Origin of the sequence: Achromobacter sp. RW408 (assembly GCF_003184165.1) — a bacterium.
In the GTDB taxonomy this organism is placed as follows: Bacteria; Pseudomonadota; Gammaproteobacteria; order Burkholderiales; family Burkholderiaceae_B; genus Achromobacter; species Achromobacter xylosoxidans.
Window position 1 is genome coordinate 493120 of the sequence record NZ_QHHO01000049.1, and the last position, 90033, is coordinate 583152.

At 67.8% G+C, this 90033-nt stretch carries 82 protein-coding genes, 1 tRNA gene and 1 pseudogene; 41 read left to right on the forward strand and 43 right to left on the reverse strand.

Annotated features, from left to right (window positions below):
- The 4 genes from DK459_RS21760 to DK459_RS21775 all read right to left on the reverse strand — a co-directional run.
- On the reverse strand, positions 1–633 hold a 633-nt coding region (locus tag DK459_RS21760; protein ID WP_146221924.1), incomplete at its 3' end, for a filamentous hemagglutinin N-terminal domain-containing protein.
- A gap of 125 nt (positions 634–758) precedes the next feature.
- Positions 759–1754: a FecR domain-containing protein gene (locus DK459_RS21765; protein ID WP_024069665.1), complete on the reverse strand. Its 996-nt coding sequence runs from the start codon at positions 1752–1754 to the stop codon at positions 759–761.
- Positions 1751–2299, reverse strand: coding sequence for an RNA polymerase sigma factor (locus DK459_RS21770; RefSeq protein WP_110135253.1), 549 nt, complete (start codon positions 2297–2299; stop codon positions 1751–1753). The genes DK459_RS21765 and DK459_RS21770 overlap by 4 nt, the downstream gene beginning before the upstream one ends.
- A complete protein-coding gene (locus DK459_RS21775; protein ID WP_230848831.1) occupies positions 2289–2972 on the reverse strand; it encodes an STN domain-containing protein in 684 nt (227 codons plus the stop codon). Before DK459_RS21775 ends, DK459_RS21770 begins: the two co-directional genes overlap by 11 nt.
- 227 nt (positions 2973–3199) lie before the next feature.
- Here DK459_RS21775 and DK459_RS21780 point away from each other — a divergent pair, with 227 nt between their 5' ends.
- Positions 3200–3580, forward strand: a complete 381-nt coding sequence (locus DK459_RS21780; protein WP_104413157.1) for a hypothetical protein — start codon at positions 3200–3202, stop codon at positions 3578–3580.
- A gap of 21 nt (positions 3581–3601) precedes the next feature.
- Here DK459_RS21780 and DK459_RS21785 read toward each other — a convergent pair whose 3' ends face one another.
- The 6 genes from DK459_RS21785 to DK459_RS21810 form a co-directional block, all read right to left on the reverse strand.
- A complete protein-coding gene (locus DK459_RS21785; RefSeq protein WP_006384946.1) occupies positions 3602–3967 on the reverse strand; it encodes a cupin domain-containing protein in 366 nt (121 codons plus the stop codon).
- A gap of 17 nt (positions 3968–3984) precedes the next feature.
- Positions 3985–4539 (reverse strand): helix-turn-helix domain-containing protein, encoded by a 555-nt coding sequence (locus tag DK459_RS21790; protein WP_020928619.1) that lies wholly within the window; start codon positions 4537–4539, stop codon positions 3985–3987.
- 118 nt (positions 4540–4657) lie between these two features.
- Positions 4658–5443 carry an aldolase gene (locus DK459_RS21795; RefSeq protein ID WP_049054287.1) on the reverse strand — a complete coding sequence of 262 codons (786 nt, stop codon included), beginning with the start codon at positions 5441–5443 and terminating at the stop codon, positions 4658–4660.
- Between the two features lie 13 nt (positions 5444–5456).
- The gene (locus DK459_RS21800) at positions 5457–6092 is read right to left on the reverse strand and encodes a glutathione S-transferase family protein (protein ID WP_049054286.1); all 636 of its coding nucleotides are present in this window, start codon (positions 6090–6092) and stop codon (positions 5457–5459) included.
- A gap of 2 nt (positions 6093–6094) precedes the next feature.
- The gene (locus DK459_RS21805; protein WP_024069670.1) at positions 6095–7057 is read right to left on the reverse strand and encodes a tripartite tricarboxylate transporter substrate binding protein; all 963 of its coding nucleotides are present in this window, start codon (positions 7055–7057) and stop codon (positions 6095–6097) included.
- A 775-nt stretch (positions 7058–7832) separates the two neighbouring features.
- Positions 7833–8708: an alpha/beta fold hydrolase gene (locus DK459_RS21810; RefSeq protein WP_223821449.1), complete on the reverse strand. Its 876-nt coding sequence runs from the start codon at positions 8706–8708 to the stop codon at positions 7833–7835.
- Positions 8709–8830: 122 nt separating this feature from the next.
- Here DK459_RS21810 and DK459_RS21815 point away from each other — a divergent pair, with 122 nt between their 5' ends.
- The gene (locus DK459_RS21815; protein ID WP_110135057.1) at positions 8831–9715 is read left to right on the forward strand and encodes a LysR family transcriptional regulator; all 885 of its coding nucleotides are present in this window, start codon (positions 8831–8833) and stop codon (positions 9713–9715) included.
- A 6-nt stretch (positions 9716–9721) separates the two neighbouring features.
- Here DK459_RS21815 and DK459_RS21820 read toward each other — a convergent pair whose 3' ends face one another.
- From DK459_RS21820 to DK459_RS21835, 4 genes are all read right to left on the reverse strand, one after another.
- Positions 9722–11122: an MmgE/PrpD family protein gene (locus DK459_RS21820; RefSeq protein ID WP_110135058.1), complete on the reverse strand. Its 1401-nt coding sequence runs from the start codon at positions 11120–11122 to the stop codon at positions 9722–9724.
- Positions 11123–11134: 12 nt separating this feature from the next.
- Positions 11135–12142: a tripartite tricarboxylate transporter substrate binding protein gene (locus DK459_RS21825; protein WP_053074739.1), complete on the reverse strand. Its 1008-nt coding sequence runs from the start codon at positions 12140–12142 to the stop codon at positions 11135–11137.
- A gap of 170 nt (positions 12143–12312) precedes the next feature.
- On the reverse strand, positions 12313–13647 hold the full coding sequence (locus DK459_RS21830; protein ID WP_110135059.1) for an MmgE/PrpD family protein: 1335 nt from the start codon (positions 13645–13647) through the stop codon (positions 12313–12315).
- Positions 13648–13803: 156 nt separating this feature from the next.
- Positions 13804–14682, reverse strand: coding sequence for a LysR substrate-binding domain-containing protein (locus DK459_RS21835; protein WP_110135060.1), 879 nt, complete (start codon positions 14680–14682; stop codon positions 13804–13806).
- A gap of 154 nt (positions 14683–14836) precedes the next feature.
- On the opposite strand from DK459_RS21835, the gene DK459_RS21840 reads away from it, so the two are divergent.
- From DK459_RS21840 to DK459_RS21870, 7 genes are read left to right on the forward strand one after another with little or no spacing between them, the layout of a single operon-like run.
- Positions 14837–15808: a tripartite tricarboxylate transporter substrate binding protein gene (locus tag DK459_RS21840; RefSeq protein ID WP_026382807.1), complete on the forward strand. Its 972-nt coding sequence runs from the start codon at positions 14837–14839 to the stop codon at positions 15806–15808.
- A 13-nt stretch (positions 15809–15821) separates the two neighbouring features.
- Positions 15822–16391 (forward strand): carboxymuconolactone decarboxylase family protein, encoded by a 570-nt coding sequence (locus DK459_RS21845; RefSeq protein WP_110135061.1) that lies wholly within the window; start codon positions 15822–15824, stop codon positions 16389–16391.
- A 34-nt stretch (positions 16392–16425) separates the two neighbouring features.
- A complete protein-coding gene (locus DK459_RS21850; RefSeq protein ID WP_026382809.1) occupies positions 16426–17226 on the forward strand; it encodes an SDR family NAD(P)-dependent oxidoreductase in 801 nt (266 codons plus the stop codon).
- A gap of 51 nt (positions 17227–17277) precedes the next feature.
- Positions 17278–18282, forward strand: coding sequence for a tripartite tricarboxylate transporter substrate binding protein (locus DK459_RS21855; RefSeq protein ID WP_110135062.1), 1005 nt, complete (start codon positions 17278–17280; stop codon positions 18280–18282).
- Between the two features lie 13 nt (positions 18283–18295).
- Entirely contained in the window at positions 18296–19105 is an 810-nt protein-coding gene (locus tag DK459_RS21860) for an amidohydrolase (protein ID WP_110135063.1), read from the forward strand.
- Between the two features lie 29 nt (positions 19106–19134).
- On the forward strand, positions 19135–20073 hold the full coding sequence (locus DK459_RS21865; RefSeq protein ID WP_026382812.1) for an SMP-30/gluconolactonase/LRE family protein: 939 nt from the start codon (positions 19135–19137) through the stop codon (positions 20071–20073).
- Between the two features lie 28 nt (positions 20074–20101).
- Entirely contained in the window at positions 20102–21070 is a 969-nt protein-coding gene (locus DK459_RS21870; RefSeq protein WP_020928634.1) for a tripartite tricarboxylate transporter substrate binding protein, read from the forward strand.
- 71 nt (positions 21071–21141) lie between these two features.
- Here the strand turns inward: DK459_RS21870 and DK459_RS21875 are convergent, their stop codons facing one another.
- From DK459_RS21875 to DK459_RS21885, 3 genes are all read right to left on the reverse strand, one after another.
- Positions 21142–22134, reverse strand: a complete 993-nt coding sequence (locus DK459_RS21875; RefSeq protein WP_020928635.1) for a tripartite tricarboxylate transporter substrate binding protein — start codon at positions 22132–22134, stop codon at positions 21142–21144.
- 103 nt (positions 22135–22237) lie between these two features.
- Positions 22238–24343: an acetate--CoA ligase family protein gene (locus DK459_RS21880; RefSeq protein ID WP_026382813.1), complete on the reverse strand. Its 2106-nt coding sequence runs from the start codon at positions 24341–24343 to the stop codon at positions 22238–22240.
- Positions 24340–25146, reverse strand: a complete 807-nt coding sequence (locus DK459_RS21885) for an enoyl-CoA hydratase/isomerase family protein (RefSeq protein WP_020928637.1) — start codon at positions 25144–25146, stop codon at positions 24340–24342. Before DK459_RS21885 ends, DK459_RS21880 begins: the two co-directional genes overlap by 4 nt.
- Before the next feature lie 126 nt (positions 25147–25272).
- Here DK459_RS21885 and DK459_RS21890 point away from each other — a divergent pair, with 126 nt between their 5' ends.
- From DK459_RS21890 to DK459_RS21905, 4 genes and pseudogenes are all read left to right on the forward strand, one after another.
- Positions 25273–26097 carry an IclR family transcriptional regulator gene (locus tag DK459_RS21890; RefSeq protein WP_058664870.1) on the forward strand — a complete coding sequence of 275 codons (825 nt, stop codon included), beginning with the start codon at positions 25273–25275 and terminating at the stop codon, positions 26095–26097.
- A 551-nt stretch (positions 26098–26648) separates the two neighbouring features.
- Positions 26649–27011, forward strand: coding sequence for a hypothetical protein (locus DK459_RS21895; protein ID WP_006384941.1), 363 nt, complete (start codon positions 26649–26651; stop codon positions 27009–27011).
- Complete coding sequence (locus DK459_RS21900; protein ID WP_058664871.1) at positions 27011–27643, forward strand: AAA family ATPase; 633 nt, start codon at positions 27011–27013, stop codon at positions 27641–27643. Before DK459_RS21895 ends, DK459_RS21900 begins: the two co-directional genes overlap by 1 nt.
- Before the next feature lie 52 nt (positions 27644–27695).
- Positions 27696–28025: pseudogene (locus DK459_RS21905) on the forward strand (molybdopterin dinucleotide binding domain-containing protein); the annotation flags it as partial.
- Positions 28026–28066: 41 nt separating this feature from the next.
- Here DK459_RS21905 and DK459_RS21910 read toward each other — a convergent pair.
- Positions 28067–28648 (reverse strand): SMI1/KNR4 family protein, encoded by a 582-nt coding sequence (locus DK459_RS21910; protein ID WP_233256845.1) that lies wholly within the window; start codon positions 28646–28648, stop codon positions 28067–28069.
- Between the two features lie 639 nt (positions 28649–29287).
- On the opposite strand from DK459_RS21910, the gene DK459_RS21915 reads away from it, so the two are divergent.
- Positions 29288–30244: a DUF2332 domain-containing protein gene (locus DK459_RS21915; RefSeq protein WP_110135065.1), complete on the forward strand. Its 957-nt coding sequence runs from the start codon at positions 29288–29290 to the stop codon at positions 30242–30244.
- A gap of 207 nt (positions 30245–30451) precedes the next feature.
- On the opposite strand, the gene DK459_RS21920 is transcribed toward DK459_RS21915, so the two are convergent.
- The 5 genes from DK459_RS21920 to DK459_RS21940 all read right to left on the reverse strand — a co-directional run bounded on the left by DK459_RS21920 (position 30452) and on the right by DK459_RS21940 (position 35551).
- Positions 30452–31690, reverse strand: a complete 1239-nt coding sequence (locus tag DK459_RS21920; protein ID WP_070541393.1) for an MFS transporter — start codon at positions 31688–31690, stop codon at positions 30452–30454.
- Between the two features lie 9 nt (positions 31691–31699).
- The gene (locus tag DK459_RS21925) at positions 31700–32047 is read right to left on the reverse strand and encodes a DMT family protein (RefSeq protein WP_026382819.1); all 348 of its coding nucleotides are present in this window, start codon (positions 32045–32047) and stop codon (positions 31700–31702) included.
- 69 nt (positions 32048–32116) lie between these two features.
- Positions 32117–32773 carry a hypothetical protein gene (locus DK459_RS21930; protein WP_070541395.1) on the reverse strand — a complete coding sequence of 219 codons (657 nt, stop codon included), beginning with the start codon at positions 32771–32773 and terminating at the stop codon, positions 32117–32119.
- A gap of 151 nt (positions 32774–32924) precedes the next feature.
- Positions 32925–34256, reverse strand: coding sequence for a sigma-54 dependent transcriptional regulator (locus DK459_RS21935; RefSeq protein WP_110135066.1), 1332 nt, complete (start codon positions 34254–34256; stop codon positions 32925–32927).
- Positions 34241–35551: a PAS domain-containing sensor histidine kinase gene (locus tag DK459_RS21940; protein ID WP_233256846.1), complete on the reverse strand. Its 1311-nt coding sequence runs from the start codon at positions 35549–35551 to the stop codon at positions 34241–34243. Before DK459_RS21940 ends, DK459_RS21935 begins: the two co-directional genes overlap by 16 nt.
- A gap of 216 nt (positions 35552–35767) precedes the next feature.
- On the opposite strand from DK459_RS21940, the gene DK459_RS21945 reads away from it, so the two are divergent.
- On the forward strand, positions 35768–36136 hold the full coding sequence (locus DK459_RS21945; protein ID WP_020928659.1) for a VOC family protein: 369 nt from the start codon (positions 35768–35770) through the stop codon (positions 36134–36136).
- Between the two features lie 54 nt (positions 36137–36190).
- On the opposite strand, the gene DK459_RS21950 is transcribed toward DK459_RS21945, so the two are convergent.
- Entirely contained in the window at positions 36191–36520 is a 330-nt protein-coding gene (locus DK459_RS21950) for a four-helix bundle copper-binding protein (RefSeq protein ID WP_070541407.1), read from the reverse strand.
- Between the two features lie 93 nt (positions 36521–36613).
- Positions 36614–37522, reverse strand: a complete 909-nt coding sequence (locus DK459_RS21955; RefSeq protein ID WP_024069678.1) for a LysR substrate-binding domain-containing protein — start codon at positions 37520–37522, stop codon at positions 36614–36616.
- Positions 37523–37619: 97 nt separating this feature from the next.
- On the opposite strand from DK459_RS21955, the gene DK459_RS21960 reads away from it, so the two are divergent.
- The 8 genes from DK459_RS21960 (at position 37620) to DK459_RS21995 (ending at position 47826) form a co-directional block, all read left to right on the forward strand.
- Entirely contained in the window at positions 37620–38345 is a 726-nt protein-coding gene (locus tag DK459_RS21960) for a glutathione S-transferase family protein (protein ID WP_045953625.1), read from the forward strand.
- A gap of 162 nt (positions 38346–38507) precedes the next feature.
- On the forward strand, positions 38508–39782 hold the full coding sequence (locus DK459_RS21965; RefSeq protein ID WP_233256847.1) for a diguanylate cyclase: 1275 nt from the start codon (positions 38508–38510) through the stop codon (positions 39780–39782).
- A 73-nt stretch (positions 39783–39855) separates the two neighbouring features.
- Positions 39856–42561 (forward strand): autotransporter outer membrane beta-barrel domain-containing protein, encoded by a 2706-nt coding sequence (locus DK459_RS21970; RefSeq protein WP_110135068.1) that lies wholly within the window; start codon positions 39856–39858, stop codon positions 42559–42561.
- Positions 42562–42642: 81 nt separating this feature from the next.
- Complete coding sequence (locus DK459_RS21975) at positions 42643–43032, forward strand: BlaI/MecI/CopY family transcriptional regulator (RefSeq protein WP_020928665.1); 390 nt, start codon at positions 42643–42645, stop codon at positions 43030–43032.
- Positions 43029–44732, forward strand: coding sequence for a M56 family metallopeptidase (locus tag DK459_RS21980; RefSeq protein ID WP_110135069.1), 1704 nt, complete (start codon positions 43029–43031; stop codon positions 44730–44732). Before DK459_RS21975 ends, DK459_RS21980 begins: the two co-directional genes overlap by 4 nt.
- 38 nt (positions 44733–44770) lie before the next feature.
- Positions 44771–45598 carry a class D beta-lactamase OXA-114i gene (locus DK459_RS21985; RefSeq protein ID WP_026382828.1) on the forward strand — a complete coding sequence of 276 codons (828 nt, stop codon included), beginning with the start codon at positions 44771–44773 and terminating at the stop codon, positions 45596–45598.
- Between the two features lie 17 nt (positions 45599–45615).
- Positions 45616–46725 (forward strand): acyltransferase, encoded by a 1110-nt coding sequence (locus DK459_RS21990; protein WP_070543110.1) that lies wholly within the window; start codon positions 45616–45618, stop codon positions 46723–46725.
- A 216-nt stretch (positions 46726–46941) separates the two neighbouring features.
- A complete protein-coding gene (locus tag DK459_RS21995; protein ID WP_006384208.1) occupies positions 46942–47826 on the forward strand; it encodes an alpha/beta hydrolase in 885 nt (294 codons plus the stop codon).
- 45 nt (positions 47827–47871) lie between these two features.
- Here the strand turns inward: DK459_RS21995 and DK459_RS22000 are convergent, their stop codons facing one another.
- On the reverse strand, positions 47872–48999 hold the full coding sequence (locus DK459_RS22000; protein ID WP_110135070.1) for a helix-turn-helix transcriptional regulator: 1128 nt from the start codon (positions 48997–48999) through the stop codon (positions 47872–47874).
- A 248-nt stretch (positions 49000–49247) separates the two neighbouring features.
- Between DK459_RS22000 and DK459_RS22005 the strand changes: the two genes are divergently transcribed.
- From DK459_RS22005 to DK459_RS22015, 3 genes are all read left to right on the forward strand, one after another.
- Positions 49248–50240 (forward strand): hypothetical protein, encoded by a 993-nt coding sequence (locus DK459_RS22005; RefSeq protein ID WP_026382831.1) that lies wholly within the window; start codon positions 49248–49250, stop codon positions 50238–50240.
- Positions 50241–50310: 70 nt separating this feature from the next.
- Entirely contained in the window at positions 50311–51468 is a 1158-nt protein-coding gene (locus DK459_RS22010) for an NAD(P)/FAD-dependent oxidoreductase (protein WP_082387859.1), read from the forward strand.
- Between the two features lie 83 nt (positions 51469–51551).
- Complete coding sequence (locus DK459_RS22015; protein ID WP_020928673.1) at positions 51552–52475, forward strand: transporter; 924 nt, start codon at positions 51552–51554, stop codon at positions 52473–52475.
- Positions 52476–52515: 40 nt separating this feature from the next.
- Here DK459_RS22015 and DK459_RS22020 read toward each other — a convergent pair whose 3' ends face one another.
- The gene (locus DK459_RS22020) at positions 52516–54900 is read right to left on the reverse strand and encodes a catalase (RefSeq protein ID WP_110135071.1); all 2385 of its coding nucleotides are present in this window, start codon (positions 54898–54900) and stop codon (positions 52516–52518) included.
- Between the two features lie 247 nt (positions 54901–55147).
- Here DK459_RS22020 and DK459_RS22025 point away from each other — a divergent pair, with 247 nt between their 5' ends.
- Genes DK459_RS22025 through DK459_RS22035 form a run of 3 tightly spaced genes read left to right on the forward strand, consistent with a single transcriptional unit; the run spans position 55148 to position 61076 of the window.
- Complete coding sequence (locus tag DK459_RS22025) at positions 55148–56389, forward strand: efflux RND transporter periplasmic adaptor subunit (protein ID WP_053500352.1); 1242 nt, start codon at positions 55148–55150, stop codon at positions 56387–56389.
- Complete coding sequence (locus DK459_RS22030; protein ID WP_054448430.1) at positions 56386–59562, forward strand: efflux RND transporter permease subunit; 3177 nt, start codon at positions 56386–56388, stop codon at positions 59560–59562. Before DK459_RS22025 ends, DK459_RS22030 begins: the two co-directional genes overlap by 4 nt.
- A 20-nt stretch (positions 59563–59582) precedes the next feature.
- A complete protein-coding gene (locus DK459_RS22035; RefSeq protein WP_070543099.1) occupies positions 59583–61076 on the forward strand; it encodes an efflux transporter outer membrane subunit in 1494 nt (497 codons plus the stop codon).
- Positions 61077–61130: 54 nt separating this feature from the next.
- On the opposite strand, the gene DK459_RS22040 is transcribed toward DK459_RS22035, so the two are convergent.
- Positions 61131–61634 (reverse strand): ClbS/DfsB family four-helix bundle protein, encoded by a 504-nt coding sequence (locus DK459_RS22040; RefSeq protein ID WP_053530720.1) that lies wholly within the window; start codon positions 61632–61634, stop codon positions 61131–61133.
- Positions 61635–61839: 205 nt separating this feature from the next.
- Here DK459_RS22040 and DK459_RS22045 point away from each other — a divergent pair, with 205 nt between their 5' ends.
- Positions 61840–62958, forward strand: coding sequence for an FUSC family protein (locus DK459_RS22045; RefSeq protein WP_070543107.1), 1119 nt, complete (start codon positions 61840–61842; stop codon positions 62956–62958).
- On the opposite strand, the gene DK459_RS22050 is transcribed toward DK459_RS22045, so the two are convergent.
- From DK459_RS22050 to DK459_RS22070, 6 genes are all read right to left on the reverse strand, one after another.
- Positions 62935–64971: a TRAP transporter large permease subunit gene (locus DK459_RS22050; RefSeq protein ID WP_082405931.1), complete on the reverse strand. Its 2037-nt coding sequence runs from the start codon at positions 64969–64971 to the stop codon at positions 62935–62937. The two genes, DK459_RS22045 and DK459_RS22050, sit on opposite strands and share 24 nt — an antisense overlap.
- A complete protein-coding gene (locus DK459_RS22055; protein ID WP_006384200.1) occupies positions 64968–65591 on the reverse strand; it encodes a TRAP transporter small permease subunit in 624 nt (207 codons plus the stop codon). The genes DK459_RS22050 and DK459_RS22055 overlap by 4 nt, the downstream gene beginning before the upstream one ends.
- A 149-nt stretch (positions 65592–65740) precedes the next feature.
- A complete protein-coding gene (locus DK459_RS22060; protein WP_020928681.1) occupies positions 65741–66865 on the reverse strand; it encodes a TRAP transporter substrate-binding protein in 1125 nt (374 codons plus the stop codon).
- A gap of 198 nt (positions 66866–67063) precedes the next feature.
- Positions 67064–67696, reverse strand: a complete 633-nt coding sequence (locus tag DK459_RS22065) for a UdgX family uracil-DNA binding protein (RefSeq protein ID WP_054498646.1) — start codon at positions 67694–67696, stop codon at positions 67064–67066.
- Positions 67697–67751: 55 nt separating this feature from the next.
- Entirely contained in the window at positions 67752–67961 is a 210-nt protein-coding gene (locus tag DK459_RS30510) for a hypothetical protein (protein WP_131727663.1), read from the reverse strand.
- Positions 67962–68043: 82 nt separating this feature from the next.
- A complete protein-coding gene (locus DK459_RS22070; RefSeq protein WP_054498645.1) occupies positions 68044–69105 on the reverse strand; it encodes a LacI family DNA-binding transcriptional regulator in 1062 nt (353 codons plus the stop codon).
- 111 nt (positions 69106–69216) lie between these two features.
- Between DK459_RS22070 and DK459_RS22075 the strand changes: the two genes are divergently transcribed.
- From DK459_RS22075 to DK459_RS22095, 5 genes are read left to right on the forward strand one after another with little or no spacing between them, the layout of a single operon-like run.
- Positions 69217–70239 (forward strand): TRAP transporter substrate-binding protein, encoded by a 1023-nt coding sequence (locus DK459_RS22075; RefSeq protein WP_054498644.1) that lies wholly within the window; start codon positions 69217–69219, stop codon positions 70237–70239.
- Positions 70240–70249: 10 nt separating this feature from the next.
- Positions 70250–72142 (forward strand): TRAP transporter large permease subunit, encoded by a 1893-nt coding sequence (locus DK459_RS22080; protein WP_024069694.1) that lies wholly within the window; start codon positions 70250–70252, stop codon positions 72140–72142.
- A gap of 59 nt (positions 72143–72201) precedes the next feature.
- Positions 72202–72741: a VOC family protein gene (locus DK459_RS22085; RefSeq protein ID WP_006384193.1), complete on the forward strand. Its 540-nt coding sequence runs from the start codon at positions 72202–72204 to the stop codon at positions 72739–72741.
- A 19-nt stretch (positions 72742–72760) separates the two neighbouring features.
- A complete protein-coding gene (locus DK459_RS22090) occupies positions 72761–74038 on the forward strand; it encodes a ribulose-bisphosphate carboxylase large subunit family protein (protein WP_024069695.1) in 1278 nt (425 codons plus the stop codon).
- Positions 74035–75378: a four-carbon acid sugar kinase family protein gene (locus tag DK459_RS22095; protein ID WP_024069696.1), complete on the forward strand. Its 1344-nt coding sequence runs from the start codon at positions 74035–74037 to the stop codon at positions 75376–75378. Before DK459_RS22090 ends, DK459_RS22095 begins: the two co-directional genes overlap by 4 nt.
- A 44-nt stretch (positions 75379–75422) precedes the next feature.
- Here the strand turns inward: DK459_RS22095 and DK459_RS22100 are convergent, their stop codons facing one another.
- From DK459_RS22100 to DK459_RS22115, 4 genes are all read right to left on the reverse strand, one after another.
- Positions 75423–75659: a hypothetical protein gene (locus DK459_RS22100; protein ID WP_024069697.1), complete on the reverse strand. Its 237-nt coding sequence runs from the start codon at positions 75657–75659 to the stop codon at positions 75423–75425.
- The gene (locus DK459_RS22105) at positions 75638–76357 is read right to left on the reverse strand and encodes a glutamine amidotransferase (RefSeq protein ID WP_054498643.1); all 720 of its coding nucleotides are present in this window, start codon (positions 76355–76357) and stop codon (positions 75638–75640) included. Before DK459_RS22105 ends, DK459_RS22100 begins: the two co-directional genes overlap by 22 nt.
- Before the next feature lie 188 nt (positions 76358–76545).
- Positions 76546–77841: a transcriptional regulator PtsJ gene (ptsJ, locus tag DK459_RS22110; protein WP_047991338.1), complete on the reverse strand. Its 1296-nt coding sequence runs from the start codon at positions 77839–77841 to the stop codon at positions 76546–76548.
- 110 nt (positions 77842–77951) lie between these two features.
- Positions 77952–80216, reverse strand: a complete 2265-nt coding sequence (locus tag DK459_RS22115; protein ID WP_024069700.1) for an Orn/Lys/Arg decarboxylase N-terminal domain-containing protein — start codon at positions 80214–80216, stop codon at positions 77952–77954.
- 167 nt (positions 80217–80383) lie between these two features.
- On the opposite strand from DK459_RS22115, the gene DK459_RS22120 reads away from it, so the two are divergent.
- Positions 80384–80457, forward strand: a tRNA-Cys gene (locus DK459_RS22120).
- A 36-nt stretch (positions 80458–80493) separates the two neighbouring features.
- Here the strand turns inward: DK459_RS22120 and DK459_RS22125 are convergent.
- From DK459_RS22125 to DK459_RS22140, 4 genes are read right to left on the reverse strand one after another with little or no spacing between them, the layout of a single operon-like run.
- Positions 80494–81507: an XdhC family protein gene (locus DK459_RS22125; RefSeq protein ID WP_024069702.1), complete on the reverse strand. Its 1014-nt coding sequence runs from the start codon at positions 81505–81507 to the stop codon at positions 80494–80496.
- Positions 81508–82080: an NTP transferase domain-containing protein gene (locus DK459_RS22130; RefSeq protein ID WP_197602764.1), complete on the reverse strand. Its 573-nt coding sequence runs from the start codon at positions 82078–82080 to the stop codon at positions 81508–81510.
- 52 nt (positions 82081–82132) lie between these two features.
- The gene (locus DK459_RS22135) at positions 82133–84421 is read right to left on the reverse strand and encodes a xanthine dehydrogenase family protein molybdopterin-binding subunit (protein ID WP_110135072.1); all 2289 of its coding nucleotides are present in this window, start codon (positions 84419–84421) and stop codon (positions 82133–82135) included.
- Entirely contained in the window at positions 84421–84891 is a 471-nt protein-coding gene (locus DK459_RS22140) for a (2Fe-2S)-binding protein (RefSeq protein WP_006385128.1), read from the reverse strand. Before DK459_RS22140 ends, DK459_RS22135 begins: the two co-directional genes overlap by 1 nt.
- Positions 84892–85094: 203 nt before the next feature.
- On the opposite strand from DK459_RS22140, the gene DK459_RS22145 reads away from it, so the two are divergent.
- Positions 85095–86063: an AraC family transcriptional regulator gene (locus tag DK459_RS22145; RefSeq protein ID WP_070540803.1), complete on the forward strand. Its 969-nt coding sequence runs from the start codon at positions 85095–85097 to the stop codon at positions 86061–86063.
- Positions 86064–86105: 42 nt separating this feature from the next.
- Here DK459_RS22145 and DK459_RS22150 read toward each other — a convergent pair whose 3' ends face one another.
- Positions 86106–87452, reverse strand: coding sequence for a PLP-dependent aminotransferase family protein (locus tag DK459_RS22150; protein ID WP_110135073.1), 1347 nt, complete (start codon positions 87450–87452; stop codon positions 86106–86108).
- 133 nt (positions 87453–87585) lie between these two features.
- On the opposite strand from DK459_RS22150, the gene DK459_RS22155 reads away from it, so the two are divergent.
- The 4 genes from DK459_RS22155 (at position 87586) to DK459_RS22170 (ending at position 89909) form a co-directional block, all read left to right on the forward strand.
- A complete protein-coding gene (locus tag DK459_RS22155; RefSeq protein WP_020928694.1) occupies positions 87586–87990 on the forward strand; it encodes a VOC family protein in 405 nt (134 codons plus the stop codon).
- A gap of 36 nt (positions 87991–88026) precedes the next feature.
- The gene (locus DK459_RS22160) at positions 88027–88656 is read left to right on the forward strand and encodes a LysE family translocator (protein ID WP_024069708.1); all 630 of its coding nucleotides are present in this window, start codon (positions 88027–88029) and stop codon (positions 88654–88656) included.
- A gap of 74 nt (positions 88657–88730) precedes the next feature.
- Positions 88731–89573: a PhzF family phenazine biosynthesis protein gene (locus tag DK459_RS22165; RefSeq protein WP_054443961.1), complete on the forward strand. Its 843-nt coding sequence runs from the start codon at positions 88731–88733 to the stop codon at positions 89571–89573.
- Between the two features lie 69 nt (positions 89574–89642).
- Entirely contained in the window at positions 89643–89909 is a 267-nt protein-coding gene (locus DK459_RS22170; protein ID WP_006384599.1) for a hypothetical protein, read from the forward strand.
- Positions 89910–90033: the final 124 nt, after the last annotated feature.

Consider the following 90033-nt stretch of genomic DNA (forward strand, 5'->3'; position numbering starts at 1 on the left):
GGCCGACGCGCCCACCACCCGGTTCAGCACCGCGTCGTCGGCCTTCTGCTGGAACCGCAGCGTGGTGTTGCGGCCCACGTTGAACGTGTCCCAGTTCAGAATCGCCCGCGACTGCGTTTGCTCGATGGTCACCAGTTGGCGCCCGCCCTCGGTGCCGGTGCGCGGCTTGTTGGCGCCTTCCCATTTGGCCTGCGCGCCCTCGGCGATCCACAGCCCGCCCTGCGTCAGTCCGTCCGGCACGGCGGCGCCGTTGGCCGCCGCGGCCGCGCGCGCCGCCGCCTGCGCCGCCTGCTGCGCGGCCACCGCCGCGGCGGTGCGATTCAGGTTGTCCAGCGAGCGCTGCAACTGCTGGCGCGACTGCGCCTGCTGGCGGGCGCTGTTGCCGATGCCGGCCAGGCTGCCGTCGGGCATGCGGCCGGTGCGCTGCGCGGTCGACTGCACCGCGCCCTTGTCCGCGAACCAGGCCGGGCTGAAGGCGCGCGCCTGCGCCTGCGCCGCGCCGCTCCAGCCGCCCGCCACCAGCAGCACCGCCAACGCCTGCGACACCTGTGTCGGACGCCAGCGCGGACGCCCGCGCCCCGCCTTACGCGCCCTCAATGCCCTACCGCCGCGTTGCGCCAACCGTGTCTGCATGATCGTCCTTCCTCATTCCTATCGGGGTGTCGCCACCTGGAACAAGACAGACGGATGGAAAAATGCCGACCGGAACCCTGTCATAAATAATTCATGCAGCTTCCCGGCCCGACATTGGTGGCAGCTCAGGACAGCAACACCACGCCTCCGGGCAATCGAGTCACCTCGGCGCCGTAGGCGTCACGAATCAACTGCTCGGCGTCCGCCACCTGCGCCAGCGCGAAGCGCGCCTGCACCCGGCGCCGGCCCAGCCGGCTGTTGAGCAGCACCAGGCGGCCGCGACGATAGCGGTTCAGTTCCTCCACCACGTCCGCCAGCGGCACCCGATCGAACACCAGCCAGCCGCGGCGCCAGGCCGTTACGGCCTCGGTATCCGCCGCCACCGGCGGCATCACCCGCTGGCCGTCGTAGCGCAGCTCCTGCCCGGCGGCCACGTCATACGCCCCCCGCGCGTGCGCCAGCCGCAAACTGCCGGACAGGCAGCACAAGCTGGCTTCGCCGTCGAGATAGCGCAGGTTGAACCGCGCCTCGCGCGCGGTGATGCGGCCGGCGCCGGCCACCACCTGTGTCGCCGGCGCCGCCGCTTCGCCACGCGCATTCAGCGGCCGGCCAACGCGGACTTCGGCCTCGCCCGCCTCCAGTTCGATCACCGCGCCGGCGTCGGGCGCCGAGCGCACGTTGATGCGCGTCTGAGTATTGAGCTCCAGTTCCAGCGCCTCGCCCAGCGCCACCCGCCGCTGCTCGCCGGTGGCGGTGCGGTAATCGGCGCCGAATTCTCCCAGGCCGGGCCACAGTCCCAGCGGAGGACGCCAGGCCAGATACGCGACCGACGCCGCCACCGCGCCCCCCAGGAAGGCGCGCCGGCCCGACGGCGACGGACGACGCGGCGCGGCCCATGCCTTCGCCTCTTCGCGCACCGCCGGTCCCAGCGCCTGCCACAGGCGCTTCTGTTCGGCGAACGCGGCCTCGTGGCGCGCGTCCTGGCGCAGCCAGGCGCGGAATGCCTGCGCATCGGCCTCGGTTGCGGCGCCCGAAGTCAGCATCAACAACCATTCGCGCGCATCGCGGTCATGCGCCGACGCCTCGCCCCTGCGCCTTCCTGGCAGCCCCGTCAGCGTCATGTTTCGCCTTCCTCGCCGGCGCGTCGCGCTGGCTCCTCCTGCGCTTGCAGCACCTTGCCGCAATGGACCAATGCGCGCTTGAGCTCCTTGGACACGATGCGTTCCGACACGCCATAGCGCCTGGCGATCTCCGCATGCGGCACGTCGTGCACCCGGGCAGCCAACAGCATCTGCTGGGTGCGCTCGGGCAACTGGCGCAAGGCGCGACGGAACGCGTCGATCTGGCTGCGGCCTTGCGCGATGCGTGCCGGATCGGCGGCTTCGTCCGTGCCGCCGATCAGCTCGCTGATCTCCACCCCCGTCAATAGACGTGAATCACGGCGGCGCTGGTCCTCGGCGATGTTCAGCGCCACCCGGAACAGATAGGCCGCCGGCTGCTGGATCGACGAACTCGCCGGCAGGTCGTTCACTTTCAGGAAGGCTTCCTGCATCGCGTCATGGGCCAGGTCATCGGACCCCAGTCGGCGCCTGAGCTGGCTGCGGAAATCGTTGTAGCGCTCCAGGAACAGCGCGCGCAGCGAGCCCGGCGACCTGTCATCCCGCATGGCCCGCCCCTCGCGGCGCGGCGCAGTCGTCAGCGCCACCGGCCCGCAGCAATATCGTCACCGGCTGCCGCATGCCGGCGGGCAATGGCCCGGCCGTCACCCCGCGCAGCGCGGTCTCCAGCCGGCGATTCAATGGCGCCGATCCCGTGTCCGATACCCAATCCACCCTGTCAACGCGCCAGGCCTTGTCGAACCAGAGCTTGACGAGGGCGCGATAGCGGCCCGGCTCGGCCCCCGAGCCCCTGCACAGCGCCTGTTTGAGCGCGCCTTGCAGCGCAGCCGCGTAGGGCGTGTCTCGCAACCGCGCCGCGCTGGCCGCGCGCACCGCCGGCGCCGTGTGCGGCGCGGCCACCAGCGTGAACGAATGCGTGCTGGCATAGCGGATCGCCAACGGCGCCCCCGCCAGCAGCCTGCGCAGGGCATCCCCGGGGGTATAGGTGCCTATCACCGCGGGCGCGTGTCGGCCGGCGGTCAAGGCGGTGTCGACCAGCACCGTGCGGCCGCTGGCCAGGCTGTACTCCGCCAGCGCCTGGTCCAGCGGCTGCGCGGCAATGGCGAATGCCATCTCGCGCGGCGGCGCCCCGGCGCTGCCCGCGCCGGCCAGCGCCCACATCCCCAACGCCAGGCAGGCGCGTCCCATCCAGCCCCCGCCCGGCGGACAGGCAAAGGTCATGGACGCCAACATGGAGGAAAAATGCCAGGCATTGCCGTTGTCGCGAGTGCCGGCGCACCCGCCTCGAAGGAAAGGCGCCATGCTAGGACGCGTGAATGACGCAATCGTGACACGCCACATGCACGCGGCGCCGGCCCGCCACGCAATCGTCACCTGCGCGCGATCATCTGTCCCTATACTGATGGCACGGTGGCCACTGGCCGCCGGGCCTTTTCCAAGGAGCCCGCATGCGCATCCCTTGCCCCTTTCCGCACCGCGCCGGTCTGCTGTTGCTGGCCGCGCAGGCGCTCGCGCCCCTGACGGCGGGCGCCCAGACCGCGCCCGCCGCGCAGGCCACGCCGGTGCCGCCGCCCGCGTCGACGGCCGGGCCCGCGCCCGGCGGCGCCTGCATCGAAACCGAGGTCAACGGCTACCGCGCCCTGTCGTATGGTTGCCTGAACCAGAAGATGGCGCCCGACGCGGCGCCCAGGCCGCCGCCCGCGCTGGGCTCCGAAGCCATCACGCAACGGCCGCCCAACCAGATGGGCCTTCCCACGCCCGCCACCATCGGCAACCGCATGGGCAACACCTTCGGCACCTCGGCCTATCCGCAGCGGCCAACGCCGTAGGGCGTCTTCAGCGCCGCGCGTTCAGGCCGTGCGGCTGATGAAATAGATCTTCTTGACGAAGGTATCGACTTCCCAGCGGCCGGTATAGCCCTCCGGCATCACGAAGGCCTCGCCCACGGTCAGTTCGTGCACGGTGCCATCCGGGTCGACCAGGCGCGCCGCGCCTTCGACGATGTAGCCGAATTCGATGTAGCCGGTGGTATTGGACTGGAAACTGCCGGCCGTGCTCTCCCACACGCCGGCCTCGGCGCGGCCGCCGTTGCCTTCGAACGCGGTCACGGTGCGGAACGCCGCGTCGCCCGAAAGGGGACGCTTGGGCTTGCCGGGCACCGGATTCTTCATGGGGCCGGCGTCGATGCGGACCAGCCGCGATTGATCATGCTTCACTGCGCTTTCCTTGGGGTTCAATGCGCCGCCACCACCAGCACCTCGGCCGCGCCGCGGCTGACCGTGCGCATGCGATGCGGCAGTTCGGAATCGAAATAGAGCGAATCGCCGGCATCCAGCCGGAACTCGCGTTCGCCGACCTGGACCTCGATGGCGCCCTTGAGCACCAGCAGGAATTCCTCGCCGGGGTGCGGAAACACCGCGGCCGCGTCGGGAAACTCGCGCGGCGGGTGCACGATGAAGGGTTCCATGGCCTTGACCTTACGGCGCCCGGCCAGCGATTCGTAATGGTATTCAGTGCCCAGGTCGCGCCGCTGCAGCGCTTCGCGATCGGCCACCCGCACCAGGCTGACGACCTCGTCCTGCGCCGCGCCATCGCCGCCCACCAATTGCGACACGCCCACGCCATAGGCTTCGGCCAGCCGCAGCACGGTGGAGATCGAAGGCTCGCTCAGGCCCCGCTCCAGCTTGGACAGATAGCTCTTGGTCAGGCCCGTGCGCTCGCCCAGCTGTTCCAGGGACAGGGATTGCTGGCGGCGCAGCGCGCGCAGGCGGTGAGGCAGGTCGATCATGGGCGGGAAAATGGCGGAGACGACCGGTAAGCATGCCCGAAACCCGTCCGGCCGTCGAGTCGGCCTCCCCTGCCCATCCGGGGCGCCATGACCGGCCCGCGCCCCGGGGCGGATCGCGCTACGCGCCCAGCACGTCCGGGTGCTGACGCAACGCCCGCCGCGCGTAGTACGAAAAACCCACCTGCGAGCGCTTGGGCGTCAGGATCCAGTCGTGCGCCTCGCGCCCCAGCGCCGGCGGAATCGGCTGGATCTTGCCGGCCGCCATCGCCAGCAACTGCATGCGCGCGGCGCGCTCGAACTGCAGCGCCAGCACGCAGGCCTCTTCCACCGTGCCCGCGGCCACCAGCATGCCGTGGTGCGACAGCAGGATGGCGCGCTTGTCGCCCAGCGCCGCCGAGATGATCTCGCCTTCCTCGTTGCCCACCGGCACGCCCGGCCAGTCCTTCAGGAACGCCACGTCGCCATACAGCGGGCAGTTGTCCATGTGCGAGACCTCCAGCGGCACCTCCAGCATCGACAGCGAGGCCGCGTGCAGCGGGTGCGTGTGGATGATGCAGTTGACGTCCGGCCGCGCCCGGTAGATCCAGGAATGGAAACGGTTGGCCGGGTTGGGCATGCCGCCGCCTTCCTGCACCCGCAGGTCCTCGTCCACCAGCAGCAGGTTGCCGGCCGTGATCTCGTCGAAGCCCAGGCCCAGCCGCTGGGTGTAGTAGCGGTTCGGTTCCGGCGCGCGCGCCGTGATCTGGCCGGCCAGGCCCGAATCGTGCCCGCCGTCGAACAGGATGCGGCAGGTCAGCGCCAGACGCTCGCGCAGCGTCCAGTCGGGCGTGTCGAACTGGCGCTGCATCTCGGCCTTGGCCCGCGCGATCAGTTCATCCTTGCCCAAATGCATCGTATCGGCCATCTTTGACTCCTTGCTATGCCGTTTCCAACAACGGCGTAAAACCCGGCAGCGCGCGCATGCGCGCCAGCCAGGCGTTGATGTGGGTAAAGGCGGACAGGTCGTAGCCGCCCTGCTCCGCCATGCTGGTGTAGGGATAGAGCGCGATGTCGGCAATGGTCGGCGCCTCGCCCACCAGGAAGTCGCGCCCGGCAAGATGCGCCTCCATCCAGGCCGCCGCGCGCATGCCGGCGCGGCGCCACTCCACCATCGCCGGGTCATCCACCCGCGCCGTGCCGCGCAGGTGGATCAACAGCCGCGGTTGCGCGAAGGCGTGCATGTGCTGGGTCTGCTCGAAACTCAGCCAGCTGGCCACCTGCGCCTGCGCCAGCCGCCCCTCGGGCAGCCACGGCGTGCCCCGGCCCAGATACCACAGGATCGCCTGCGACTCCGCCAGCCACACGCCTTCGGGCGTGCGCAGCGCGGGCACCTGGCGCCACGGATTGATGCGGCCGAAGGCCTCGGTCTCCAGGTCGCCCTGCACGATGTCGAACGTGCGGCGCGTCAGCGCCAGCCCCATGTAACCGCAGGCCAGCCGGATCTTCCAGGCATTGCCCGAACGCAGCGTATCGGCCAGTTCCAGCGGCTGTCCCGCCAAGGGATGCGTGGTCATCGTCAATCCATCCTGATATCGGCGCGCTTGACGATCTCGGCCCATTTCTTCTTTTCGGCCGCGATGAAACGCTGGTATTCGTCCGGCGCGCCGGTGTACAGCTGCGTGCCCTGCGCCGCCAGCCGCGTCTTCAATTCAGGCGAGGCCAGCGTCTGGCGCAGCGCCGCGTTGAGTTTCTCCAGCACCGCCGGCGGCGTGCCGGCCGGCGCGAAGAACGCATTCCACGAGCTGATCTGCAGCCCCGCGTCGCCAGCCTCGCCCGCGGCCGGCACCTGCGGCGCCGACGGCAGGCGCTGGTCCGCCGCCACCGCCAGCGCGCGCAGCTTGCCCGACGCCACGTGCGGCATGATCACCGGACTGGCATCCATCACCACGTCCACCTGCCCGCCGATGGCCGCGTTGACCGCTTCGCTGCCGCTCTTGAACGGCACGTGCACGATATCCACGCCCGCCGTCAGCTTCAGCAGTTCCAGCCCCAGGTGCGGCGAACTGGCCGTGCCCGCCGAACCGAAATTCAGCTTGGCCGGGTGCGCCTTGGCGTACGTCACGAAGTCGGCGAAGTTCGCCGCCGGCAGGTCGCCGCGCACCGCCAGCAGATAGGGCGAGCCGGACACCAGTCCGACCGGCGCGAACTTGTCGGCGTCGTAGCTGAGCTTGGCGTAGATCAGCGGATTCACCACCTGCGTGCCCACCGTGCCCATGAAGATCGTATACCCGTCGGCCGGCGCCGTCGCCGCCACCTGCGCCGCGATCACGCCGCCCGCGCCGGGCCGGTTCTCCACCACCACGCTCTGGCCGAGCGCATCGCCCATGCCCTTGCCCACCTGGCGCGCCACGATATCGGTGATGCCGCCGGCGCCGAACGGCACCACCAGCCGGATCGGATGATCCGGAAACGCGGCCTGCGCGCCGCTACCCGCCCCTGCGGCCACCGCCAGCGCGGCGGCCATGATCATGCGCTTCATAGGATTCCCCTTGTGTCCGCCGCTGGATCGCGGCTATGACACAAAGTGTCCTATAGAGCATTGATTTTCCGCAAGGGAAATGTGATTGGGGGAATCCCTGAGCGGCAGGAATAAAGTTCGCCTTTTTTGTTGAAGTTCGCCGCCTTGATGCAGGTGTCCGTGAATTCGAAGGACAACAATCCAGACGGCGAAAGGCGGCTAGCCTCCGCCCCATCAGCGCCAAGAAAGCGAAAAAATCGCCCTACCGCCGGCGATCTGTTGAGCAATGCCATTCGCCTTGGAAAGGGTTATATGGATCGCAAGACTAGGCCATGCTTAGCTGGCCCGGGACGCTCGGCCGAGAATGACTGTCATTCAACTGCTCGTGCCACCATACGCTCACGATGACCCTCGAATTGCGTGCCGAGCTAAACGTGTCCGCGTAGCTGTTGGCACGCGCGACCAGGCGAAAGACGATCCCCATGTCCTCGGCAATGCCCTCATCCAGGGCCCACAGGTTGTTGGATCGAACCCTCCACACTCCCCTCATCCCACCAGGAAGTCGGCAACGCGCCGGCTCTGGCCGCTGTCGCGCTGAACGTGCCCCATTGAGCGTTCAAGCGCGGCGCGATGAGCTGACTGGAGATACTCGCAATAGCTCGGTCGTGCACCGGAGAATATCAGCCGCCGGCTGCATGAAGGCGACCTTCTTCCGGTCGCTGCTCGACGTGCGATTCGGCCTCGTCAACTCGCACCTATGCAGTCGGTCCATACGTGTTGGCTCCGCTCCAGCATGTTAACGCGAGCGATGTTTGCTAAGGTAGTCCAATACGACAGCAACCACTGCCTCTGGTTGCTCTGGCAGCAACGCATGCGCGGCATTGGGAATCGTGACGTTGGTCACCCGATCGCCCAGACGATCGCTCAATACCCGCGCGAAGCGTTGCGGCGCGATCACGTCGTATTGCGCCTGCAAGTTCAGGATGGGTGCGACCCCGCCCGAAAAGAAATCGTCCACGGGCGTACGCTTTTGCGCGAGCGTCTGCATGGTCAATAGCCGCGTGTTCCATCCTGTCAGCCATACACTGGCGTCATTGCCCGGCGCAAAAAATACTTCTTGCAGGCTCCTGAGACGCACGTCCGTGGGAAGCGACGTGTCTCCACAACGTTCAATAACCGCCCGTGTTTCATGGCTGATCGGTAGTCCCTCAAAGCCCTCGGGCACCTTTCCAGCGGAACCTGCCAGCAGCAACAGCGCGCGCACCAAGTCCGGGCGGTCAGACGCCAGCGTTCTTGCAATCCAATTCCCATGCGCATGGCCCAGGATGAATGCTGGACCGGCGTTCTGGCTTTCCACGACCGCGGCGATATCCTCCGCCCAATCGTGCAAGGTTTTGTCTTCCAGCGGGCCCACACTGCGTCCATTTCCGCGCGGCTCCGGCCGCAGCACCCGGTATCCCGCGGCGGCCAAAGGCGTTGAAATCTCTTCCATATCCACCGCGCCTCGACCGAGCGAGGGCAGCATGACAAGCAAATCCCCCTGCCCTTGCGCATACACCTCGATACGAACGCCATTCCCACGTTCGACAAAGAATGCGCTTGTTGCGCAAACATCAGATTTATCTGCTTCGGCTTCTCGTTCCATGCGAGACTGTTGGACAACCGATTCCATTCGCGCTCCTGATTGCATTTAAGATTTTCACTTCTGAAAAGAACCCGCGCTTAGCACTCTAGGCGCTCGCCAAGCATCCATCCAATATTGAATTCAGCTAACAGTTATCGGAACTCTGACTAATGGACATTCGCCAGCTTCGTTACTTCGTTACCGTCGCGGAAGAACTGAATTTCAGCCGCGCGGCGACGAAGCTGCACATGTCGCAGCCGCCACTTTCCCAGCAGATCAAGGCGCTAGAAGAAGAGATGGGTGTAGTACTCTTCCTGCGCACGCGGCGCGAAGTGAAATTGACGGATGCAGGGAAGGTGTTCCTACGCGAAAGCCGATCGGTGCTTGCGCATCTGCAAGCTGCGGTCGACACCACGCTCAAAACGGCAAAAGGCGACATCGGGGAATTGCGGCTGGGTATGGCGACGTCGGCCGTGTTTCACGTGATGCCAAAGATACTGGGGCGGCTACAGGCCCGGTTTCCAAAAGTGAATGTGGCCGTCACCGATATGGGGTCCCGAGACCAGATTCGGGCGGTGCTTCAGGACAAGATCGATATCGGCATCATTCACGAACAGCCCCACATTGAAGAGCTGGCTGCGCTACCGATATTTACCGAGCCTTTCAGCTTGGCCATTCCTTCCGGCCACGCCTTCGCCGCACGCACGGACATACCGTTGGGCGAAATGCGCGATCAGGCATTCGTGGCGTTCTCGCGCGAGTATGCACCCGCGCTCTTCGACAGCTTCATCGCCGCTTGCGCCGAGGCGGGCTTCAGCCCCACGATCGCGCATACGGCGCGGCACGCGCTGACGATTTTCCAAATGGTCAGCCTGGGGCTGGGCATCGCGTTTGTGCCCAGTTCATTCGCGCAGAGCGCCGTACCTGGCGTGGTCTACCGCAAGCTTGACCAGGTGCAGCAACGCGTCCGCATCTGCGCCATCTGGAACCCCAAGAACCCCTCGGACGTTGTCGCCAACGTGGTCCGCGGCATTCTTGAGCCCCCTATTTCCTGAGCGTCCCTAGGCACAGTGGCGAGCGGGCGGCGCCGGCTCGGCCATGTCGTGAACGGTTGTGTTGGCCAACAGTTCACGGATTGGCGTTTCGGCCAGCGTCTTGAACGATTCACGCAATCTCGCCGCACCGTTCGAGCCCAACAGCGGTGTCAAAAGGGTAGCGGCCTTGGCCTCTATCGCCTCGCCACGCGAGGCGTTGGCCGCTGACCCCGACGGGTTCAACACCGTGTACCGCTTCCACTCGCCATCCAGACACTGCACTTCGACCCAACCGCAAAAATTGCGCGGGTAAAGCGCGTCCAGGTCTTTGTCGTGGATCAGCTCCAGCTGCCCAGCGAGCCTGATGACATCCTCCGACTGCATCCTGTCCGCCTCGAATTGCTCGGGCAGCGCCGCGCCGTCCAGCAGCGCCACCGCCACACTGTATCGGCCGCTCATCTGTGCATTCAGCGCACTGCCGGGCAAATAGTCGTAACCGCACTGCACCCGAACCACCTCGGGCATGCCCACGCGCACGCGGCCGCCCGGCGCCCAGTGGGGCCGAAGCGCGATCGCGGCGTCCACATGCGCATGCACGCTGCCGCAGCACGCATAAGGCTTGAAATTTGTCTCTGGAGCGTGCCAATGCGTGCCAAGGCGATCAGTCAGCGCGGATTCGTCCGGATCTTCCGAGAATGCGCGCAGCCATCCTCCGTCTTCCGCCTCGAACAGCTGGGTAGGACCGGTCAAGCCCAGGCTCGCCAGTTCCGCCGCCATCACGCCGGCATGCGCAGCGCGCCCCGGGTGAAAGCGTTTTGAAGACGCTCCGTCTGCCGTAAACGCAAACAGTCCGCCCGACTGCGTTCCCGCCAGCCCCAAGGCCCAGCTGGTACGCTCGGCATCCAGCCCCAGCATTACAGAAGCCGCCGCCGCAGCGCCCAACGGACCGCACACGGCGGTCAAGTGCCAACCGTGCAGCCGCGCCAGCGCGGGCTTAAGCGCCAGGGAACTTCGGATGATGATCTCGTAGCCCGCGGCCAGTGCGGTCTCGACACGTTCGGGCGTGGCGTCGTGGCTTTCAGCCAGTGCAAACACCGTTGGCACAACCACTGCACCCAGATGTACCTTGGCGTTGTGGAAGTCATCCAACTCAAAGGCATGGGCGGCCGCGCCGTTCACCATGGCGGCGTCGGCCGCTCGCAGTCGTCCTGTGGACTCTCCCCAAATCCGCGCCCCCCCCTGCAAGCCGGAACCCGGCGCCAGCGCCCAAGACCGGATGGCCTGGGTCCACGGCTGCGCGCCTCCTACCATTGCGCACGCGAACGTATCCATGGCCAGCAGACGCAAGGCGCGCCGCACGCCCTCTGGCACGTCATCGCGCCGCAGACCTGAAATCCATTGCGCAAGCGCCTTCGTGGTGGTCGTCATCACTGCTTCTCCTTAAAACGCCACGCGAATGTTCGCATCCGAGACAATGCCTTTCACCTTCTCGATATCTTTGCGAATCACCTCTGCGAAGGCCGCCGGCGTCGACGGGACGGTGACAAACGACAGTTCCCGGAATCTGGCTTGCAAGGCGGTATTGGTTTTCACCGTCTCGACTTCCTGCGCCAAGCGCTGCACGACCGGCTCGGGCATCCCTGCCGGCCCCCACACGCCGTACCACGACAGCAGTTCGAAACCCGGCAGACCGCTCTCTGCGACGGTGGGTACATCTGGCATTTGCGGCAGACGCTCAGCGCTGGTTACCGCCAGCGGCCGCAACTTGCCGGATTTGACGTGGGGATAGACGCCGGGCATGGGCGACACGGCGGCGGACACGTGGCCGCCCATCACATCCGTGAGCTGCGGCGCCGCGCCTTTGTAGGAGATGATGTCCATGTCCAGCTTCAGTCCATGCTTGATGAGTTCTTCAGCCAGATGGCCCGACGTGCCATAGCCGGACGTCGCCCAGGTGTATTTGTTCTTCCCGCCTTTGACCAGCGACGTGAATTCACGCAAGTCCTTGGCGGGTATGCCGGGATGCGTCACCACCAGCAAGGGCACGTATCCGACCTGCGCGATGGCGGTGAAGTCCTTCTCTGCGTCATAGGTGGCGCGTCCCATCACCAAGGGCATTTCCACCTGGCTCGACGCGTTGAACAGCAAGGTGTAGCCATCGGGTGCAGCGCGCGCAACGTATTCAGCGCCGATCAATCCCGAAGCGCCAGCGCGGTTCTCGACGATGATGCTCTGGCCCAGCCTGGCCTGCAATTGTTCGGCCGTCAGACGCGCCATCGTATCGATGGATCCGCCTGGGGTATACGGCACCACCAGGGTGATCGCCTTCTGTTTCGGGTACGTCGTATCGGCCCATGCGGTGGCGGGGAGGGCTGCCGCGCCAGAGGCGATCAGTGCCGCCAAGGGCAGGCTTGCGCGCAGCAGCGCGCGACGTTGATTGGACTTCATGTTGTCTCCAGCCAGGGATGTAGAGTTCATCCGCAGCGCACACCGCGCTCTCACGGTTGCGGGTGCCGACTGCGAATGGCGCGGACGGTCTGTCGCGTCCTTGCAAGCACTCTATCTTTGCGGCTTCAACACAGTCCAATATCGATTTCGACCAACAGTTATATGTCTGACTACGCCATGTTGTGCAGGTCAGCGCGCTGATCGATGCGCCAAAGATCCGCCAGCTTTTCCTTGGCCGCAGCGGCGCCCAGGCATGGGGTCGCGAGCTCGATGAACTTTGACTCAAGCTCGGCGTCGCTGAGCGGATCCTCCGGGTCGCCCTTTCGATTCGCCTGGACGTGAGTCCGCCGCTCCCCGGACATGAATTCAATCTCGATCCGAGCGGAACGATTCGCCGGGAACGCGGCGTCGATATCGGGATCCGCATGCACGTCGATACGGTCGATCAGCGCGCCGAGCACAGGGTCGTGGACACGTTCATCGTCATAGGCGTTCAAGCGGACGCTGCCGTGAAGCAAGGCGTGCGCCACGACGTAGCGCAGGCTGAAGCGTGCCTCGTTGGAGCTCGCGGGCTTGCCATGGCAAGCGATGTCCAACGCGGGACGATAGGTGTGGACATGGATTCGGCTGGCGTCCCGGATGTTGAAATCCTCGCCCGCGCGCAGTGCGAGCGCGGCATCGATGGCCGCGAATGTATGGCCGCAACCCACATGATTCTTGAACGTCAGCCGAGTAATGTGAAAGTCCTTGCCCAAGGTGTCACCCACGCAATCCCAGGAGGGGCCATCGCTCATGGCTTGGCCCAGCCCCCCTTTTCCGTCCAGCATGTCCCAAGCCCCCGTCAGCCCCCGCCATGCGGCCTTCGAGGCGAGCACGCCGGCTTCTGCCGCCCGCGCAGCATGCAGGGGTTTTGACATGGAGTCGGTGCGAAAGGCTTGCTGCAAACCCGCCGAAAAGGTGGCGGCGGTGCCAAGGGCATGGGCAAACTGCGCTTGGGTCAGACCGTACGCGGAACCGGCCGCAGCGGCCGCGCCGAACGCGCCCACTGTCCCGGTGCTATGCCAGTACTGATAATGCGCGCGGCCCAGCACCACGCCGATACGGGTGGACACTTCATAACCTGTCACGATGGCCTTCAAAAGCCGCTCCCCGCTCAGACCCTGTTCCTGGCAGGCCGCGAGCGCCGCAGCGATGGTTGCGGCCCCGGGGTGATACATCGCGTCCCGATAGCTGTCGTCCAGTTCCGCGGCATGCGCGGCCGCCCCATTGACGAGGGCCGCCGAGCGCGCCGTCGCCTGCCCCCCCGCCACCAAATCGGCCACGTCGCAGGCGGGTTCGTCTAGCAGCAACGAACGCAATATTCCCACGGCAGGATCAGACGCACCGGGGTAGGCTGCGGCATACCAATCGATCAGGGCGCGCTTGGCGTGCCGGCTGACCTCTGTGGGCAGAGGCTCCTGTTGAATCTTGTCGGCAAATGCGCTCAGAACTTCTATGGCATGCATGCGGCAGCTTCCACGTGACATTCGATTTTCTCAAAGGTGTCTGGCCATCTGGCCAGCCCTGCCGAGTCTAGGGCCGCCAGCGAGGCCGCCGCAACGAGGAAATTCCATCTAATGAAATTAGGTACCAGACGATGCGAAAGGCGCGGGAGACAGGCGCTAGCGCTTGCCGCCCAACAGACTCAAAACGTGGGGCAGGAGCGGCAAGGTATTGGCCGGATTCCATACCGCCGAGTATTCCGCTTCGACCACGAGGCCATCGATGTCCTTGAACACCACGCCCGGGACGCCTGCGCGGGCGAATGACCGTGGCACAAGCGACACGCCTCGCCCCATCGCCACCAGGCTCACCACGGACACGAGGTGCTTGGCGTAATGCATGATCCTGGGGCTGAACCCAGCCTCCATGCAAGCGGCGATTGTCAGGTCATGAAAGCTTGGCCCGCTGTGCCGGGGAATGGCGACGAAGGCATCTTCGGCCAACTCTTGCAGCTTGACGCGCCTGCGTCGCGCCAACCGGTGCCCTTCGTCAAGCGCGATCACCAGCCCGACGCGTCCCACGGGTATCGACCTCATGTCGCCCACGCCCTGAGAAACCTGGGCAAAACCGATGTCGATGCGGTCCTGCTCCAGCGCCTGAAGCTGCTCCCACGACCCCATTTCTTCCCACACGCTTTCCAGACCCGGAAGATCGAGTTCCAAACCCAGCACCACTTCCCTGATGTCCATGAACAAGACCGCCGCCACAAAGCCAATGCGCAGGCGCCCGGCATCGCCACGTTCGGCACGCTGCACCGTGCGGATGGAAAGCTCGGTCTGCGCCAACAATCTGCGGGCTTCCTGGACCAGCGCCGTGCCGGCCACCGTCAGCTTGACGCTGCGTTTGTTGCGGTCAAAAAGCGTGACGCCCAGCCGCTCTTCCAACTGCTGGATCGCCTTGGTCAACGGCGGCTGGGAAATGAACAGGCGCGCGGCGGCGCGCCCGTAGTGGAGCTCTTCAGCAAGCGCAAGAAACATGCGCATCGACTTCACATCCATAGCGCGCGGCGTCAGAAATAGAAAAGTTTGGAGGAGACCGCCAAATTCAGTAATTCCGAAGAAGAATTACTGACATCCGAAAAACATATTGGACGGCTATTACACAGAATAAGCAGAATCGCCCACTAGAACAAGATTCATATCGGAGACTTTCATGCGCAGCCCCTATTCTCGATGGTTTGCAGCAATTGGCACTTGCGTGCTGGCCGCGGTTAGCGGGGGGGCGAAAGCCGACTATCCCGAACGCCCCATCCGCCTGATCGTGACGTTCGTCCCCGGCGGTGGCGCCGACCTGTTGGCGCGATACCTGGGCCAGGCCTTGACGACCGATCTGAAGCAGACGGTGGTAGTAGAGAATCGGCCTGGCGCCGGTGGCATGATCGGCGTGGAGACGGGCCGCAACGCGCCCGCGGACGGCTACACACTGACCCTGATTTCCTCGAGCTACACGGTAAACCCCAGCCTGTACCGGATGACGTTCGACCCGGTCGCGGACATTACGCCCATCGTGCAGGTATCGCGCGGCCCCTTGCTGGTAGTAGCCAGCCCCGGCTTCGCCCCCAATACCGTGCCCGAACTGATCGACTACGCCAAGAAGCATCCAGGCGCCATCAACTATGCGTCTTCGGGCCAAGGCAGCGTCATCCATCTGGCCAATGAAATGTTCAACCGCAAGGCGGGTGTCGAGATGACGCACATCCCTTACAAGGGCGGCGGCAACGCACAGAATGATCTGATGGCCGGCCAGGTGCAACTCTATTTCGCGGCTACCGCCAGCGCGCTGCCACATGTTGCCTCCGGCAAGATGAAGGCGCTGGCCGTCACCACCGCAACCCGCATCGCCGCATTACCCAATGTGCCGACAATCGCCGAATCCGGTCTGCCTGGCTACGACGCCACGCTCTGGTACGGCTTGATCGGCCCCAAGGACCTGCCCGCCGCCATCGTTGAGAAGCTCAACGCCGCCGTCAATCGCGCATTGCTGGCCCCGGAAGCCCGCGAGAAATTGTTGGCCGATGGCGCCGAACCGGCAGGCGGCACGCCCGCCGAATTCACCGCCACGATCCGCAACGAGATTTCCCAATGGGGCAAGGTGGTTCAGGACCTGGGCATCAAGCCCGAATAATTCAGGAGTAAGCATGGCACGCGTCAGCCCGCCGCAGGTTCGGGACATGTCCCCCGAACAGAAGCGTATTTACGACCTCATCGCCTCCGGCCCGCGCGGCCGCGTGCGCGGCCCGCTGGCGGTATGGCTGCACCGGCCATCCATGGCAGAACCCGCGCAGGCGCTGGGCCAGTTCTGCCGCTACGACAGCTCCCTCTCTCCCCGATTGTCCGAACTCGGAATTCTCGTGCTCGCACGCTGGTGGGGCTCGGAATTCGAATGGTGGGCGCATAAGGCAATCGCGCTGAAGGCGGGCGTGTCAGAGGCGGTGATCGACGCGTTGCGTGATGGCAAGCCCATCCCGTTTGCAGAAGCCGATGAAGCTTTGATCCACGAGTTCCTGACGCAGCTGTACGAGAAACGCCGCGTGTCTGACGACGTCTACGCACGCGCCGAAGCCATGTTTGGCCAGCACGGCGTCATCGACCTGGTGGCGCTGGCCGGTTACTACACCCTGATTTCGATGACGCTGAACGTTTTTCAGATAGACCCGCCCGAGGGCGAGCCACACGAGCTGAAAGCCGCAGACAGCGTCACTCCTTAAACACGGCATGTCATCAACAGATAGAGCGAGGACCATGAGCAAGAGGCTGGAAGGAAAAGTTGCGATCGTCACCGGCGCGGGCTGCGTCGGCCCCGGTTGGGGAAATGGACGCGCCGTGGCGGTGCGCTTCGCGCAGGAAGGCGCCAAGGTTTTCGCGGTGGACAAAAGCGCGGACGCCATGGCGGAAACGCTGCTGCGAGCCAAGGATGCGGGCGGAGACATCACCGCCTGGACGGGTGACGCGACGGTCAGCGCCGACGTCCACGCCATGGTGCAGGCTTGCGTCGAACGCTATGGGCGCGTCGACATCCTGGTCAACAACGTCGGCGGGTCGCGCCGCGGCGGGCCGGTGGACTTGTCCGAAGCCGACTGGGATGCGCAGATGGACTTCAATCTGAAGAGCGTATTCCTGGCCTGCAAACACGTTATCCCCATCATGCAAGGCCAAGGCGGCGGGGCCATCGTGAACACCGCGTCCACATCCGGCATCCGCTGGACCGGAGCGGCGCAGGTTGGTTACGCATCAGCCAAAGCCGGCATCATCCAGCTGTCTCGCGTCGTCGCCGTGGAATACGCCAAGCACAATATCCGCGTGAATACGGTGGTTCCGGGACAGATGCACACCCCCATGGTCGAAGCGCGGCTGGCCGGACAGCGCGCAGGCGGCAACGTGGATGCCCTGCTGGCTGAGCGCCAGGCCCGCATTCCCCTGGGCTTCATGGGAGATGGCACAGACACCGCAAATGCGGCGCTGTTCCTTGCCTCCGACGAAGCCCGGTTCGTTACCGGAACCGAGATCATCGTCGACGGCGGCATGAGCGTGCGCTGCGACTGACATCGCCCATTGAATAGAGAGAGGCGCACCAAGCGCCTCCCAGGAGACATCATGCATGATTCGACGCAGTTCTTCTCGTTCCAGCGCAGGCGCATCTTGCACACTCTAGCAGGTGCGGCGCTGTTGGCATGTGGCGGCGCACCCGCGCTGGCTGGCGCCTATCCCGAAAAGCCGATCCGGCTGATCGTCGCGTTCTCGCCGGGTGGGCCGACGGACGTGCTGGCGCGGCTGGTCGCCAAGCGCCTGGGCGATGGCCTGGGCCAGCAGGTCGTGGTAGAAAACAAGCCCGGCGCGGGCGGCAACATCGCCGCCGAAATGGTCGCGAACGCGCCCGCCGATGGCTACATGTTGCTCTACAACAGTTCGTCCATTGCGATATCGCCGGCATTGTTCGCCAACGACAAGCTCGACCCGGGGAAGATCTTCACCCCCGTCGCCTCGGTAGCGAACGTACCCTTGGTGTTGATCGTCAACCCCGAAGTCTCCGCCAATACGGCTGTGGAATTCGTCAAGCTACTCAAGGAAAAGCCTGGCAAGCTGAACATGGGTTCCTCCGGCAACGGCACCATCGATCATTTGACCAGCATTCTTTTCGCCCGCCAGACCGCAACCGACTTCGCGCATGTGCCCTACAAGGGCAATGCCGCGGCGCTTCCTGACCTGCTTTCCGGCCGCATTGAATTCATGATGTCCGGCAGCCTGAACGCGTTCCTGCCCTACGTGAAGGAAGGCAAGTTGAAGGCGCTGGCCGTCACGACGGCAAAACGCGTGTCGGCACTGCCGGAGGTTCCCACCCTGGCCGAGACTGTCGCCCCCGGCTTCGATTCCGGCACCTGGCAAGGCATTGTTGGTCCAGCCGGCATGCCCGCCGATGCGACTGCGCGCCTGAACCAGGCTGTCAACGATGCCGTCAACGACCCCTCGCTCAAGGCCAGCCTGGACGCGCAGGGCGCCGAAGCCACGCCCGGCACGCCCGCGCGGTATGGCGACTTGATCACGTCTGAATACCGGCGCTGGAGCGCCATCATCAAAGAAACCGGCGCCACCTCAAACTGAATCGAGCCCACCCATGCCCCTGGCCCGCGAACCCTTGGATTGCCATACACACATCTTTGGCCCCTGGAACGAATACCCGCTTGCCGAGCGCCCCACCTATGTGCCCGACGAAGCCCCGTTCCATGCTCTACAAGCCTTGCATGCCGAATCCGGCATCACTCGCGGTGTCATCGTCCAGGCCACGCCTTATGGCGATGACCACTGCGCGTTGCTGGCAGCACTGTCCGCCAGCCACGGCGCGTATCGCGGCATTGCCGTCATCACGGAAAACACGTCCGAGGAAAACCTCGCCCACATGCACCAGCACGGCGTGCGCGGCATACGCCTGGGGATGATGAAACATCTGGCCGGCAAGCCGGATGTCTCGCGTATGGGCGAGCTGCTGGCGCGCATCAAGCCCTATGGCTGGCACGCGCTGGTGCATGCAGAGATGGCCGATGTGCTTGCCACCGTGCCCGCCCTGCTTCGGTATGACGTACCGCTCATCATCGACCACATGGCCCGCGCGCCCGTCGCACGCCCGCAGGAATGGCAGCCGCTGCTGGCACTGCTGCATCACCCCAACCTCTGGATCAAGGTCTCGGGGGCTGACCGCGTGACGGATGGCGCGAACGGTTTCCAGGCCGCGCTGCCGCTGATGTCGGCGCTGATCCAGGGCGCTCCCACCCGCGCCATCTGGGGCAGTGATTGGCCGCACGTCAATATCCGCTACCCCCAGCCGCGCTTGCCCGACCTGCTTGCCCTGCTGCGGCGCGCCTGCGGCGAAGACCCTGCCGTGCTGGATGCCGTGCTGCACGGCAACCCCCGCCGGCTCTACGGCTAAGTTCATCCATCCCTTCTTGTGGAGGCCCTATGTGGGAACCCTCTCAGCGCTACCCCGACCCCGCCATTCGAACGCTGGCGCCCCAATTTGAGAAGTACCACCTGCTGTCCGCCGCCGTGGAACGCTTGGCAACGGGCTGCCGCTGGGCCGAAGGCCCCGTATGGTCTGGAGATGGCCGCTATCTGCTGTGGAGCGATGTGCCCAACGACCGCATCCTGCGCTGGGATGAGATCAGCAATTCGGTCCACGTCTACCGCACGCCATCCAACCACGCCAACGGCAACACGCGCGACCGCCAAGGCCGGCTGATCACCTGCGAACACCGCAGCCGCCGCGTGACCCGCACCGAGCACGATGGACGCATCACCGTGCTGGCAGACAGTCACGCGGGCCGGCCGCTCAATTCACCGAACGATGTCGTGGTCAAGTCGGATGGCTCCATCTGGTTCACCGACCCGCCCTTCGGCATCGTCGGTCACTATCAAGGCGAACCTGCCCGCCAGGAACTGCCCGCAAACATCTACCGGATCGACGGTGTATCGGGAGAACTCACCGTTGCTGCCGAAGGCGTGAATGGTCCCAATGGGCTGGCGTTCTCGCCCGATGAAAAGCTGCTGTACGTCATCGAATCGCGCGCACGCCCGCGCAACATCCTGGTGTTTCAGGTTCAGGACGACGGCGTCACGCTGTCGCGGCCGGATGTGCTGTTGAACGCCGGTTCCGGAACGCCCGACGGCTTTCGCGTCGATGTCGACGGCAACCTCTGGTGCGGTTGGGGAATGGGCACCGAAGAACTCGACGGCGTGCGCATCTTCTCGCCCGACGGCGAAGCCATCGGACATATCGCCCTTCCCGAACGCTGTGCAAACCTGTGTTTCGGCGGCACGCACCGCAATCGCCTGTTCATGGCGTCATGCACATCCATTTACTCCTTATACGTCAACACCCAAGGAGCGCCCGGCGGTTGAATTGCCGGCTTCCAGGAGTCCCCACACCATGAAAAATAGAATCCTCAGCACCATTCTGGGCGGCGCCTTGGCGACCGCATTCACGTTTGCCAGCGTCAGCATCGCCGCGCAGCCTACGCGTCTGGTCGTCGCTTTTCCCCCGGGCGGTCCCGCCGATTCCTTGGCGCGCATTCTGGCCAAGGAGCTTGAAACCGAGCTCAACACGACCGTCATCGTTGAAAACAAGCCGGGCGCCAACGGCGCCATCGCCGCAAACTATGTGATGCGCAGCCCCGCAGACGGCAGCGTGCTGTTCCTGAGTTCGGCGGGCGCCATCGCGATCAACCCGTCTCTGTATACCAGCCTGTCTTACAAGCCGACCGCAGACCTCACGCCGATTGCGCTAGTGGTGCACACGCCCGAAGTGCTGGTGGTCTCTCCCAAGAATCCGATCAAGACCGCCTCGGACTATGTCTCCGCCGCGGCCAAACGCAGTGAACCCGCTACTCTTGCCTCGTCGGGCGTAGGCAGCATGCCTCACATGACCATTGAGCTATTCAAGAACCAGACGAAGGTCGACTTCCTGCATGTGGCCTACAAGGGCGCCGCGCCGGCGATCGCCGACACCATCGGCGGTCACGTAGAGGCATTTTTTGGCGATGTCTCGGGCTTGATGCCGTTCATCAATGACGGACAGCTTGTAGCGCTGGGCGTCGCGGCGCCCGCACGCTTGAAGTCCTTGCCCAACGTGCCCACGCTGGCGGAGCAGGGCATTCCGAACGTAGAGGCGAGCAACTGGTATGGCGTGTTCGCACCGAAGGGCGCGTCGCCGGAGGTCGTGGCCAAACTGAACGAAGCCGTACGCAACAGCCTGAAGGCCAACGCACTGATCGCCAATCTGGCCAGCCTGGGTGTGGAACCCAGCCCCTCGTCGCCCGAAGCATTCCGCGATCTGGTGCAAAAAGACACCGCAAAATGGGCGGCGGTCATCAAGGCGGGCAACGTCAAAGCCGAATAGGGCGATCCCAAAGCCCACATGCGGCGCGCCCCACTCGGGGCGTGCTTTGCATTCCTGTTATCCGCCGGCGTTCAAGGGTTGTCAGTGATTCCAGCATCCTTGATGATCTTGGTCCAGCGGCTCTCTTCCTGCTTCACGTATTCACCGAGCCCTGCGGGCGTTCCCACAGCGGCGACTAGGCCTTCCAGTTCCAATGCCTTTTGGAAGTCAGGCTCGTTCGACGCCTTCTTGATTGCCTTGTTTAACTGGTCGATAACCTCCTTGGGGGTGCCTTCCGGCACGAACACACCGTACCAGCTATCGACGAAATACCCCGGCTCGCCAGATTCAGCCACCGTGGGAACGCCCGGATAGGCCGGCGAGCGCTCCTTGGTCGTCACCGCCAATGCCCGCAATTGCCCACTCTTTACGTGGCCGCTGACGCTGGCCGACGTAGAGAAAATCATGTCGATCTGCCCGCCCATGAGGTCATTGATCCCGGGCCCCGCGCCCTTGTAGGGTACGTGCAGGATGTCGATCTTTCCCAGACTCTTGAACAGCTCCCCCGCCAAATGCGCAGACGTGCCGTTGCCGTACGAGCCGAACGTCAACTTGCCCGGATTGGCCCGTGCATACGTGAGAATATCCTGCACACTCTTGAACCGGGACTTGGGTGACACCACCAGCACATTGGGAGACTTTCCAATCATCGCCACTGGTGCAAACGCCTTATCCGTGTCATAGGGCAGCTTCTTGTGTATGGCAGGGTTGACCGCGTGCGCAAAGGTCGACATCAACAGGGTGTAACCGTCCGCCGGACTCTTTGCGACGTTCTCGGTGCCGATGATCGTGCTGCCACCCGGACGATTCTCAACCACCACTGACTGACCCAATTCATCAGTCAACCCTTTGGCCAACTGACGAGCAACAATATCGGTACCACCGCCAGGCGTAAACGGCACTACGATCCGCAATGGCCGATCCGGAAAGGCAGCCCATGCCTGCGGCGCCGACAACATGCCCGTCGCCAACAAAATGGCGCCGAACGCCTTGATACGTCGCGTCGCGACCCGGCTAGATTTCATGATTTGTCTCCTGATATTTCCTGCGCCTGTCTGAGTGCAGCGCATGAGAAAAGTGTAGAAGTGGCAAACTTGTTTGCCACCTCACGAATTCCACCTGTTGGAACTAGGCAGACGTATCCCGCAAGACGGCGATGCCGTCGGCCGCGCACACACCCAGCCCCAAAGGCCGGACAAACAGCGGATTGATCTCGGCTTCCAGTAATTGATCCTGCAAAGCCTCGGCCATACGCGAGAACGCCAGCACCGCCTCGACAAGCGCCGGGACGTCTGCAGGCTCCCGTCCGCGATATCCATCCAGCAAAGGCCACGTCTTCAGGCGCCGCAGGGCCGCTTCGACCTGATCCGCTCTCAACGCCGAGCCATCCGCCGGCAGCAGCAGCAAAGTCGTGTCGCGGACCAGTTCGGCAACCACGCCGCCCATGCCCAGCAAAATGGCGGTGCCCAACGGGTCCTTGTGCAACCCCACGATCACCTCCGCCGCGCCGGACACCATTTCCTGGACCAGATACGCCTTGGGCTCCCTACCCGTATGCCGCTGCACATCGGCCGCCATCTGCCGCATCCGTTGGCCGATGTCTTGCGGGGAAACATTGACGGCAACGCCGCCGACATCGCTTTTGTGCGTGATTTCGCCGGACAAGAGCTTCAGTACCACGCGCGGTCCCAGCTTCCGGGCGGCGTCAACGGCCTGCGCTTCGGTGCTCACCACGAACTCCCTGACGCCTTGAACACCAAAGCGGGCGAACAACGCCTTGGCCTGGGCTTCATCGAGCGAACCGTGCTCTTCGCAAGTAACTGGCTCCTGCGCTGCGGTTCGCGTATGGTCCGACTCCGAGTGCACCGCGCGCGCCTGCACTTGCCACATCGCCGACAAGGCCGCGCTGACGCTCTCCGGCGCGTGGAACGCGGGAATACCGTAGCGACTGAGCATCTCCGCCGCGTCTGGGGCATGCGGGCTGATATAGGCCAGCAGTGGCTTGACGCTAAGCGCGAGCGAGTCCCTGAGCGCATCCGCCATCAGTTCCGGCTGCGCCACCGCGGACGAGCCCACGATCACGACGAGTGCATCGTAATCATCGCTTTCGAGCACGATGCGGATTGCGCTGCGCAGCAGGTCCGGCTGCAAGCCCGCCAGCGTGACGTCGATCGGGTTCCGGTCCAAGGCCGCGTGGTCCCCCTTTTGCAGCGCTCGCAGCGCCTCGCCGGTGCGCGCATCCGGGGCCGGCAGCGCGAAGCCCGCGACGCCCAGGCAGTCCGCGACTAGCGTGCCCGCCCCGCCTGTCGACGTCAGGATCGCCACCCGGCGGCCGCCGAGCTTGCGTTCGTTAGCCAAGGCCGCCGGAATATCCAGCAGATCCGAAAAGGTTTGCGCGCGAATGATGCCGACCTCTTCGAACAACGCGTCATACATGCCGTCTGCGCCCGCCAACGCACCCGTGTGCGACGCTGCGGCTTGCGCCCCGGACTCCGACCGCCCGATCTTGAAGGCCACGATGGGCTTGCCAACGAGTGCGGCCTTACGCGCGGCCGCGCGGAATGTCCTGGGGTTGCGAATGGTCTCCACGTACAGCGCGATCACACGGGTCGCCGGATCGTCGGCCAGCGCGTCTACAAAGTCGGCCAGGTCCAAATCGACTTCGTTGCTCGTGGAGATCAGCTTGGAGAAGCCGATGCCCCGGGCCGCGGCGCGCGACAGCAACGCGCCCAGGATGCCGCCACTTTGCGACACCAGGCCAATTGCGCCGCTGTGGAGCTGGTCCATCGCCAGCGCCCCGCTAGCGGACAAAGTGATACGATCAGTCAGATTGACCAGCCCGATCGTGTTCGGCCCCAGGATCCGCATACTGCCTGCCGCTTCACGTAATTCGCGCTGACGGCGAGCGCCCTCCTCGCCCGTCTCGGAATAGCCGCTGGCAAGCACGATTGCCGCGCCCGTACCAATAGCAGCCAGATCGCGGATGGCCTGTTGCGTACGCTCGGCTCCGAGCAGCACGATCGCCACGTCGGGCGCCTCCGGCAAGGAATGCACGTCGGGATAGCAACGCAGGCCATCTATTTCGGAAGCCTTGGGATTCACAGGGTAGATCCGTCCCGGAAATCCATGCTTGCGCAAGTAACCCACCGGCCGGCCCGATGTCTTGATCGGATCGGCAGATGCCCCGACGACGGCCACGCTTTGGGGTTGTAGCAACTTCTCAAGGCCGCTCACTTTGCGTCTCCCTTGGCCTGGGCCATCTTGGCCAGAAACGCGGTCACGGAATCGCGATGCTCAGTGCTCGTGTAGCAAATTCCCTGAGCCTGACTGCCCATCGCGAACACCTGATCCGCCGTCAGTTCGGAGCTCTGATCCAGAATCGACTTGCTCAGGGCCAGCGCAGTAGCGGATCCTTGCGACAATTCCGCCGCCCACGCCTGCGCTGTCCTCAGTTCATCGCCGGCAGGGGCCAGGCGGTCGGCAATGCCCAGCGTGAGCGCTTCATCAGCCGCGACCTTGCGGCCGGAATAGATCAAGTCCTTGGCGCGCGCAAGACCCACCCGGCGAGGCAGGAAGTACATGCCGCCCCCGTCCGGAATCAGCCCCCGGGCGATGTAGCTCCAGGTAAAAGTCGCGTTTTCGGACGCAACAATGAAATCGCAGCTCAATGCGGTATCCGCACCCAGGCCGGCGGCCGCGCCATTCACCGCCGCAATCGTCGGCTTGGGCATGCGGAACAGCAGACTGACCGCATGGTGCACCCGCTGCTGGCGGGACCAACCATTGAAAGCCACCTCGCCCGCGGGCGCATCCATGCGGCGCTGCATGCCCGAGATATCCCCGCCTGCGCAGAACCCCTTCCCCGCGCCAGTCAACACCAGCGCTTTGATGGCGCGATCCTGGGAAACGGATTCCAGTGCATGGATCAGCTCAGCACGCATCGGGTCACTGATCGCGTTGCGCTTCTCCGGCCGGTTCAACGTCAGTGTTGCCACGCCCTGATCCGTTTGAAGTTTGATGAATTCGTAGTCCGCCATCTCTAAGCTCCGTGATATCGAAACGCCAGCGGTTCCCGTTGCGGAATTTTTCCTGGCTAGCTCTGATGACACAGTAAGCGGTACAGTTGCTGAAAACACTTCCTTATTTCCACAGGATGGAATTGCATGGCTGCGTCTGCTAAGCCCGAGCCCTCTACTCGAACTCGTGATCGTTTCGATGGCATCAGCCAGAATCGATCCCTCGAACGCGGCTTGGAAATACTGCGCGCGTTTCGACCTGGCACCGATTTATTGGGCAATGGCGAACTGGCGGAACGCACCGGACTGTCGGCGGCGACGGTCAGCCGACTGACGCAAACCCTGGTGACGAGCGGCTTTCTGGAACACGACCGGGCAGCACGCGCCTACCGGCTTGCCGTGCCAGTGCTGAGCCTGGGGCACGCCATGCGCGCCGCCTCGCCCGCTCTGAAGGCGGCCACCCCGCTGATGCAGGAGCTCTCCAACAAGCTCAAGGTCAATGTCGGCCTGGCCGCGCCGGATCGCGCCGAGATGATTTACCTGGAATCCATCAGGTACAACCGCAAACCGGCCCTACGCACGATCGTGGCAGGCCAGCGAGTGCCTATTGAACTGACATCGCTGGGACGCGCCTATCTGGCCACACTGGACGCCGCCGCTCGCGATGCGCTGATACGCGGCATCAAGCGGAGCTACCGCAGCACAACTTGGAAGCCGGTCGGCGCCGAAATCGACGCCGCGATCGCCCAAGTTCACGCCGATGGCTACTGCGTCGCGTCCTGGCAGCCTGGCGTAGTTGCGATGTCGACGCCTCTGAGACTGTCGAGCGGTCGGACGATGGCGCTGAATCTAAGTCTGACGACTGACGAACCATGCGCGCCGGTGGCGCGACGATATGTGGGAGAGCTGTTGGCGCTGAAGGATCGTATTGCTCATGGGCTGGCGCTTTCTGAACCCGATACTTTCCCTTAGCGTGTCCACATGGAAGCGTCTGAAGGATCTCGCGCGAGACAGACTGCAGCCGCGCGTTTCCTCCCAATATGCGTTCGAGCATCAAGCGCTTTGTCTCCTCCTTCATCGAATCATTTTGCTCACGCTTGAACGCGATCAAGCGGGTAACGCCCGCGTTCTCGATCAGCACATCCCCTAGAGGTGGGTCCATGGGGGATTGCTGCAGCAGATTTACGCACATGGGGCGCATCTCTCCGCCGGTCTGTTGCCCAACGATCAAGCCCAAACTCTAAAGAAAGTTTCCTATGACAATATTTTCGTACGGGTCCATAGAGTCTGCACATCCGTGGCGGTCTGATTGGAACAAACGACGGCACAACAGATTAACGGCAGCACTTTTGACAGACTCGCCGCACCACCTGTATGTCGGCGGGAGGCGGGCTCCCAAGAAATTACGGTGTCTCCCCTGCCAGCCTCCCCGTGCAGTTCCATAAGGCCAATTAAGGGAAAAAAGGGTAAAATGGGCAAAAAGCCTATTAAGGCTCAACCAACCCGCTGTAGGGAGAACGATCATGGCTGCTTCCGCATTGCTCGCTGAACCTATCACCCGCCTGCCGGCGAAGCCCGCCTCGGCAGTCAAGAAGGACGGCTGGCGGGGTGTCGTGCGCAGTCTTGCCGCCGCCGAAGGAAGGCTCGTCGTCACGAACCACGATGAGCCGGAGGCCGTGATCATGACGGTGGCCGAGTACACACGGATCATGGACGCGCTGAGCGCTGCTCAGGCCGCCGTGCCGGACCCGGTCGAAGACCTGCGCCGCAGCTTTGATCAACGACTTGCCGCGCTGTCCGCCCCCGACGCGGCCGAGCGCCTGCGAAGCGTTATGCGCAACCCCGGGCCGTTGGCTGGCCGGGTTAAGGCCGGATCCACATTTTGATGGAACGCCCGATTCTGTACGTGCTGGCGGGAGTGAATGGCGCCGGCAAAAGCTCAGTGGGCGGCCATATCCTGACTCAGGCCGGCATGGCCTGGTTCAACCCCGACACTTTCGCTCGTGAGCTTGTACAGCGCTTGGGCCGGTCTCAGGACCAGGCCAATGCCGAGGCCTGGGCGGAAGGGGTGCGGCGGCTGGACGCGGCAGTGGCGGCGGGCGGGTCGTTCGCCTTCGAAACCACCCTGGGCGGCCAGACCATCGTGGAAAAGCTCATCGCCGCGGCGTCGACACACGATGTGCTGGTCTGGTACTGCGGCCTGCGCGACGCCGAGCACCATATCGCGCGAGTGCGGGCCCGGGTGGCGCGCGGCGGCCACGACATCCCCGAAGAACGCATCCGCGAACGCTGCAAGACGTCCTGCCGCAATCTGCTGAAATTGATGCCGCACCTGGTCAGCTTGCGGGTCTACGACAACAGCGTGGACGTAGAGCCTGGCGAGGCCGTGCCTGAGCCGGCTCTGGTCCTCTACGTGGACGAGGGCCAGGTGCACTATCCCACTTCGCTTGCGCAGATGCGGGACACGCCTGATTGGGCGAAGCCGCTCGTTGAGGCCTCGTTGTCGGCCAGCGAGTAGTGCAGCCTGCGCTCGGTATAAAAGAGGCTGCGCCGGCGCGGCTCCTCGGAGCACGCTGCATCCCGGCGACGCGGCGGCCCGCGGCATCGGCGAAGGCGACATCGTGCGGCTGTTCAACGATCGCGGCGCCTGCCTGGCCAGCGCCACGCTCAGCGACCGCATCATGCCAGGCGTGGCGCAACTGCCCACCGGCGCCTGGTACGACCCGGTGCGGGACGCGCAGGGCGAAGTGACGATGTGCGGCCACGGCAATCCCAACATCCTGACACGTGACGTCGGCACCTCGTCGCTGGCGCAGGGTTGCAGCGGCCAGTTGACGGCGGTGCAGGTTGAGCGCCATGACGGACCATTGCCGCCGGTCCGGGCCTTCGATCCGCCCTAAACGGCAGCGTCCGCGCGCTGACCCCGCGCTCCGCTGCCCCGCTATCCCGGCAGCTTGCCGTGCTTGTGCTTGGCGCGTTCGGCCAGTCGCAGCGCCATGTCCTGCTGGCGCTGCATCAGGTCGGCGATCTGCTCGGCATAAAGATCGATGAGATCGCCGCCCACCGGCTCCGGATCAGCCCCGTCGTCGATCGCCACGACGGCCCCCGCCTGGTCCACGCCCCAGATCCGGCTGCCGTCGCCCACGATCTTCAGCACCGGCAGGATGCCGGGCAGACCGGCCTCGGCAAGCTGACGCTGTTGCGCCGAAATGCTGGCCCATTCGGGCAACTCCGGCGCATCGATGCCCAACAGCACCACGCCGCGCCAGAAGGTCCAGGCCGGGCCGACTTCGAACTCCTTGGCGCGCGGCCAGACTTCCTCGCGCGCCATCACGCACAGGCCGTTGGTGCGCTGGCAGAAGGCCGCGAACGCCGCCGGCAGCGGGAACCCGACAGCGGCCTCCAGGCTCGCGATCGCGGCCGCATCGGGCGCGGGCGCGGCCACCACCTCGAAATACGCGGAGTCCACGGGGTCCAGGATCTCCCATATGCGTTTGTGGAACTGTTCGGCGGTCATGGTCATGCAAGTTTCCTGAATCAAAAGACAAGTCCCGGCCCGCCGCCAGGACGGGAGGCCGGAATGGCACAACACTATAGCCGCGAAGGTGGCCGCATGGCCCCAGGTTTGGCGTGACATCGGCGGGCAGTGGCATCTCTCCGATGGCCGGCTGCCCGCGGCGATCAGTATCTGGGAAAACTCATTGCGGAATGCGCCGCCTCGGCATCGTCTCCATTGCACACGCTCCTCACGGGCGCCGCATTCCGCGATACCAGACTCCCGGACATAGCGCGGCGAGTGCATGCCGCGCCTGCGGACGGCACGATTGCACAAGAAGTCCTTGACGCTCCAAGTCTGGGCAAGCCTCAGTACCGATCATCCGAGGATCGCGCAGAGGACGCGGGAATTGCCACGCGCGCAGGCGCTGGGCAACGCACCTCATACGCCTGGCCACGCGAATCCTGATACCTGAAATCCGGGTCGCGACCGTCGCGGATCGCAACCCGGCCGTCGGTCGGTTCACCGTGATGTTCGCCTGTTTCGTCGCGCTGCATCGTGATGTCCTGCCGGGGACGCCGGGGAGCGATACCGGCGAATTCTTCCCCTGAGTCGATGTTGCGGGACGATGCTAATCTGCCCTGATTCATCCGGAGAGGACATGGCATGGATCGAATAGCCGACCGCTATCTGAGGTTTGCCAACATCGAAGCAGCTGGGCGATCGCCGTTGTACGAACAATGGGCATTCCATGTGGCGAAGTCGTTTTCCGCATTGACATTTCTCCGTGGTTTGCCTGCCGATAAGCAGCAGCCCAACCTGCTGTTCGCGGCGCTGCGGCATACGGCGGGCTTGCCTCGATCACCTGCGGAGTTCGATGCGGCGCTGGCGCGCCATGGCGCTGAAATTCGCGCCCTCATGCTGGCCCGCTCCACCCAAACCAACGAACCCGGGCGCTGCGCGGTACTGATGCCCGCCATCGCCACGATCCCGGGCAGGATTGCGTTGATCGAGGTGGGCGCCTCGGCGGGACTATGCCTGCTGATGGAAAGGTATGGCTACGACTGGGGCGTGCAGCGCCTGACACCGGACGTGGGCGTTTCGGACTACCCCGTCCTGTCCTGCGCGGTCACCGGCACGCCACCGCTGCCCCTCAGGTATCCACAGATCGTGTGGCGGGCGGGGCTGGACTTAAGCCCGATCGATGTCCGCCTCGACGCGGATTTGAAGTGGCTCGAAACCCTTGTCTGGCCCGAGGACGAGCATCGGCTCGCGCGGCTTCGGTCAGCGCTGCGCATCTGTCGGCGCGAACCGCCCCGGATCATCAGAGGCGATCTGCTGCGCGACCTTGCCTCTGTGGTCGCGCAAGCGCCAGCTGATGCCACCGTCGTGGTGTATCACTCAGCCGTCCTCAACTATGTGACCGATCAGGCGCAGCGCAATGAATTCGCGCGGGAAATGCTGGCGTCACGCTGCATTTGGATCAGCAACGAAAGCCCGCTGGTCTTCCCTCAATTCCTGCCCGACACAGCGCAACAGCCCCCGGGCATGTTCTTGTTATGCGTTGCCGGAAATCCCCTCGCCTGGACCGATCCGCATGGCGCCACATTGCAATGGCTGTGATCGACGGTTTGGCAGATTCGACGACAGTCGATCAACCTACGGCCCTTCGGAGACCTGCATCCCCCAGGAGAGGTATGCGTGCGGGCGGGCGTACATGCCGGCTTCACAAAGGGCAGGACCGGATGAGTCAACGCTTCCGTCAGCTGTAGCACGCAGGACTACCACTCGTGTGCGGGGCGGACCGGCGCGAGGGACACGTGGAGATGTTCAGCCGCCTTGGCGGGACTGGGCGAGTGCGGCCGGGCCCCTCGCGGAAATGCGCGAGCGCAAGGCCAGCAACACCAGTGCCGCGGCCGCGACCGCGCTCAACGCCACGAAGGCCGGCGCGTAGCCATGGCGCTGCGCCACCCATCCCGCCAGCGCCGGACTGAGCGCGGCCCCGACCCCCTGGACGGCCATGACGGCGCCCAGCCCCAGGTTCACATGGCCAGTGCCGCGCAAGACCGAGGCCACCAGCCCCGGCAGCGCGACGCCCAGGAGTCCGGCGGCGACGCCATCCATGACCTGCGCCGGGATCAGGGCGCACGATGGCGGCAATGCCGCCGCCAGCAGTCCGCGCGCGGGCAGCACCCAGCAGGCGAACGCGACCAGTCGCCAGTAGCCGAAGTGCCGGGCAAATCGCCCGGCCAGCAGCGCCGCGGGAATCATCACAAGTTGGGCAATGATGATCGTCAGCGCCGTGTAGGCGCTGGGGTCGCCCTGGCCGCGGGCAATGGCGGCCTGGCCGAGCAGCGGCAACATCGCCGCGTTGCCGAGATGGAACAGCATCATGACGAGCGCCACCAGGCGCAGATCGCGTGAACCCGCCAGTAGCTGCCAGATCGAAAGCACCGGCGCCGCCGCGCCGTCGGACTCCAGGCCCCGCGCAACGCCATGGTCGATGTCGCGCGGCCGGATGCGGCGCAGGCAAATGAACGCCCCGCAAGGCATCACCGTCATGAGGACAAACACCGCCGACAGGCCCCACCGGTAGCCCGCCAGGCCGGCCAAGGCGGCGGCCGCGACGTTGCCGGCGTGGTTCCAGGCTTCGTTGACCCCCAACTGCCGCGACAGCCCGCGTGGACCGACCAGTCCCAGCGTCAGTCCCATGATGGCCGGCGCGAACAGCGCCCCGATGATGGCGCCGAGAATCTGCGTGATGGCGGCGACGCCAGCGACGGGCGCGGCCCACAGCGCCAGGTTGCAGACAATCAGCGCCAGGGAGGCGCCCGCCAGCAACCCGCGCTTGCGGCGCGAGGCGTCCACCCAGGCCCCCATCGGCGCGGTGGCCAGCATGCCCGCCAGTCCGGCCGCGGTCATCAGGTAACCGATGTCGTCGGCGCGCCAGCCATGTCCCACCAGGAACACACCCAGGAACGGCCCAAGGCCGTCGCGCACATCCGCCAGGAAGAAATTGACGCCTGCGAGCCAGCGGCGCGAGTCGCCGTGCGCGTTCAGTGCCACCATCGTGGGCTCCTAAGGCAACGGCCCCTTGAAGACGAAGAAGGCGCCCAGCCCGATACAGCCGAACCCCACCAGGTGATTGAGCGTCAGTTTTTCGCCCAGGTAGAACACCGAGAACACGGCGAACACGGTCAGGGTGATGACCTCCTGCATCGTCTTGAGTTCGGCGGCACTGTAGACGGTATGGCCGATGCGGTTCGCCGGCACCGCGAAGCAGTACTCGGCCAGGGCGATGAACCAGCTGACCAGCACGACCACGTGCAACGGACGTTCGCCGAACCTGAGATGGCCATACCAGGCAAAGGTCATGAAGACGTTGGACACCAGCAGCAGGAGGACGGGCAAAAACTTTGGAGACAACATGGAAAAATCCGGGAAAGACAAGGCATGCCGCCGTGGACGACCTGATCCGCGGCGGCATGCAGGCGATCAGGGCGCGCGGTCGTACAGGGGTTGCAGCGTGGCAAGGCTGGTTCCCAGGCTGGTGGCCTCCAGCGAGATGCCCAGGGCGTTGCGCGTTCCCAGACCGTCGGCCGCGAATGGCGCGCCGGGCAGTACCGACAGGCGCAGGCTTTCGGGCGGAAAGCGCACGATGCTGCCGTCGGTCAGGAGAACGCCGTTGGCTTCGCCGCGCGGACCAGTCAGCACCGCGTCGACCCGTCCCTCGACCCGTTGCGGACGCAGCGCCTGGGCGCGCAGGTGCGGCGGCGGCGGCAGTCCCGCTCCCGGCGAGGGGGGCTGGTCGTACAGGGTCTGTCCGCTGCGGGTGTTGACGATGGCGTCCGCCCTGACCGCATCGCGCGCCTGCTGCCGGCCGATGATGCGCACCGCGTCGCCAGGCTTGACGGCGGCGCTCAGCGCCTGCGACAGGTGCGGAGGGAACTGCACCAGCGTGCCGTCCGTCAGGCGCAGGCCATCGATCTCCCCGTAGGGGTTGAGCAGCAGCCGCTGGACCTGGCCTTGCGCCACCGTGGGCGCGGTCATGCCAGCCGTGGGCGGCGGCGGAAACGGCGGCGGCGCCGCGACGGCGGCGACCGTGGCGAAGCCCGCCGCGAGGGCAAACGGGAATAGCGTGCGTCGGAACATGGCGGACTCCTTGAGCCGGCAGTGGATACGTCTGCATTGGATGCAAACCGCATGCCAGCGAGGAGTCCCAGTCAAATCAACGACTTGCGCGACGGCACCTGGATCAGATGTCCGATTCTGTGACACGACCGAGTCACAGGACCGGACAGGTTCATTCCACGCCGTGCTCGGCCAATTTGCGATACAGCTGCTGGCGCGACAGCCCCAGGCGCCGCGCGGCCTCGGCGCGATTGCCGGCAGCGGCCGCCAAAGCGCGCCGGATCATGGCGCCTTCCAACGCCGCCACTGCCTGGGCCAGGGAGCCATCCAGGGGGATGGCGAACCCATCTTGGGCGATCCCCAGCGGCTGCAGGCCGATGTGTTCCGGTTCGATGCTGGCGCCACGACTGAGAATCGCCGCCCGTTCCATGGCATTGCGCAGTTCGCGCACGTTGCCGGGCCAGTTGTGCGCCAGCAGCCGTTGCGCGGCCGCGGCGGAAAGACGCTTCGGCGTGCCGCCGCCGCGTCGCAGGAAGTGCTCGGCCAGCAGCAGCACGTCGCCCAAACGCTCGCGCAGCGGCGGCAAGGCGATGGACACCACCTGCAACCGGTACCACAGGTCTTCGCGGAACCTGCCGGCCGCGACCGCGGCCGGCAGATCCCGATGCGTCGCCGCGACGATGCGCACATCCACCGGCACCGTGCGGGCCCCGCCGACCGGCGTGATTTCGCGCTCCTGCAGCGCGCGCAAAATCTTGGCCTGGGTCGCAAGCGGCATGTCGCCGATTTCGTCCAGGAACAGCGTGCCGCCTTCGGCCTCGCGGAAACGGCCGGCGCGATCGCCGGTGGCGCCGGTGTAGGCGCCCTTGACGTGGCCGAACAGTTCGCTTTCCATCAAGTCGGCGGGAATGGCGGCGCAGTTCACGGCGACGAACGGCCGCGCGGCGCGCGCGCCGTTCCGATGCAGGGCGCGGGCCACCAGTTCCTTGCCCGTGCCGGTTTCGCCCTGGATCAGGACAGTGGCATCGCCGCGCGCGGCCATGCCGATCCGCTTGAAAACCTCGCGCATGGCCTCGCTGCCGCTGACCAACTCGAATTCGTCGGCCGGCGCCGTGTCGGCGTCGGCGCCGTCATCACCGGCGACCCTGGCACTGTCCAGGGCGCGTTCGAGCGTTTGCACCAGCGCCGCGCGCGCCACCGGTTTGGTCAGGTGGTCGAAGGCGCCCAGGCGCATCGCCTCGATGGTGTTGCCGCCGCTCGCGTAGGCCGTCAACATGATGCAGGGAACCGGCGCGATGCCGGCCGCCTTGCGCAGGAACACCAGGCCGTCCTCGCCCGGCATGCGCAGGTCGACGATCGCCACGTCCACCGCCTCGGTACGCAGGCGATTCAAGCCGGCGACGGTGGACGAGGCCTGCAACGCGGTGTGGCCCAGGTCGTGCAGCGTTTCGGAAAGGCTCTCGCGGAAAGCCGCGTCGTCATCGACGATCAGGATACGGGCCATGGCAATTCCATTTCGATGCGAGCGCCGCGCGCCGTTTGCGCCAGGCGGGCCTGGCCGCCATGCGCCTGAACGATTTCACGGACCAGGGCAAGGCCGAGGCCGGAACCGCCGGCGCGCGCCGTGGCGAAGGGCTCGAACAACGTATCGCGCAATTCTTGCGGCACCCCGGCGCCATCGTCGGCCACCCACAGCATCAAGGCGCCCGTCGGCGCCCGCCCCGCGCCCAGTTCGATGACGCCGCCCGCGCCCGTGTGCGCCAGCGCATTCAACAATAGATTGTCGTATACCCGCGCCATCTGCGACGGATCGAACCAGGCGCGCGCGTCCTCATCGCCCGTCAATGACACGTCCAGGCGTACCCCTGCCTTTTGCGCAGCGGCCATGTGAACGCGCCTGCGCTCTTCCAGGAAATCGACCAGCGCGACAGGCTGCCGCTCGACCCGGAACGGCTGCGTCAGCGCCAACAGGCTTGCAACCAATGACTCCAGGCGCTCGCTCTGCGCCAGCACCGCCTCCAGCGCGCTGGCCACACGCGCCTCGCGCACCGCCGCGGGCGCCGCCATCGCATTTTCCACCTTCATGCGCATGGTGCCGAGCGGGTTGCGGATCTCGTGCGCCAGCCCCGCGGACATCCGGCCCAGGGTGGCGAGACGCTCGGCCTGTTGCAGCTGGCGCTGCATATCGTCGGTCTGCCGCCGCCAGCGGGCGAACGTGCGGCCGAGCCACAGGCCGGATGCCACCACCACCCCCAGCAGCAGGCTCACCGCGAGAATGAGCGAGTTGATGACGTCGCCGCCGATCAACGGCACGCGCGCCATGGTCCAGGCCGCGAGCGGGGAGCCCTTGACGTCGGCGGGACACGCGGCAAAGACCACGGCTTCCCGCAGGCCTGGCCGCAAGTCGGTGACCAGGCCGCCGCCATCGAGGGCGCGCTGGGCGGTCGCGCCGATGCGTTCCAGCTCCGCGCTGGGCGGATCACGCTTGATGCCGGTGCCGTCGTAGGTCGGGAAGGCGTAGGCCACCACGCCCGGCCCAGGCTGCCAGAAGCCGCCTTCCATGCCGGGCCGGTCCCGCAGCGCCAGATCGAGAATGGCCTGGGCGCCGGGAAGATCGGCCGGGTTCGCGGGCGCTGCCGCGGGCAGGCGCGCCGCCCCGGCGCGCAACGCCTCGCAACTGATCGCCACCAGCTCGCGCGCCCGCGCAATCTGGGCGTTCGCGCCCTGGCGGCTGAGCGCCACCAGCAAAGCGGCCAACGCCAGCGCGACGATGGCGATCCAGAACCAGAGAATCGCCAAGTCTCGACGAATCGACTTCTGTGGTGACAGGATCGCGCTCCCAGGCATGGACACCGGCAAGAATACCCGATCCGGCCACGCCGCATCGGGGCCGGCGCCACACGGTCCGCCCGCGCCCTGCGCGCCGTGTGCCGACGCGCGCGCGACTGCTTATACTGCCGCATCGGCCGTGTGTTGCCGCAGGCGGCACTGCCTCACCTCCACGGAGCGCGAAATATGTTCGACCACATAGGCCTGGGCGTCAGTGATATCGATCAAAGCCGCGAGTTCCTGCGGCGGGCGCTGCTTCCGCTGGGCATTGAACTCGCCATGAAGGGGCCGAACAGCGTCGGGCTGGGCAAGGCGGGCAAGCCGTCGCTATGGCTTTACGCCACTGCCGCGGTATCACCGCCTTTGCATATCGCCTTCGCCGCCGACACCCGCGCGGCCGTGGATGCCTTCCACCAGGCGGCGATCGCCGCGGGCGGCAAGGATAATGGCCCCCCGGGGCTGCGTCCGCACTACCATCCCCACTACTACGCCGCCTTTGTCATCGGGCCTGACGGCCACAACCTGGAAGCCGTTTGCCATCTGCCCCCGGGTTGAAAGGGAATGCGCGGGGCTCCCGCCGCGCCCGCATGGCGACTTTGGGGCCGGTCGCTACCCCATTTTTTCGCACGCCTGCGCGCAGCGCTTGCAGGCTTGCTCACACTCCGACATGCCATCCAGGCCGGCGCAGCTTTGCGCGCATGCACGGCAGATCTCGGCGCACACGGCGCAGACCTTGCCATGCTGCGCAATGCCGATGAGCATCGTGTGGGCGGCCGTCCGGCAGATCTCGGCGCATGCGAGCATCAGGCGAAAATGCCCTGGCTCGACGTGCTCGCCGCCGGCCTCCAGGCAATGCTGCGACGCGGTCTGCAGGCAGGTCCGATAGCAGTCGAGGCAAAGGCGCGTACACGCCTCGATATCCTTGTCATGTCCAGGCATGGTGTCCTCCTTGTGTTTGATCGGGACGAACCTGTCCAGCAAACGCCATGCCGGGGGGCGAGGGCCTGCCTCGCGCGTATTTAGCCGTCAGGATCAGGCCACCGCGCCATCGCCGGCACCCTCTGCCTGCGTCAGGAAATCGATCACCGCGCGCACGGCGGGTAGCTGGCCACGTTTGTGCGGCGTCAAGATCGTTGTCGTCACGCGGCCGGCGGTCCAGGCCGGCAAGACCCGCATTAATGTTCCCTCGCTCACGGCCTGCGCCGAGATCGTCCGCGGCAGGCAGACGATGCCGAGTCCCGCCTGCGCGGCCTGCATCAATGCCGTGGATTCGTCGGCATGCAAGCGCGGGCGCGGCGCGACCTCCACGATGTGGCCGCTCGCGTCGCCCAATCGCCAGGACTTCGTCGCCATGCCGGCCATCAGTCCGTCGTGATCGCCCAAGGCCTGCGGCGCTTGCGGCGCGCCGCGCTCGGCGACGTAGGACGGCGCGGCCACCAGCGTGATCGGCTCCTCGGCCATGCGCCGCTGCACCAGGTCCGAGTCCGGCAGCGCCGCGAAATGGCTGCGGATGGCGATGTCGAAGCCCTCTTGCACCAGATCGACGAAGCGGTCGGTGACGTGCAACTGGATGCGCAGCTTCGGATACCGCCGCGCCAGCACGGGCAGGCGATCCGCGAGCTGAAACTGCGCAACGGGAACCGATGCCGTGATCCGCACGGTGCCGCTTGGCTCCGCCAGCCGCCGATGCACCACCGTTTCGGCGGCCTGCGCCTCGATCATCACCGCGCGGGCGTGGTCGTACACGTCGCGTCCGACGTCGGTCAGCGTGAAGCTGCGCGACGTGCGGTGCAGCAGCTGCACGCCAAGCGCTGTTTCCAGCGTCGCAACCCGTTTGCTGACCGTGGACTTTGGACAGCCGAGCCGCCGGGCGGCCGCGGCGAAACCGCCGCTGTCGACCGCCTGGGCGAAAAAATGCAGATCGTTCAGGTTCAACATCATGGTCTCTATTTGTGGACTTTGAGTCGCAATTTATCCATGTATTCAATCAATGTCCACGAACGTATATTTCCAGGCGTCAACCAACGGAGCAATGAAAATGAATCCCACATCTGGACCGATCCTCGCGGCCGGCTTTCCCCTGGGCAGCTCGGCCGGGCTCGTGACCGCCTTTGAATGGCTGGGCCAGCCTTACCGCATCACCCGGGTGGACATGCTGGGCGAGATGCGCACCGACGCCTACAAGCGCTTGAATGGCCGGGTGGAAACGCCGGTGCTGATCACCGATGCAGGCCAGGTGGTCACCGAAACGATGGCGATCGCCCTGTGGCTGGAGGCGCGCGACACCGAAAGACGCATCAGCTTCGAGCCCGGCACGCGGCAGGCCGACCGGCTGCACCAGTACCTGGCCTTTCTCAACACCGGCTTCACCGGCGCCTTCTATCCCATGTGGGTCGCGCTGGAAGCGCAGGAAGCCACCGAAGGCGAGAAGGAAACCCTGCGCAAGTTCGGCCGCCAATTCGTCGCCCTGCGGCATGCGCAGCTCGAAGCGATGATGGGCGACAGCGACTATCTGCTGGGCGACCGGCCGACGCTGGCGGACGCGGTGTTCGCGGGCGTGGCGCGCTGGGCGGACTTCCATCAGGCGATCGAGCCGCGGGACTATCCGCGCATCCAGGAACTGCGCCGGCGCATCGAGGCCGATCCCGCGTTTCGCTTCGCCTTGGCGATCGAAGACGGCAAGCCGGCGATCGGCAGCGGCGCCATGACAGGCCTGGTCCCGCTCGAACAGGTGCTGCGCGATACGGGCGGCGCCGCGGCGTGACGCGGACGCGGCGTTATCCGCGCCGATTCATCCTGGATCCCGACGACTACAAAACGTCGAAGCGGTGTGCCATCACGCTTGACAATCCTTGACTGTTGCACGCTGGCGATACATTGCGACACACTGTAATCTTTTTCGACACAGATTGTGTCGGTCGGGCATGTGCCGGACTGGTTCGTTTCACCTATCCCTGCCATGCCCGCAACCCTTCTCGAGTGGTCCGTGCCCGCGGCGATCCTGATGTGCGCAGCCGGCCTCTGCGCCGCGCGCTTCATCGGCTTCAACACGCTGCGCTGGGGCGGCGCCCTGGCTTGCCTGGGCGCGGGCTACGCCATCATGCTGGTGCAGGCCGGCGGGCTGGCGCCGTACAAGCAGGTGGTCGAGGATGCCTTCATCCTGGGCGGTGTCATCCTGGCCTGTCGCGCGCTGCAGGGCCGCGGCGGCCGCCAGGCGCCGCCCTGCTTTGACGTTGCGATCCTGCTTGCCTCGACGGCGATGGTGGTGGTCTCGGTGGTGCTGTTCGCCAGCGCGAAGCTGGAAACGTTCTTCGTCCAGGCCTGTTGCGCGCTGGTGACCTGGCGCGCCACGCTGTCCTTCGCCAGGCACGCCGCGACCACCTCGGACAGGGTGCTCACCGCCGCGTTCCTCTTCATCGCGCTGGTGCTGACGGGCCAGTGCATCCTGTACCTCGCCGCGCCGACGCCCGCGCTCGCGGCGGGAGAATGGCGCACCTCGGTGTGGGGCATCCTGATCCAGTACACCGGGCTGCTCGGGAGCATCGTGCTGACCTTCGCGGTGTTCATCGCGACGAGCTACGACGCCATAGAGAAATACCGCCGCCACGCCCATACCGACGCGCTGACGGGCCTGCTGAACCGGCAGGGCCTGGACAACCTGCTCGTTTCCAGTTCCGCGCGCCCGCTATCGGATGGCCCGACGCCGACCGCGCTGATCATGGCCGACATCGACAACTTCAAACGCATCAACGATAGGTTCGGCCACCCGTTTGGCGACATGGTGCTGGCGCGATTCGGCGCCCTGCTGCGGCCTCGGGCGCACGCCCAGGCTCATGCCGCCCGCCTGGGAGGAGAAGAATTCCTGCTGCTGCTGCCCGTGGCCGATCTGGCAAGCGCCGCCGCGATCGCCGAGGAGATCCGCGCGGATTTCGTCGCGCAGCGCTGGGCGCCGCAGGCTCCCGATTCGCGTTTCACGGCCAGCATGGGGGTGACGCTGGCGCAGGCCGGCGAGTCTTTCACCAGCGCGCTCCAGCGCGCGGACGACCTGCTCTACGCGGCGAAGCGACGCGGACGCAATTGCACGGTCGCGGGTCACGCGCAGGCGGACGCCGGACCGGGCCTGGCCGCGTTCCGGGACGCGGCAAGTGGAGAAAGCAGCGCGCATGACTTTGAAGCCCGCGCCGCCGTCCAGCGTGGGTAAACACCTATAAAAAAACCGTGTCGGATGCCGTATTGCTCGCGTGCGGCGCGCAATCTACCTGGGAGGATGTGTCGTGGTCGAAGAGAATTTCAATCGTACGGTGTTGTCAACGTGGGTAATCCTGCTCGCATCCGCGGCCAACTTCGCGCAGCCCGCGAACGCGCAGTCCGTCTCCGGTACCGGCGATGTAACGCCCGGACTGGTTTCGCCGGACTGGACGGTAGGGGGAGACCTGACCGTCGGAGAATCCGCCGCCGGCACGCTGACCATCAGCAATGGCGGGTCTGTGCGGAACGATTGGGCCTTCATCGGCTATGTCAACGGCGGCGATGGCACCCTGACCGTGACGGGCGTTGACGGCAGCGGCAAGGCGTCCAGCTGGACCAGCCTCAGCCCCGTGTATATCGGCGCCGATCCGGGCAGTACCGGCACACTGCGGATTCTGGACGGCGGCGTGGCGCAAAGCTACTCGGGCACCCTTGGCAGCAGTGCCGGCAGTGTCGGCACGGCTATCGTATCCGGGCCGAAATCGACCTGGAATCTCGACACGACCTACGCCTTCTTGATTGGCGACAGCGGCAAGGGCACGCTGCAGATCGACAATGGCGGCGCCGTGCGCAGCGGCCAGGGGATGATCGGCTGGAACACCGGCGGCGAAGGACACGTTACGGTATCGGGCCGCGCATCGGCCTGGAACCCGTTCAACAACATCTACGTTGGTTTCGACGGCACCGGGGAACTGCTTGTCCAGGATGGCGCCACCGTGCATACCGAGGCCTCGACCTCGCCCGGCGCCCCGGCATCGATCTACATCGGCCAGAACGCAGGCGGCGTCGGCACGGTCACCGTATCGAGCACGACAGGCGACATCTCGACCCTCTCGGCCACCGACCGCATCAATGTCGGCTGGGCCGGCACGGGAGCGCTCACCGTGGCAAAAGGCGGGCTGGCCATCGCGGCCCGCGATACCTGGGTTGCCATTGACGGCACGTCCACCGGCACCCTGAACCTGACAGGCGACGCCAGTGGCCGGGGCGTGCTGGAGACCGGCTCCGTCATCAAGGGCGCCGGCAACGTCACCGTCAATCTGGACGGCGGCATCCTGCGCGCCAACCGCGACGAGGCCAATTTCCTGAGGGGCTTCGCCACGCAGACGGTGGCTGCCGGCGGCGCCTGGTTCGACACGAACGGCCGCGAGGTCGGCGTGGGCACCGCGTTCTCGGGCACGTCCGTCTTCAACAAGCTGGGAGCCGGCAGGCTGACCTTGTCGGGCAACAGCGCGGCCTTCACCGGCAACACCCAGGTGCAGGCCGGCACGCTGCAGGTCGATGGCGTCCTCGGCGGACCGGTGGACGTGCTCGCCGGCGCGCGGCTGACCGGGATCGGGCGCGTCGGCGCGACGACCAACAAAGGCACCATCGCGCCGGGCCCGCGCAGCGGCTTCGGCACCCTGACGATTGCCGGCGACTACGCCGCGCAGGGCGGCAACCTGGAAGTCCGCACCCGGCTGGGCGGCGATGACTCGCCGACCGACAAGCTGGTGATCACCGGCGCCACCGCGGGCACCACGCCCGTCACGGTGACGAACATCGGCGGCGCCGGCGCGCAGACCCAGCGCGGCATCCAGGTCGTGCAGGTCAACGGCCTTTCCGCGGGGCAATTCAATCTTGCCAACGGCGACTACGTGATCGATGGACGCCCGGCGCTGGTGGCCGGCGCCTATGGCTACACACTGCAACAGGACTCGGGCGACGGCAGCTGGTATCTGCGATCGTCCCTGACCGACCCCGGCGCGCCGCAAGCCGGCGGTTCGCCAGCCGCCGCACAACGCCCGTTGTACCAGCCGGGCGTGCCGGTGTATGAAGCCTACGCCAACACCCTGATGCAACTGAGCAAGCTGCCCACGCTGCGCCAGCGGGTCGGCGATCGTCTCTACGATCCGCAAGGCGCCGGGCGCAACGGGGTGTGGGCTCGCATGGAAGGCTCGACCAGCCGCCTCGAACCCGCCGTGTCCACCACCGGCCAGCGCCAGGACATCGACGACTGGAAGATGCAGATCGGGGTCGACCGCGTGCTGGCCGGCCAAGAGGACGGTTCGCGCCTGGTGGGCGGGCTGGCCCTGCACTACGGCACCTCCGACACCCGGGTGTCGTCGGTGTACGGCAACGGCTCCATCGACACCACCCGCTACGGCCTGACGCCCACGCTGACCTGGTATGGCAGCGACGGCGTCTATGTCGACGCCCAGGCGCAGGCGACCTGGTTCGATAGCGACCTGAAATCCCGCCTGGCGGGCAAGCTGAAGGACGGCCGCAAGGCGCAAAGCTATGGACTCGGCCTGGAAGCCGGCAAGGCGTTCGGGTTGCGCGAAGGCCTGGCCCTGGTCCCGCAGGCGCAGCTGACGTATGTCTCCACGCGCTTTGACCGCTTCAGCGACAGGTTCGGCGCGCGGGTCGAAAGCGACAAGGGCGACAGCCTGCAAGGCCGCCTGGGCGTCGCGCTGGACTACAGGAGCAACGGCCAGGGGACGGGGAGCGACCGCCGGTCCAACGTCTATGGCGTGATCAACCTGAAACACGAGTTCCTGGACGGCACGCGGATCCAGGTCGCGGATGTGCCGGTGGTAAGCCGCATGTCGCGCACCTGGGGCAATCTCGGCGTGGGCGCCGACTACGCCTGGAGCAAGCGGTATGCCGTCTATGGCCAGGTCGACGCGGACGCGGACTTCTCCGGCAGCTACGTCGTCACCGGCACCGTGGGTTTCCGGATGATGTTCTAGGATCTAGACAAAATTTTCTAGAACGCCTATCCTGCCGGATATAGAACATTTTTTCTATATCTGCGCAGGACCCATCCCTTCATGACCACGAAATCCCCGGCGGGCGGCAAGCCCACCAACGCCGAGCTCGATATCCTGCAAACCTTGTGGCGCACCGGACCCGCCACCGTCAAGCAGGTCCATGCGGCCATGGCGGCCGGGCGCGACAGCCTCACCTACGCCAACGTGCTGCGGCTGATGCAGATCATGCACGGCAAGGGCCTGCTGACGCGCGACGAAGCCGAGCGCTCGCACGTGTATGCCGCCGCCCAGAGCCAGAAGGCGACCCAGGGCGGCCTGGTCAAGGACCTGATCAGCAAGGCCTTCGCCGGCTCCGGCAAGGCCCTGGTGCTGGCCGCCCTGCGCGAAGGCCACGTCAGCAGGAAAGACCGGGCCGAGATCGAGGCCCTGCTGCGCGACGACAAGCTGTGAGCGACGTCGCCTTCGCCATGGCCTGGACGCTCGGCGCCAGCCTGCCCGCGCTGGCCTGGAAGATCCTGTGCCTGCACGCGGCGACGCTGGCGCTGCTGTGCCTGACCCGTCGCGACGATGCACGGCTGCGCTACGCGCTGCTGGGCGCGGCGCTGCTGGCCGGCGTGGCCATCGGCGCAACCGACGTGGCGCTCGCCTGGCGCGCCCTGCCCGCCCCCATGGCCGCGCCGGCATCGAGCGCGGCCGCCACGCTCTGGCCGTTGTGGCTGGCGGCGGCCTGGCTGGCAGGCAGCGCGCTCGCGGCCCTGCGGGTGCTGTTGGGGCTGGGTTGGCTGCGTGGCGTGCTGCGCGCCAGCCAGCCCTGGGCCGATCCCGCCTGGCAGGCGCGCGTGGCCGGGATGGCCGGCCGCCTGCGGCTGTCGCGCGCGGTCGGCCTGCGCGTGGTGCGCAACCTGTCCACGCCGGTAACGGCTGGTTGGCTCAAGCCTGTGATCCTGGTGCCGGCCTCGCTCGTCACCGGCATGCCGGCGGACCTGCTGGCCGCGTTGCTGGCGCATGAACTGGCCCACGTGCGCCGCCATGATTACCTGGTCAACCTGCTGCAGCATGCGGCCGAGGTGCTGTTGTTCTTCCACCCGTCGATCTGGTGGCTGTCGCGGCGCCTGCGGATCGAGCGCGAGCGCATCGCCGACCAGATGGCGGCCACCCTGATCGGCAGCCCCATGCCGCTGGCGCGGGCCCTGCACGCCCTGGCGCGCGCCGCCACCGAGTCACCGGCGCCGGTGGCGCCCGCCGCGCGCGACGGCGACCTGCTCGACCGCATCCGCCGCCTGGCGCGTCCCGACACGCTCGCGGCCCGGCGCGCCGTGGCCTTGCCGGCGCTGGCGATGTCGTGCGCCTTGGCTGGATTCGGCGCCTGGTCGGCGCTGGCGGCCGGGCCGGCGCAGCCGCTGTCGGCGCAAGAGGCGCAACGACTGATGGCACGCATGCCAGGAGTCCAGGCACTGATCGAGGCCAGTGGCGCTTCCCATGTGCTGGTGCTGGACAGCCGCTCGGGCGCGACGCTGTTCGGCCGCGCCGAGAACGACGCCGTGCCGATCGCCTCGCTCACCAAGCTGGTGACCGCGATGGTGGTGCTGGACACTTCGCCAGACCTGTCGCGGCGCATCCGGATCGACGAGCGCGATGCCTTGGCCACCGCCTCGGGCGCCGCGTCGCCGCTGCCGGTTGGCGCCAGCGTGACGCTGGACACCCTGCTCAAGCTGGCGCTGATGGCATCGGACAACCGCGCCGCCCATGCCCTGGCCCGCGCCTATCCGGGCGGCGAAACGGCGTTCGCCGAGGCATTGCAACGCAAGGCCGCCGCGCTGCGCCTGGAACACACCACGCTGCAGGACGCGACCGGCCTGTCGAACGCCAATCGCGCCAGCGCCGCCGACATCGGCCGGATCATCGATGCGGCGGCCGCCTATCCGCAGATCGCGCGCGACACGACCACGCTTGCCGATACGGTCGAGGCGGCCGGCAGCCGGCTCAGCTATCGCAACACCAATCCGCTGGTCGGCGCCCGGGACTGGGACGTGCGCCTGTCCAAGACCGGCAACTCGACCGAAGCGGGACGCTGCCTGGCGATGCGCCTGCATATCGACGACCGCGACCTGACGCTGGTCCTGCTCAACGGCCGCGCCGGCCACGCCTGAACTCTTTCATCCGTCCTGCCCATTTCGCTTCATCGACCATGACCGTTCGACGCCTTTCGTGCGCCCTTGGCGCAGCCCTTTCCCTGTCCGCGCTGGGCGGCGGCCCCGTCCAGGCCGCCGTCCTGTGCACCGTGGTGGCCGACGCCGCCGACGGCCGCATCCTGTTCCAGCAAGGCACGCAGCAGGCCTGCGCCGAGCGCTACACGCCGGCCTCGACCTTCAAGCTGGCCATCGCCCTGATGGGCGCCGACGCCGGCATCCTGCAAGGCCCGCACGAGCCGGTCTGGAACTACCAGCCCGCCTATCCCGACTGGGGCGGCGACGCCTGGCGCCAGCCCACCGATCCGGCGCGCTGGATCAAGTATTCGGTGGTCTGGTATTCACAGCTGACGGCCAAGGCGCTGGGACAGGACCGCTTCCAGCGCTACACCAGCGCGTTCGGCTACGGCAATGCGGACGTCTCGGGCGAGCCCGGCAAGCATAACGGCACCGACGGCGCGTGGATCATCTCGTCGCTGCGCATTTCGCCGCTGGAACAACTGGCTTTCCTGCGCAAGGTGGTGAACCGGCAATTGCCGGTCAAGGCCGCCGCCTATGAGCTGGCGGACAACCTCTTCGAGGTGGGCCAGGCCGATGGCTGGCGCCTGTATGGCAAGACCGGCACCGGTTCGCCCGGCAGCAACGGCGTCTACACGGCGGCCAATGCCTACGGCTGGTTCGTCGGCTGGGCGCGCAAGGATGGCCGCCAGCTGGTGTACGCCCGCCTGCTGCAGGACGAGCGCGCCACCCAGCCCAACGCCGGCTTGCGCGCCCGCGACGAGCTGGTGCGCGACTGGCCGGCCATGGCTGGCGCGTGGCGCCCGTGATCCGGCCGGCCCCCGCCATGAACGCCGCGACGCGCGATGACGGCATCGACGCGCTACGCGGCCTGTCGATCCTGCTGGTGCTGCTGCATCATTTCAACATCGCCTATCCGCTGCGCGATACGGCGCTGGGCGGCCCGCCGGGCTGGCCGCTGCTGCACGCCGTCGCGCGCAACGGCAATTACGCGGTGACGATCTTCTTCGTCATCTCGGGATTTCTCATCACCCGCAACGCGCTCGAACGCTGGGGCCGGCTGGACGCCATCCGGCCGGCGTCGTTCTGGCTGCTGCGCCTGGCGCGGATCGTGCCCACGCTGGTGCTGACGCTGCTGCTGGTCGACGCGCTGGCGCTGGCTGGCCTGCCGCTGTTCGGCAACCGCGCCGGCAGCGCGATATCGCTCTGGACCGTCAACGCCGCCGCGCTCGGGGCCTGGATGAACGCGCTGGTCATCCGGGAAGGATGGATCAACTATCCCCTGGGCGTGATGTGGTCGCTGTCGGTCGAGATGGCCTTCTACCTGCTGTTTCCGCTGGCCTGCGTGCTGTTGCGGCGCGCCTGGCTGCTGCAGGCGCTGGCCATGCTGCTGATCGCGGCCGGCCCGCTTTACCGTCTTGCCAATCAGGGCGCCGGCGAAGCCTGGCTGTATGGCTATGCCGCGTGCTTCGACGCGGTCGCCATCGGCTGCTGCGCCGCGGCGCTGGCGCGGCGGCGCGCATGGCCGGCGTTGCGGCCCCCCCTGGTCCGCGCGCTCGTGGGGATCGCCATGGCCGCGCTCTACCTGGCATGGCCGATCAGCCAGAGCAATATCCTTGGCGCCAGCGCCATCGCCGTGGGAACGGCCCTGCTGCTGCTCGGCGGGCCGGCGGCCAGCCCCTCGGCGCCCGGCCCGGCGCGGCGCCTGCTGATGCGCTGCGGCCGCGACTGCTACGAGATCTACCTGCTGCACCTGCTGGTGCTGGGACTACTGCGCACGGCGCTGCCGCCCGCGCAACTGGCGGGCGACGCCAGGCTCGCCCTGCTGCCGGGCTACTTCATCGGTTCGTGCCTTCTGGGCATATGGATCGCGCGCGTCTATTCCACGCCCTTGAATCGCTGGCTGCGGACTTGGGGCAACCGCACTGGTCGCTGATGACGCCACACCGGGCATTTCTTCCTGGACCTTGCCCTGGCCCGCTTGTCGGCCTATCATTTGCGCGCTTTGCCCCGCGGCACGGCCACCATCCAGCGCAAGGCTGGCCGGTGGCCGGCCTCCTCCTGCCGCAAGGATCCCTGCTAACCCGCCCCGCCATGACGCGCAGCACCGCCGCGTCCGTGGGGCCATGGATGCTTGACCAGGAGGACTACCATGGCTTTCGATTCCCTGCCCCCTCGCCCCGCCGCCGGACTGCCGGGCGGCCAGGCCTATGCCGAATCAGTGCTGGAACGCTCGCGCCGCGCCGCGGCCAGCCCGGATCTGCGCTTTCATCCCGACCTCGCCCATGGTTCGGATCCCGCCCAACGCCTGGACCTGTATGCCCCCGCCCATGCATGCCCGGCCGCGCTGCCCAGCCTGCTGTTCGTGCACGGTGGCGCCTTCGCCACCGGCTACAAGGAATGGATGGGCTTCATGGCGCCGGCAATATGCGCCACGCCGGCCTTGTTCATTTCGGTCGAGTACCGGGTGGCCCCGGGCCACGCCTACCCCGCCGCCGTGCGCGATGTGGCCGCGGCGGTGCATTGGGCCTGGCGCAATGTCGCCCGCTACGGCGGCGATCCGGACCGCTTGTTCCTGGGAGGCCATTCGGCCGGCGCACATCTGGCCAGCCTGGCCGCCCTGGACCGCCGCTGGCTGGGCGAATGGGGCCTGCCCGGCGACGTCGTGAAGGGCGTGCTGCCAATCAGCGGCCTGTACGACCTGACCTGCGACCCGGACCAGCCTTTCGGCGCGGCGGCGCTGGCGATACGCCGCCGCTTCATCCCCAATGACGCCGACGTGGAGGCGGCCAGTCCCGTGTCGCACGCGCATCCGCAAGCGCCGCCCTTCTATATCGCCGCCGGCGAGCACGATCTGGGCAATCTCGCGGCCGAAGCGGTCGACATGCGGCAGCGGTTGCAGGCGGCGGGGGTGCCCGTTGCCCTCGACCTGCTGGCCGGCCACGATCATTTCACCGCCAGCAGCCGCTGCGTGGACGATGGCCATCCCTGGATCGCGCGGGCGCGCGCCTTCCTGCTGAGCGGCCGCCCCGGGTGATGGCGGCCCGCCCGCCGACCGCATCCCGTGGTCCGCGGGCGGAATTCAGTCGGGCCCTGGCACCACCAGCGCGGCGGCCGAGCACAATACCTGGCGGACCAGATCCGCCTGGCGCCGCGCGCCGACCTTGCCCAGCACCTGGTTCAACTGATAACGCGCCGTTCCCACCGTCACGCCGCGATCGCGCGCATAGGCCTCGACCGTCTTGCCCGCGACCAGCGCGCTCGCCAGCCGCGCTTCCGCTTCCGTCAGGCCGAACAGCGCGCGCAGCGCGGCGATCGGAAAATGGCCGTGCTGCTGCGTCGCGTCCACGAACGAAACCAGCACCAGCCCTTCCTCGGACGCGCCGCGCCCATCCAGCCTCTGCAGCGCCAGCTGCATTGCTCCGTGTATGCCGGTCAGTTTCAGGAAAACGGGTTCGCTGGTCTGCGACGCGTGGGACAAGGCGTCCACCAGCGCCGTCTGCGCCGACGGCGGCGCACTGAACTGCTGGCCGCGCAGACTGACGACCGACCTATGGTCCAGCGCCCGGGCCTGCCGATTGGCCCACCATACGCGGCCGCGCCCGTCGCTCAGCGCCAGGGCGCGGGGCCAGGCGCCGAGATAGTGCTCGACCAGCGTCGACGCGCAGCGGCTGGCGGCCGCCGCCTGGGCCAGTCCCGCCGCTTGCAGCAGATGCGGCATCAGCCTGCGCAGGCGCTCCTTGTGGCGCGGCGAAAAATCCAGGTCATCGCGCGGGTCGCGATGCAGCACCAGGGCAGCATAGCGGTTGCCCCCCAGCGGCGCCATCGCTCCCATGAATCGCCCCAGTCCGGCACGGCGCAGTTGCGCGTGCAACCGATCGCGGATGGCCGTCTCCCCGGGCAGGAACAATTCGTGGTCGGTGGCGATGCGGCCGGGCCGCGAGGCCACGCGGCGCAAGCGCCAGGAATCGAACCGCGGGTTGCTGGCGTCCGACACCTCGCTGCGGTACGCGGCCATGTCGATGCGCGAATCGTAGGCGGCCCAATAGGGAACCGCCCGCGCGCCATCGAGTTCGATGCACTGCACCACGGCGGACAGGGTGCCGACTTCACCGCATAGCCGGTCCAGCACCGGCGTCCACTGGCCCGCGTCCGCGCAACACGCGTAGAGATCGAGAAGAAAGGCATCAGACACCGCGTTGACGGCCATGGACGGAGCACCGAACGACCCGAAAGCCGCCAATCGTCCGCCAACTCCAGGCCCCGCGCAACTGGGGTTTGCCAGCAACGCGGGCAGGCCCGGCCATCTGCAATTTGAGAGATGACCGGCCCCGGCGCGCTGCCCATACTCCGAACCGTGTCCATCCAGCCGCGCCGCCTGAGGAGGAGCAGGCGGCGCGGCGGACACGTCTCTTACCCGCCGCAGGACGCGGCGGCAACGCACAGCAAGGACCACCGATGTCACCAGAACAGAATACGCCGATCGTGGCCGCGTTCGCGATGACCCACACGCCGGGACTGGGCGGCCAGACCGACAAGCCGCCCGCCGACCAGATGCAACGCATGATGGACGGCTTCGCGACCGTGAGGCGCCAGATCTCGGCGGCGCGCCCCGACGTGATCGTGGCGTTCGTCAACGATCACTTCGACATGTACACGCTGCACGCAATGCCGGGCATGGCCATCGCGCTGGGCGACACGCACTGGGGCCCGACGCTGGCCACCGAGGCATGGCTGGGCATGCCGCGCGCGCCCATTCCAGGCCACCCCGCCGTGGCGCGAGCCATATACCAGTCCGTGGTGGATGACGGGTTCGAACTGTTCCGTAGCGAATCGGCCGAACTTGTCCACAACGTGCTCATGCCGCGCAAGTACCTGTGGCCGGACGCGGACATTCCCGTGGTGCCGATCTTCATCAACTGTTTCGCGCCGCCGCTGCCCACCTGGCGGCGGGCGCACGCGCTGGGCGCGGCCGTGCGCAAGGCGCTGGCGGGCCGCGGCGAGCGCATCGCACTGATGGCCAGCGGCGGGCTGTCCCATTGGCCGCCCATCACGGTGGACGAGGAACACCCGGGCGATCCGCTCATGGAACGCGTGCTGCGCTGGCAGATCCAGGGCATGGCGGCGTTCGCGCAAGACCCGGACCTGCCGTTGGCGATCCTGCAGCGTGAAGCCGAAATGGCCGCTTCCGGCCGGAACCTGGTCAACGCCGGCTGGGACCGGCAGGTGCTGCGCTGGCTGGCCGACGGCGACAGCGCGGCGCTGCTGGCGCTGCGCCACGCGCAAGTGCGCGAGGACGCCGGACCCGGGGGCGCCGAAATGCTCATGTGGGCGGCGCTGATGGGCGCGATGCGCGACGCGCCGGCGGACATCGTCATGTACGAGGCGGTCCAGGAATGGATGGGCGGCGTGGGGCTGCTCAGCTACGCCAGGAGCCTGGCCCGGCCCTGAACCGCCACGCCCGCCCCCGGCAATCTCTCAACATGCCGCCGGCGACACGGCCGGCGCAAAAGGAATTGACATGACACTGGAAGCCATTATCAGCGGCGGCGGTATCGGCGGCCTGGCCACCGCGGCGGCGCTGGGCCGGCGCGGCTGGCGCGTCACCGTGTACGAAAGCCGGCCCGGACTGCGCGTCGCGGGCTCGGGCATATACCTGTGGTCCAACGGCCTGGCCGTGCTGTCCGAGATCGGCGCCTATGAGCGCGCCATGCGCAACGCCTTCCCGGCCGAAGGCATCGAACAACGCGACCATACGGGCCAGGTGCTGGTCCCCGCGCTGTTGCCGCCGGGCCTGCGCGTGCTGGCGGTGGCGCGCAGCGACCTGCTCGCGGGCCTGGAGGCCGCCGCGCGCGACGCCGGCGCGCGCATCGTCACCGGCGCGGAAGTGGTGGCGGCCGAGGCCGACGGCACGTTGGTGTTCGCCAACGGCGACCGCACCCACGCCGACCTGGTCATCGGTTGCGACGGCATCGCCTCGCCGGTGCGGCGCGCGCTGGGACTCGAACTGCACCGTCAGCGCGCGCAGGAAGGCGCCTTGCGCAGCATCGTCGGCGCCACCCAGCAGGAGCTGCCGCCATCGGCGCGCGGACGCTGTATCGAGATCTGGAACGGCACGCGCCGACTGCTCATCACGCCGATCAACACGGAGGAAATCTACCTGGCGCTGACCTGCCGGGAGGACGACGACCAGGCGCGCGACACCCGCGTGCAGCCGTGCTGGAGCGAGAGCTTCCCGGAATGGTCGTTCCTGCTGGACCGCATCGACCGCTCCCAAGTGCTGTGGAACGTCTACACGATCGTGCACAGCAAGCGCTGGTCCGCCGGCCGCGCCTGCATCCTCGGCGATGCCGCCCATGCGCAACCACCCAACCTGGGCCAGGGCGGCGGCATGGCCATGCAGAACGGTCTCGCGTTGGCGGCCCACATGGCCAACGTGCGCGATCCGCGCGACGTTCCCGAAGCGCTCGGCGCCTGGGAAGCCGCGACCCGGCCGCTGACGGACGAATGCCAGCGCTGGGCCTGTCTGTGGGGCGAGCTGGCGAACATCCCGAACGAGGCGCGCGCGCGCATCGTCCGGGGCGCGTTCAGCGAACCCTGGGTGCTGTCCAGGATCACGGCGGCATCCGGTTCGTCGCCGATCGCCGCCACCGACTGGCGCCCGGCCAGCGCGCGCTAGACGCGCGGCCACGCAGGCCGGCCGACAACACAAAACGCCGGCGCCACGCGCGTCGGACGATGCCAATATCCAAGGGGAAGAACATGAGACATCGCCATGCCTGGCGGGCGGCCGCCTGCGCGCTGCTTTGCATGACGGCGCCCGGCGTCGCCAGCGCCACCGAAAACGGCATACCCACCACCGTCAACGGCTTCTATGATTTCGGCGCCGGCATGTCGCCGCCCGCCACACCGTTCGGCACACTGTCGTTCCGCACTTCGTACAACACGGCGTCGGTGCAGAAGGACCAATACGGCACGAAGCTGGACAACGATTTCTCGCTGCGCGTGCATACCGTCAGCGCCGCCTACCTGCGCATGACGCAGACCAGGCTGTTCGGCGCCAGCTACGGTTTCGGCGTGGTGCAGCCCTTCTTCCGCATGAGCGCGGCCTTCGACGTGCCCACGCCGGGCGGCCCGCTGCGGCTCAAGGGCGAAACGTTCCGCATCGCCGACACGCTGCTGCTGCCCCTGATCCTGCAATGGGACGCCTCGCCCCGGCTGCATTTCAATGCGCAGTTCCAGGTGCTCGCCCCCACCGGCGACTACGACCGCAAGCGGCTGGTGAACCCCGGCCTGAACCACTGGGCCTTTTCCCCCATATTCAACTTCACTTATCTCACGGAAGGCGGATTCGAGGTGTCGTCCAGCTTCGAGGTCGACATCAGCACCCGCAACCGCGCGACCCGCTACCGCAACGGCATCGAATACCGGCATGAGTTCGCACTGGGCCAGCACGCCGGCCCCTGGACTCTCGGCGTCGGCGGTTACTACAGCCGACAATTCAGCGATGACGACGCGCCGGGCCTGCAAGGCGGCAATCGCTCGCGGGTGATGGCGCTCGGCCCCGCGGTGAGCTTCTACCAGCCGGGCCTGCCGCCCGTGTGGTTCCATATCTACAAGGAATTCGGCGCGCGCAACCGGGCCGAGGGCTACACGGCGGCGCTGCGCCTGGCCGCCAGCTTCTGAAACGGCGCACGGCGGGGGCGCCGTGCCGCCATGCCTGCCGTCACACCCGCGGAGGAGAAGTCTCGCGCTCCGGATGCCGGTGCCGCGCCAGCGAATCGATGAACAGCGTCGCGGCCTGGGCCGGCGCCGGGTCCACGACCAGCCCGTCGTCCCGCCAGGCCGGATCGATGCCGGCAGCCTCCAGCAAGTCGGCGCCCTCGCCCATCGCCAGCAACGTCTTGCCATGGCGATAGGTGTCGCGGACGAATTCCAATGCGCGTCCATCCTGCCGCCAACGGTCGACGGCCATGCCGCCGCCCGGCACCACGGCCCCATCGAACACGGCGGAGGGCTGGTTGTCCAGCGAGGCATCCGCGTCGAGCGCATCGCCTTCGGCCGTGGCCACGGGGCCGATGCGCTGCCCCACCAGGCGCACCACCGCGCCGGCCTGGATCAAGGCTTGCGCCACCGCCGAGACCGCGGCGCCGTCCACGCCCTCGGCGACCAGGATGGCGATCTTGCGCGTCGCCACGCCTGCCTGGCCCGGGCGGGCCGTCAGCGACAATGACGGCGACTGCTCCACTTCCGGACGCGGCACCTGCCGCACGGCCCGGGGCATCGGCTCGGGCAGCGCCATGCCCAGCCTGTCCGCGACCGACTGCGCCAGCTCATCGGAAACATTGCGCAGCGAGGCCACCATGCGTTGCCGCACCGCGGCCACGGTCACCTTGCTCAATTCGAAGGCGAAGGCGCTGGCCAGATGCCGGCGCTCCCAATCCACCTGGCTGTGGTAGAACAGGCTGGCCTGGTTGTAGTGTTCGGCGAACTTTTCGGGATGGCCGCGCAGTTCGTCGCCGCCAACCGGCTCGGGAAACGACACATACCCTTCCATCCCGGCCTGGAACGGACAGCCGCCGGCCAGGGAATTGGGTTCATAGGCCACCCGGCCGCGGTGGACCGCCTGCCGGTGCATGCCGTCGCGCTGATTGTTGTGCACCGGCGCCAGCGGCGCGTTGATCGGGATCTCGTGGAAGTTGGGTCCGCCCAGCCGCGAGATCTGCGTATCGACGTAGGAATGGATGCGCCCGGCCAGCAGGGGATCGTTGGTGAAGTCGACGCCCGGCACCACGTGCGCGGCGCAGAATGCCACCTGCTCGGTCTCCGCGAAGAAATTGTCGGGATTGCGGTCCAGCACCATGCGGCCGATGGGCCGCACCGGCACCAGTTCCTCGGGCACGATCTTGGTCGCGTCGAGCACGTCGAAGCTGAAGCGCTCGGCCTCTTCTTCCGTGAATACTTGCACCCCCAATTCCCATTGTGGCCCATGGCCCGCGTCGATCGCTTCCCACAGATCGCGCCGATGGAAGTCCGGATCGGCGCCGGACACTTTCACGGCTTCGTCCCATACCTGGGAATGCGTGCCCTGCAGAGGATTCCAATGGAATTTCACCAACCGCGACTCGCCCCGGGCATTGACGAAGCGAAAGGTATGCACGCCAAAGCCCTGCATCATGCGATAGCTGCGCGGGATGGCGCGATCGGACATCAGCCACATCAGCATGTGGGTCGATTCGGGCATCAGCGACACGAAATCCCAGAAAGTATCGTGCGCGGAGGCGGCCTGCGGCATGCCATGATGCGGCTCCGGCTTGACGGCATGCACCAGGTCGGGAAACTTCATCGCGTCCTGGATGAAGAAAACCGGCATATTGTTGCCCACCAGGTCCCAGTTGCCCTCGTCCGTATAGAACTTGACCGCGAAACCGCGCACGTCGCGCGCGGTGTCCTTCGACCCGCGTTCGCCGGCGACGGTGGAAAAGCGCACGAAGACCGGCGTGCGCTTGCCCTGCTCGGCGAACAGCGAGGCCCGCGTCAGGTCCGTCAGCGGCTCATAGCATTCGAAGTAGCCGTGGGCCGCCGAGCCGCGCGCGTGGACGATGCGTTCCGGAATGCGCTCATGGTCGAAGTGCGTAATCTTTTCACGCAGGATGAAATCCTTGAGCAGCGCCGGGCCGCGCAACCCGGCCTTGAGCGAATGCTGGTTGTCGCTGACGGCCACGCCCTGGTTCGTCGTCAGCGCCTGGCCCTGCCCATCGGCCCGCACCCGGCCAAGCTGCCCATCGACCGCATTCACGCCCGCCTCGGCCGGCTCGCCGGTCTTGGCGTTGCGTTCGCGTTCTGACAGGGAACTGGCCCCCACCGAGTCATCCGGCGGCGCAACCTGGGCGCCCCGGTAGGGACAGCGCGCGCCCGCCTCGCCGTACTCGTCCGCCTTGTTGGCATGCCGCGGCTGCGCCTGCGCCGTCGCCGCGACGGCGGCCGCGCGTTTCATCGCTGGAGAGCCGCTATCCGGGGCGGGCGGCGCGGCGGGTCCGCTGTCCGTATTGTTGAACGCGGTGTCGACGGCGCCCTGCGTCCGGGCCTTGCTGGATTTCCTGCCTGGCATGGCAATCTCCTTGGGTGTATCAGTTCACGGGCATCGGTTTGCCTGCATCGGTTCGCGTGCATCGGCTGGCCGGCGCCAGTCCGAGGGCAATCGGCCTGGACCAGCAAGCGCCGTGCCCGCGGCGGCCGCGGTGTTTTTTCGCGCGCGACTTGACCTTCCCGCCATGGCAACGCCTAGCCTTGCCCGGAATTTCCGCAGAGATGTTTCGGAGGGGCCGAAGCCCTGCGGTATGGACAGGGGTAGATGCATGCGTCGAATATCCAGAATTTCCGTGGTGGCGAGCGCCATCGCAATGGCAGCGGGCCTGGCCTACGCCACCGGCGAAACGCCACAACAGGAAGGCAAGGCGGACACGTCCGCGCCGGCGCCAGCGGGACCGAGCGTCCCGGTGGCCGAGGTGATCACGCGGGTGATTGCGCCTTCGGCGGAATTCACCGGTTTCCTGGCCGCGCCCCGGACGGTGGAACTGCGCTCGCGCGTGGGCGGCACGGTGGACGCGGTCAGCGTGCCGGAGGGCAGCCTGGTGCGCCAGGGGCAACCGCTGTTCCAGATCGATCCGCGCCCGTTCCAGGTTGCCCTGGATACCGCGCTGGCGCAGCTGCGTCAGGCGCAGGCGCTGGCCGACCAGGCGCAGACGGACTTCGATCGCGCCGAGCGCCTGGTGTCCACGGGCGCGGTCTCGCGCAAGGTCCACGACGAGGCTGCATCGACGCGGCGCGCCCGGCTGGCACAGGTGCAGGTCGCCAAGGCAGCGGTCGCGGCGGCGCGGCTCGACCTGTCGTACGCGCGCATCACCGCGCCGATTGCCGGGCGCGTCGACCGGGTCATGGTGACCGAGGGCAACCTGGTCAGCGGCGGCACGGCGGGCGGGGCCACACTGCTGACCACCATCGTGTCGATCGATCCCATGCACGTCTACTTCGACGTTGACGAAGCGACCTATCTCAACGCGGTGCGGCAGGCGCGCCCCGACGTGCGGGAAGCAAGCGCCCTGCCCGTCGACGTGGGGCTGGTCACCGACAGGGGCTTTCCCTATCGGGGCCGCCTCGATTTCGTCGGCAACCAGATGGACCGTGGCACCGGCACCATCCGCGTCCGCGCTGTCCTCCCCAACCCGGATGGCCAGCTGGCCCCCGGCCTGTTCGCCCGCGCCAGGCTGGCCACCGGCGAACCGCGTGAGACCGTCCTGGTGAACGAGCAGGCGGTGGGCACCGACCAGGGGAAAAACTACGTGCTGGTCGTGGGCGCCGACAACCTGGCCGGATACCGTCCCGTCGAACTGGGCCGGATGGTGGACGGATTGCGGGTCATCCGGTCCGGACTGCGGGCTGGCGAACGGATCATCATCAAGGGGCTGGTGCGGCCCGGCATGGCCGTCACGCCGCGCCTGGTCCCCATGGAACCCGCCGCCGCGGCGGCGCCCGAGGCCAGGCGCCAGGCAGCCGCGGCCGCCGGTGATGCGGCCGCCGCGACGGAGAAAGGCCAATGAAGTTCCCTCATTTCTTCATCGCGCGGCCCATCTTCGCGATCGTGCTGTCCTTGCTGATGCTGCTGGCTGGCGCCATTGCGTTCTGGCAGTTGCCGCTGAGCGAATATCCGGCCGTCACGCCGCCCACGGTCCAGGTCACCGCCAGCTATCCCGGCGCCAATCCCGAGGTCATCGCCGATACCGTGGCCGCGCCGCTGGAACAGGTGATCAACGGGGTCGAGGGCATGCTGTACATGAACTCCCAGATGGCCACGGACGGCCGCATGGTGCTGACCATCGCGTTCAAGCAGGGCACGGACCCCGACATGGCGCAGATCCAGGTGCAGAACCGGGTATCGCGCGCGCTGCCGCGGCTGCCCGAGGAAGTCCAGCGGATCGGCGTCGTCACGCAGAAGACCTCGCCTGACGTGCTGATGGTGGTGCACATCGTCTCGCCGCAAAAGCGATATGACTCGCTCTACCTGTCCAACTTCGCCATCCGCCAGGTACGCGACGAACTGGCGCGGCTGCCCGGCGTGGGCGACGTGCTGGTGTGGGGGGCCGGCGAATACTCCATGCGCGTATGGCTCGACCCGTCGCGGGTGGCCACCCGCGGCCTGACCGCCACCGACGTGGTCGCCGCGCTGCGCGAACAGAACGTGCAGGTGGCGGCCGGCTCGGTCGGGCAGCAGCCGGATACGTCCGCCGCCTTCCAGGTGACGGTCAACACTTTGGGACGGTTGGCCAGCGAGGAGCAGTTTGGCGACATCGTCGTCAAAACCGGCGCCGATGGCCAGGTGACGCGCCTGCGCGACATCGCCCGCGTCTCGCTGGGCGCCGACGCCTACACGCTGCGCAGCCTGATCGACGGCGAATCGGCGCCCGCCCTGCAGATCATCCAGAGCCCCGGCGCCAACGCCATCGACGTTTCCAACGCCGTGCGCGCCAAGATGGAAACGCTGCAGCAAGGTTTCCCGCAAGACATCTCGTACCGGATCGCCTACGACCCGACGGTGTTCGTGCGGGCCTCACTGCAGTCGGTGGCGGTCACGCTGCTGGAGGCCGTCATCCTGGTGGTGATCGTGGTGGTGCTGTTCCTGCAGACCTGGCGCGCCTCCATCATTCCCCTGGTGGCGGTGCCCGTGTCCCTGGTGGGCACCTTTGCCGTGATGCACATGTTCGGTTTCTCGCTGAACACCCTGTCGTTGTTCGGGCTGGTGCTTTCCATAGGCATCGTGGTGGACGACGCGATCGTGGTGGTCGAGAACGTGGAACGCCACATGGCGCTGGGCGAACGGCCCATCGACGCCGCGCGCAAGGCCATGGACGAGGTGACCGGGCCGATCCTGGCCATCACCTCCGTGCTCGCCGCGGTCTTCATTCCGTCGGCATTCCTGTCGGGCCTGCAGGGCGAGTTCTACAGGCAGTTCGCCCTGACCATCGCCATCTCGACGGTCCTGTCCGCCATCAACTCGCTGACGTTGTCGCCAGCGCTTGCCGCCATGCTGCTGCGCCCGCACCATGAGGCGGCGCGGGCCGATTGGCTGACCCGCGTCATCGACCGCGCGCTCGGCGGCTTCTTCCGCCGCTTCAACCGCTTCTTCGACCAGGCCTCGCAGGCCTACGTGGTGGCGGTGCGCCGCGCGGTGCGCGGCAGTGCCATCGTGCTGCTGCTGTACGCCGGCTTCACCGGGCTGACCTGGCTGGGCTTTAACCAGGTTCCCAACGGCTTCGTGCCGGCCCAAGACAAGTATTTCCTGGTCGGCATCGCGCAATTGCCCAGCGGCGCCTCGCTCGACCGGACCGAAGCGGTGGTCAAGCAGATGTCGGAGATCGCGCTGGCGGAGCCGGGCGTGGAAAGCGTGGTGGCCTTTCCCGGCCTGTCCGTCAATGGCCCGGTGAACGTGCCGAACTCGGCGCTGATGTTCGCCATGCTCAAGCCGTTCGACGAACGCAAGGACACCGCGCTGTCGGCCAACGCCATCGCCGGCAAGCTGATGGGCAAGTTCAGCCAGATCCCGGACGGCTTTGTCGGCATATTCCCGCCACCGCCGGTGCCGGGGCTTGGCGCCATGGGCGGATTCAAGCTGCAGATCGAGGACCGGGCCGCGCTCGGGTTCGAGGCGCTGGCCCAGGCACAGGGCCAGATCATGGCCCGCGCCATGCAGGCGCCCGAGCTGGCGAACATGCTCGCCAGCTTCCAGACCAACGCGCCGCAGCTGCAGGTGGACGTAGACCGGGTCAAGGCCAAATCCCTGGGAGTATCGCTGACCGACGTGTTCGAAACCCTGCAGATCAACCTGGGATCGCTCTACGTCAATGACTTCAACCGTTTCGGCCGCACCTATCGCGTCATGGCGCAGGCCGATGCGCCATTTCGCATGCAGGCCGAGGACATCGGCCTGCTCAAGGTGCGCAACGCCGACGGTCACATGATTCCGCTGAGCGCCTTCGTCACGCTGACGCGCGGCTCCGGTCCGGACCGGGTCATCCACTACAACGGCTTCCCGTCGGCGGATATCAGCGGCGGGCCGGCGCCGGGCTATTCCTCGGGCCAGGCCACCGATGCGATCGAGCAGATCGTGCGCGAGACACTGCCCGACGGCATGGTGTACGAATGGACCGATCTGGTCTATCAGGAAAAGCAGGCGGGCAATTCGGCGCTGTACATCTTTCCGCTGGCGGTGCTGCTGGCCTTCCTGATCCTGGCGGCCCAGTACAACAGCTGGTCGCTGCCGTTCGCAGTGCTGCTGATCGCGCCGATGGCCCTGCTCTCGGCCATCGGCGGCGTCTGGCTGTCGGGCGGCGACAACAATATCTTCACGCAGATCGGCTTCGTGGTGCTGGTCGGCCTGGCGGCCAAGAATGCCATCCTGATCGTCGAGTTCGCCCGCGCCAAGGAAGACGAAGGCGCCGATCCGCTGGCCGCGGTGCTGGAAGCCGCGCGGTTGCGGCTGCGGCCGATCCTGATGACCTCGTTCGCCTTCATTGCCGGCGTGGTGCCGCTGGTGCTCGCCAGCGGCGCCGGCGCCGAAATGCGTCATGCCATGGGCATCGCGGTGTTCGCCGGCATGCTGGGCGTGACGCTGTTCGGCCTGCTGCTGACGCCCGTTTTCTATGTCGTCGTGCGCAAGCTGGCGCTGCGGCGCGCGCCTTCGCGGGCGCGCGCCGGCGCCGGCGACCTGCACGCGTGATCGCCTGGACGAATGTCGATATGAAAAACTTTCCCTTGCCCCTGCGCGCCGCCCGGCTGCTTGCCCCCATCGCGCTCGCCGCCTTGGCCGGATGCACGCTGGCGCCGCCCTATGAACGTCCGGCGCCGCCCATCAGCGCAAGCTACCCCAGCGGCGACGCCTACGCGGCCGACCCGCCGCCGACGCCCGGCGAACGCCTGGCCGCCGACCTAGGCTGGCGCGATTTTTTCCAGGACCCGCTGCTGCTGCAGCTGATCGAAATCGCGCTGGCCAACAACCGCGACGCCCGCAAGGCCGCGCTCGACGTCGAAGCGGCCCGCGCGCTCTACCGCATCCAGCGCGCCGCACTGATGCCGAACCTGGACGTCGCGGCCAGCGGCGCGGCGCAACGCCTGCCCGCCGACCTGAGCGCCACAGGGTCCGCCGACATCGCCCGTCGCTACGATGCGGGCGGCATCACCACCGCCTGGGAGCTGGATCTCTGGGGCAGATTACGCAGTCTCGGCGACAGGCAACTGGCCGCCTACCTGGCGCTGGATGAAACCCGTATCGCCACGCGCATGAGCCTGGTGGCCGAAGTGGCCGCCGCCTACCTGACCTTGCGCGCCGACCAGGAACTGCTGCGCCTGACGACCGACACCCTGGCCACCCAGCAGCGTTCCTATGACCTGACGGCCCAGCTGGCGCGGGTCGGCAACGCGACGCAACTGGACCTGCGCCTGGCGGAAATCACCCTGCGGGCGGCCGAGGCAGACCGCGCCGCCTACACACGCCAGGCCGCCAGGGATCGCAATGCCCTGGTGTTGCTGCTGGGTCAGCCCCTGGCGCCGGCGCTGGCGCGGCAACTGGACCAGGCCAACACGCTTCCCGACGGCATCGTGCCGGCCACGTTGCCGAGCGGGTTGCCGGCGCAATTGCTGGCGCGGCGTCCCGACCTGCGCGCCGCCGAACAGCGCCTGCGCGCCGCCAACGCCAACATCGGCGCCGCCCGCGCCGCGTTTCTGCCGGCCATCAGCCTGACCGGCGCGGCCGGCACCGCCAGCGCTTCGCTCGATGGGCTGTTCGACGCCGGCTCCGGCGCCTGGCGTTTCCTGCCGCAGATCACGCTGCCCATTTTCCGCGGCGGCGCCTTGCGCGCGAACCTGGACCTGGCGCACGTTCAGAAGCGCATCGAGATCGCCAGCTACGAGCAATCCATCCAGGCCGCCTTTCGCGAAGTGGCCGACGCGCTGGCGGGCAAGCGCACGCTGGACGAACAGATCCGCGCCGAGCAATTGTCGGTCGCCGCCAGCCAGCACGCCTACGCGCTGGCTGAACAGCGCTTCCGGGAGGGCATGGACGACTCGCTGGCATTGCTCGAGACCCATCGCACGCTGTACGGCACGCAGCAGGCGCTGGTGCGCACGCGGCTGGCGCGCCTGACCAACCTGATTGACCTGTACAAGGCGCTCGGTGGCGGCTGGACGGCGACCACCGTACCACCGCGCGCGGACGCGGCCATCGCGTCGCGGTGACGCGGCGGCGCGGTACGCCGGGATGACGCGCCGGACCGCTGGCAATGCCTCCCGCTACGGGGCGCGCTGCCAGCGCCGCAGCAGCGACAAGGCGCGGCTGCAGGCGGTTGCGGTGTGGAACTCGATCAGCCCGCCGAGCGTACGCGCCGCGGCCGGCATCTGGCGGGATAGCGCCGCATCGCAACGCTGCCCGACGCTGTCGATGATGCGTTGCTGGCCAGCCTGGACCAGCGCAATCAGGTCGGCCAGGCCGTCGGCGGCGAATCGCCGCTGGAACGCCGGCGACAGGCGCGCCACGCGGTTCGACATCGCCGCCGCGCCGTAGAAGGACGCCGTCGGTCCGGTCGTTCCATCGTTCGCCAGCTGCAGGATCATCGTGTTCCAGACGATCATGTCCACCAGCACCGTGGCGGCGCTGAGGTGCGAGCGCGACGGCCCCGGGATCGCAACCGCATGGCGGTAGCGGCTTGGAGGAATCGCCATCATCGCCGCCTGGAATCTGCCGTGGCTGGCGTGCAGGGTGCGCAGGAGCGCCTGTTTCGGGGTAAGCAGTGTCATCCAGCCATCCACTCCGGTCACGGCGGTCATCCGCCCGTCCCGCGGCCGGGCGCTTGCGGCACGGCCCAGGGCACCGGCAGTGTGGACGATGCCGGCATGGGAAGGTCAAGGGCCGGGCGCATGATCTCGCCCCCGCCGCGGGCACGCCATTTGCTTGGAAACGCCGGCGGTCCGCCAATGAAGGGCCGGCAGGGAGACATGCGAAATGCACAGCGGCGACATGCGCCACGTCCGGATCCTGGTGAATCTATTCAAGCGCGCGTCGCGCTCGCGCATGCTGCTGGGGCGCGATGGCGTGCGCCTGCCGTTGCAGACGGTGGGCGCCGTGCTGCTCGCCTACGCGTGGATGACCTGGCAGCGCATGCCGGACGTGGCCTGGGGCGCGTTTTCGGCCTTGTTCGTGGTGCGGGCCACCATCGAAGGCACGGTGACCGAGGCAATCGCGCGGATCGTTGGGGCGATGGCCGGCGTGGCGCTGGGCGTCGGCGTCGTCCTGCTCGCGGCGGCCATGAACCTGTCGATCGCCTGGAGCATCGTGGCGAGCGTCGGCGCGGCCGCGTTCATGTCAATACGCTGGCCGTGGCTGGGGTACAGCCTCGTCACGGCCACCATTCTCACCGTCGCGCCCGATGACGACATTCTGGCGGGCGCGGCCAGCAAAACGCTGGCGATCTGCGTCGGCTCCACCTCCGGCATCTTGGCGGCCTTCACGGTGCTGCCCCTGTGGGCCCGCGCGAGCATGCGCTACAACATGGCAGCCTCGCTGGAAAGCTATGGCGAACTGCTGGTGGACTGGGCGGGGGCGCTGGGCCAGGGCCGCCCGCGACCACGCGAGCAGGACAAGCCGGCCCTGGCGCGGGCGCGCTGGCGTGCCGCCAGCATGGCTTGCCAGGCGCGTCCTCTGAGGCTGCGCTACCCGCGCGGCGACCGGGAGGCCGACTGGCTGCACGAGCGGATCGAGCAGCTCTGGCTGACCGTTCCCCTGCTCGAACGGGTCGGCCGCTTGACGCTGACGGACAACGTCTGCAACCGGCTGGGCGCATCGCTGGACGAGGTCGCGCGGGCGGCCCGCCGCCAGATCGACGCCCTGGCACGGGCGATACGCGAGAAAAACGGCCAGGGCTTGGCCTGCCCGGCCACGGAGCCGCTGGCGCGGCTGGCGCAGGCCATCGAGCACGGCGCCTTCTCGCCGGCCGAACGCGAAACGGTGGCACTTATCGCCTGGGCGTGGCGCGAGGTGACGCGCGAACTGGACGCGGTATGCCAGGGCCTGGAGGCGCGTCGGCACGGCGGCCCTTCCTCACCGATACAGCACCGTCGGTAGCCACATGCCGATGCCCGGGAACATGTACAGCAGGAAGATCGCGACCACCTGGATGCCCATGAACGGCATCATGCCCAGGAAGATCTGGTTCAGCGTCACGTGCGGCGGCGACACGCCCTTCAGGTAGAAGGCGGACATGGCCACCGGCGGCGACAGGAAGGCCGTCTGCAGGTTCAGCGCCACCAGCAGGCCGAAGAACAGCGGATCGATGCCGAAGGCGTTGAGCAGCGGCACGAAGATCGGCATGAAGATGACGATGATCTCTGTCCACTCCAGCGGCCAGCCCAGCAGGAAGATGATGACCTGGGCCAGCAGCAGGAACTGGATCGGCGTCAGCCCCAGCGACAGCACCCATTCCTCGATGATGCGCTGACCGCCCAGCAGCGCGAACGCGGCCGAAAAGATCGACGAGCCGACGAACAGCCAGCACACCATCGCGCTGGTCTTGGCGGTCAGGAACACCGACTCCTTCAGCACCGGCAGGTTCAGGCGCCGATAGGCCAGGGCCAGCAGCGCGCCGCCCATCGCGCCCATGGCCGCGGCCTCGCTGGGCGTGGCCAGGCCGAAGGCGATCGAACCGAGCACCGCGGCGATCATCACCGCCAGCGGAAAGAACGATCCCAGCAGCATCTTGAAGATCTCCAGCCGCGCCCAGGTCAGCAGCCCGTAGAACAGGGCCAGCGCGGCCACGCAGACGCCAAGGAAGATCCAGAAGCCGCGCGGGGCGGGCTTCTCGCCGCCCGTCGGGGACGTCGACGCGGTATCGGCGGGCGCGCCGCTCCCACTCGCGGCGCCCGCTCCCGCCCGCTGCGGCGCGCCCGGCGCCGTGGCGGCCTGGCCGCCGCCATCCGTTCCGGGCGGTTCGGCCAACCCGCTGGCGGCAGGCTCGGTCACGCCACTGGCGGGAGGCTCCGCCAATCCATCCGCCGGCGGCTCGGCCAGTCCGTCGGTGGGCGGCTCCGCCAGCCCGCCAAGCGGCGGCTCGCTCAACCCCGACTGGAATTCATCCGAGCCCAGCCGCAGCTCGGCGGGTATGTCGTACACGACCTCGGGCTGCGTCACCGCGTAGTGGACCGCGCCCACCAGCAATCCGGCGGCGGCCAGCGGCGCCAGCGCCAGTGTCATGTTGCGCGCCAGGTAGGAGAGCGGCACGTCGCGGTTGCGCCGGCCCTTGAACAGGGCCGCCAGCATGCCCGACAGCGCGCGCGTATACCCCTGCCTGGCCAGGGTCGTCGAGGCCGCCGGCAGCGCCACGCCGCGTTCGGCCTCGGCCAGCGGCGGCGCCATGTCGGGCCGCAGTTTGGCGACGATGATGACGTAGACCATGTAGAGCGCCGCCAGCATGATGCCGGGAAACAGCGCGCCGGCGTAGAGCTGCACCACGGACACGCCGGTGGTGGCGCCGTACACGATCAGCATCACGGAAGGCGGCAGCAGGATGCCCAGGCAGCCGCCGGCCGTGATGGCGCCGGCCGTCAGGCGCACGCTGTAGCCGGCCTTGAGCATGGCCGGCATGGCCAGCAGGCCCATCAGCGTCACCACCGCGCCGACGATGCCGGTGGCGGTGGCGAAGATGGCGCAGGTGGCCAGCGTGGCCACCGCCAGCGCGCCCGGCACCCGCGCCAGCGCCAGGTGCATGCTGCGGAACAGCTTTTCGATCAGGTTGGCGCGTTCGACCAGATAGCCCATGAACACGAACAGCGGAATCGAGATCAGCGAGTCGTTGGTCATGGTGGCGTAGGTGCGCTGCACCATCAGGTCCAGCGTCTGCCCCATCGAGCGCGCCGGGTCATGGCTCTGCATGTAGTAGGCCAGGAAGGTGAACAGCACGCCCATGCCCATCAGCGTGAACGCAGTGGGAAACCCCAGCATGATCGCCACCACGATCAGCGCCAGCATCAGCAGGCCGATGTGTCCGGTGCCCAGGTTGTCCCATGGCGTGAGGAAGGCGATCATCAGCAGCACCAGGCCGATGCACGACAGGCCGAACCACAGAGCCTTGTTGATCTTCATTGCGCCGGCCCTCCGGATTTGACGTAGCGGTCGAGCCTGGCGATGTCCTCGTCCTTGACGTGCACCATTTCCTTGAGCTTGTCGACGTCGACCTCCTCGACGTCCTCTTCGCGCGAGGGCCACGCCCCGCGCCGCAGGCATAGCACGCAGCGCAGGATCTCGGCCACGCCCTGCAGCAGCAGGAACGCCCCGGCCACCGGGATGAAGGCCTTGAACGGGTAAATGGGGGGCCCGTTGGCCATCAGCGAGGAATGCTCGCGGATGGCGATGGAATAGCCGGCGTAGTGCCAGCCGGCCCACACCAGCGCGATGACGCCCGGGATGAAAAAGACGATGAACAGGATCAGGTCGAGCCCGGCCTGCACCCGCGGCGGCAGGAATCCGTAGAGGATGTCGCCGCGCACGTGGCCGTTCTTGGCCAGGGTGTAGGCGCCCGCCATCATGAACAGGATGCCGTAGTACATCATCTGCAGGTCGAAGGCCCAGGCGCTCGGCTGGTTCAGCAGGTAGCGCGCGCCGACCTCCCAGCATACGTGCAGGGTCAGGATGACGATGAGCCAGGCGAAGGTCTTGCCGACGAAGGTGGAGATGCGGTCTATGAAACGGATGAATCGGATCATCGGACGTCCTGGTGAAGACGTGCGCCGCCCCGTCGCACGCGCGGCGCGGCGCCGTGGGCGGGCAGGCGCAGGCGGCGCGAGCGCGCGCCCGCCATGGCGACGCGGACGCCGCCGCCTAGCCCCGGCAGGGACGGGCGGCGGCAAAGGCGTCAGCCGGTCTTGCCGCCGCGCGAGAAGTAGTGGTTGAAGGCCATCCGGTAATTGACCGTGGTGTCGCCATGCCAGCGGCCGACCCGTTCGGCGAAGGCCCGCTGGGAGTCGAGCACCTTCTTGAACAGCGGATTCTCGGCCGAACGCTTGGCGATCATCTCGTCCCAGATCTTGAGCTGCTGCTGCAGGATGGCGTCAGGCGTCTTGTAGAACTTGACGTTGTGGTCCTTCTGCAGCTTGACGTAGTCCTGGGAATAGCGGTTGGACGCCTTCCACGACATGTCGGCGCTGGAGGCCTGCGCGGCGTAGCTGAGGATGTGCTTGAGGTGTTCAGGCAGCGCGTCGTACTTGGCCTTGTTGAACAGCACCTCGAATTGCTCGGCGCTCTGGTGAAAGCTCTGCAGCATGCAGATCTTGGACACGTCCTGGAAGCCCAGCGCCAGGTCGGAAGAAGCGTTGTTGAATTCCGCGCCGTCGAGCAGGCCGCGGTCCAGCGCCGGCACGATCTCGCCGCCCGGCAGCGCGTTCACGGCCGCGCCCATCGCGGTGTACATGTCGATGGCCAGGCCGACGGTGCGGAACTTCACGCCCTTGACGTCCTCGATCTTGGAGATCGGGCGCTTGAACCAGCCGAAGGGCTGCGTCGGCATGGGCCCGTACATCAGCGACACCACGTTCACGCCCATGGCCTTCTGGATCTCGACCAGCAGCTCCTTGCCGCCGCCATATTCGTGCCAGGCCAGCAGCATGTTGGCATCCATCCCGAACGACGGTCCGGAACCCCACAGCGCCACGGCGGTGTTCTTGCCGTACCAGTAGGCCACCACGCCATGGCCGCCGTCCAGCGTGCCGGCGGACACCGCGTCCAGCAGGTCGAAGGCCTTGACCACGGCGCCGGCCGGCAGCACCTCGATCTTCAACTGGCCGCCGGCCATGTCGTTGACCTTCTGGGCGTAGTCGCGCGCGAACTCGTGGAAGATGTCGTTGGCCGGCCAGGTGCTCTGGAAGCGCAGGGAAATCGGCGCGTTCTGCGCGCGGGTGACGGCGGGAAAAGCCAGGGCGGCCGCGCCGGCGGCCGCCGCGCCCGAGATGAACTTGCGGCGGGGTTTCGTAACGTGTTGCATGGTGTGCTGTCTCCTGTAAGGGCATGCATGACCAGCTTGTAGTTACTGCTCGCGGCGTCATGAGGCGCGGCGCCGATACGACGTCGGGTCGAGGCCTGGGGCGGCCGCCGCGTCGTCCGATGATTAAACCTTCCTGAACGTAAGCTGACAATCAGCTGTTTGCTGGGATTTACCCTAGGGCATGTGGACGCCGCGCCCTCACGCCCTGCCGGCCTGGCGTCCTGCCCGCCGCAACGCCTCGACAATGGTCTGGAACGCCGCTTGCCGGCCTTCAGGGTCCGGGCTGCGCAGCGCGAATGACGGGTGATACGCGACCAGCACCGGCGTATTGCCGCGCCGCAGCGACTGGCCCAGTGCGGCCTTCAGGGTCAGCTTGCGATCGGGCACCAGCGCGCCGAGCGCGGTGGCGCCCAACGCGATGATGACCCGCGGCCGGATGTCGTCGAGCTCCTGTTCCAGCCAATAGCCGCAAGCGGCGATCTCGGCTTGCGCCGGCGATTTGTGCATGCGGCGCTTGCCGCGCAGCTGCCACTTGAAGTGCTTGACGGCGTTGGTGATGTAGACCGCGTCGCGGCTCACGCCGGCCTGCTCCAGCGCCTTGTCCAGCAGCGCGCCGGCCGGGCCCACGAAGGGATGGCCGGCCAGGTCCTCCTTGTCGCCGGGTTGTTCGCCAACCAGCATGATGGTGGCGCGGCGCTTGCCCTCGCCGCCGACCGCTTGCGTGGCGTTGCGCCACAAGCCGCAGCGGCGGCAATCGGCAAGCTTGCGAGGGTGCTGGTCTGGGTCGATCTCGTCGTCCGCGTCATCGGCGGACCGCGGGGGGGCATTCATGCCGTCTCCTCGATCGGGCTTGCACGCAATGGCGCCTTTAAGGCGAGGCCGAAGGTCAGGAACGGTTGTCCACCGGCGGCGCGCCGGGCGTGGCCCGGCCCGGGTCCCATACGTCCTCGGGGGCCATGCCCGGAGGTATCTGGCGGCCGGCGCCACTGCGGTTCGGGTCCGCCGGACGGTCCGACAGGGTTCGTTCGTTTTCAGGCACGGGCTTGTGCGGCGCGTCGGCCTGGGAGTCCTGGTGGGAGTGGGGTTTGGTGCTCATGTCGGCGTCCTCGCAGGCGTGTGCTCGCCGCCACGGCGGGACGCCGTGGCGGGCAGGCCTGTGCAGCAAGTGATGTGCCGCGCTATGGCAGGTTCTCGCGCAGGATCACCTGGCTGCGGTTCATCTCCACCCCGCTCATGGGACTGCGCTTGTCGCGCACGTTGCAGAAGATGCGCACGCAGCTCATCAGCGCCTCGACCGGGCTCTGCGTGATGACGGCGTCCATGGTGCCGTCGATCAGCAGCGCGCGCGTGTCCGGCGTCAGGCCATGGCCGATGAACACCACGCGATGCTGCAGGCCGGCTTCCTTGAGCGCGCGCGCCACGCCGTCGGAGGCGCCGCCGATGTTGTAGATGCCGGCCAGTTGCGGATATTGCTCCAGCAACTGGCGCGTCTGCTCGTAGTTGCGCTGCGCGTCGTCGTAGCCTTCGCGCAGGTCCACGACCTGCATGGCCTGGAACTGCTCGGCGTACAGCTGCAGGAAGCCGCCCTCGCGCTCTTCGTGGGCGCGGTAGTGGCGCGAGCCGGCGATCAACGCCACGTGCGCGGCGCGCGGGCCGATGAAGCGCGCGATCAGGTAGCCGGCGGTGCGGCCGGCGGCGCGGTTGTCCAGGCCCACGTAGGCCACGCGCGCGCTGTTGGCCAGGTCGGAGATCAGCGTCACGGTGGGCACGCCCTGCTGCGCCAGCGCGTTGACGGCCTCGCGTACCACCGGATGCTCCAGCGCCATGAAGGCGATGCCGTCGGCGCGCTTGCCGTGATGCAGCAGCGCCTGCGCCAGGGCCTCGGGGTTGAAGCTCTCGACGTAATCCACCTGGCAGCGCGCGTTGAGCGGCGCGAAATGCTCGTGCGCGTAGCTCACGCTGTCGCCCAGCATGCGCAGGAAGCGGTTGCTGCCGCGCGGCAGCAGGATCACCAGCCGCATGGGCTCGGGCGCCATGGCGGCGTACAGGTCGGCCTCGGGCAGGTAGTCCAGTTCGGCGGCGGCCTTGAGCACGCGCTGCGCGGTGCTGTTGCGCACGCCGGGGCGCCGGTTCAGCACGCGGTCGGCCGTGGCGGTGGACACGCCGGCCAGCGCCGCGACCTCGGCCAGGGTCGCCAGCTTGCGTTCGCGAGTGGACTTTTTCACATCAAAAACCATCATTGTTCGGGTTTGACGATGCGGGCGCCGGTTCACTATTGTCCGTCATGCCTCAGCGCGATGGACTTCTGCGGCACCTCAAAAAACATCATAACCAAGATTCTGGAGACAACCATGAAGCTGCTCACCCGCCGCAGTGCCTTGCGCCGCCTGTGCGCCCTTCCCGCCGCGGCCGCCCTGGGCGGCGGTTTTCCGTTGATCGCCCGCGCCGCCGACTATTCCCTCAAGTACGGCAACAACCTGCCCGTCTCGCACCCGCTGAACATCCGCGCCCAGGAAGCCGCCGACCGCATCTTCAAGGAAAGCAATGGCCGCGTCGACATCAAGATCTTCCCCAACAACCAGCTCGGCGGCGACACCGACATGCTGGCCCAGGTGCGTTCGGGCGGCATCGACTTCTTCACGCCGTCGGCGCTGGTGATCGCCACGCTGGTGCCGGTGGCCGCCATCAACGCCGTGGGCTTTGCCTTCAAGGACTACGGCCAGGTCTGGGGCGCCATGGATGGCGCGCTCGGCGCCCACGTGCGCGCCGCCATCGCCCAGCGCCGCCTGTACGCCTTCGAGAAGATGTGGGACAACGGTTTCCGCCAGACCACCAGCAGCAAGGCGCCGGTGGCCCGCGCCGCCGACATGGATGGCCTGAAGATCCGCGTGCCGGTCAGCCCGCTGCCGATCTCGATGTTCAAGGGCCTGGGCGCGGCGCCGGCCAGCCTGCAGTTCAGCGAGGTCTATTCCTCGCTGCAGACCAAGGTGGTGGACGCGCAGGAAAACCCGCTGCCCATCATCCAGGTGGCCAAGCTGTACGAGGTGCAGAAGTACTGCTCGCTGACCAACCACATCTGGGACGGCTACTGGTTCATCGCCAACGGCCGCATGTGGGAGGGCCTGCCGCAGGACCTGAAGGCGGTGGTGGCGCGCGGCATCAACGAGGCCGGCCTGGCGCAGCGAGAAGACATCAAGAAGCTCAACGCCTCGGTGCAGGCCGACCTGGAAAGCAAGGGACTGGTGTTCAACCAGCCCGCCGCCGACAGCTTCCGCGACCAGTTGCGCAAGGCAGGCTTCTACGGCGAATGGCAGCAGCGCTTCGGCCAGGAAGCCTGGGCACTGCTGGAGCAGGCCGTCGGCAAGCTCGCCTGAGGCCGCGTCCATGACCTCGCTCTCTTCTTCCCACGCCGCCGCGCCCGCGCTGCCGGCCCATCCGCTGCGGCGCGCCGGCGAGGCGCTGGACGCGGCGCTGGGCGGCCTGATCGAACTGGCGGCCGCCGCCATCGTGCTGATCGAGATCCTGGTGCTGTTCGCCGGCGTGGTGGCGCGCTACGTGTTCCACAGCCCGCTGGTGTGGTCCGATGAGCTGGCGTCCATCCTGTTCCTGTGGCTGTCTATGCTGGGCGCCGTGGTGGCGTTGCGCCGCGGCGAGCACATGCGCATGACGGCGCTGGTCAACCACATCGGCCCGGCGCGCCGCGCGCAGCTGGAGGCCGGCGCGCTGGCCGCCTCGCTCGCCTTCCTGTTCCTGATCCTGGCGCCCGCCATCGAATACGCACACGAAGAACACTTCATCATCACGCCCGCGCTGGAACTAAGCAACGCCTGGCGCGCCGCCGCCATTCCGGTCGGCATGGGCCTGATGGCGGTGGTGGCGCTGCTGCGGCTGCTACGCACGCAGACCGTGCCGCACCTGCTGCTGGCGCTGGCCGGCGCGGCGGCGATGGTCGCGGCGTTCTGGCTGGCGCAGCCGCTGTTCACGGGGCTGGGCAAGCTCAACCTGGTGATCTTCTTCGTCGGCATCGTCGCCGCCACCGTGTTCGCGGGCGTGCCGATCGCGTTCTCGTTCGCGCTGGCGACGTTCTCCTACCTGGCGCTGACCACCAACACGCCGATGCTGGTGATGGTGGGCCGCCTGGACGAGGGCATGTCGCACCTGATGCTGCTGGCGGTGCCGCTGTTCATCTTCCTGGGTTCGCTGATCGAGATGACCGGCATGGCGCGCGCCATGATCCAGTTCCTGGCCAGCCTGCTGGGCCACGTGCGCGGCGGCCTGTCGTACGTGCTGATCGGGGCGATGTACCTGGTGTCGGGCATCTCCGGCTCGAAGATCGCCGACATGGCCGCGATCGCGCCGGTGCTGTTTCCCGAGATGCGCAAGCGCGGCGCCAAGCCGGGCGACCTGGTGGCGCTGCTGTCGGCCACCGGCGCGCAGACCGAGACCATTCCGCCGTCGATCGTGCTGATCACCATCGGCTCGGTCACCGGCGTGTCCATCGCCGCCCTCTTCACCGGCGGCCTGCTGCCGGCCGTGGTGCTGGGGCTGGCGCTGTGCTCGGTGGTGTGGTGGCGCTACCGCAAGGAAGACCTGAGCCTGGCGCAGCGCTTCGCGCCGCGCGAGATCGGCCGCTTCTTCGTCATCGCCCTGCCGGCCGTGGCGCTGCCCTTCGTGATCCGCGCCGCGGTGGTCGAAGGCGTGGCCACCGCCACCGAGGTCTCGACCATCGGCATCGTCTATTCGGCGGTGGTGGGCGCGCTGGTCTACCGGCGCTTCGACCTGGCGCGGCTCAAGCCCATGCTGATCGAGACCGCCTCGCTGTCCGGCGCCATCATGCTGATCGTCGGCTGCGCCACCGCCATGGCCTGGGCCCTGACGCAATCGGGCTTCTCGGGCGACCTGGCGCGGCTGATGGCCGGCATGCCCGGCGGCAGTTACGGCTTCCTGGCCGTGTCGATCGTGGCCTTCATCATCCTGGGCAGCGTGCTGGAAGGCATTCCCGCCATCGTGCTGTTCGGGCCGCTGCTGTTCCCGGTGGCGGCGCAGGCCGGCGTGCATGAGGTCCATTACGCCATGGTGGTCATCTTCGCCATGGGCATCGGCCTGTTCGCGCCGCCCTTCGGCGTCGGCTACTACGGCGCCTGCGCCATCAGCCGTGTCGATCCCGACGAGGGCATCCGCCCGATCTGGGGCTACATCGCGGCGCTGCTGGTCGGGCTGGTCATTGTCGCCGCCTTTCCCTGGATTTCCATCGGGTTTCTCAAATCCGCGTCCTGAAAGCCGCGCGGCCCATCGCGGGCCGCGCCCTCCCGCCACTTCCTACACAAGAATCCAACATGAGTCGTTTCCTGGGCGAGATCCGCCAACTCGGTTATGTGGTGCCCGACATCGAGGCCGCCATGGACTACTGGAGCCGCACGCTGGGCGTGGGCCCCTGGTTCTACAACCCCAAGGTGCCCATCGTGAACTACCGCTACGACGGCGCGCCGTACGAGCCGCACAACTCGGTGGCGCTGGCCAATTCGGGCTTCGTGCAGGTTGAGCTGATCCAGACCCGCAACGACGTGCCGTCGATGTACCGCGACTTCCAGCAGGCCGGCCGCAGCGGGCTGCAGCACGTGGCCTACTGGACCCAGGACTATGACGCCGACCTGGCGCGCCTGCTGGCGCAGGGATTCGTGCCGAAGATGCAGGGCGAGGTCGGCGAGAAAGGCCGCTTCATCTACTTCGACACCGAATACCACCCGGGCACGGTGATCGAGCTGTCCGAGGTGGCCGGCCCCAAGGGCCGCCTGTTCGACCTGATCCGCGACAGCGCTCGCGACTGGGACGGCCGCGATCCGGTGCGCCCCTTCCCCGACCTGAAGCAGCTTTGAGGCCGGCCGGAAACCATCCATGAACACCCAAGTCATCCGCGCCACCTACCTGATCGAAACCCCGCTGGACCCGGCGCGCGTCGCCGAGGTGATGGCGGGCGAGCAGTCCTGCGGCACCTTCACCCGCGTCGAGGGCGAGACAGACGAGCTGCGGGCACGCGCCCGCGCCCAGGTCGAATCGGTGCAGGAACTCGAATCCGCCCGCCAGGCCAGCCTGCCCAACGCCTGGCTGGCGCGCCAGCCGGGCGGCATGCCGGCCGTGCTGCGCCGCGCCCGCGTGCGCATCGCCTTTCCGGTGGCCAACATCGGCCCCAACCTGCCGACCCTGGCCGCCACGGTCGGCGGCAACCTGTACGACCTGGGCGAAGTGACCGGCCTGCGGCTGGAGCAGCTGGAACTGCCGTCCGACTACCGCGCGCAATTCGAGATGCCGCGGGTCGGCGTGGCCGGCACGCGCCAGCTGACCGGCGTGGCCAGTGGCGCGCTGGTGGGCACCATCATCAAGCCCAATGTCGGCCTGTCGCCCGAGCAGACCGCGCACCTGGTGGCGCGGCTGTGCGCGGCCGGCGTGGATTTCATCAAGGACGACGAGGTCTGCGCCAACCCCGCCCATGCGCCGCTGGCGCAGCGCGTGGCCGCCGTGATGGCGGTGGTGCGGGCGCACCGCGAACGCACCGGCCGACAGGTGATGGTGGCCTTCAACATCACCGACGAAACCGACGCCATGCGGCGCCACGCCGACCTGATCGAACGCGAGCAAGGCAGCTGCGTGATGGCCAGCCTGAACTGGTGCGGCCATTCCGCCATCCAGACCCTGCGGCGCCACACGCCGCTGGCGCTGCACGGCCATCGCAACGGTTACGGCGCGCTGTCGCGCCACCCCCTGCTGGGCATCGGTTTCCAGGCCTACCAGACGCTGTGGCGGCTGGCCGGCGTGGACCACATGCACGTGCACGGCCTGCAAGGCAAGTTCTCGCAGCCGGACGCGGAAGTGGTCGAGAGCGCGCGCGATTGCCTGGCCCCGCTCACGCCCGGCATCGACGACGCGGTGATGCCGGCGTTCTCGTCCGGCCAGTGGGCCGGCACGGTGCCCGCCACCTGGGCCGCGGTGCGCACCGACGACCTGCTGTTCATGTCCGGCGGCGGCATCCTGGCGCATCCGGACGGCCCGGCGGCCGGCGTGCAAAGCATCCGCCAGGCCTGGCAGGCGGTGCGCGCCGGCCAGGACCTGGCTGCCTTCGCCGCCCAGGCCCCGGAGCTGCGGCGCGCGCTGGCGCACTTCGGATCGCGCGCATGACGGACGGCCTCGCCCGCGCCGCCGCGCCGCGCGTCACCTGGTATGGCGACGACTTCACCGGCGCCACCGACACCCTGGCGCACGTGGCGCTGGCCGGCTGGCGCAGCCTGCTGTTCCTGGGCGTGCCGACGCCGCAACAGCTTGAACGCGCCGGCCCGCTGGACGCCATCGGCATCGCCGGCGCGGCGCGCGGCATGGCGCCCGACGAAATGACGGCCGAGCTGCGCGCCGCCGGCCGCTTCCTGGCCGCCACCGGCACCCGCATCCTGCACTACAAGTGCTGCTCCACCTTCGACAGCGCGCCGCACGTGGGCAGCATCGGCGCGGCCGTGGCCGAGCTGCGGCGCCACATGCTCAATCCGCTGGTGCCCATCGTCGGCGGCCAACCCGGCATCGGGCGCTATTGCAGCTTCGCCAACCTGTTCGCGCGCGCCGGCGCCGCCGCCGAGGTCCACCGGATCGACCGGCACCCGGTGATGCGCGCGCATCCCGTCACCCCCATGCACGAGGCCGACCTGCGCCGCCACCTGGCGGCGCAGGGGCTGGCCGGCATCGCCTCGCTGCCGCACACCGCCTATCCGCCGCTGCGCGCCGCCGCCGACCTGCGCGCCGTGGACCCATGGATCGACGCCATCGTGAACACGACCGACGGCCCCTTGCTGCTGGACCTGGTCGACGACGAGCAACTGCCGCTGATCGGCCGGCTGCTGTGGCGCGCCGCCTCGGCGCTGCCGCTGCTGGTGGTCGGCCCCAGCAGCGTGCAGCAGGCGCTGGCGCGCGCCGCCGGCCCCGGCCCGGCGTCCTCGGCGCCCGCGCTGCCGCCCGCCCAAGGCCCTGTGCTGGTGGTGGCCGGCAGCCTGTCGCCAGTCACGGCGCGCCAGATCGGCGCCAGTCGGCGCTATGCGCGGCAGCCGCTGGATGTAGAGCGCCTGCTGGGAGAGGCCGCCTACGCCAGCGCCAGCATCCAGGAGGCGGCCGGCGCCCTGGCCCAGGGCCGCAATGTGCTGGTGCACACCGATGAACCGGGCCAGGCCCTGTCGCCGCAGCGCACCGCCGCCACCGCCCGCGCCACCGGCCGGCTGGTGGCGGGCATCGTACGCGCCAGCGCGGCCGCGGGGCGCAAGCTCACGCGCCTGGGGATCGCCGGTGGCGACACCTCCAGCCACGCCACGCTGGCGCTGGGGCTATGGGGCCTGGGCTTTCACAGCACGCTCGCGCCCGGCGTCACCGTCAGCGTCGCGCACAGCGACGATCCGCTCACCAACGGCTTGCAGCTGATGCTCAAAGGCGGGCAGATGGGCGGCGATACGTTGTTCGACGATCTGGTGACGGGCCGCTGAGCCAGCGCGGCGACTGGCGCGGCACGGCGGCGCCCGAGCGGCAATCAGCCTGTCGCGACGGGGATGAACAACGTATCGCTGCCCAGCACGCGGATCCCGTCGGGCCCGCTTTCCAGGATGCGCCGTTCGCCAGCCTCGACCCAGAGTTCGCAGCGGAACCCGTCGACCGCCTTGAACAGGCCTTGAATTTCCGTCACGGCCTGGCGCGTCATGCGCGCGTTGGCGTCGAAATGACCCAGCAGTTGGCCGTGGCGGTGAATCACGATTCGGTGTTTGAGCATACGATGCGGTCCAGCCAGTCGTTGAAGACGGCGCGGGCGGCGCCGCGCAGGTCGGCCTGCACTGCCGGCGCCTGGACCCGCAGCGTCGCCGGGTCGATGCCGGCGCGGGCCAGTTCGCAGGCATGCCCGACCAGCCAGTGCTCGAAGTTGCCCAAATCGGCCTCAAGGTGGAATTGCAGCCCGAGCACGCTGTCGCCATACTCGAACGCCTGGTTCGGTCCCGCCGCCGTGCCCGCCAGCCGGATGGCGCCTGCCGGAATGTCGAACTGGTCCCCGTGCCAATGCAGCACCGGCGTATCGCGCAGGCCGGCCAGCGCCGAGCGTTGGCCCTGGTCGGTCAGCGTCAGGGCGCCGAAGCCGATCTCCGGCCCGGCCGCCATCGGGTAGACGTTGGCGTCCAGGGCCCGCGCGATGAGCTGCGCGCCCAGGCAGATCCCCAGCGTCGGCGCCCGATTCGCCAGGCGCGCGCGCACCAGTTCCAGCTCCCGCGCCAGGAACGGATAGCGCGGTTCATCGAAGGCTCCGATCGGCCCGCCCAGCACCACCAGCAGATCCGTCGCCAGCGCGTCCGCCACCGGCAGGTCCTCCACCGGCGTGTCGACATAGCGCACGGTGTAGCCGCGCGCCTGCAACAGCGGCTCCAGCACGCCAAGGTCTTCGAAGTGGACGTGGCGCAAGGCAATGGCGTTCAGGGTCATGAGGGTCGGCTTCCAGGATGGGCAGTAGCGGCAACGCGCCTGTGGCGTTGCTCGCTATTATTGTCCTATGCCAAAATATTATCAAGATCCAGGACAAATAAGAAAGCGTGACGCGACCAAGCGACGCGCGGCCGCCACGGACGCGCGAGCATTGAATGACAACCCGATATGGCGCGCCGCGCCGTGGCTCAGCGCAGGCTGTGCCCGATATCCTGCGCCAACTTGCGGCACTGGGCGGGCGTCATGCCGGAAAGCGTGATCCGCAGTCCATTGATGCCGCCCTGGACCCCGAAGGCGCCGCCATGCCGCACCAGCCAGCCCTTGCGCGCCAGCGCCAGGGCGACCGCCTGGTCGTCGGTATCCAGCGGCACCCAGAGATTGAGGCCGTCGCCGTTCTCCAGGCAGGGCAGCCCCTGCTCGCGCAATGCATCTTCCAGCTGCCGCCTGCGCGCGGCATAGTCCTGGCGCGCCCGCGCCATCTGGCTGGCCACCTGGGGCTGGCCCAGGGTCACTTCCACCATGTCCTGCAGCAGATGGCTGACCCAGCCGGTGCCCGAGGCCAGCCGCGTGCGCAATTGGCGCGAGGTGGCGGCATCGCTGGCGACCAGCGCCACCCGCACGTCCGGGCCCAGCGCCTTCGAGAAGGACCGGATCAGTGCCCAGCGCTGCGTCTGCGGCGCCAGCGCGCTGTGGTAAGCGGCCTCGGACAGCAAGGCGAAATGGTCATCCAGGATGACCATCACTTGCGGGTGCCGGGCCAGCACGCGCGCCAGGGCGCGCGCGCGCTTCGCGCTCAGCCCGCACCCGGTCGGATTGTGCGCCCGCGGCGTCAGGATGACGGCCCGTGCGCCCTTTTCCAGCGCCGCTTCCAGCGCCTGCGCCTGCATGCCTTCCGCGTCGACCGGCACCCCGACCGGCTGCAGGCCCGCAACCCGCAACATGTTGATGCTGCTGAGGAAACACGGGTCCTCGACCGCCACCCGGTCGCCGGACACCAGGTAGGAACCCAGCAGGCGCTCGATGGCGTCGACCGCGCCATGCGTCAGGTTGATCTCGAACGCGGCCGGGCAGTCCGGCGTGAACCAGCCCCGGGCGTAGTCTTCCAGGCCCGGGTTGACGGTGGCTTCGCCGTACAGCCGGGGCACGTACGGACGCGCGGCGAATGCCGCGGTCAGGTCGGGCAGCCAGGCCGGATCCGGATTGCCGCTGGCCAGGTCCGCCAGCGGCGTATCCGCCTGCGCGCCCTCCTGTTCCCGGGGACCGGACGGGTCGCGGATGATCGTCCCCAGGCGCCCCTGGGTCAAGGCGATCCCCGCCGTCGCCAGCCGCTTATAGGCGGCGGCGACCGTGTTGCGGTTGACGTCCAGCTCGATCGCCAGGTCGCGCACTGGCGGCAGCGCCTGCCCCGCCCGCAACGATCCGGATTGCAGCAGGCCGCGCACGCTCTCGAAGATCTCCGCGGCGGTCTTTCCTTGTATTTTCATATGGGCCTGGGTCAATACCGGCAAGGGCGCTGACATAACGATGGCGCCATGAAGTCAATGCGCCAGTTTGACATGATTGCCTTGCCGGCGAAAGCGCGCCCCCCGGCCGGCTACGCGACGCAGTCCACGTAGTAGCGCGGCTTGCCGCCCTCGTCGGGCAGTTCCACGAAACCGTGGATATCGGTGCCGAACCCCGGGCATTCGCGGTTCAGCTCGCGCGAGAATTTCAGGTACTCGACAATCGTGCGGTTGAAGACCTCGCCGGGGATCAGCAGGGGAATGCCGGGCGGATACGGCGTGATCAGGTTGGTGGTGATCCGGCCTTCGAGATGGTCGACCTCCACCCGCTCGGTGCGCCCCTGGGCGATGCAGGCGTAGGCGTCGCTGGGTTTCATCGCGGGCGTCACGTCGGCCAGGTACATGCGCGTGGTCAGGCGGGCGATATCGTGGGCGGCATAGGTCTCGTGCACGGACTGGCATACGTCGCGCAATCCCCGGTTTTCATAGCGCGGGTGTTTCGCGCAGAAATCCGGCAGCACCCGCCACATCGGCTGGTTGCGCTCGTAATCCTCCTTGAACTGCTGCAACGCCGTCACCAGCGAGATCCAGCGGCCCTTGGTGATGCCGATGGTGAACATGATGAAGAAGCTGTACAGGCCGGTCTTCTCGACAATGACGCCGTGCTCGGCCAGGAACTTGCTGACGATCGCCGCCGGAATGCCCTCGGCGGCGAAATTGCCGGCCAGGTCCAGGCCCGGCGTCACGATGGTGGACTTGATCGGATCCAGCATGTTGAAGCCGTCGGCCAGGGGCCCGAACCCATGCCAGTCCTGTCCGTCGCCCTCGTCGCGGATGATCCAATCCTCGGCCGGGCCGATGCCTTCCGGCGCCAGGGCGTCGGGTCCCCACACCTTGAACCACCAATCGTGCGCGGCCAGATGCGAACCGACCTCGCGCATCGCGCGCCGGAAATCCATGGCCTCGGCGATGCTTTCCTCCACCAGCACCGTGCCGCCCGGCGGCTCCATCATCGAGGCCGCCACGTCGCAGCTGGCGATGATGGCGTACTGCGGACTGGTGCTGGTGTGCATCAGGTAGGCCTCGTTGAAAAGGTGGCGGTCCAGCTTGCGTGTCATCGAATCCTGCACCAGGACATGGCTGGCCTGGCTGATCCCCGCCAGGAGTTTGTGCGTGGACTGGGTCGAATACACCATCGAGCGGCTCGGCCGCGGCCGCCGCCGGCCCATGCAGTGGTAGGCGCCATAGAACGGGTGGAACACCGCGTGCGGCATCCAGGCCTCGTCGAAATGCAGCACATCCACATAGCCGTCGAGCGCGGCCTTGATCGTCTCAGTATGGTAGATGATGCCATCATAGGTGGACTGGGTCAGCGCCAGGATGCGCGGACGCGCCTGCTCCGGGTCGACGTGGCGCAGCAATGGGTGGGCTCGGATCCTGTCCTTGATGGCCTGGACGTCGAATTCACCGCGCGGGATCGGCCCAATGATGCCGAAGTGATTGCGCGTCGGACGCAGGAACACGGGAATGGCGCCCGTCATGATGATGCTGTGCAGGATGGACTTGTGGCAGTTGCGGTCGACGACGACCACATCGCCCGGAGCCACCGTGTGATGCCACACGATCTTGTTGCTGGTGCTGGTGCCATTGGTCACGAAAAAGCAATGGTCGGCGTTGAAGATGCGGGCCGCGTTGCGCTCGCTCGCGCCGATGGCGCCGTTGTGGTCCAGCAATTGCCCCAGTTCCTCGACCGCGTTGCACACGTCCGCGCGCAGCATGTTCTCGCCGAAGAACTGGTGGAACATCTGCCCGACCGGGCTTTTCAGGAAGGCCACGCCGCCGGAATGCCCGGGGCAGTGCCAGGAATACGAGCCATCCTCGGCATAGTCCAGCAACGCCTTCAGGAACGGCGGCTTGACGCCTTCCAGGTAGGCGCGGGCCTCGCGCACCAGGTGGCGGGCAACGAACTCCGGCGTGTCCTCGAACATATGGATGACGCCCTGGAGCTGGCGCAGGATGTCGTTCGGGAGATGGCGCGCCGTCTGGGTCTCCCCGTAGACGTAGATCGGCACGTCGGCATTGCGGCGTCGCACCTCGCCGATGAATTCCCGCAGCGCCAGCAAGGCCGGCGCCAGGCCTTCGCCATGCGTCAGTTCCTCGTCGTCGATCGACAGGATGAAGGCGCTGGCCCGGCTCTGCTGCTGCGCGAACTGGCTGAGATCGCCATAGCTGGTGGTGCCGAGCACCTCGAAACCCTGCGCCTTGATTGCTTCGGCCAGCACCCGGATGCTCAGGCCGGAGGTGTTCTCGGAACGGAAGTCTTCGTCAATGATGACGATAGGAAATTGAAACAGCATCGTTGTCCTCGATCGATGGATGGCCGCCCGCGGGGCAGCCCGGCTTCAAGGACAACGGCGCAGCGCCACGGCAATCCTCACGGCGCGATGCGATGCAGGTTTTCCGCTTGCTTTTGTTTTGTCCTATGACATAATTATATCCACGTCAGGACAAACCAGGACGTAACGGCGCGGTGGCAGAGTGGTCATGCGATGGATTGCAAATCCGTCCAGGTTGGTTCGATTCCAGCCCGCGCCTCCAGGCCATTGGGGGCCGCGCGCGGCAGCGGCGGGGCCGCTAGGCGGCGCGCGGTTCGCGCGTCTTGGCGACGGCCACCGAGAGCGTGGCGGGCAAGGCCACGCCATTCTTGACGGCCAGGATCTCGGCCATGACGCTGACGGCGATCTCCGCCGGCGTGCGGCTGCCGATGTAAAGGCCCACCGGCGCCCGCAGGCGCTTGAGCGATTCCTCGGTCTCGTCGAAATGCTCGATCAGCCGCTGGCGGCGCAGGTCGGTGTTGCGCCGCGAGCCGATCGCGCCGACATAGAAGGCCGGGCTGTGCAGCGCCTCCAGCAACGCCAGGTCGTCCAGCTTGGGATCGTGGCTCAGCGCCACGATGCAGGTGCGCGTGTCCGGACGCATGGCGCGCACGGCATCATCGGGCATCTCGGTGGTCAGGCGCACGCCCTGCACCGACCAGGCGCCCAGGTGCTCGACGCGCGGATCGCAAAGCGTGACCGCGAAATCGTTGAACAGCGCCATGGTCGCGACGTACTCGGCCAGCGCGCCGGCGCCGATGAGCAGCATGCGGTACTGCGGCCCCAGCGTGCTGGACAGGGTGGCGCCATCGAAATGCAGGGCCTGCGGCGCCGAAGCCGGCGCCTGCGTCACCGCGCCCGTCGCGCAGTCGACGCTGCGCCGGACCAGCTGCCCGGATTCCAGCTGCCGCACCAGCGTGTCCAGCGCGGCGACGTCGGGATCGAACTCCAGCAGCAGTTCCAGGGTGCCGCCGCAAGGCAGGCCGAAGCGGTGCGCATCGTCGGCGTGGACGCCATAGCGCACCAGTTCCGGCGTCGCATGCGGCATGCCCGCGCCGCCGTGGGCGCGGGTATAGCGCAGCACCAGATCGTCCTCGATGCAGCCGCCCGAAACCGAGCCGACGCAGCGGCCGTCCTCGCGCAGCGCCATCATCGAACCCGTCGGGCGCGGCGACGATCCCCAGGTGCGCGCCACCGTGGCCAGCAACACCCGCTCTCCCGCCATGGCCCAGTCGCGCGCGGCGCGCAACACGCGTACATCCACACTTTCCATTCAGTCCGCTCCTTGCAGGGACTGGCGGGCGGCAAGCAGCGACTCGGCCCGCGCCAGGTCTTCCAATGTATCGATATCGGCCACGATGCCCGGATCGTCCAGGGCCAGCGCCAACACCTCGCCGGCCTGCCGGCGCGCCGCCACCACCGCGGCGGCGCCCTTGTCTCCGGAGAGCCGCGCCAGGGCCTCGTAGCAGGGCCGGCCAAAGCCGACCGGGTGGCCCTGCCGGCCATTCCAGAACGGCTGCACCACCGTGGCGGCCGCCAGGGCCCGCGCCACCCGGCGCAGGCTGTCGGCGCCGACCAGCGGCAGGTCGCCCGGCAGGATCAGCCAGCCCGCCGCCCGCGGCGTGGCGCGCACGCCGCGGGCGATGGAATCGCCCATGCCGGCCGCCGGATCGTCGCCGGGCAGCACCACATGGCAGGGCAGGCCCGACCGCGCCACCGTATCCCGCACCCGCTGCAACACCGCGATGCCGGCCAGGGGCGTATCGAGCTTGTGCCGGGCGCCGCCGGAGCGCGCAAAGCGCTCGCCCCGGCCGGCGGCCAGCACGATGACGACAGGTGTATCCATTGGCGGCATGGCGGAATCGGCTCTTTTCGCGGTGCGGTCTGCCCCGGTGGTCCTAAGCGACGCTGCGCACCGGCAGGCTGCGCACCCGCTTGCCGGTGGCGGCGAAGATGGCGTTGCACAGCGCCGGCGCCACCGGCGGCACCGGCGGCTCGCCCACGCCGCCTGGCGGCAGGGCATGGTCGTCGTTGACCAGGTGCGTGCGGATCACGCGCGGCGATGCATTATGGCGCAGGACTTCATAGTCGTAGAAGTTGTTCTGCTTGACGCGCCCCTTCTCGAAGGTGATCTCGCCCAGCAGCGCCAGGCTCAGGCCCATGATGGCGCCGCCTTCCATCTGCGCGCGGATGCGTTCGGGCTTGATCTGCGGGCCGCAGTCCAGCGCCATGTCCACGGCCACCACCCGCACTTCGCCCTTCTCGTCCACCGCCACCTCGACCACCGTGGCCGTGTAGCTCATGAAGCTGTAGCAGAACGCCAGGCCCAGGCCATGCCCCTTCGGCAGCTCGCGCCCCCACTTGGCGCCGCTGGCCGCCGCCTCGATCACCCCGCGCAGGCGGCCGGTGTCGTAGGGATAGCGTTCGGGCGATTCGCTGTAGTTCCAGGTGTCCGCCAGCGTGCCCGGATCGATGCGGCGGGCCGGGCCGATCAGGTCCAGCGCATACTGCTTGTGGTCCCGGCCGGCGCGGTGCGCCAGCTCGGCGATGAAGCATTGCGCCGCGAACGCATGCGGAATGTTGGCCACCGAACGGAACCAGCCGATGCGGGCGTGGGCGGCGACCTCGGCCGTTTCGACCCGCACGTTCGGAATCACGTAGAGCATGTTGATGGCCGACATGGCCGACTCGAACAACTGCTCGCCCTTGGCCCCCTCGGTGAACAGCGACGCGATGGTCGGCGCGGCGCTGCGGTGCAGCCAGGACTGCACCTTGCCGTCCTTGCCGACCACGGCCTCCAGGTGCTCGGCCGACACGGTATGCAGGTAGTCGTGGTGGATGTCGTCTTCGCGCGTCCACACCAGCTTGACCGGCGTGCCGGCGGGCATGGCCTGGGCCACGATGGCCGCCTCGTCGACATAGTCCGGCTTGGACTTGCGGCCAAAGCCGCCGCCCAGCAGCAGCACGTGGACCTTGACGTTTTCGGGCTTGAGCTTGAGGCGCTTGGCCACCGCCTCCTGCGCGGCCGCCGGATTCTGCACCGAGGTCCAGACCTCGGCCGCGCCGTCCTGGATCCGCACCGTCGCCACCGGCGTCTCCATCGACGCATGCGCCAGGTGCGGCACGTGGTATTCCGCCATGAAGCGCTCGGCCTCGCCGGCCTTGGCCCAGGCCTGCGGCGCGTCGCCCTGGTCGCGCACCACCTTGCCCGGCTTGCGGCTGGCCTCGGTCAGCGTCTCGCGGTAGGCGACCGAGTCGTAGGCCGCGTTGGGGCCATCGTCCCATTCGATGGCGAGCGCGGCGCGGCCCTGCATCGCGGCCCAGGTATTGCTGGCCACCACCGCCACGCCCCCCAGCGGCTGGAAGGCGGGCGCGCCGGCCATGGCGGGAATCTCCACCACCTTCAGCACGCCAGGCACCGCCAGCGCCTTGGCGCTGTCCACGCGGCGCAGCTTGCCGCCCACCACCGGCGGGCGCGCCACCACGGCATAGACCATGCCGGGCAGGCGCATGTCCATGCCGTACATGGCCTCGCCCTTGCCGATGGCCTCCAGGTCGACCAGGCGCACCTCGTCCTTGCCGATATAGCGGAATTCGGCGCGGGTCTTGAGCTTGACCGCATCGCCCGCCGGCACCGGCAGCTTGGCGGCGTCGGCCGCCAGCTCGCCATAGCCCAGCCGCCGGCCGCTGGGCGCATGGACGACCTCGTGCTGCGTGGCGCGCACCTCGGCCAAGGGCACCGACCAGCGCGCGGCGGCCGCCGCTTCCAGCATCTGGCGGGCCGCGGCGCCCACGCGCCGCATCGGCATCAGGAAGTGGCGCACGCTGCGCGAGCCGTCCACGTTCTGGTTGCCATAGCGCGCTTCGTCGGCATCGGCCTGCACCACCCGCACCCGGTCCCAGGCCGCTTCCATCTCGTCGGCCACCACCATCGGCAGGCTGGTGCGCACCCCGGTGCCCATCTCGGCGCGATGCGCCACGATGGTCACGGTGCCGTCCGCCGCGATCGAGACAAACGCCAGCGGGTCGTCCACCGTGCCACCCGGCATGGAATCGGCGCCATACTTTTTGGGCTCGTCGGCCGCCCACACCGCGCTCACCAGGCCATTGCCGGTCACCGCCAGGGTCAACGCGCCCAAGCCGCCCTTGAGGAAACCGCGCCGCGAAACCTGCATCGTGGTCGTCATCATTTGCCTCCCTGGGCCAGTTGCGCGGCCGCCTGCTGGATGGCGGCGCGGATGCGCGGATAGGTGCCGCAGCGGCAGATGTTGCCGCTCATGGCCTCGTCGATCTGCTGTTCGGTCGGCGCCGGCGTGGTCTTGAGCAGCCCCACCGCCGTCATGATCTGGCCGGCCTGGCAATAGCCGCATTGCGCCACGTTGTTTTCCACCCAGGCGCGCTGCACGGTGCGCCCGACCGGGTCGGCCGCCATGCCTTCGATGGTGCTGATGGCCCGGCCCGCCGCGGCGGACACGGGCGTCACACAGGCGCGGGTCGGCTGCCCGTCCAGGTGCGTGGTACAGGCGCCGCACAGCGCCATGCCGCAGCCGAACTTGGTGCCGGTCATGCCGAGCTCGTCGCGCAGCACCCACAAGAGGGGCATATCGTCGGGAACGGAGACTTCCTTGGGCTGACCGTTGACTTGCAATCGTGTCATGGCGGGATCCTCATGGGGCGTGGCGGGTGGGGGAGCGGGCAAGGACGGTCCAGCGTGCCTGCCCACAAGCATTTTCCGCAATCGCGCCCATCGCCGGTAGCGCATTTCGCTGAATTTCTTGCCTGATCCTATGAGGGATTGATGACTTTGTGTGCAAGCCGTTCCCGGGCGGGTACAGTGCGCCCAGGAGGTTGCGGCCAACCATGACACTGACACCCGATGCGGCGGCGCATCATGACATTTCCTGCCAGGCGCTGGCGCGCGTCATCGGCGGACGGACCCCGGGGCCGGGCGACTTCGACACCGCCATTGCGGGGCTGGGCCTGTTCCGACGCGACGCGGTGGCGCCGGCCTGCGCCTGCCTGGTCGAACCCAGCATCGTCCTGGTCGTGCAGGGCGCCAAGCAGATGTGGATCGGCGGGCAGGCATTTCCCTACGATACCTCACGCTTCCTGATCACGTCACTGGACCTGCCCGGCGATTCGGAAGTCACCGCGGCGACGCCCGAGCGCCCCTGCCTGGGGCTGGCGCTGAAGCTGGACCTGCGCATCCTGGCCGAGCTCATCGCCCAGGGCGACACGCTGGCGCCGCGCGAACGCGCCCAGGGAATCGGTGTCGGCATCGGCACGGCAACCCCGACCATCCTGGCGCCGTTCACGCGCCTGCTGGCCCTGCTCGACGAACCCGACGCCATCCCCGTGCTGGCGCCGCTGGTGCTGCGTGAAATCCACTACCGCCTGTTGATGAGCGACCAGGCCGCCAGGCTGCGGCAGATCACCGCCGTGGATGGCCAGGGCCAGCGCATCGCGCGGGCGATCTCATGGCTGAAGCGGCACTACGCGCTGCCGTTGCGGGTGGAGGACCTGGCCGCGCGCGTGCAGATGAGCCCGCCGACGTTCCACCACCATTTCCGCCAGCTGACCGCCATGAGCCCGCTGCAGTACCAGAAGTGGCTGCGGCTGAACGAGGCGCGGCGGCTGATGCTGAACGAATACCTGGACGTGGCCAGCGCCGCGTTCAAGGTGGGGTACGAAAGCCCCTCGCAATTCAGCCGCGAGTACAGCCGCCTGTATGGCGTGCCGCCCAAGCGCGACATCGCGGCCCTGCGCGGACAGCCCGGCGCCAGCCCGGGGCCGGCCGGGCCCACGCCCGCGGACGTCGTGGGAGCCTGAGCCGACAGGCGCACGCCGCGCCAGGTCCTGGCACGCCCCCGCTCATCCCGCCCGGCCTGGCAGGCCCGCCAGCCGCGTCAGGGCCGTCTCCAGGTCCGCGAAAGCGGGGCCGCCCAGGCAGAGCCGCACGCCCGCCCGGCGGTCCGCGGCATCGACCATCATGCTTTCCGGCGGCGTCAGGCGCACGCCCCTGTCGGCGGCGGCGGCCACGAAGCGCCGGGCCGCCGCGCTCGCCATCGGCAGCCAGGCATGATAGGCGTCGGCAGACAACGCCAGGGCATGCGTCCCGAGGATCGACGCGGCCAGGCCGGCGCGCCGCCGCGCCTCATGCAGCAGGTCGCGCTGCAATGCGGCGATCATGCCGCTGGCCTGCCATTCCTGCACCACGGCACAGGCAAGCGCGGACGGCCCCGCTGGCAGGTCGCGCAACCGTTCCCGCGCCGCGTCGCGCAAGGCGGCGGGCAGCGCCAGCGCGCCGATCTGCAAACCCGGGCCGAGCGCCTTGGACATGCCATTGACGTGCAGGCAGAGGTCCGGCGCCAGGGCCGCCAACGGCGGCAGATGGGGCGCCGCCACCGAATAGACGCCGTCTTCGATGATCCATGCCCCCGCGCGGCGGCAAAGGTCAACGATGGCCCGCCGACGCGCCGCGCCCATCGTCGCGGTCGTCGGATTGTGCAAGGTCGGGGTCAGGTAGACCGCCCGGCCCGCCGTTGCCGGGGTCGCCTCGAGCGCGGCGGCGAGCGATTGCGGCACCATGCCCTCGCCATCGATCTCGACGCCCCGCACACGGCAGCCCTGCCGCCGCGCCAGGGCCAGGGCGCCGGGATACGTGAGCCTCTCGGTCAGCAGCACCCCCCGCGGGCCGCAGGCCAGTTCGATGGCCAATGACAGCGCCTGGCGCGCGCCGCTGGTCAACACCAGGTGCGAGGCCTCCACGGGCAGGCCGACGGTTTCGAGCCAACGCGCCAGCGCGCGGCGGTGTTCCAGGTGGCCGCCCGGCGGCGCGTAGAGATTGAAATGGTCGGCGTCGATGCTGCGCGCGATGCCGGCCAGGGTGCGCGCCAGCACGCGCGCATCGAGGGCGGCCGGCGAGGCGTTGGAAGACAGGTCGATTACCGCGTCGCCCGGCGCCTGCCGGCTTGCGACGAACGTGCCGCGCCCCTGCACGCTGCGCGTCAGGCCGCGCCGCTCCAGCGACACATAGGCCTGGGTCACCGAACCCAGGCCGATGCGCAGCCGCTTGGCCAGGTCGCGGTGCGCCGGCAGGCGGTCGCCGCCGGCCAGCCGCCCTTCGACGATATCGTCGGCCAGCGCCAGCGCCAGGCGCTCGGCCGGGCTGGCCTCGATGTTCGCCAGGCGGGGAATCCAGGGCGATTGCAGCAGCATCCGGGCGGCCTCCAAAAATAAGCGTCACATGACACTTTTTGCTGTCTTCAATAGTGTAACGTTGATGCCGCAGTCTCCCGCCCGTTCGCTGCCGGATGCGCCGGCCGCGATGTCGGCCGGCCTGGAGAAACCCATGTTCAGCCACGTTACCGTCGGCACGCGCGATCTCGAACGCGCAGGCCGCTTCTATGATGCAGTGCTGTCCCCGCTCGGACTGCGCCGCCGCCCCGTCTCGCCCGATGGCGGCCCGGCGGCGCTGTGCTGGGTCGCGGCGCACGCCGCGCTGCCGCGCTTTTACGTCTACACCCCTTATGACGGCGAACCGGCGAGCGCGGGCAACGGCGCCATGACGGCCTTTCTGGCGCCTTCGACGGGCGCGGTCGACGCGGCGCACGCCGCCGGCCTGGCGCACGGCGGCGCCGACGCAGGCGCCCCCGGGCCCCGCCCGCGCTACGGCAACGGCTATTACGGCGCCTACCTGCGCGATCCCGACGGCAACAAGATCCACATCGTCCACCGCGCCGACCTGCTGCCCTGAGGGCGCAAGGCGGTGTCTCACCCGGAGCAAACCGGCATGAATGCCAGCCACCTCGCCATGGTCTATGGCACCTATCTGATCGCCACCGCCAGCCCGGGGCCCAGCACCATGGCCATCATGGCCACGGCAATGCGCGACGGCCGCGGTCCGGCCCTGGCGCTGGCGGCCGGCGTCGTCACGGGTTCGCTGTTCTGGGCGCTGCTGGCCGCCACCGGCATCGCCGCCGTGCTCAACGCCTATGCGCAGGCCCTGGCGCTTCTCAAGATCGCGGGCGGCCTTTACCTGTTGTACCTGGCCGCGCGCACGGGCCGGTCCGCCTTGCGGCCGGCCGCGGCCTGCGCGGCGCCGCGCGCGGCGGGCAGCACCGGGCGACTCGGCGCCCGTTACCGCCAGGGCGTGTTCATGCACGTCGGCAATCCCAAGGCCATCATGGCCTGGACTGCCATCATCTCGCTCGGGATGGGTCCGGACGGCGCCGCCCACGAACTGCCGGCCATCGTGGGCGGCTGCGTGGCCCTGGGCGTGGGCGTGTTCGGCGGCTACGCGCTGCTGTTCTCGACCGCGTCGATGGCGGCCCTGTACGCGCGAGCGCGGCGCGCCATCGAAGGCGCGCTCGCCGCGGTGTTCGCCGCCGCCGGGCTGAAGCTGCTGTTCTGGCGCGGCTGAGCCCGCATGGATCGCCCCTCCCTGCCCGCGCCGCGCGGCGCGGCTTCCCTTTCATCGCACTGCGCACTGACATGATGCCTCTCACCGTCCATATGGTCGACGTCTTCGGCGCCGGCCCGCTTGCCGGCAATCCGGTCGCGGTCGTCACCGGCGCCGACGCGCTGTCGACGTCCGACATGCAACGCCTGACGCGCTGGTTCAACCTGTCGGAGACCACGTTCCTGGTCGCGCCGACCCATCCGCAGGCCGACTACCGCGTCAGGATCTTCACGCTGGACCGCGAAATGCCCTTTGCCGGCCATCCGACGCTGGGCACCTGCCACGCGTGGCTGGCGGCACATGCGCCGCGCCACGATACCCACGTCATGCAGGAGTGCGGCGCCGGACTGGTGCGCATCCGGCGCGACCCGCGGCGGCTGGCCTTCGCCGCCCCGCCGCTGATCCGCTCGGGCGCGCCGGGCGCGGACGAACTGGAGCAGGCGCGGCGGCTGCTGGGCATCGAGGCCCGCGACATCCTGGCCGCGGCCTGGGTCGACAACGGCCCGGGATGGCTGGGAATCCGGCTGGCGTCGGCGGAGAAGGTGCTCTCGCTCGAACCGGCCGGACGCTGGCCAACGCCGGTCGATATCGGCGTGATCGGCCCTCACGCGCCGGGCGGCGAAGCCGCATTCGAAGTGCGCGCATTCTTTTCCGACCCGGCCGGCGCCATCGTCGAGGACCCGGTCACCGGCAGCCTGAACGCCGCGCTGGCGCAGTGGTTCTTCGCGCAGGGATGGATCGACCACGACTATGTCGCCGCCCAGGGCACGCGCCTGGGCCGGCGCGGCCGCGTCCATCTATCGCGTGACGACAGCGGCCAGGTCTGGGTCGGCGGCGACACCCGCATCCATGTGAGCGGCACGCTGCAGGCCGTTTGAGCGGTTGGGAGGGGCGGATCGATCGCGTTAGCATGGAAGCACCTGACAGCAAGCACCACAGGAGGCACCATGGAAAACACCAAATGGGATTTCCAGATCGAACGTCCGGTCCACGACGACGGCGCCTGGCGCATCGGGTACACCTTGATCTCCCCCGCCGCCGGTCCGGGCAGGGAACGCATCGCCATCGATGAACGCTTTGCGTCCGCCCAATCCGCCATCGACGAAGCGACCCGGCTGGCGCAGATCCACGTAGCGGACCTGAACGGCGATACCGCGACCTTCGACAAGCCGACCGCCGCCGAGCAGCCGTTCGGCAGGCATACGCGCTTCTGAGCCGGCGCCCCGCCGGACGCGGGAGCGGCGCTTGCTGGCAACGGGGCCTGGCCATCCGCGCCTTCCCGTTACCAGGAGCCCGCCATGCCCCACCCCGACTCGACGCCGCGCCTGCCACGCGCGG

Bases quoted from the DNA above. Each gene is read 5' to 3' on its own strand.
- DK459_RS21765 (WP_024069665.1), bottom strand. From the start codon at position 1,754: ATGACGCTGACGGGGCTGCCAGGAAGGCGCAGGGGCGAGGCGTCGGCG.
- DK459_RS21770 (WP_110135253.1), bottom strand. From the start codon at position 2,299: ATGCGGGATGACAGGTCGCCGGGCTCGCTGCGCGCGCTGTTCCTGGAG.
- DK459_RS21775 (WP_230848831.1), bottom strand. From the start codon at position 2,972: ATGACCTTTGCCTGTCCGCCGGGCGGGGGCTGGATGGGACGCGCCTGC.
- DK459_RS21780 (WP_104413157.1), top strand. From the start codon at position 3,200: ATGCGCATCCCTTGCCCCTTTCCGCACCGCGCCGGTCTGCTGTTGCTG.
- DK459_RS21790 (WP_020928619.1), bottom strand. From the start codon at position 4,539: ATGATCGACCTGCCTCACCGCCTGCGCGCGCTGCGCCGCCAGCAATCC.
- DK459_RS21795 (WP_049054287.1), bottom strand. From the start codon at position 5,443: ATGGCCGATACGATGCATTTGGGCAAGGATGAACTGATCGCGCGGGCC.
- DK459_RS21800 (WP_049054286.1), bottom strand. From the start codon at position 6,092: ATGACCACGCATCCCTTGGCGGGACAGCCGCTGGAACTGGCCGATACG.
- DK459_RS21805 (WP_024069670.1), bottom strand. From the start codon at position 7,057: ATGAAGCGCATGATCATGGCCGCCGCGCTGGCGGTGGCCGCAGGGGCG.
- DK459_RS21810 (WP_223821449.1), bottom strand. From the start codon at position 8,708: ATGGAATCGGTTGTCCAACAGTCTCGCATGGAACGAGAAGCCGAAGCA.
- DK459_RS21815 (WP_110135057.1), top strand. From the start codon at position 8,831: ATGGACATTCGCCAGCTTCGTTACTTCGTTACCGTCGCGGAAGAACTG.
- DK459_RS21820 (WP_110135058.1), bottom strand. From the start codon at position 11,122: ATGACGACCACCACGAAGGCGCTTGCGCAATGGATTTCAGGTCTGCGG.
- DK459_RS21825 (WP_053074739.1), bottom strand. From the start codon at position 12,142: ATGAAGTCCAATCAACGTCGCGCGCTGCTGCGCGCAAGCCTGCCCTTG.
- DK459_RS21830 (WP_110135059.1), bottom strand. From the start codon at position 13,647: ATGCATGCCATAGAAGTTCTGAGCGCATTTGCCGACAAGATTCAACAG.
- DK459_RS21835 (WP_110135060.1), bottom strand. From the start codon at position 14,682: ATGGATGTGAAGTCGATGCGCATGTTTCTTGCGCTTGCTGAAGAGCTC.
- DK459_RS21840 (WP_026382807.1), top strand. From the start codon at position 14,837: ATGCGCAGCCCCTATTCTCGATGGTTTGCAGCAATTGGCACTTGCGTG.
- DK459_RS21845 (WP_110135061.1), top strand. From the start codon at position 15,822: ATGGCACGCGTCAGCCCGCCGCAGGTTCGGGACATGTCCCCCGAACAG.
- DK459_RS21850 (WP_026382809.1), top strand. From the start codon at position 16,426: ATGAGCAAGAGGCTGGAAGGAAAAGTTGCGATCGTCACCGGCGCGGGC.
- DK459_RS21855 (WP_110135062.1), top strand. From the start codon at position 17,278: ATGCATGATTCGACGCAGTTCTTCTCGTTCCAGCGCAGGCGCATCTTG.
- DK459_RS21860 (WP_110135063.1), top strand. From the start codon at position 18,296: ATGCCCCTGGCCCGCGAACCCTTGGATTGCCATACACACATCTTTGGC.
- DK459_RS21865 (WP_026382812.1), top strand. From the start codon at position 19,135: ATGTGGGAACCCTCTCAGCGCTACCCCGACCCCGCCATTCGAACGCTG.
- DK459_RS21870 (WP_020928634.1), top strand. From the start codon at position 20,102: ATGAAAAATAGAATCCTCAGCACCATTCTGGGCGGCGCCTTGGCGACC.
- DK459_RS21875 (WP_020928635.1), bottom strand. From the start codon at position 22,134: ATGAAATCTAGCCGGGTCGCGACGCGACGTATCAAGGCGTTCGGCGCC.
- DK459_RS21885 (WP_020928637.1), bottom strand. From the start codon at position 25,146: ATGGCGGACTACGAATTCATCAAACTTCAAACGGATCAGGGCGTGGCA.
- DK459_RS21890 (WP_058664870.1), top strand. From the start codon at position 25,273: ATGGCTGCGTCTGCTAAGCCCGAGCCCTCTACTCGAACTCGTGATCGT.
- DK459_RS21895 (WP_006384941.1), top strand. From the start codon at position 26,649: ATGGCTGCTTCCGCATTGCTCGCTGAACCTATCACCCGCCTGCCGGCG.
- DK459_RS21900 (WP_058664871.1), top strand. From the start codon at position 27,011: ATGGAACGCCCGATTCTGTACGTGCTGGCGGGAGTGAATGGCGCCGGC.
- DK459_RS21910 (WP_233256845.1), bottom strand. From the start codon at position 28,648: ATGACCATGACCGCCGAACAGTTCCACAAACGCATATGGGAGATCCTG.
- DK459_RS21915 (WP_110135065.1), top strand. From the start codon at position 29,288: ATGGATCGAATAGCCGACCGCTATCTGAGGTTTGCCAACATCGAAGCA.
- DK459_RS21920 (WP_070541393.1), bottom strand. From the start codon at position 31,690: ATGGTGGCACTGAACGCGCACGGCGACTCGCGCCGCTGGCTCGCAGGC.
- DK459_RS21930 (WP_070541395.1), bottom strand. From the start codon at position 32,773: ATGTTCCGACGCACGCTATTCCCGTTTGCCCTCGCGGCGGGCTTCGCC.
- DK459_RS21935 (WP_110135066.1), bottom strand. From the start codon at position 34,256: ATGGCCCGTATCCTGATCGTCGATGACGACGCGGCTTTCCGCGAGAGC.
- DK459_RS21945 (WP_020928659.1), top strand. From the start codon at position 35,768: ATGTTCGACCACATAGGCCTGGGCGTCAGTGATATCGATCAAAGCCGC.
- DK459_RS21950 (WP_070541407.1), bottom strand. From the start codon at position 36,520: ATGCCTGGACATGACAAGGATATCGAGGCGTGTACGCGCCTTTGCCTC.
- DK459_RS21955 (WP_024069678.1), bottom strand. From the start codon at position 37,522: ATGATGTTGAACCTGAACGATCTGCATTTTTTCGCCCAGGCGGTCGAC.
- DK459_RS21960 (WP_045953625.1), top strand. From the start codon at position 37,620: ATGAATCCCACATCTGGACCGATCCTCGCGGCCGGCTTTCCCCTGGGC.
- DK459_RS21975 (WP_020928665.1), top strand. From the start codon at position 42,643: ATGACCACGAAATCCCCGGCGGGCGGCAAGCCCACCAACGCCGAGCTC.
- DK459_RS21985 (WP_026382828.1), top strand. From the start codon at position 44,771: ATGACCGTTCGACGCCTTTCGTGCGCCCTTGGCGCAGCCCTTTCCCTG.
- DK459_RS21990 (WP_070543110.1), top strand. From the start codon at position 45,616: ATGAACGCCGCGACGCGCGATGACGGCATCGACGCGCTACGCGGCCTG.
- DK459_RS21995 (WP_006384208.1), top strand. From the start codon at position 46,942: ATGGCTTTCGATTCCCTGCCCCCTCGCCCCGCCGCCGGACTGCCGGGC.
- DK459_RS22000 (WP_110135070.1), bottom strand. From the start codon at position 48,999: ATGGCCGTCAACGCGGTGTCTGATGCCTTTCTTCTCGATCTCTACGCG.
- DK459_RS22005 (WP_026382831.1), top strand. From the start codon at position 49,248: ATGTCACCAGAACAGAATACGCCGATCGTGGCCGCGTTCGCGATGACC.
- DK459_RS22010 (WP_082387859.1), top strand. From the start codon at position 50,311: ATGACACTGGAAGCCATTATCAGCGGCGGCGGTATCGGCGGCCTGGCC.
- DK459_RS22015 (WP_020928673.1), top strand. From the start codon at position 51,552: ATGAGACATCGCCATGCCTGGCGGGCGGCCGCCTGCGCGCTGCTTTGC.
- DK459_RS22020 (WP_110135071.1), bottom strand. From the start codon at position 54,900: ATGCCAGGCAGGAAATCCAGCAAGGCCCGGACGCAGGGCGCCGTCGAC.
- DK459_RS22025 (WP_053500352.1), top strand. From the start codon at position 55,148: ATGCGTCGAATATCCAGAATTTCCGTGGTGGCGAGCGCCATCGCAATG.
- DK459_RS22030 (WP_054448430.1), top strand. From the start codon at position 56,386: ATGAAGTTCCCTCATTTCTTCATCGCGCGGCCCATCTTCGCGATCGTG.
- DK459_RS22035 (WP_070543099.1), top strand. From the start codon at position 59,583: ATGAAAAACTTTCCCTTGCCCCTGCGCGCCGCCCGGCTGCTTGCCCCC.
- DK459_RS22040 (WP_053530720.1), bottom strand. From the start codon at position 61,634: ATGACACTGCTTACCCCGAAACAGGCGCTCCTGCGCACCCTGCACGCC.
- DK459_RS22045 (WP_070543107.1), top strand. From the start codon at position 61,840: ATGCACAGCGGCGACATGCGCCACGTCCGGATCCTGGTGAATCTATTC.
- DK459_RS22050 (WP_082405931.1), bottom strand. From the start codon at position 64,971: ATGAAGATCAACAAGGCTCTGTGGTTCGGCCTGTCGTGCATCGGCCTG.
- DK459_RS22055 (WP_006384200.1), bottom strand. From the start codon at position 65,591: ATGATCCGATTCATCCGTTTCATAGACCGCATCTCCACCTTCGTCGGC.
- DK459_RS22060 (WP_020928681.1), bottom strand. From the start codon at position 66,865: ATGCAACACGTTACGAAACCCCGCCGCAAGTTCATCTCGGGCGCGGCG.
- DK459_RS22065 (WP_054498646.1), bottom strand. From the start codon at position 67,696: ATGAATGCCCCCCCGCGGTCCGCCGATGACGCGGACGACGAGATCGAC.
- DK459_RS30510 (WP_131727663.1), bottom strand. From the start codon at position 67,961: ATGAGCACCAAACCCCACTCCCACCAGGACTCCCAGGCCGACGCGCCG.
- DK459_RS22070 (WP_054498645.1), bottom strand. From the start codon at position 69,105: ATGATGGTTTTTGATGTGAAAAAGTCCACTCGCGAACGCAAGCTGGCG.
- DK459_RS22075 (WP_054498644.1), top strand. From the start codon at position 69,217: ATGAAGCTGCTCACCCGCCGCAGTGCCTTGCGCCGCCTGTGCGCCCTT.
- DK459_RS22080 (WP_024069694.1), top strand. From the start codon at position 70,250: ATGACCTCGCTCTCTTCTTCCCACGCCGCCGCGCCCGCGCTGCCGGCC.
- DK459_RS22085 (WP_006384193.1), top strand. From the start codon at position 72,202: ATGAGTCGTTTCCTGGGCGAGATCCGCCAACTCGGTTATGTGGTGCCC.
- DK459_RS22090 (WP_024069695.1), top strand. From the start codon at position 72,761: ATGAACACCCAAGTCATCCGCGCCACCTACCTGATCGAAACCCCGCTG.
- DK459_RS22095 (WP_024069696.1), top strand. From the start codon at position 74,035: ATGACGGACGGCCTCGCCCGCGCCGCCGCGCCGCGCGTCACCTGGTAT.
- DK459_RS22100 (WP_024069697.1), bottom strand. From the start codon at position 75,659: ATGCTCAAACACCGAATCGTGATTCACCGCCACGGCCAACTGCTGGGT.
- DK459_RS22105 (WP_054498643.1), bottom strand. From the start codon at position 76,357: ATGACCCTGAACGCCATTGCCTTGCGCCACGTCCACTTCGAAGACCTT.
- ptsJ (WP_047991338.1), bottom strand. From the start codon at position 77,841: ATGAAAATACAAGGAAAGACCGCCGCGGAGATCTTCGAGAGCGTGCGC.
- DK459_RS22115 (WP_024069700.1), bottom strand. From the start codon at position 80,216: ATGCTGTTTCAATTTCCTATCGTCATCATTGACGAAGACTTCCGTTCC.
- DK459_RS22125 (WP_024069702.1), bottom strand. From the start codon at position 81,507: ATGGAAAGTGTGGATGTACGCGTGTTGCGCGCCGCGCGCGACTGGGCC.
- DK459_RS22130 (WP_197602764.1), bottom strand. From the start codon at position 82,080: ATGGATACACCTGTCGTCATCGTGCTGGCCGCCGGCCGGGGCGAGCGC.
- DK459_RS22135 (WP_110135072.1), bottom strand. From the start codon at position 84,421: ATGACGACCACGATGCAGGTTTCGCGGCGCGGTTTCCTCAAGGGCGGC.
- DK459_RS22140 (WP_006385128.1), bottom strand. From the start codon at position 84,891: ATGACACGATTGCAAGTCAACGGTCAGCCCAAGGAAGTCTCCGTTCCC.
- DK459_RS22145 (WP_070540803.1), top strand. From the start codon at position 85,095: ATGACACTGACACCCGATGCGGCGGCGCATCATGACATTTCCTGCCAG.
- DK459_RS22150 (WP_110135073.1), bottom strand. From the start codon at position 87,452: ATGCTGCTGCAATCGCCCTGGATTCCCCGCCTGGCGAACATCGAGGCC.
- DK459_RS22155 (WP_020928694.1), top strand. From the start codon at position 87,586: ATGTTCAGCCACGTTACCGTCGGCACGCGCGATCTCGAACGCGCAGGC.
- DK459_RS22160 (WP_024069708.1), top strand. From the start codon at position 88,027: ATGAATGCCAGCCACCTCGCCATGGTCTATGGCACCTATCTGATCGCC.
- DK459_RS22165 (WP_054443961.1), top strand. From the start codon at position 88,731: ATGCCTCTCACCGTCCATATGGTCGACGTCTTCGGCGCCGGCCCGCTT.
- DK459_RS22170 (WP_006384599.1), top strand. From the start codon at position 89,643: ATGGAAAACACCAAATGGGATTTCCAGATCGAACGTCCGGTCCACGAC.